The sequence below is a fragment of the Streptomyces sp. NPDC014764 genome, from assembly GCF_043082785.1.
Taxonomy (GTDB): domain Bacteria; phylum Actinomycetota; class Actinomycetes; order Streptomycetales; family Streptomycetaceae; genus Streptomyces; species Streptomyces althioticus.
On the sequence record NZ_JBIBXY010000007.1, the window covers coordinates 219663 to 330520 of the forward strand.

The following is a 110858-nucleotide window of genomic DNA, read 5'->3' on the forward strand; positions in this document are numbered from 1 at the left end:
ACTACGCGGGCGCCCACCCGGAGGTGCTCGCCGCCCTGGCCCTGGCCAACGGCGGCCACCAGGTCGCCTACGGAGAGGACGCGTACACCGAGAACCTCCAGCAGGTGATCCGCAGTCACTTCGGGCCCACCGCCGAGGCCTTCCCGGTCTTCAACGGCACCGGCGCCAACGTGGTGGCGCTCCAGGCGGTCACCGACCGCTGGGGCGCGGTGATCTGCGCGGAGAGCGCCCACATCAACGTCGACGAGGGCGGCGCCCCGGAGCGGGTCGGCGGCATCAAGCTGCTCACCGTGCCCACCCCGGACGGCAAGCTCACCCCGGAGCTGATCGACCGGGAGGCGTACGGCTGGGACGACGAGCACCGGGCCATGCCCCAGGTCGTCTCCATAGCCCAGGCGACCGAGCTCGGCACGGTGTACACCCCGGACGAGATCCGTGCGATCTGCGAGCATGCCCACGCGCACGGCATGAAGGTGCACGTCGACGGTTCCCGGCTGGCCAACGCGGCCGCCACGCTGGACGTCCCGCTGCGCACCTTCACCAACGCTGTGGGCGTCGACCTGCTCTCGCTGGGCGGCACCAAGAACGGCGCCCTGTTCGGCGAGGCGGTCGTGGTGCTGGACCCGGACGGCATCAAGCACATGAAGCACCTGCGCAAGCTGTCCATGCAGCTCGCTTCCAAGATGCGCTTCGTGTCGGTGCAGCTGGAGGCCCTGCTCGCCCGGGACCTGTGGCTGCGCAACGCCCGGCACGCCAACGAGATGGCCCAGCGCCTCGCCGAGGGCGTGCGCGCGGTGCACGGGGTGGAGATCCTCTACCCGGTGCAGGCGAACGCCGTGTTCGCGCGGCTCCCGCACGACGTGAGCGAGCGGCTGCAGAAGCGGTTCCGTTTCTACTTCTGGGACGAGGCCGCGGGCGACGTCCGCTGGATGTGTGCCTTCGACACCACCGAGGACGACGTGGACCGCTTCGTGGCCGCCCTCAAGGAGGAGATGGCCCGCTGACCCCGCCGAATCCGGCGACATGCATAGGTATGCGATCGACCGAAAAGTCATTGACTCTTGGCCGGTCGCATACCTATGCTCCGGCGCCATGCAGCTGATCCAGGAAAACCCGGACCTCTCCGCCTACTTGGCGGCCGACGAGGCGATCGACCACCACCATCCACTGGTCCGTGAGATGTCCGCCCGCCTGGCCGCCGACGTCCACGACTCGTATGAGTATGCGCGGGCGGCCTTCGAGTACGTCCGCGACCGGGTCACGCACTCGCAGGACGCCGACGACCCCCGCGTGACCTGGCGCGCCTCCGACGTGCTGGAGCAGCGCACCGGCATCTGCTACGCCAAGGCCCACGCCCTGGCCGCGCTGCTGCGCGCCGAGGACATCCCGACCGCGCTCTGCTACCAGCAGCTCGGGGTGGCGCACGGACTGGTCGCCGTGCGCTTCCACGGCGCGTGGCACCGCCAGGACCCGCGCGGCAACAAGCCCGGTGTGGACGCCCGCTTCTCCCTCGACGGCGAGCGCCTGGCCTTCACGCCCGACCCGTCGAACGGCGAGACGGATCATCCGGTCCTGTACGCCGCACCACACCCGGCCGTCCTGCGCGCCCTCCGGAACGCCGCTGACCGGGCGCACCTGTGGCGGACACTGCCGACCGCGCTCCGACGTCCGGTCATGAACCCGGGCGCATGAGGGTGCGGCCGTCAGGTGCCGTCGCGTAGCGGGTGCGGCGTTGTGAGGGCTCGGCGCGCGGTTCCCCTGAGGGGGGCGAATCCCCGGGAACGCAGCAGGTCCCGGGCGCGTGCTTCGCACGGCTGCCCGGGACCTGCATGGACGAGCGTCTCAGCGGGCCTCCGCCTCGCGGACCTGCTCCGGGGTGGGCGCCGTGCCGCCGAGGTGGGCCGGCATCCACCAGGTGTCCTCCGGATTCTTCGGCCGCACCGGGTACGCCCGCTGCGCAGCCTCCAGCAGCTCCTGCACCCGCTCGCGCAGCTGACGGGTGATCGCGCCCGCGTACTTGTCCTTGGACGCCTCGATGGCCTCGCCCACGCGGATGGTGATCGGGGTGTGGCTGCGCTTGAAGTTGCGCGGGTGCCCCTTGGTCCACAGCCGCTGCGTGCCCCACACGGCCATCGGGATCAGCGGGACCTCCGCCTCCTGGGCCATGCGCGCGGCACCGGACTTGAAGCTCTTCAGGGTGAACGACGGGGAGATCGTCGCCTCGGGGAAGACGCCCACGATCTCACCGGACCGCAGCGAACGCAGCGCGTGCTCGTACGCGGCCTCGCCCTGCGCGCGGTCGACCGGGATGTGCTTCATGCCGCGCATCAGCGGGCCGGAGACGCGGTGCCGGAAAACCGACTCCTTGGCCATGAAGCGGACGAGCCGCTTCTGCGGAAGCGCCGCCAGTCCGTTGAACACGAAGTCGAGATAGCTGATGTGATTGCTCACCAGCACGGCGCCGCCCGAGCGCGGGATGTTCTCCGAACCCTGGCAATCGATCTTGAGGTCCCACGCCTTGAACAGGGTGCGGGCGAAGCCGATCACGGGCCGGTAGACAAGTTCTGCCATGGGCGGGTCGGAACCCTTCCTTCTCTGCCTGGGAAGGGGCTCTCCCAGTCGAAGTTACGCAGCCGTAGGTTTACGGCCTGTCGCTGATGCTGCCCCAAGAACGGCCGGTGAACCAGTCCTGGTGCCGGTCCATGGCGGAGATTCTCGTCACGTTCCGCCGGTCGACCTCGGGTTTTGCGGTGCGGGCGGGAATGTTCGCGGCGCCTGGGGCGCTGGAGGAGGTTGGACGTGACATCCAGGGCGGGAGCGGCGAGTGCGAGGCAGTGACGACACGGGACGGTCCGACGGCGACGGCGGAGCGCGCTCCGGTCTCGCGGCCGAACTCGGCGCGGAGTTGGGCGAACGCGCCACGCTGGTGCAGTTCTCCAGCGCCTTCTGTGCGCCCTGCCGGGCCACGCGCCGGGTGCTGGGCGAGGTCGCGGCCATGCTCCCCGGCGTGAGCCACGTCGAGATCGACGCCGAGGCCCGCCTGGAGCTGGTGCGGCGGCTGGGCGTCGAGCGCACCCCGACCGTGCTGGTGCTCGACGCGGGCGGCCGGATCGTGCGGCGCGCGGCCGGACAGCCGCGCAAGGCCGACGTGATCGCCGCCCTGGGCGCCGCGCTGTGACGGTCGTTGCGATCATGGTGAGACATCTCCCATCCGCGGGGGCCCGCTTGACGCTGCGCGCTCGTTGTCGTCAGCCTGACACCAAGTCGTCGGGACCGTCGGGACTCCCTCGCCGCCGTCGGGTACCCGGTCCCCTCCCGGCCGATGCCCGCGTCCCGCGTGGGCCGCGGCCGGGCCGGTGAGCAGCCGCGCACCCGCTCGTAACCCCTCCCAGAAGGACTTCTTCATGACGGCAACGTCCGACCTCGGTGCGGCCCGGCCCGCCTCGCCCGACCTGCTGCGGTCCGTCTTCCGCCGGCACCCGGCGGGAGTCGCGGTGGTCACGGCGCGCGGCCGTTCCGGTCCGGTCGGCTTCACCGCCACCTCCCTCGCCTCCGTGTCCGCGGAGCCGCCGATGCTGTCGTTCGGCGTCTCCACGGGCGGGTCCAGCTGGCCCGCGATAGCGGAGACCGGCCACGTCGGCGTGCATCTGCTGGGCGAGCACCAGCAGGACCTCGCGGCCACCTTCGCGCGCCGGGGCGCCGACCGCTTCGGTCCGGGCACGGCGTGGCGGGAGGGGCCGGAGGGCGTGCCGGTGCTCGACGACGTGCCCGCGTGGATGGTGTGCCGGGTGGCGGCGCGGGTGCCCGCGGGAGATCACCGGATCGTGGTGGCCGAGGTGCTGCTCGGGGACCCCACGGGTCACGGCCGTCCCCTCGTCTACCACCAGGGACGCTTCGGCGGACTGCCCGGCTGAAGCGCGGGGAACGCCGGTCGCGGGCCGGAGGAGTTCCGGTTACGCTGCGTTGCGAAGGTCACAGTTCAAAGCGCTTGCTTAGCGGGCAGGAACTGAGTGTACTGACGAGTAATATTTCGGTCGGAGCGTGGGTCGCCCCGACCGGGACCGCCCGCTTGAGGCGCCTATGCTGCCTGCAGGCAGGCAGCCAGAAATGACGATGCAGTAGGAGAGCCGGCGTGAGCTTGAGGATCGTTGTCACTGTGAAGTACGTGCCCGACGCCACTGGCGACCGGCACTTCGCCGATGACCTGACCGTCGACCGTGACGACGTGGACGGTCTGCTCTCCGAGCTGGACGAGTACGCGGTCGAGCAGGCGCTGCAGATCGCGGAGAACTCGGACGACGACGTGGAGGTCACCGTCCTGACCGTGGGTCCCGAGGACGCCAAGGACGCGCTGCGCAAGGCGCTGTCCATGGGCGCCGACAAGGCCATTCACGTCGAGGACGACGACCTGCACGGCACGGACGCCATCGGCACCTCCCTGGTGCTGGCCAAGGCCGTCGAGAAGGCGGGTTACGACCTGGTCGTCTCCGGCATGGCCTCCACCGACGGCACCATGGGCGTCGTCCCGGCACTGCTCGCGGAGCGCCTCGGCGTGCCGCAGGTGACGCTCCTGTCCGAGGTCTCCGTCGAGGACGGCAAGGTCACCGGCCGCCGTGACGGCGACGCCGCCTCCGAGCAGCTCGAGGCCTCCCTCCCCGCGGTCGTGTCGGTCACCGACCAGTCGGGCGAGGCCCGTTACCCGTCCTTCAAGGGCATCATGGCGGCCAAGAAGAAGCCGGTGGAGTCCTGGGACCTCTCCGACCTCGACATCGACGAGGACGAGGTCGGCCTGGAGAACGCCTACACCACGGTGGAGTCGGCGTCCGAGCGCCCGGCCCGTACCGCGGGCACGATCGTCAAGGACGAGGGCGAGGGCGGCAAGCAGCTCGCCGAGTTCCTCGCGAGCCAGAAGTTCATCTGAGCCGCAAGGCACGGCTCGCTTCCCGCCCCTCATACTTCGCAAGCAGGAGAGAAGAAGTCCCATGGCTGAAGTTCTCGTCTACGTCGACCACGTGGACGGCGCCGTCCGCAAGCCGACCCTGGAGCTGCTGACCCTCGCCCGCCGCATCGGCGAGCCGGTCGCCGTGGCGCTGGGCAACGGCGCCGGCGACACCGTCGCCACGCTCGCCGAGCACGGCGCGGTCAAGGTCCTCACCCACGAGGCCGCCGAGTACGCCGACTACCTGGTCGTGCCGAAGGTCGACGCCCTCCAGGCCGCTCACGAGGCCGTCTCCCCGGCCGCCGTGCTGGTCTCGTCCTCCGCCGAGGGCAAGGAGATCGCCGCCCGCCTGGCGCTGCGTCTCGGCTCCGGCATCATCACCGACGCCGTCGACCTCGAGGCCGGCGACGAGGGCCCGGTGGCCACCCAGTCGGTGTTCGCCGCGAGCTACACCACCAAGTCCCGTGTGTCCAAGGGCACCCCGGTCATCACGGTCAAGCCGAACTCGGCCGCCGTGGAGGCCGCCCCGGCCGCCGGCGCTGTCGAGTCCCTGAGCGTCTCGTTCTCCGAGCAGGCGACCGGCACCAAGGTCACCGGCCGCACGCCGCGTGAGTCGACCGGCCGTCCGGAGCTCACCGAGGCCGCGATCGTCGTCTCCGGCGGCCGCGGTGTCAACGGCGCGGAGAACTTCTCGATCATCGAGGCCCTCGCCGACTCGCTCGGCGCGGCCGTCGGCGCCTCGCGTGCCGCCGTCGACGCCGGCTGGTACCCGCACACCAACCAGGTCGGTCAGACCGGCAAGTCGGTCTCGCCGCAGCTGTACATCGCCAACGGCATCTCCGGCGCGATCCAGCACCGCGCGGGCATGCAGACCTCGAAGACCATCGTGGCCGTCAACAAGGACGCCGAGGCCCCGATCTTCGAGCTGGTCGACTTCGGCGTGGTGGGCGACCTGTTCGACGTCGTCCCGCAGCTGACCGAGGAGATCAAGACCCGCAAGGGCTGATCACCCCCGGAACACCGTCCGAGGCCCCCGCGACCGCACCGGTCGCGGGGGCCTCGGCGTGTTCCGCCGGGCCCGGTGGCGGGGCGGGCCGGCCCGTAGGACGGTGTTGACCGGCACGGAGACCGGCGGATACCGTCCTTCAACGAATTGTTGAATCCGTATCGCGGAAACGCGGAGCCGAGATCCGGGTCGCGGACGTCTGGGAGGGTGGCATGGGCCAAGGGCAGCAGGAGCGGGTGCCGACGAGTCTGGCGGGCGCCGTCGCCGAGGAGGTCGGTGCCTCCCTCGCGCCGGTCGACGCCGCACTGGAGCGCCTGTATCCCGGCGATCCCGGCACCCGTCAGCCCGTCCACACCGTGTACGTTCCCGGCGACCTGTTCACCGCGGACACCGTGCGCGAGTGGGGCGACCAGGCCCTCGCGTCCCTGGACGAACACGCCCCCGACGCGGCGTCGTTCGGCGCCGTCCTCGGGATGGACGACGCCCTCGCCGAGGACGTGTACGCCCGGGTCCGCGCCAAGCTGGAACGCGAACCGGTCGAGGACCTGCGCGTCGACTTCGAGGACGGCTACGGCCACCGCCCCGACGCCGAGGAGGACCAGACCGCCGCCCGTGCCGCCCGGCTGGTCGCCGAGGCCGCCGCGCACGGCACGCCGGCCACCGCGGCCCCCTGGACCGGCATCCGCATGAAGTGCATGGAGGCGGCCGTCCGCGACCGAGGCATCCGCACCCTCGACATCTTCCTCACCGGCCTGACGCGGGCCGGCGGACTGCCCGACGGTCTCGTCCTCACCCTTCCCAAGGTCACCTACCCCGAGCAGGTCACCGCCATGGCCCGGCTGCTCGACGCCTTCGAGAAGACCTGGGGCCTCGAGCCCGGCCGCATCGGCTTCGAGATCCAGATCGAGACCAGCCAGTCCATCCTGGCCGCCGACGGTACCGCTACCGTCGCCCGCATGATCCAGGCCGCCGACGGCCGTGCCACCGGACTGCACTACGGCACCTTCGACTACAGCGCCTGCCTCGGCGTCTCGGCCGCGTATCAGTCCTCCGACCACCCCGCCGCCGACCACGCCAAGGCCGTCATGCAGGTCGCCGCCGCCGGCACCGGCGTACGGCTCTCCGACGGCTCCACCAACGTGCTCCCGGTCGGCCCCACCGCGCGGGTCCACGACGCCTGGCGCCTGCACCACGGCCTCGTCCGCCGCGCCCTCGCCCGCGCCTACTACCAGGGCTGGGACATGCACCCCGGCCACCTCCCCACCCGCTACGCCGCCGTCTTCGCCTTCTACCGGGAGGGATTCGTCACGGCCGCCGCCCGTCTCCGCCGGTACGCCGAACGGTCCGGCGGGGACGTGATGGACGAGCCGGCCACGGCCAAGGCTCTGGCGGGACACCTGCTGCGCGGGCTCGACTGCGGGGCCCTGGACGAGGCCGAGGTGACGCGGGAGAGCGGCCTGGACCGCCATGGGCTCGAGGCTTTCGCCTCACCCCGGCGAGGGGGCCTCACGGTCTCGGCGCAGTGAAGGGCCGACCGCCCGCGATTGCGCTGGCTATCGAAAATCGATAGATTCCCATCGTGCTTCGAGTGGAGGAGTGGCGATGGGACACATGACCGTGCTCGCGCTGCGCGCGGTGATCGCGGCGCTGCTGGCGGGCTCCCTGGCGGTGCAGACGCTGATGGTGCCGCTGCTGGCGAGCGACCTGGAGGGGCTGGACGAGCAGTACGCCCACGTGCGGACCCCGCTCCTGGCCGTCGTCGTGCTGATCGTGCTGGCCGCCCAGACCGTGCTGATCTGCGTCTGGCGGCTGGTGACCATGGCACGCCGCGGCACGGTCTTCTCCTACGCCGCCTTCCGCTACGTCCACGTCGTGATCGGCGCGTTCGTCGCCGCGGCCCTGCTGGTCTTCACGCTCGGCGCGCTGCTGGCGCCCGGGGAGGCCGTGGCGCCCGGCGTCGTGCTGCTGGTCGGCGGGGTCGGCCTGGCGATCGTGGGCATCGCACTCGTCGTGCTCGTCCTGAGGATGCTGCTGGCCCAGGCCGTGGCGCGGGAGCTGGAGGCGTCCCGGATGCGCGCCGAACTGGCCGAGGTGATCTGATGCCGATCGCCGTGGACATCGACGTGATGCTCGCCCGGCGGAAGATGTCCGTGGGCGAACTCGCCGAACGCGTCGGCATCACCCCTGCGAACCTGGCCGTCCTGAAGAACGGCCGGGCGAAGGCGGTCCGCTTCACGACGCTCGCCGCGCTGTGCGAGGTACTGGAGTGCCAGCCGGGGGATCTGCTGCGGTACGAACCCGACCACGCGCCGGCGGAACCGGCGGCGAACCCGGCGTAGCGCCTCGGCTCCGCCGGCGCCTCGGCCGCCTGGGGTGAGTCGAGGGACCGTCTGCTCCAGGGCGCGTGCCGGTGTCACGCGCCCGCGTGGGCGCCGCGGGAGCAGTACAACGGCGCCCGCGCGGGCGCCGTTGTACTGCTCCCGGCCGTGACCGTGCCGTTGCCACGGCAGCAGCGGCTGTCCACGGCTCGGGCCGGGGCGGCCCCGAATCGCTTCACCGGCCGCGCACGGACCGGTCGGGGCAGCAGGCAGCGACCCATGAGGTGCGCTCACCGCCGCGCACGGACCGGTCGGGGCGACGGCGACCCATGAGGTGCGCGTCGCGCGCGGGCGCACCCCTCGGCCTCAGTGCCTCCGGCGGCTGCCGCGGACGCCGCCGGGCGTCAGCCGGGCCCCGTCGCAGTCCGGGCCGAGGGCGGCCGGTCCGTCGCGTGTCCTGTCGGCTGTGCGGCGTCGGCCGTCTGCGCGCGCCGGACGCCTCGCGCAGACACAGGGGCGCTAATCCCGGAACGGCGTACGGGCCCCGTCCAGGGCCGAGTACCGCTCCAGCCCGCCGGCCGTCACCAGCCCCTCCTCGGCGAACAGCCGTGTCCCCTTCTCGCAGAGTGCGCGGTCCGCGGACGCACGGGCCGCGAACTCCTCCGTCGTGGTGCCGAACAGGCTCCGCAGGCGGGGGAGTGTGGCCAGGAGGTTGGTCAGGAGGGGGCGCTGGCCCGGGTTGGTGCGCGGGGCGCCGGTGCCGTCGTGGAGGACGCCCCGGCGGTTGACGTAGGCGTACGCGCCGGGGAGCGTGCTGCCGTCGGGCAGTTCGATGCGGACGTCCGGCGCGGGCAGCCAGGCGCGGCGGAAGTTGCCGTGAGGCAGCGGAACGCCCTCGCTCGCGTCGATCACCGTGAGCTGCCGGGCGTCGAGCCAGATCACGAACAGCTCGCTCACCCGGCCGGGTCTCGCCACCGGCGCGTTGGACACGTAACCGGGGCGGCTCACGTGAGCCGAGACGCCGATGCCCACGCCCGTCACCCGCGACCGCACCATGGGCAGCGGCGCGACGATCCCCGACTCGGCCATCTTGTGCCGCAGCTGTCCGGGACAGGCGTTGGAGCCGATCGAGATCACCGGCACCCGGTCCTCGAACGCCCACCGGTCCAGCGGCAGCAGCCGGTCGCCGTCGAGCAGCCCCGACTCGCGCGGCCAGGCGCCCGGATACTCCAGCGGATGCTCGCGCGGCACCCCGTCCAGCCCCAGCGCACGCAGCGTACGGTCCTCCACCGGCGCCGACCCCGCTCAGTCCGCCGGGGGCAGTTCGCCCGAGCCGCGGGTGATCAGGCGGGTCGGCAGCTCGATGCGCTCCGGGGCGATCAGCGTCCCGTCGAGCTGGCGGAACAACCGCTCGGCGGCGGTCCGGCCCAGGGCGGCGGCGTCCTGCGCGACGACCGTAACCCCGGGCTTCAGCAGATCGGCCAGCTCGATGTCGTCGAAGCCGACGAGGGCGACAGGGCGGGCCTGCTCGGCCAGCACCCGGATCACCGTGACCGTCACCCGGTTGTTGCCGGTGAAGATCGCGGTGACCGGCTCGGGCCCGGAGAGCATCTCCCGCGCCGCCCGGCGCACCCGCTCGGGGTCCGTGACGCCCAGCGACATCCAGGCGTCCGCCACCGGTATCCCCGCGTCCTCCATGGCGGTGCGGTAGCCGCGCAGCCGCTCGGCCGCCGTGTGGATGCGGGGCATGTCACCGATGAAGCCGATCCTGCGGTGCCCGTGCGAGATCAGATGGCGCACGCCGTCGCGCGCGCCGCCGAAGTTGTCCGACACCACCACGTCCGCGTCGATGTGCCCCGCCGGACGGTCCACGAACACCGTGGCGACACCGGCCTTGATCTCCGGCTCCAGGTAACGGTGGTCGTCGCCGGCCGGGATCACCACCAGGCCGTCCACCCGGCGGGCGCACAGCGCCAGCACCAGCTCCTGCTCACGGTCGGCGTCCTCCGCGCTCGACCCGTTGATCAGCAGGGCGCCGTGGGCGCGGGCCACCTCCTCCACGGCCCGGCTCAGCGGGCCGTAGAACGGGTCCGCGAGGTCCTCCAGGACCAGGCCGATGCTGGCGGTGCGGCCTTTGCGCAGCACCCGCGCGCTGTCGTTGCGGCGGAAGCCGAGCGCCTCGATCGCCTCCTGCACCCGCCGCTCGGTCTCCGGCGTCACGCCCGGCTCGCCGTTCACCACCCGCGAGACGGTCTTCAGGCCGACCCCGGCACGGGCGGCCACGTCCTTCATCGTCGGACGGTTGCCGTATCGGGTCCCTGGGGAGCGGTCGGTGCGGCGGGTCGTCTCCGGCACGATGCGGTGTCCTGTCCTGTCGGCCACGGGGATGCGTGAGTCCATGGGTTTGTATGAGGATGTGGCGTCGAGCATAGAGCCTGGACAACGTTGTCAGCGTCGGGAGACACTGTCCGACGCACACTCCGGCCCGCACCTCACCGCTCGACCGGGCCGTTGGTCGTGCTCCATGTGTTGCCTCCTGGTCGCGCATGGCCGTTTCCAGCGTGTTCTCTGATGGTTTCCGACGGTTGACGGGGAGATCCGACTCTGATGCACACCGACCTCGTGGCTGCGCTCGACATCGGCGGCACCAAGATCGCCGGCGCGCTGGTGGACCGTGAGGGCCGGATCCTGGCCCGCGCCCAGCGGCCGACCCCCGCGCGGGAGGACGGCGACACCGTCATGGCGGCCGTCGGGGCGGTGATCGGAGACCTCTCCGCCTCCTCCCTCTGGGCGCGCGCGGGCGCGGTCGGCATCGGCAGCGCGGGACCCGTCGACGCCTCCGCCGGCACGGTGAGCCCCGTGAACGTGCCCGCGTGGCGCGACTACCCGCTGGTCGCCCAGGTGCGGGACGCGGCCGGCGGGCTGCCCGTCGAGCTGATCGGCGACGGGGTGGCCATCACGGCCGCCGAGCACTGGCAGGGCGCCGCCCGCGGCCACGACAACGCGCTGTGCATGGTCGTCTCCACGGGGGTCGGCGGCGGCCTGGTGCTCGGCGGGCGGCTGCACCCGGGCCCCACGGGCAACGCCGGCCACATCGGCCACATCAGCGTGGACCTCGACGGCGACCCGTGCCCGTGCGGGGCGCGCGGCTGCGTGGAGCGCATCGCGAGCGGTCCCAACATCGCGCGGCGCGCGCTGGAGAACGGCTGGCGGCCCGGCCCGGACGGCGACACCTCCGCCGCCGCGGTCGCCGCCGCCGCCCGCGCCGGAGACCCGGTCGCCGTGGCCTCCTTCGAGCGGGCGGCCCGCGCCCTCGCCGCCGGAATCGCGGCCACGGCGACGCTGGTCGAAATCGACATCGCGGTGATCGGCGGAGGCGTGGGCAAGGCGGGCGAGGTGCTGTTCGCTCCGCTGCGGAAGGCGCTGACCGAGTTCGCCACGCTGTCCTTCGTCCGGCGCCTCACGGTGGTCCCGGCCCAGACCGGTACGGACGCGGGTCTGGTGGGGGCGGCAGCGGCGGCGCTCATGGGGCGCACGGATGCGGCGGTGGCGGGGGTCTGAGGGGGCGGCCGGGCTCTGCCGCACCCGGCCGGGGACGGTCCCGGGGCCGGGTACGAGGAGGGGCGTGACCCAACGGCCCGTTCCACAGTTGAGCCGGGCATGAAGAAGCGCAGCATGCTCGCCATCGCCTCCCTCGCCACCGGTTTCGTCGTCGCGGCCGTCACCCCGTCGCACGCGCTCACGGAAACCCCCGCCCTCGGCGCGCTCGACGTCGAGGACACGCTCGGTTCCCTCGACCGCACGGTCGGGGAGAACAACACCCTGGAGCTGGACATCGACCGGGACGGCAACGCCTGACGGGCCCCACGCAGCGTCGAAGGCGGCGCCGGCACCCCTCCACGACGGGGCGCCGGCGCCGCCTTCACGTGTTCTCAACTCGATCTGGTTTCCGTGGCAGGGTGGAACGGGCAAGCCTCAGGGGGCCAACAGAAGAGGGGGAACCGTGATCGTCTGGATCAACGGGGCGTACGGTGCGGGGAAGACCTCCGCCGCGCGCGAACTGATCGAGCTGATCCCGAACAGCACGCTCTTCGACCCCGAGGTCATCGGCGGAGCACTGGACCGGCTGCTCCCGCCCAAGCACCTCGCCGAGGTCGGCGACTTCCAGGACCTCCCGATCTGGCGACGCCTCGTGATCGACACCGCGGCCGCGATGCTCGCCGAGCTCGGCGGGACCCTGGTGGTCCCCATGACCCTGTTGCGCCAGGAGTACCGCGACGAGATCTTCGGCGGTCTCGCAGCCCGGCGCATACCGGTCCGCCATGTCCTGCTCGCCCCGGCCGAAACGATCCTGCGGGAGCGGATAGCCGGCCGGGAGGTCCCGGAGGACCTCCCTGACGGGGAGATACGGGTGCGGCAGTGGTCGTACGACCACATCGAGCCGTTCAAGGCGGCGCTCGCCGCCTGGCTCACGGCCGACGCCTACCCGGTCGACAGCGGCAGTCTCACCCCGCGCGACACCGCCCGCCGCATCGCCGAGGCGGTCGGCAGCGGGGAGGTGCCCGCCTGCGACATCGTGCAGACCCCCGAGCCGACGGCGGAGACCGTCGCCGCGGGGGTGCTGCTCTTCGACGAGCAGGACCGGGTGCTGCTCGTCGACCCGACCTACAAGGCCGGATGGGAGTTCCCCGGCGGGGTCGTCGAACGCGGCGAGGCTCCCGCCCGGGCGGGCATGCGGGAGGTCGCGGAGGAGACCGGCATACGTCTGGCCCACGTGCCGGCCCTCCTCGTCGTCGACTGGGAGCCGCCCGCGCCGCCCGCCTTCGGCGGACTCCGGCTGCTGTTCGACGGCGGCCGCCTCGACTCCGAGGACGCCGGCCGCATGCTGCTGCCCGGCCCCGAACTCCGCGCCTGGCGCTTCGCCTCGGAGGCGGAGGCGGCACACCTGCTGCCTCCCGTCCGCTACGAACGCCTACGACGCGCACTGCGCGCCCGCGAACGCGGCCGGGCGATGTACCTGGAGGGCGGAGTGCCGGTGGGGTGAGGGGACTTACGGTCCCAGGCACCGCCGTTTCCCGCGGTGCGCCTGACGCCGACGCGCCGTGTGCCTGGTCGTCGCCGTCGCCGAGCCGCGTTGCGCGCGCATGTGGGGACGTGGGTCCGCCGGAACGCCGCCACCTACGGTGCGCCCCCGGCCCGCGTGCCGTGCGATCGCCGTCGCCGTCGCCGTGGCCGAGCCGCGTCACCACCACGCCCGTGCCCGCGCCCGACGCCCGTGGGCCGGAGCGCCCCGCCCGCCCGAGCGGGACGCTCCGACCTCGTCAGCGGGCGGCCTATCAGGATGCCTGACCCGCGTAGTTCAGCAGGAACAGCGCCTCGGCGACCGACAGCCGCTCCAGCTCGTCCGGCGACACGCTCTCGTTCACCGCGTGGATCTGCGCCTCCGGCTCGCTCAGGCCGATCAGCAGGATCTCCGCCTTCGGGTAGAGGGCGGCGAGCGTGTTGCACAGCGGGATCGAGCCGCCCTGACCCGCGTACTGCATCTCCTGGCCCGGGTACGCGACCGCCATCGCGTCCGCCATGGCCTGGTACGCCGGGCTGGCCGGGTCGGCGCGGAACGCCTGGCCCTGGCCGATCTGCTCGGTGGTGACGCGTGCGCCCCACGGCGTGTGCGACTCGACGTGAGCGCGCAGCAGTTCGGTCGCCTGCGCCGCGTCCACGCCCGGCGGCACCCGCAGGCTGATCAGCGCCCGCGCACTCGCCTGCACGGACGGCGTGGCGCCGACCACCGGCGGGCAGTCGATGCCGAGCACGGTGACGGCCGGGCGCGCCCAGATGCGGTCGGCGACGGTGCCTGAGCCGATCAGCTCGACGCCGTCCAGCACCTTGGCGTCCTTGCGGAACTGCTCGTCCTCGTACTGGATGCCCTGCCAGGCGCTGTCGCCGCTCAGGCCGTCCACCGTCGTGCTGCCGTCCTCGGCGCGCAGCGAGTCCAGCACCCGTACCAGCGCGGCCAGCGCGTCGGGCGCGGCCCCGCCGAACTGTCCGGAGTGCAGGTTGCCCTCGAGAGTGTCGACGCGCACCCGCACCAGCGTCATGCCGCGCAGGGTGGTGGTGACGGTCGGCAGTCCTGCGCGGAAGTTGCCCGCGTCGCCGATGACGATCGTGTCGGCGGTCAGCAGGTCCGGGTGCGCTTCGGCGTACCGCTCCAGGCCGCCCGTGCCCTGCTCCTCCGAGCCCTCCACGATGATCTTGACGTCGACCGGCACGCCGCCGTTCGCCTTCAGGGCGCGCAGGGCGAGCAGGTGCATGATGACCCCGCCCTTGCAGTCGGCGGCGCCGCGCCCGTACCAGCGGCCGTCGCGCTCGGTCAGTTCGAACGGCGGCGTGGTCCAGCCGGTCTCGTCAAGCGGCGGCTGCACGTCGTAGTGCGCGTACAGCAGCACGGTCTTCGCGCCCTCGGGGCCGGGGAGGTGGCCGTAGACCGACTGGGTGCCGTCCGGGGTGTCGAGCAGGGCGACGTCCTGGAAGCCCTCGGCGGTGAGCGCGGCGGCGATCCAGCGGGCGGCGCCCTCGCTCTCCTCGCGGGGGAACTGGCCGAAGTCCGCCACCGACTTGAAGGCCACCAGCTCGGTGAGCTCCTCCTTCGCCCTGGGCATCAGTGAGGCGACGGTCGCGGCGACCGGATTCGACGACATGGGCACGCTCCTTGTGGGTGCGACGTTGTGCAAGTGCGTACTTCGCGGTACGCGATGATCGTGTGGTGTGCGTGAGTGACCCATGTAAGGGGCACTCACGCCGCCGATCCTCCCACAGCGGACCGTCACGACCGCCGCCGTAGGATGCGGGAGGACAGCAGCGGCAGGCGGCGTGATCGGAGCAGCGGACCATCGTGAGCAGCGAGAACTCTTCGGCGGACGACGTGCGGCAGGTGTGGGACGTCGTCGTGGTGGGCGCGGGACCCGCGGGGGCGTCGGCGGCCTACGCGGCGGCGGTCGCGGGGCGGCGCGTACTGCTGCTGGAGAAGGCGGAGCTGCCCCGGTACAAAACCTGCGGCGGCGGCATCATCGGCCCGTCGCGCGACTCCCTGCCGCCCGGCTTCGAACTGCCGTTCAAGGACCGGGTGCACGCGGTGACGTTCTCCAGCAACGGCCGCTTCGCCCGGACCCGCCGCTCCCGGCAGATGCTCTTCGGGCTCATCAACCGGCCCGAGTTCGACCAGCAGCTCGTCGAGCACGCGCAGAAGGCCGGGGCCGAACTGCGCACGGGTGTCGCCGTGCAGCGCGTGGAGCAGCACGGCTCGGCCGTGCCGGACCGGCGCACGGTCGCCGTCGTCCTCCAGGGCGGCGAGACGGTGCTCGCGCGGGCCGTGGTGGGCGCCGACGGCAGCGCAGGCCGCATAGGGGCGCACGTCGGGGTGAAGCTGGACCAGGTCGATCTGGGCCTGGAGGCGGAGATCCCGGTGCCGGAGACGGTCGCCGAGGACTGGAAGGGGCGGGTGCTCATCGACTGGGGCCCCATGCCCGGCAGTTACGGCTGGGTCTTCCCCAAGGGCGACACCCTCACCGTGGGCGTCATCTCGCGGCGCGGCGAAGGCGCCGCCACCAAGCGCTACTTGGAGGACTTCATCGCCCGTCTCGGCCTCGCGGGCTTCGAACCGGCGATCTCCTCCGGGCATCTGACCCGCTGCCGGGCCGACGACTCGCCGCTGTCCCGCGGCCGGGTGCTGGTCTGCGGTGACGCTGCCGGGCTGCTGGAGCCGTGGACCCGCGAGGGCATCTCCTTCGCGCTGCGCTCCGGCCGGCTGGCGGGGGAGTGGGCGGTGCGCATCGCCGAGGCGCACGACGCCGTGGACACCCGCCGCCAGGCCCTCAACTACGCGTTCGCCGTGAAGGCGGGCCTCGGCGTGGAGATGAGCATCGGCAAGCGGATGCTGGCGGCGTTCGAGCAGCGTCCGGGCGTCTTCCACGCGGTGCTGACCGGCTTCCGCCCGGCGTGGAAGGCGTTCAAGGACATCACGCAGGGCTCGACGACGCTCGGCGAACTGGTCCGCACCCATCCCATGGCGCACCGCGCGCTGATGGCGCTGGACCGGCGTCCCGCGAGCGGCGGCGGCGAGGCAGGCGCCGGACAGTGACCGGGGTCAGTCCCGGACGGTGATCCGGAAGACCGGGTGGTCGGGGGCCGCCGCCAGGATCTCCTCGTCGGAGGACTTGGCGGTGACCCCCTTGAAGTACTGGTTGACCTCCCAGCCCCACTTCTCCAGGTAGGTGCGCAGCAGCGGCAGCTTCTCCTCGTCGGGGATCTCCACGGCCGTGAAGGTGCGCACCTTGCGGCCGACGCGCAGTTCACCGCCTCCGGCGACCCGCATGTTGCGCACCCACTGCGAGTGGCCGCGCGCCGAGATCAGGTACTGCTGCCCCTCGAAGGTGTGCGGGTTGACCGGGAGCCGCTGCATCTGCCCGCTCTTGCGGCCGCGGACGGACAGCTCGGCGCTGCCGGCCAGGCTGATGCCGTGCCGGGCGAGCCAGCCGACGATCCGGTTGAAGCGGGCGGCGACGGGACCGGCGGTGAGGTAGTGCGGCGTGGACGACGACATCGGGACCTCCGGGAAGGACGGGGGAGAGCGCCGCTCTGTTTTGTGAGCTCTGCTCTCGCTTCGACTTCAGTGTGCCCGGTCGGGTGCGGCAATGCAAGAGCGGTGCTCTCGTTTGTGTGCGCCGCTCTGTTTTCGTGGAACACTGACGGCATGACGAGCACACCGCACGGTGCCCGCGCACGGGCGAGGATCGAGATCACCGCGGCCATCAAGGAGGAGGCGCGTCGGCGGCTCGCCGAACAGGGCGCCGCCGAGCTGTCCCTGCGGGCCGTGGCCAGGACGCTCGGCATGGCCTCCTCCGCGATCTACCGCTACTTCCCCAGCCGTGACGACCTGCTGACCGCTCTCATCACCGACGCCTACGACTCCCTCGGCGAGACGGCGGAAGCGGCCCTGAAGGCGTCCGACGGCGCCCCCGCGGGGGCACGATGGACCGCCGTGTGCGAGGCCATCCGCGGCTGGGCGCTGACCCACCCGCACGAGTACGCGCTGATCTACGGCTCCCCGGTGCCCGGGTACGCCGCACCCGCGACCACCGTCCCGGCCGCCGCACGCGTCGGCTTCGCCCTCATCGACGTCGTCCGTGACGCGCACCGCGCAGGGGAGCTGGACGTCGCGCCCGTCCCGGCGCACCTGGAGCCCGAGGCCGCGCGCATGGCGGCGGACTTCGTCCCCGACCTGCCGCCCGCGGTGGCACCGGCCTGCGTGGCCGTCTGGGCGCAGCTGCTCGGCCTGATCGGCTTCGAGGTGTTCGGCCAGTTCACCCGCATCGTGGAGGAGAGGGACGCGTTCTTCCGCCACACGGTCGACGGCCTCGCCCGCACGGTGGGACTCCGACCGGCCGCCACCCCCTAGGCTCCGTGTCTTGCGGGTGGTCTGGGGCCTGGGCTTTCCGAGCTGGGCATCGTCGCGGTGGTCTGAGGGCCGGGGTCTTCCGGGCCGGGCACCTGCGAGGGCGATCTGAGGGCCGGGGTCTTCCGGGCTTCGCGTCTCGCGGGTGGTCTGGAGGGCTGGGGTCTTTCCTCGCTGGGCAGCCTCGCAGGTGGTCTGGGGGCTGCGGTTATCCGGGCTGGGCAGCCTCGCGGTCGGCCTGCGGGACGGCGCCCCAGGGCCACACCCTGCGGCATCGCTCGCGTGGTGGGTCTGCGGCCGGTCGCCGCCACCTGCGACCGGCCGCCGCCACCGAGCCCCGCGCCTCGCGGCCGGCCTGCGCTTCGTGCCCGTCCCCACACTCCCGCCCGCCCGTCGAATGCCGCCCCGCCGCGTCTCCCGGGCGCTCAGCGCCCCTCCCGGCCGTACTTCCCCGGGAGTACGTGTGATCACGCCGTCCGGCCGACGGCGCCGGGCGGGCCCGGCGTCTAGCGTGGCGGGCATGGACGAACAGCGTGGGCCCGGCGTCGGTCCGCCGGAGCGGTGGTGGCGGTACGGCCCGCCCGGCTGGGACCGTCGCGCCGCCGAGCGGGTCCAGGGCGCCCGGTTGCCGTGGCCCTCCACGGTGCTGTTCACCGCCTTCGTGCTGGTCGGCTCCGGTTTCGCCGACCACGCCCAAGCGGGCGAACGGGTGGCCCTCGACCCGCTGGGCCGCGTGCTGCTGCTCCTGTCGGGCGCGGTGCTCCTGTGGCGGTGGCGGCACCCCGTCGCCGTGTTGTGGGGGACGGTGGCCGCCGTCCTGCTGTACCTCGGGGCCGGATATCCGTACGGGCCGGTACTCCTGACCGTCGCGGTGGCCGGTTTCGCCGCCGTCGTCTCGGGACGGCGGTACGCGGCCTGGGCGGCGATGGGGACGCTGTGGGCCGGGCATCTGCTGCTCGTCCACGTCCTGTACGGGTGGCTGCCCCCGTCCGGCGACGACGCGGCCCCCTGGACCGAGGAGATCGTCGTCGCCACCTGGGTCGTGGCGCTCCTCGCCGTGTCCGAACTGGCGCGTGTCCGCCGTGAACAGTGGGCGCGCGAGCGGGCCGAGCGGGCCCGTGCGGAACGGCGGCGCGCCGACGAGGAGCGGCTGCGCATCGCCCGTGAACTGCACGACGTGCTCGCGCACAGCATCTCCGTCATCAACGTCCAGGCGGGTGTCGGACTCGCCCTGCTGGACAGCGACCCCGAGCAGGCCCGCACCGCGCTCACCACCATCAAGGGCAAGAGCAAGGAGGCGCTCGGTGAGGTGCGTCAGGTGCTCGACACCCTGCGCGCCCCCGGAGCCGCCCCGCGTACCCCGGCCCCCGGCCTGGACCGGCTGCCCGAACTGGCGGAACAGGCCGCGAGCGCGGGACTGACCGTCACCGTCGAGGGCGAGCCGCCCCGGCTGTCGCCCGGCGCCGACCTGGCCGCCTTCCGCATCGTGCAGGAGGCACTCACCAACGTCGTACGGCACTCCGGGTCCCGTGAGGCGCGCGTGCACATCGAACGGCGCGACGGGCGGCTGCGGCTGCTGGTCGACGACGACGGGCCCGCCACCGGCGCCGACGCGGGCGGCACCGGCAACGGGCTGGCCGGCATGAGGGAGAGGGCCGCCGCGCTCGGTGGCACCATCGAGGCGGGCACCCGCCCGGACGGAGGGTTCCGCGTGCTCGCCGTCCTGCCGATCGGGACCGAGGAGGACCGGTGATCCGTGTGGTGCTCGCCGATGACCAGTCACTGGTCAGGGCAGGGTTCCGGGCCCTGCTCGACGCGCAGCCGGACATCGAGGTGGCGGGGGAGGCGGCCGACGGCGGGGAGGCGCTGCACCTGATCCACGAGGTGCGGCCCGACGTCGTGCTGATGGACATCCGCATGCCCGGGCTCGACGGCCTCGCCGCGACCCGCCGCGTCACCGGGGACCCGGACCTGGCCGACGTGAAGGTCGTCATGCTCACCACGTTCGAGCTGGACGAGTACGTCTTCGAGGCGATCCGCTCGGGCGCCTCCGGCTTCCTGGTGAAGGACACCGAGCCGGACGAACTGCTGCGCGCGGTACGGGCCGTGGTCGACGGCGACGCCCTGCTCTCGCCGGGTGTGACGCGCCGGCTGATCGCTGAGTTCGCCGCCCGCTCCAAGGAGCCGGCCGCCGCGGGAGCCCTGGCGGAGCTGACCGAGCGGGAGCGGGAGGTGATGGCGCTGGTCGGACTGGGCCTGACCAACGAGGAGATCGCCCGCCGCCTGGTGGTGAGCCCACTCACCGCCAAGACCCACGTCAGCCGCACCATGGTCAAGCTGGGCGCCCGTGACCGCGCCCAACTGGTCGTCCTCGCCTACGAGTCCGGACTCGTGCGGCCGGGCTGGCTGGGCTGATCCGCCCGCCGGAACCGCACCAGCACGGACACGGTGCGGACGGCGAAGAGCACCCCCGCCAGGACACCGCCCCCGCGTACCAGAACCGTCTCCACCGTCCCCGGCAGCGCGAACAGCAGCGCCGGGCCGGCCACCGCGCCGAACACCACGGCCGCCGCGAAGGCCGCGCTGCACAGCGCGTACCCGATCTCGACGGTGATGGCGTCCCGCTCGGCCTGGCCGCGCCGGCCGCCCGATCCCGTTCCCCCGTGCTCACGCATGCCGGGAGTGAAACAGGCGGGCGGCCGGCGGGCAAGCATCACGGCCTCAGACGATCGCGGACGTCCCCCGCCACAGCTCCGCGAGCGCCGGGTCGCCCGTCACCTTCGGCACGGGAAGCCGGTTCCACAGCGACAGGTACAGCTCGGCGGCCGGACCGGCCACCTCGCACTCCGCGTCCCCGACGGCGTCCCGCGTGGTCACCGGGGGTTCCTGCGACAGCCGTACCGTCCACACCGCGTCCGCGTCCGTCGCGCGTACCCGGAGCACGCGCGGTCCGGGGGTGCGGACCCTGCTCTTGCGGCGGGCGTGGAAGCCGCGCAGCAGTTCGTCGACGCCGTCCACCGCGAAGTCCGTGGCGACGGGTGCCGGGTCGCCGCCGCGCGCGGCCTGCGCGTCCCAGCGGTGCACGGTCGTCTCGTGGGCCTGGCGGCGGGCCCAGAAGCCGAGCCCGGAGCCCGCGCCGGGCAGGAAGGTCCAGCACTCCACGTCCGGCTTCGCCTCGCGGAGCGTGTCGACGAGCGCGCGGTGGCAGGCGCGGTACCAGGCGAGCAGTTCCGGACCGTCCAGGCCCGGGTGCTCCTCCATCGGGCGGGGTGCCGGGCACGCGTCGGCGACGAAGCCCGCCGCCCACCGGTGCACCACGCCGGTGTGCCGCAGCAGGTCCCTCACCTGCCAGTCCGGGCAGGCGGGCACGGCGGCTCCGGGCCCCGCCTGCTCCGCCGCGTCGGCCAGCAACCGGCCCTCGTGCTCAAGGATCTCCAGGTACCAGGCAGTCTCCATGGCCGGGAGTCTGCCCCACGGAGGGCCGGTGCGGTCAGTGCTTTTCGGAGTGCCCTACGGCAGCGGCGTCCCGCCCGTCGCGTTCACGATCTCGGCGGTGATGTACGACGCCTCCTGCGAGGCGAGGAACACGTACGCCGGGGCCATCTCGGCGGGCTGGGCCGGACGCCCGATGGGGGCCTGCTTGCCGAACTCCGCGGTGTCCGGCAGCGTCGCCGGGATCAGCGGCGTCCACACCGGGCCCGGCGCCACGGCGTTGACCCGGATGCCCCGCTCGATCAGCATCTGCGCCAGTCCCTGCGTGAACGTGACGATGGCGCCCTTGGTGGTCGCGTAGTCCAGCAGATGCGGACTCGGCTTGTACGCCTGCACGGACGCCGAGTTGATGATGCTGCCGCCCTCCCGCATGTGCGGCACGGCCATCTTGCACAGCCAGAACATGCCGTAGAGGTTGGTCCGCACCACCCGGTCGAACTGCTCGGTGGTGATCGCCTCGATGCCGTCCGGCTGCGACATCTGGTACGCGGCGTTGTTCACCAGGATGTCGATGCCGCCGAACTCGGAGACCGCCCGGTCGATCAGTGCCCGGCAGTTCTCCTCCTCCCGGATGTCGCAGGAGACGGCCACGGCGCGGCGGCCGGCCTCCTCGACCCAGCGCGCGGTCTCGTCCGCCTCGTCCTTCTCGCTGTCCAGGTACGTGAAGAGCACGTCGGCGCCCTCGCGGGCGAACGCGAGGGCGACCGCGCGGCCGATGCCGGAGTCCCCGCCCGTGATCACGGCCGTACGGCCGGTCAGGCGGCCATTGCCACGGTAGGAGTCCTCACCGTGGTCCGGCGGCGGGTCCATGGGGCCGGTCCACCCCGGATGCGGCTGGTCCTGGGAGGGGAAGTCGGGGGTGGGGTGCTGGTCGACGGGGTTCTGCTGCTCGCTCACGTTCTCTCCCGGATCCGCGCGGTGGTCGCTTGCGGCGTCCGCCGGGCGGAGGACCGGCGGACGCCGACGACCGGGTACCCCGGGACCGCCCGACGATCCCCGCCGGTCGCTCAGTCCGTCCGCACGTGCCGGGTCGTGAACCCGATGACGGTGGCCACCGCCGCCAGCACCGCCACGCTGGTGAGAGCGGCCGGGAGGCTGTACCAGTCGGCCATGAAACCGATCGCGGGCGGGCCCAGCAGCATCCCGCCGTAGCCCAGCGTGGAGGCGGTCGCCACCCCGCTCGGGCCCGCCAGCGCGCCCGCCCGCTCCACGGCGACGGGGAAGAGATTGGCGAGCCCCAGCCCGGTGACGGCGTACCCGAGCAGCGCCGCCCACAGGTACGGGGCGAGCGCGCCGAGCAGCATGCCGGCCGCGGCCGTGGAGCCGCCCACCAGGATCGTGCGGGTCCGGCCCAGCCGTTCCAGCAGTGTGGTGCCGCTCAGCCGGCCGATCGTCATGGCGAGCGCGAAGCACAGGTACCCGACGGCCGCCGCGCCCGGCGAGGCGTCCAGGTCCTGCTCCAGATGGAGCGCGCCCCAGTCGGCCAGCGCGCCCTCGCCGTAGGCGGTGCACAGCGCGATCAGCCCGAAGACGACCACCAGGGCACGGGTGCGCCGGTCGCGCGGGGCAGCGGAGCTCTCGTCGGGGCGTCCTCCGTGCGCGGGGGTCAGCGGCTCGCACCGCATCAGCGCCCGCCCCGCGACCCCAGTCACCAGCAGTGCGATCACGGCGAGCCCTGTGAGGTGCCGGACCGGTGACAGGGACCCCGCGACCAGGGCGCCCAGCCCCGCGCCGATCATTCCGCCCAGGCTGAACGCCGCGTGGAAGCTGGGCATGATGGGCCGTCGCAGCGCCGCGACCAGGTCGACGGCCGCGCTGTTGAAGGCGACGTTGATCCCGCCGTAGGCCGCGCCGAACAGCAGCAGCACGAAACCCAGCGCGAGCGCGGAGTGGGTCAGCGGCGGCAGGGCCACGCTGACGCTGAGCAGGACCGCGCAGACCACGGTGACCAGGTGGCTGCCGTACCGGCGGCACAGCCGGCCGGTCAGCGTCATGGTGATCACGGCGCCCGCGGAGACGCCGAGCAGCGCGAGCCCCAGGGCGCTCGCGGACGCCCCGGTCTGGTCCTTGATGGCGGGGATGCGCACGACCCAGCCGGCGAAGACGAAGCCGTCCAGGGCGAAGAAGGCGGTCAGGGCGAGTCGGAGTCGGACGAGGTCGGTACCCGGCACGGCACTGTGCGAACGGGTTTTGTTTATTAGCGGCACAAAAGCAGCCTAGGCGGCGTCCCGATCCGGCGGCAAGAGAGCACGGGATGCGACGGAAGCGAGCCGGCGCACGGCCGGAGGAGTGGGGGAGTTAACCCGTGTGATCGTCCCGGATGGTGAGGTCGCGGGACATGACTGAGCGTGGATCAGGCCGGAGCCCGGGAGAGTTGTGCTGACGCGGAGTCAGCTGCCCGGCCTCCAGCGGAAGGACTCTCAGATGCGCTCTGCCCGCATGGTGCTCGCCGCCGCGACGGCCACGGCGGCTCTCGCCATCGCCGCCCCCGCGGCCTACGCCGACCACGACGGCGACAGCGGCCACGACAAGTCTTCCCACAGCAAGGAGTACGACAAGGAGAGCAAGCACGACCAGGGCGGCAAGTACGACAAGCCGCACGGCGGGGTCCACGCGGGCGGCGGCGCCCTGTCCGCGGTGACCGGCGACGACTGGGGCACCGCCAAGGACCCGAAGTACGACCCCGAGACCTACAAGGAGAAGGGCGACTCGGAGAGCGAGGAGTCCTGGAGCGGCAAGCAGGACAAGGAGTGGAAGCACGACAAGCCGCACGGCGGCGTGCACACCGGCGGCGGCGGTCTCGCCTCGCAGCCCGGTGTCACGGCGGGCGGCCTGGCCGCGCTCGCGGTCCTCGGCACCGGCGCCTACGCACTGCGCCGTAAGAAGGTCTCCGGGAACATGGCCTGAGCCGTGCCCGGGGTCATAGCGGCCGGGGCCGTCCCTGGCGCACAGCGCGTCACGACGGCCCCGCCCGCCCCCTTCCGAGTCCTCCCTCCCTGACAGTCCTCCGCCGTGCCCGAACGAGGTGGTTCCCCCGATGCCGGCCAGTCCCCCCACTCCCGTGAAACCCGACCAGGCGTCCCCGACGAGGCGCAGAGTGCGCTCCGTCATGACCGCGGTCTTCTGGGGCGGGGCCGGTCTGCTGCTGGCCACCACGCTGATGGGCGGCGGGGAGGACCCGCCCGACGACGCCCACGGGCCGCACGCCTCCCGCACGGTCGCCGCGGCGCCCTCGGCCGACGCGTCCACCGGACCGGCCGAGGGCGGTTCCGCCGCCTCGCCGTCCCCCGCCGAACGGTCCCCCGGCAAGCACCTGCCGCGCTCCGCGCCGACGAGGCTGGTCATCCCGTCCATCGGCGTGAACGCCCCCTTCACGGCACTCGACGTCGACAGCAAGGGCCAGCTCGAAGCGCCCCCGCCGAACAACACCAACCTCGTCGGCTGGTACGCCAAGGGCGTCTCCCCGGGCGAGCTGGGCACGGCGATCATCGCCGGGCACGTGGACACCAAGACCTCCGCGGCCGTCTTCGCGCGCCTCAGCGAACTGAAGAAGGGTGACCGCTTCCAGGTGCGGCGCGCCGACGGCACCCGTGCCACGTTCGTCGTCGACGAGGCGGAGTCCTTCGACAAGGACGACTTCCCGAACGAGCGCGTGTACGCCGACACCCCCGACGCGCAGGTCCGGCTCATCACCTGCGCCGGCGCCTACGACCGCGCCGCCAAGGACTACACCGAGAACCTCGTCGTCTTCGCCCGCCTCGTCTGAACCCGCGGCCGAGACGAACCGCTGCCCGGAGGGGACCTCCGGGCAGCGGTCCAGGACGCCGTACATGTGGTGGCCGCCCCGTCAGACGGAGACGGCCCGGAAGGACGCGGTGCAGATGTAGGGCGGGGACACCGGGGCCTCCCGGCTCACCGGGATCGCCCGGCTCACCAGGGCCGCCCGGCTCACCCGGCTCACCGGGGCCGCCCCGGGTGTTTGGTCGCGCGACCAGCGGGGGGGGGAACGCTTCGGGCCGGGACGCGGTGAGGCGTCCCGGCCCGAAGCCGGGGAGTGCGACCGCCGTTCGACGGCTCGGGAGCCTCAGACGCCCCGGTCGGACGGCGTACGGGAACCGGACTCCCCGGACGTCTCCGGCGTCTCGGCCGGCGTGGCCGTACGGCGCGGCAGCGCCCTGCGGAGCAGCGGCCAGGCGAGCAGCAGCGACACGACCGCGTACACGGTCACCGAGAACGGCGTGTTCACCAGGCCGGTGACGCTGCCGTCGCTGATCTGGAGCGCGCGGCGCAGCTGCTGCTCGGCGGCCGGACCGAGGATGACGCCGATGACGGCGGGCAGCACCGGCAGTCCGTAGCGCCGCATCCCGAACCCGATCAGGCCGATGACCAGCAGCAGCACCAGGTCGATCACCTCGCCGCCGACCGCGTACGCGCCGACCGCCGCGAAGAACATGATCCCGGCGTACAGGTACGGCCGCGGGACGCGCAGCAGCTTCGCCCACAGCGGCGCGAGCGGCAGGTTCAGCGCGAGCAGCAGCACCATGCCGACGAACAGCGAGGCGATGAGGCCCCACACCAGGTCGGGCTCCCGCTCGAAGAGCAGCGGCCCGGGCTGGATGCCGTACTGCTGGAACGCGGCCAGCATCACCGCCGCGACCGCCGTGGTCGGCAGGCCCAGCGTCAGCATCGACACCAGCGTGCCCGCCGCGGAGGCGGACGCCGCCGACTCGGGGCCCGCCACACCTTCGATGGCGCCCTTGCCCCACTCGTCCTTGTGCTTCGACAGCCGCTTCTCCGTCACGTACGACAGGAACGTCGGGATCTCCGCGCCGCCCGCCGGGATCGCGCCGAACGGGAAGCCGATGAACGGGCCGCGCGCCCAGGACTTCCAGGTGCGCCGCAGATCGGCACGGCCCAGCCACGGCCGGCCCACCGGGATCGGCTCGGGCGGCCGGCGCCGCAGATGGGCGGCCACCCACAGCGCCTCGCCGATCGCGAACAGACCCACCGCGACGATGACGACGTCCACCCCGTCGGCGAGATGCAGCGAACCAAAGGTCAGCCGCTGCTGCCCGGTCATCTGGTCCAGGCCGATCAGACCGATGGTCAGGCCGATCAGCAGCGAGGCCAGGCCCCGGATGCGCGACGAGCCGAGGACGGACGTCACGGCGATGAACGCCAGCACCATGATGGCGAAGTAGTCCGGCGCGCCGATGTCCACCGCCAGGTCGGCGACCGTCGGTGCGAGCGCCACCAGCAGCAGCGTGCCCACCATGCCGCCGGCGAAGTGGCCGACGGCGGCGGCCGCGAGGGCCTGCGCGCCGCGCCCCGACTTCGCCATCGGGTTGCCCTCCATCGCGGCGACCACGGCGGCGCTCTCGCCGGGCGTGTTCAGCAGGATCGAGGTCGTCGAACCGCCGAACATCGCGCCGTAGTAGATGCCGGCGAACATGATGAACGCACCGGTCGGGTCGAGCCCGTACGTCACCGGCAGCAGCAGGGCCACCGCCATCGCCGGACCGATGCCCGGCAGCACCCCGATGGCCGTGCCGAGCAGCACACCCACCGCGGCCCACAGGAGGTTGAGCGGGGTGAGGGCCGTACCGAAGCCGTCCAGCAGGGAGTCGAGGGCGTTCATGTCACAGCACTCCCATCAGCGGGCCGCCGGGCAGCGGCACTCCGAGCAGCTTGTCGAACAGGGCGTAGGCGGCCAGCGAGAGCACCGCCGCGATCAGCGGGTCGCGGTCCACCCGGCGGCTGCCGAGCGTGTACGCGGCACCCCAGAACAGCAGGGCGCCCGCGGCGGGGAAGCCGAGCGGTTCGATGAGGACGGCCGAGCCCAGGAACACGCCGGACAGCAGCAGCACCGTGCGCCAGTCGGGGGGCTCGGACAGGTCGACGTCCTCGCCGGCCTCCGCCTGGCCCCGGCCGCCGCGCAGCACGTCGACGGCGAGCAGGGTGGCGACGAGCAGCAGGGCGACGCCGACCACGACGGGCACGGTCTTCGGCCCGACCGGGCCGCGCTGGGTGATGTCGACGTCCATGGTGAGGGCGTCGGTGAGGACGAGCACGCCGAGGGCGAGGAGAAGGACGCAGACGCCCAGTTCGGAGTGGTCGCGGAGCCAGGAGCGGGCGCTGCGGGGGGTGGCCGGCGCCGGAGGGGTCTTCTGCTCGGGTGCCGGGGTGGGGGGAGTGGTCACAGGCCGAGCTCCTTCAGTACCGACACCACGCGCTCGTCCTCGGCGGCCAGGAACGCGCCGAACTCGTCGCCGGTCAGGAACGCGTCGTCCCAGCCGTTGCGTTTCATGGACTCCTGCCACTCCTCCGTGTCGTGCAGCGCCTCCAGCAGCCGGACGAGCTTGTCGCGTTCGGCGTCCGTGAGGCCGGGCGGGGCGACGACACCCCGCCAGTTCGTGAACTCCACGTCGTAGCCGGACTCCTTGAGCGTGGGCGCGTCGAGACCCGGCACGCGCTTCGGACCGGTCACCGCCAGCAGCCGCAGCTCACCGGCCTCGATCTGGTCGCGGTACTCGCCGACCCCGGAGACGCCGAAGGCGACCTTGCTGCCGAGGATCGAGGCGAGCAACTCGCCCCCGCCGTCGAACGGGATGTAGTTGACGTCCCGCGGCGCGATCCCGGCGGCCTGCGCCATCAGCATCGGCGCGAGGTGGTCGGGGCCGCCGGGGGAGGAACCGCCGCCGACGGGGAGCCGGCCGGGGGCCGCCTTCCACGCCGTGACGAGGTCGTCGATGGTCCGGTACGGGGAGTCCTCGGCGACCACCACCACGTCCTGCTCCTCGGTGAGCCGGGCGATGGGCGTGGTGTCGGCGAGGGTGCGGGGCGCGTGGTTGGAGCGGACGGCGCCGACGACCCCGAGCCCCATGGACATCGCCAGCTTGCCGTTGCCGCGCTCGTTCACCAGGCGGGTGAGCCCGACCGTGCCGCCGGCGCCGGGCAGGTTGAACACCTCGACGGAGCGGGTGAGTCCGGCGTCCTCGGCGTTCTTCGCGGCCGTGCGGGCGGTGATGTCGTAGCCGCCGCCGGGCGTGTTGGGGACCATGAGGCGCAGGCCCGGGATGTGGGTGCCGGTCTCGGCGCCGCTGCCGGTCGTGAGCAGCGGTGGGCCCACGAGGACGAGCAGAGCGGCGCCGAGCAGGGCGAGGGGTGTGCGCAGGCGCACGGGTGCCACCACCTGTCGGTCGGGTTGTGCGGGTGCGGGTGCGGGTGCGGTTTCGCTTGCAGGGTTGGTGAGTTGTTGCGAGGTGTTGTTCCGAGGTGCGTCACTCGTGGAGGGGGTGGGTGACGCGGGCCACATGGTGCCTGGGCGGGGGCGGGGTGTCGCGGTTACGGAAGCAATGGAGGTTGTGGTCGTTGTGTCAGCGGGGCGGTTGCTCCCGGTGCAGGTCCGGCGCAGGGCCCTGTGCGGGGGCGGGGGCCGGGGCGATGATGGGGCGCATGTGGGACGGGGAGGACGTGAGCGGGGCCCGCGGGGCCGGTCGGGCGGGCGAGGCCGGCGGGGGCGCCGGAGCCATCGGGGTGCTGGTGGTGGACGACGACTTCCGGGTGGCGCGAGTGCACCGGGCGTACGTCGAACGCGTCGACTGTTTCCGGGTGGTCGGGGTCGCGGGCAGCGGTGAGCAGGCTTTGAGCGCCGTCGACGCACTCCGTCCCGACCTCGTCCTGCTCGACCTGTATCTGCCCGACGTGTTCGGCCTCGATGTCATCCCCCGGCTGCGCACGGCCGGGCACGACTGCGACGTCATGGTCGTCAGCGCCGCGCGCGAGGCGGACGCGGTGCGCGGCGCCGTGCGGCACGGTGTCGTCGACTACCTGCTCAAGCCCTTCGACTTCGAGGACCTGCGGGGGCGGCTGGAACGGTACGCGGTGCAGCGGGGGATGCTGCGGGACACCGTGGTGCGCGGGCAGGCGGACGTCGACCGGGTGCTGGCGGGGGCGGCGATGCCCGTAGCGACAGTGCCGTCCGGGCCGCGCAGGCTGCCCAAGGGGATGAGCGCGGAGACCGCCGGGCTGGTCGAGCGGACGCTGCGGGAGGCGGAGGGCAGCCTGTCGGCGAGCGAGTGCGCGCGGTTGACCGGTGTCTCGCGCGTCAGTGCGCGGCGGTATCTGGAGTACTTCCACGCCGTGGGGGCGGCCGAGGTGTCGTTGCGGTACGGGGCGACCGGTCGGCCGGAGCGGCGGTACCGGTCCGTGGGGGCGGGGCGGGGGGTTGTCTCCGGGAGAGGGCGGGCCTAGGGTCGGAGGCACGCGGGGAAAGCGCTTTCTGCCTTCTGCGGTCTCCGCGCCTCATGGCCTGTCGCTCTCCGAGGAGTGCCGCATGACCTCGTCCCCCGGCCGCCGTCGTGCGGCTGTCGTCGGCACCGGTGCCATCGTCGGCGGCGGGCATCTGCCCGCGCTGCGGGCGCACGCCGACCGTGTCGAACTCGTCGCCGCGGTCGATGTCGACCCCGGCCGGCTGGACGCCTTCCGGGCGGAGGCCGGAGAGGGGGTGGCGGGCTTCTCCTCGACCGGGGCGATGCTCGACGCCGTACGACCCGACCTGGTGCTCGTCGGCACACCGCCGTCGCTGCACCGCGAGCAGACCGTCGCCGCGCTGAAGGCGGGGGCCTGGGTGCTGTGTGAGAAACCGCTGTGTCTGTCGCTCGCCGAGTACGACGAGATCGCGGCGGCGGAGGCCGCGTCCGGGGCGTACGCCTCGGTGATCTTCCAGCACCGGTACGGCAGTGGGGCCGTGCGCGCACGGGAGTTGATCCGGCGTGGGGAACTGGGCCCGCCGCTGGTCGCCCACTGCCAGACCACGTGGCACCGGGACGCCGGGTACTACTCCGTGCCCTGGCGCGGACGATGGGCCACCGAGGGCGGCGGGCCGACCATGGGGCACGGGATCCATCAGTACGACCTGCTGCTGCACCTGCTCGGGGAGTGGGAGGAGGTGCAGGCGATGGCGGCCCGGCTGGTGCACGACACGGAGAGCGAGGACGTGTCGACCGCGTTGGTGCGGTTCGCGGGCGGGGCGCTGGCGACCGTCGTGAACAGTGTGCTGTCGCCGGCCGAGGTGAGCCGGGTGCGGGTGGACTGCGCGGAGGCGACCGTCGAACTGACGCATCTGTACGGGCACGCGAACGACGACTGGGTGTACACGCCCGCGCCGCACGCGGCCGAGGAGCGGGCGGCCGCGTGGCGTGAGGTGGGCGAGGACGTGCCCAGTTCGCACACCGCGCAGCTGGGGTCCGTGCTGGACGCGTGGGACGCCGGGGTGCGGCCGCCGGGGAGCGGCCGGGAAGCGCGGAACACGCTGGAGTTCGCTGCCGCGCTGTACAAGGCCGCGTTCACGGGGCGGACGGTGCGGGCCGGGGAGATCGGGCCGGGGGATCCGTTCTACGAGGCCATGCACGGAGGGCTGGGGATGACGTGGAACGGGGTGGGGCGGGCGTGACGCTGCGGGTGGTGCATGCGCACGGGGACGCCGTGGGCGTGAGCGTGGGGGACGTCGAGATTCTGCGGTACGTGTACCGGCCCGATCCTGTCGAGTTCGAGTCGCGCAAGCCGTACGCGCATCCGGTGCGGACGCTCGGCGGAAGGGTGGTGACCGGGTACCGGCCGAACGACCACCGGTGGCACAAGGGGCTGCAGATGACGGCCAGCCATCTGTCCGGGCAGAACTTCTGGGGCGGCAACTCGTATGTGCACGGGCGGGGCTACCTTCCGTTGCCGGAGCGGATCGGATGGATGCGGCACGACGGGTTCTCGTCGTTCGAGGTGGACGAGGAGCGGCTCGCGTGCGTGGAGGAGCTCACCTGGGTGGAGAACGGGGGCGACGAGTGGGCGCGTGAGAAACGGGGGTTGAGCGTTCACTCCGTCGATGTGGCGGGAGGCGCCTGGGTGTTGGACTGGTCGATACGGCTGACCAACGTGCGGGGAGAGGAGTTGAGGTTCGGGTCGCCGACCACGGCCGGGCGGGAGATGGCCGGGTACACGGGGTTGCAGTGGCGGGGACCGCGGGACTTCACCGGGGGGACGGTGTTCGCGCCGGGGGCGGCGGGGGCCGGTCCGGGGGAGAGGTTCATGGGGACGCAGGGGCCGTGGCTGGGGTTCACGGCCGAGCGGGACGCCGTCGACGGGGCGTCGACACTGGTGTTCGCGCATGCGCCGGAGACTCTCGATCCGGGGCGGGCTGTGCATCCGTCGCACTGGTTCGTGCGGTCGGAGCCGATTCCGTCGGTGGCGTTCTCGTGGGCGTTCTTCGAGGAGTTCGGGCTGCCGGCGGGGGAGTCGTTCGCGTACCGGTACCGGGTGGTGGTGGCGGACGGGGCGTGGGGGAGTGAGCGGGTGGAGGAGTTCTTGTCGGGGGTGGCGTGGTGATGCCGCTGCCGGGGGCGGTGGGGCTTTCGCATCTGCGGGCGTACGAGTGGGAGGCCGCGGACGGGGTGTGCGGGGGGAGTCCGCATCTGCATCTGGCGTGTACGGAGGCGTACGTCGTCACCGGGGGGTCGGGGGCCGTGCAGACGCTGAGTGTGGAGGGTGGGTACCGGGAGATCCCGTTGCGGGAGGGGGTTGTCGCGTGGTTCGCGCCGGGGACCGTGCACCGGATGGTGCGGGGGGAGGGCGGTGGCGGTGATGCGCTGCGGGTGACGGTGCTGATGGAGAACGGCGGGTTGCCGGAGGCGGGGGATGCGGTGTTCACGTTCCCGGCGGAGGTACTGGCGGACGCGGGGCGGTACGCCGATGCGGTGAGGGCGGGAGATGAGGCCGCGGCGCGGAGACGGAGGGATCTCGCCGTGGAGGGGTATCTCGCGCTGCGGGAGGCGTTGAGGGCGGGGGACGTGGGACCGTACCGGGAGTTCCTGAGGGCGGCGGCGAGGCTGGTGCGGGGCCGGGTCCCCAAGTGGCGGGAGTTGTGGGAGGCGGGGGCGGTGGCCGCGGTGCGGCGCACGGGGGAGCGGCTGGATGCGTTGGGGGTGGGGGACGTCCGGTATCTGGAGGGGGCGGGGGTGTGGGAGGTCGAGCCGAGTCGGTGGGGTGGGCCGGGTATGTGCGGGTGGCGCGACGAGTACGGGCTGCCTGTGTGACGCCTAGGCGCGGGGTCGCGTTCGGCGGGGCTATGCAGCGACCAGGGCGGGGTGGGGTGCGGGGCCGCGGTCGGGGCGGTCGTCCTCGGTCTGGCGCGACGGGGGCGCTGACAACAGGAGAGCGCGGACGCGCCGGCCGCTGCGGGCGCCCACCCCCACCCCCACCTCCACCCCCACCCCCACCCCGTCCCCTCCCGCCGTGGGCGGCTATGCCGACGCCGGTGGCGTGTCGACGAGGGACGGCCGCCGTGATCCCAGAGCCTGTGCAGGTCCCTGGTTTGCGATGCTTGTCGCCGTTCCGGGGCGGCCGCCCGATGATGGGGCATCGCTGCTGTACCGGACGTGTGACAGTGAGGGAGAACCGTATGGAGCCATCAGACCTCCACCGCGCAGTCGAGGCGGGGCGGGCCACCGCTTCGGGGCTGGGCCTTCAGGTCGACGACGCGATCGTCATCCACAACTCGGACCGCGTCGCGCTGCGCCTGATTCCTTGCGGTGTTCTGGCCCGGGTCGCACCGTTGGGGCATCTGGATGATGCCGAGTTCGAAGTGGAAGTCGCTCGCCGTCTCGCCGACGTCGACGCGCCGGTGGCTGAGCTCGATCCTCGGGTCGAGCCGCGGGTTCATGTGCGTGACGCCTTCGCAGTCTCGCTGTGGACCTACTACGAACCGGTGGGAGCGGAGGTCGCGCCGGCCGAGTACTCGGACGTGTTCTTGCGGCACCATGCCGCTCTGCGGCAGATCGAGCTGGACGCGCCGCATTTCACCGACCGGGTCGCCGCGGCGCTGAGAGAGGTGGTCGACGGGGAGCGGTCTCCCGAGTTGCCCGATTCTGACCGGGCGCTTCTCAGCGACACACTCGGTGGACTGAGCGCCGCGATCAGCAGCGACAGAGCCGGCGATCAGCTGCTGCACGGCGAGCCCCACCCGGGCAACCTCCTGAACACGAGGAGAGGCCCGCTGTTCGTCGACCTCGCGACCTGCTGTCGTGGGCCGGTCGAGTTCGACCTCGCCCATGCACCCGAAGACGTGGGGAGGCACTATCCGGGGGCCGACCAGGACGTGATCCACCGGTGCCGCGCCCTGAACTGGGCGATGTTCTCCGCATGGCGCTGGCGCCGGGACGACCAGATGCCCGACCGGGACCACTGGAGGGTGGAGGGCCTCAACCGGGTTCGTGCTGCACTCGATCGCTGCGGGCTGGGCCGGACTTGAGACGGAGGGGCTGCTGCGAGGGCGACCACCGCCCCCACGCGATCCGGCGCCGGGAGTGGGGCCGGGACCGTACCTGACGTCCCGGCTGCCTACCTGGGGCGCCGGCCTCGCGGGTACGACGCCGGGAGGCGCGCCGAGGCGACCGCCAGGGCCGTCGCCGCCGACGCCACCCCCAGCACCGCACCCGCCGCCACGTCCCCCGGATAGTGCACCCCCGTATGGATGCGGGAGTACCCCACCGCCCCCGCCAACGCGCCCAGCGGCACCGACGCCGCCGGCAGCACCGTGCCCACCGCCGTCGCGAAGGCCACCGCCGACGCCGTGTGGCCGGACGGGAAGGACGCCGACATCGGCATCGGCACGTGCCGGTCCACCGTCACCCGTGCCGCCTCCCGGTCGGGGCGGTCCCTGCGGACCAGCCGCTTGCCGAGCAGGTTGGCCGAGGCGGACGCCACCGCTATGGCGCCGACCCCGGCGAGCGCCGCCCTGCGCGGGCGGGACCCGGCCAGGGCCAGCGCACCGGCGATGGCGAACGAGATCTTGGAGTGGTCGGCCGCGTGGGAGAGCCTGCGCAGCGCCCGGTCGAGCGTCGGCGTGGGGGTCGCGGCGACCGCCGCGTACAGCGCGCCGTCCACCGCTCTGAGGTCGCTCAGCACCTCGGAGGCGATCCTGCGCAGTCCGTCGACGGGCGGTACGGGTCCGGTGCGCTCGCTCATGTGTCTCTCCCGCGGTGACATCGTCCAGGTGCCCACGGTACGCATGATCCACGCCACGGGCCCGCCCGCCCCCGCCGGTACCCCGTTCAGGCCGCCCGGAACGTCCGCAGCCGCAGGGAGTTGCCCACCACGAACACCGAGGAGAACGCCATGGCCGCCCCCGCGATCATGGGGTTCAGCAGACCGGACGCCGCGAGGGGCAGCGCGGCGACGTTGTAGGCGAACGCCCAGAACAGGTTGGACCTGATCGTGCCCAGGGTGCGGCGGGCGAGCCGGACGGCGTCCGCCGCGGCCCGCAGGTCGCCGCGGACCAGCGTGAGGTCGCCCGCCTCGATCGCCGCGTCCGTGCCGGTGCCCATCGCCAGGCCCAGGTCCGCCTGGGCCAGGGCCGCCGCGTCGTTGACGCCGTCGCCGACCATGGCGACGGAGCGGCCCTGCGACTGCAGGCGCTTGACGACGTCCACCTTGTCCTGCGGGAGCACCTCCGCGATCACGTCGTCCGGGGCGATGCCCACCTCACGGGCGACCGACCGCGCGACCGCCTCGTTGTCGCCCGTGAGGAGCACGGGGCGCAGTCCCAGTGCGCGCAGGCGGCGGATCGCCTCCGGGCTGGTCTCCTTCACCGTGTCGGCGACCTCCAGCACCGCGCGGACCTCGCCGTCCCAGGCCACCAGGACCGCCGTGTGCCCCGCCGCCTCGGTCGAGCCGAGGGTGCGCGCGAGGGACGCGGGCAGGGGGAGGGACCGGTCCGTCATGAGGCGGGGGCGGCCCACCAGGACCGCGTGGCCCTCGACCACCCCCTGGACGCCCAGGCCGGGGACGGCCCTGAAGTCCTCCGGGGTGGGCAGTGTGCCGAGTGCGGCCAGGGCCGCGTCGGCCACGGCTCGGGCGATCGGGTGTTCCGAGGCGTGCTCCAGGGCGCCGGCCAGACGCAGGACGTCCGTCTCGTCGGTGTCGGGGGCGTGCACGGCCACCACGCTCATCCGGCCGGTGGTGACGGTGCCCGTCTTGTCCAGGACCACCGTGTCGACACGGCGGGTGGACTCCAGGACCTCCGGTCCCTTGATGAGGATGCCGAGCTGGGCGCCCCGGCCGGTGCCGACCATCAGTGCGGTCGGGGTGGCGAGACCGAGGGCGCAGGGGCAGGCGATGATCAGGACCGCCACGGCGGCGGTGAACGCGGTCGTGGCACCGGCGCCGTTGCCGGTCCAGAAGCCCAAAGTGGCCAGGGCGAGGGCGATCACCACGGGGACGAAGACGGCGGAGATGCGGTCGGCGAGCCGCTGGGCGGACGCCTTGCCGTTCTGTGCGTCCTCCACCAGCCGTGCCATGCGGGCCAGTTGGGTGTCCGAGCCGACTCGGGAGGCCCGTACGACGAGACGGCCGCCGGCGTTGACCGTGGCGCCCGTGACCGGGTCTCCGGCGGTGACCTCCACAGGGACCGACTCGCCCGTCAGCATCGACGCGTCCACTGCGGAGGAGCCCTCCACGACCGTGCCGTCGGTCGCGATCTTCTCGCCGGGGCGGACCAGGAAGTGGTCCCCGGCCACGAGATCCGCTGTGGGGCGGGTCTCCTCGCGGCCGTCCGGAAGGAGGACCGTCACGTCCTTCGCGCCCAGTTCCAGCAGCGCGCGCAGGGCGGCTCCGGCCCTGCGCCTGGCGCGGGCCTCGAAGTAGCGGCCGGCCAGGACGAACGTCGTGACGCCCGCCGCCGCCTCCAGGTAGAGGTTCCCGGCGCCGTCCGAGCGGGCCACCGTGAACTCGAAGGGGTGCGTCATGCCCGGGGTGCCCGCCGTGCCGAGGAACAGGGCCCAGAGGGACCACAGGAACGCGGCGGTCGTGCCGACGGAGACCAGCGTGTCCATCGTGGCCGCGCCGTGGCGGGCGTTGATGAGGGCCGCGCGGTGGAACGGCCAGGCAGCGTAGGTGACGACGGGTGCCGCGAGGGTCAGGGACAGCCACTGCCAGTACTCGAACTGCAGGGCCGGGATCATCGCCATCGCGACGACGGGGGCCGACAGGAGGAGCGCGGTGATCAGACGGTCGCGCAGCGGGCGCAGTTCGTCGGGCTCCGGCGGCCGTCCCTCGTCGGCGTGGGGCGGCGAGGGTTCTCTCGCGGTGTAACCGGTGGTTTCGACCGTGGCGATCAGGTCGGGGACGGTCACGCCCGCGCCGTAGCTGATCCGGGCCTTCTCGGTGGCGTAGTTGACCGTGGCGGTGACGCCCTCCATCCGGTTGAGCTTCTTCTCGATCCGCGCGGCGCAGGAGGCACAGGTCATCCCTCCGACGGAGAGTTCCACCTCGGCATCGGCGGCGGCGCCGGTCGTACGGACGGTCATCACTGGCTCCCTGCTGAATACGGGACGGGGGTATCCCCCGAGGCCTCGAATGTATACCCCGGTAGGGTATGTGGCGCAAGGCGTACGGTAACTTGACTTGGTACCCCCTAGGGGTATCGTGAGCTGTATCGATCGGCTCGTGACGGGTTGCGGGCCGCTGTTTCCAGGGGAGAGACGGCCATGAAGACCGGACTGAGGATCACCGCGTTCGCCGCCGCGCTGGCCGGCGCGTTCGGCACCGCCTACGGGGTCGGCCAGACGTTCGACCCGGTCGTCGCGGAACGCCCCCGGGCGCACGAGGACCGGCATCCGTCAGGAGCGGCGGAGAGTGAGCACGGCGGGAGCGCCGCACACGCGCCCGGCGGGCTGCAGATCTCCGAGGGCGGCTACACCCTCGACCTGGACACCCCGACGGTGACCGCCGGCGAGCGCGCCGAGCTGCGGTTCACCGTGCGGGACGCGGACGGACGGGCCGTCGACCAGTACCGGCCGGAGCACGACAAGGAGCTGCACCTCATCGTGGCCTCCCGAGACCTGGTGACCTACCGCCACCTCCACCCCGAGCGCGCCCCCGACGGCACCTGGAGCACGCCCGTCGACCTGCCCCGCGCCGGCGGCTACCGGGTGTTCGCCGACTTCACCCCTGACCGGCCGGGCGCGGAGAACCTCACCCTCGGCGCCGACCTGGCCGCCTCCGGCCCCTACAGCCCCCGCGAGCTGCCGCGGCCCTCCGCCGCGGCCCGTGTGGACGGCTACGACGTGGAGCTGACCGGGACGCTGACACCCGGCCGGGCGAGCGAACTGCGCCTGACCGTCTCCCGCGACGGCGAGTCCGTCACCGATCTCCAGCCCTACCTGGGCGCCTACGGCCACCTCGTCGCCCTGCGCGCCGGAGACCTCGCCTACCTGCACGTCCACCCCGAGGGCGAACCGGGCGACGGCACCACCCGGCCCGGCCCGCACGTCTCCTTCACCGCCACGGCCCCCAGCGGCGGAAGCTACCGTCTGTTCCTGGACTTCAAGCACGACGGCGTCGTCCGCACGGCCGCCTTCACCGTGGAGGCCGGAAAGGCCACGCCGGAGGAGCCGGCATCCCCCTCACCAACGGAGCCGTCCGGGCAGTCCGACGACGGTCACGGCCACTGACGGTCAGCCCAGCGCCCGGTCCAGGTTGTACGCCGCGCTGATCAGGGCGAGGTGGGTGAAGGCCTGGGGGAAGTTGCCCTGCTGGTGTCCGGTGTGGCCGATCTCCTCGGCGTAGAGGCCGAGATGATTGCCGTAGGTGAGCATCTTCTCGAAGGCCAGACGGGCCTCGTCCAGGCGGCCTGCGCGGGTGAGGGCCTCGACGTACCAGAACGAGCAGATGGAGAACGTGCCCTCCTCGCCGTGCAGCCCGTCGGGGCTCACGCGCGGGTCGTAGCGGTAGACCAGCGAGTCGGAGACCAGCTCACGGGTCAGACAGTCCAGCGTGGACAGCCACCGGGGGTCCTTCGGCGCGATGAACTTCGACATCGGCATCATCAGCAGCGCCGCGTCCAGCACCTCCCCGCCCTCGTGCTGGACGAACGCCCGCAGCTCGTCCGACCAGCACTCGGTCATGATCCGCCGGTAGATCGTGTCCCGGCAGTTCATCCAGTGCGGCAGGTCCGCGGGCAGACCGCGACGGCGGGCCATGCGGACGCCCCGCTCGATCGCCACCCAGCACATCAGCCGCGAGTACAGGAAGTTCTTCCGCCCGCCCCGCGTCTCCCAGATGCCCTCGTCGGGCTGGTCCCAGTTCGCGCACACCCACTCGACCAGCGCCGTCACGTGGTCCCACTGCTCGCTGGAGATCGGCTCGGCCCACTTGTCGTACAGGTAGATCGAGTCGATCAGCGCGCCGTACACGTCCAGTTGAAGCTGGTCGGCCGCCCCGTTGCCGACCCGGACCGGGGATGAGCCGCGGTGGCCCTCCAGGTGGTCCAGCGTCTGCTCGGGCAGGTCGGTGCGGCCGTCGATGCCGTACATGATCTGCAGCGGGCCCGACGGTTTGCCGTCGCCGGGGCTGATGTGCCGGGAGACGAACGCCATGAACGCCTCCGCCTCCTTGGTGAAGCCCAGCCGCAGCATGGCGTACACGCAGAACGCCGCGTCGCGCACCCACATGTAGCGGTAGTCCCAGTTGCGTTCGCCCCCGAACTCCTCCGGCAGGCTCGTCGTGGGCGCGGCGACGATCGCCCCCGTGGGCGCGTACGTGAGCAGCTTCAACGTGAGCGCCGAGCGGTGCACCATCTCCCGCCAGCGGCCCCGGTAGTGGGACGAGGAGAGCCAGTCCCGCCAGTAGCGCACCGTCGCGCCGAACTCCCGCTCCGCCTCCTCGTGGGCGCAGCCGCGCGGCGCCAGCTCACCGCCGACCTGGTCCAGCGCGAACACCGCCGTCTCACCCTCGGCCAGCTTGAACTCGGACCGCACGTCGACCCCGTCCTGCTCCAGCGGAACCGTGGCGGTCAGGGCCAGGTCCAGCGCGTCCGACTCGAAGACGGCGACGTCCCCGGTGACGCGCAGCGTGTGCGGCAGCGCCGCGTAGCCGAACCGCGGCGCCACCAGCGCGCGGAACGGCAGCGAACCGCGCACGCACAGCACCCGCCGGATCAGCCGGTGCCGGCCCTCCTCCACCGACTCGCCGGACACCGGCATGAAGTCCTGCACCTCGCCGACGCCGTCCTCGGTGAAGTACCGGGTGATCAGCACGTTCGTGTCGGGGAAGTAGAACTGCTTGGTGCGGGCCGGCACGGCCGCCCTCAGCTCGAAGCAGCCGCCCCGGTCGGCGTCCAGCAGCGCGGCGAACACGCTCGGCGCGTCGAAGCACGGCGCGCAGTACCAGTCGATCGTGCCGTCCGTCGCCACCAGCGCCACGCTGCGCAGGTCGCCGATCAGCCCGTGGTCGGCGATGGGCATGTACCGCCGGGCACCGGATCCGTCGTCCGGCCCGCTCGTCGTCCCGTCCATCGCAGCCTCCTCGGCCGGCGCGCGTCCTCCTGCCAGCTTAGGCAGGGGGAGCGGGACCGGCCTTCCGGCGGGCGGCGGACCTGCCGGGCCTTACCGGCGTACGGCCTTCAGCACCACGAACTTCGGGTCCGACGCCACCACCTCGCTGTTGCCGAACAGACGGCGCAGCTTCACGTGGTAACCGAGGTGCCGGTTGCCGACCACCCACAGCTCGCCGCCGGGGCGCAGGGTGCGGCGGGCACCGGTGAACATGCGCCAGGCCGTCGCGTCCGTGGTCGCCTGGTGGGAGTGGAAGGGCGGGTTGTTGAGAACCAGGTCGACGCTGCCGGACGGGACGCCCGTCAGACCGTCGCCGACCCGGAACTCCGCGTGCCCGCTCACGTCGTTCGCCCGGTAGGTGTCCTGCGCCGACGCCACCGCCTGGAAGGACTCGTCCACGAACAGCACCTCGGCCTTGGGGTCGGCCAGTGCCATCGCCGTCCCCACCACGCCGTTGCCGCAGCCCAGGTCCACCACCCGGCCGCCGCTCCCTCCGGCGGGCAGATGGCCCAGGAAGAAGCGGGTGCCGATGTCCAGCCGGTCCGCGCAGAACACCCCGGCGTGGTTGACGACCGTACGGCCCGAGACCGGACCGACGTCCCCGGGCAGCGTGTAGCGGTACGGCCACGGGTTCGGCGGCCGGACCAGCGACGGGTCCGGCGTGCAGAAGATCAGCCGCGCCTTCTTCTCCGCCAGGGACGTGCGGGTCGGACCGAGGATCCGCTCGAACAGCTTCAGCGTCGAGGTGTGGATCTCCTTCACCATGCCCGTGCCGACCACGACCGTGTCCGCGTGCACCGAGGGCGCCAGCCGCAGCAGCTGGTCCTCCAGCAGCGCCAGGCTCTTCGGCACCCGCACCAGCAGCACGTCGATCCGCTCCGGCGGCGCGTCCTGCGTGGTCAGCAGCCGGACCGTGCCCGGCTCGACACCGTTGCGGGCGAGATTGGCCCGGGTGGCCTCCTGACCGAGCCAGGAGTCGGTGATCTGCGCCGGCCGGTACGCGGCGAGCGCCGTCACCAGCGCCCCCCACCGGTCGCCGACCACCACGACCGTCCCGGACAACGGCGGCTGCCGCTCGGCGAGATGCCTGAGGAGATACTCGTCGGAGGCGTCCCAGGCGCGCAGCCTGTCCCGCGGGTCCTCGGGGAAGCGGGACAGCACCGGCTCGCCCCAGGGGGTCGTCATACGGTCGTTCATCGTGCAGCCAGGCTAGCCGAGCCCCGACCCTGCCCGGCGCGGCGCACTGGCGCGGACGCCGGGGGCACACAACCCGTACGCCCCGCGCACCCCGCCGTGTTCCGCACGTGGGCGGCCTGTCGTCCGCGAGCGTTGCGGATCATGGGAGACTCGCCCCCATGAGCGGGAAGGCGGACCCCCGGCCGGCGGGGGAAGGGACCACCTCGAGGACGCGGCTCGACCGGGGGCGCGGGGCGCTCGGACCCGCGCTGGAGCTGGTGCACACCGGACGCGCCCCGACCCGTGCCGTGCTCACCGCGGAGCTCGGCGTCACGCGCGCCACGGCCGGTGCGGTGGCCGCCGAACTGGAGGCGCTCGGACTGATCCGGGTGGACGCCCGGCCCGGCGCGGCCGCCGGATCCCAGGGACGCCCCTCGCACCGGCTGTCCGTCGCCGAGGACGGGCCGGTGGCGCTCGCCGCGCAGGTCCACGCCGACGGCTTTCGCGCCGCCCTGGTCGGGCTCGGCGGCCGGATCGTCGCCACCGCACCCGGCTGCGAGGTCGTCGACCCCGACCCGGCGAAGGTGCTCGGCTCCGTGGTCGCGGCGGGCGCGGAACTGCTGCGGCAGACCGGGCGACGCTGCGTCGGCGCCGGGCTGGCCGTGCCGTCGGCGGTCGCCGAACCGGAAGGGCTGGCGCTCAACCCGCTGCACCTGGCCTGGCCCGCCGGGGCCCCGGTGCGGGAGATCTTCGCCGAGCAGGTGCGTGCCGCCGGCCTCGACGGGCCCGCGTTCGCCGCCAACGACGTCAACCTCGCCGCGCTCGCCGAACACCGCCACGGCGCCGGGCGGGGCTCCCGCGACCTGCTGTGCGTGGCCACAGGACACCGCGGCGTCGGCGGCGCGCTGGTCCTCGACGGCCGTCTGCACACGGGCAGTTCGGGTCTCGCGCTGGAGGTCGGGCACCTCGCGGTCAACCCCGACGGCCGCTCCTGCCACTGCGGCAGCCGGGGCTGTCTCGACGTCGAGGCGGACCCGCTGGCCCTGCTCACCGCGGCCGGCCGCGACCCGGGCCCCGAGATGTCACTGCTGAGGCAGGCCGACGACCTGATCCGCGGCCGGTACGGCGACCCGCGGGTCCGCACCGCCACCGAACAGCTCATCGACCGGCTCGGCCTCGGACTGGCCGGGCTGGTCAACATCCTCAACCCCGACCGGATCATCCTCGGCGGTTTGTACCGCACCCTTCTCGAGGCCGACCCCGACCGGCTGCGGGCCGTCGTCGCCGACCGCAGCCTGTGGGGCCGCAGTGGCGGGGTGCCGATCCTCGCCTGCACGCTGGACCACAACAGTCTGGTCGGCGCGGCGGAGCTGGCCTGGCAGCCGGTGCTGGACGATCCTCTGGGAGCACTGGCGTAAGCACGACGACCGCTCGACGGAAGGCCGACCGTATGACCGACACGCTCACCGTCAGCGTCCTGGGCACCGGCATCATGGGCGCCGCGATGGCCCGCAACCTCCTGAGGGCGGGACACACCGTCCGCGTGTGGAACCGCACCCGCGCCAAGGCCGACCCGCTCGGCCCGGACGGCGCCCACGTCGCCGGCGCCCCCGCCGAGGCGGTCGAGTCCGCCGACGTCGTCCTCACCATGCTGTACGACGGGCCCGTCACCCTGGAGACGATGCGCGCGGCCGCCCCGGCCCTCCCGCGCGGAGCCGTCTGGGCGCAGTGCACCACCAGCGGCATCGAGGACGTCGCCGGGATGGCCGCCTTCGCCCGCGACCACGGCCTGCGCTTCTACGACTCTCCCGTGCTCGGCACCCGCAAGCCCGCCGAGGACGGGCAGCTCACGGTGCTCGCCGCCGGCCCCGCCGAGGGCCGGGACGCGGTGACCCCGGTGTTCGACGCGGTGGGCGCCCGCACCGTGTGGACCGGCGACGACGGCGGGGAGGCGTCCGCCACCCGGCTGAAGCTCGTCGCCAACAGCTGGGTCCTCGCGGCCACCGCCGCCGCGGGCGAGACGCTGGCCCTGGCCCGCGTCCTGGACGTCCGGCCGGACGACTTCTTCGGCCTCATCGCCGGCGGCCCGCTCGACATGGGCTATCTGCACGCCAAGGCGCAGCTGATCCTCGAGGAGCGGCTGTCCCCTGCCCAGTTCGCGGTGAGGACCGCCGCCAAGGACGCCGAGCTCATCGTGCGGGCCGGTGAGCGCCACGGCGCCCGCCTCGACGTGGCCGCCGCGAGCGCCCGCCGTCTGGAGCGGGCCGCGGCCCGGGGGCACGGTGACGACGACATGGCCGCCGCCTACCACGCGAGCTTCGACGACGGGCCGGCGTCCGCCACCTGACCGCCCTCACCGACTCCCTCATCCCCCTACAGCGAGGAGTGCACGTGTCCAAGCCCCCACTGCCGCCCGAGGCCCAGGCGATGCTGCGCCGGCCCAACCCGTGCGTGATGGCCACCCTCCGCTCCGACGGCTCGCCCGTCTCCACCCCCACCTGGTACCTCTGGGAGGACGGCCGCGTCCTGATCAACATGGACGAGGGCCGGGTCCGCCTGCGCCATCTGCGCAACGACCCGCGCATCACCCTCACCGTCCTCGACGCCGGCGACTGGTACACCCACGTCACCCTGATCGGCCGCGTCACCGAGATGCGCGACGACGAGGGCCTCGCCGACATCGACCGGCTCTCCCGCCACTACGGCGGCGACGCGTACCCGAACCGTGACCGTCGTCGCGTCAGCGCCTGGGTCGAGGTCGAGCGGTGGCACGGCTGGGGCGCGCTGAAGGACAACGCCCAGACCGGCTGAGCGACGGCCGCCGAAGCACACGCGTACCGCCCGCGTACTCCCCGGGCGGTACGCGAGGTGCCGCCGGCCGCACGACGACCGGACCCCCCTCCCGGAGCGAGTCTCGAAGTGTCGCCGAGGGGCGACGAGACACCGCACCCGAGGAGTTGAACGATCATGCAGACCCTGGCGCACTTCGGTGACGGCGGGCCCGGCCCGTGGATCCTGCTCTTCCCTCTGTTCTGGGCCCTGGTCGTGGGGCTCGGCATCACCCTGCTGCGCCGCACGGGGTGGCGCGGCCGCCGTGGTCCGGACGGACCCGCCGCCCGCGACGACTCGCCGCTCGCCGTCCTGGGCCGGCGCTTCGCCTCGGGCGAGATCGACGAGGACGAGTACTGGCGCCGGCTGTCCGTCCTGGAGGAGCAGTTCGGACGCCGCGGCTGAGGTACCCCCAGCACGTCGTAGTGATCCACATCACCGCCCCACCCTGTGACGGACGGAGCGCGGCCGGCGCTGGAGAGGTGAGGCGTCGTACGAGGCGGACGAGTCCCGTGCGACGGCCGTCGCTTCCGTCGGCCCGTCCGGGCCGCTTCTCAGGGTGGGGATCCTTTTGAGCCGTCACAGCCGGCGTCGTGCCGTGTCGCACGCGTACAGACCGCTGAGTATGAGACGCCGGGCGTGGCTGACGCTCGGCGCCGTGCTGATCGGCGGAGGGGGCGTCGTCACCTACGCGACGGCCAGCCCCTCCGACTCGGGAGCCCCCGGGCAGGAACGTCGTCCGGTCGAGGTCTACGGCCTGGAGCTGAAGGGCACCGCGGCCGGCGAGCGCAAGCTGCCCCGCACCGAGACCGAGCAGTTCTCGCTGGTCGGCGTCTCCTGGAGCGGGGCGCGGAAGCCGCTGGAGGGCACCGCGCAGGTGCGCACCCGCGGCCTGGAGTCGGGCGAGTGGGGCGCCTGGCAGTCACTGGAGCTGAACACCGCACCGCCGGAGAAGGTCGAAGCCGGCATGCGCGGTGCGTCCCAGCCGCTGTGGGTCGGGCCCTCCGACGGTGTGGAGGCCCGCGTCGTCCACGAGGACGGCTCCACCGCCGCACTGCCCAAGGGCATGGAGGTGAACCTGGTCGACCCGGGCGTGGTGACCGAGGCCGAGACCCGCGTCGACGCGCCCGAACCGGCAGCGTTCGCCATGGACGAGTCGCCGTCCCCGTCGCCGTCCCCGGAGCCCACCGCGCCGCCGTCCACGATGCCGCAGCCGCCGGTCACCTCGCGTGCCGACTGGGGCGCGGACGAGTCGAAGAGCCCCGACCCCTCGGAGTACAACACCGAGGTGAAGGCGGTGTTCGTGCATCACACCGACGGCGCCAACGACTACGACTGCGCGGAGTCGCCCGCGATCGTTCGGGGCATCTACGCCTACCACACCCGGACCAACGGGTGGAACGACATCGGCTACAACTTCCTCGTCGACAAGTGCGGCACGGTCTTCGAGGGCCGCAAGGGCGGCATCGACCGGCCCGTCCTCGGTGCGCACACCTACGGCTTCAACCGTGAGTCCGCCGGCATCGCCGTCCTCGGCGCGCACGGCACCGGCGCCGCCTCCGCCGCCGCACTGGCGTCCGTGGCGCGGGTGACGGCCTGGAAGCTCGGCCAGTACGGCGCCGACCCGGCCGGCACGGTGAAGCTCACCGCCGGCGCGACCCAGACCAATTACTTCGGCACCGCCTTCACCGCGGGCGAGGAGTACACCTTCCACCGGGTGTCCGGGCACCGCGACGGCTTCAACACCCAGTGCCCGGGCGACGCCCTCTACGCCCAGCTGCCGACCGTGCGCACCTGGGCGGCGGGCCCCGTCGACGGGCTGCGGCTCGTGTCCCTCACCGACGCGACCGCCAAGGGCTCGACGTACTACACCAAGGGCACGCCCGTGGTGCGCTGGTCGGCCACCACACCGGCCGCGCTGATCAAGAGGTACGACGTGCTCGTCGACGGCCGGTCGGTCGCCGGAACCTCGGGCGCCGGCTACGCCAAGCGGATCACCCTCACCCCGGGCAGCCACACCGTGAGCGTGCGTGCCACGCACCAGTCCGGCGCCGTCACGGCCACGGACGCGTTGACCGTCGTGGCGGAGACGACCGCACCGGTGTTCACCGCCGCGCCGACGCTCGGCCTGCGCGCCGGCACCGTCAACACCGGGTCCGCCCCGGTCACCCTGCGCTGGAAGGCGACCGACGACCAGGCCCTGCGCCAGGTGCAGCTGCTGACGCCGGCGACCGCCACCTTCAGCGCGGCCGCCTACCTCTCCAACCGCACCGCGAAGCCGGGCATCGCGTCCACCTGGTCCATGCGGGCGTACGACTACGCCGGCAACCACCGCGACACCGCGGCCACCTACACCCCGGTGATCCTCCGGGAGAGCGCGGCGGTCCGGACGGGCACCTGGAGCACCCGCAGCTCCACCAGCTACCTCGGCGGCAAGTCGTACTCCAGCGCCTCCAAGGGCGCCAGCCTGAGCTGGACGTTCACCGGGCGCTCGGCGGCCTGGGTGGTCTCCCGGGCGTCGAGTTCGGGACAGGCGTACGTGTACGTCGACGGCGTCAAGTCCGCGACGGTGGACCTGCGGTCGTCGGCCACGAGCTACCGGCAGGCGATCTGGACGAAGACCTGGACGGCCAACGCCAGGCACACCGTGAAGATCGTGGTCGTCGGCACCAGCGGCCGGCCCACCGTCACCACGGACGCCCTCGTCTACATCAGGTAGCCGGCACCCCGGCTGTCAACAAGGGCTGCCGGCCGGGGCGCGGTGTCCCGCGGACAGGAGGTCCGCGGGACACCGCGGCCGTGGGCGGCGACCCGTTGTGTCACCGCCCGGTCAGCCGGGAACGGCGGACCGGACGGGAGCGGGTTCCGGACGGTGGACCTCGGCCACGTGGTCGACGAGCGCGACCTCCGTGAACCGTGGCCGGTCCGGTCCTGTGGCGGTGAGGTGCGGGCGCCGGTCCCAGGCCGCCGGTTCGGCGGCCGCGGGCGTCGGCAGGGTGAACCACACGACCTTGCCCGCGTCGTCCGGCAGCACGCCCCAGGTCTCGCTCATGGCGGCCACCATCGCCAGGCCACGGCCACAGGTGGCGAGCGGTCCGGCGTCCGCGACGGCCGGCAGCCGCGGATCGTGGTCGTGCACCGACACCTTCAGCCGGTCGAGGAGCAGTTCGATCTCCACGGTGCACGTCTTGTCGGGCTGGGCATGCCGGTGGACGTTCGACAACAGCTCCGTCACACCGAGCGAGGCCCGGTCTATCAGCGAATCCATGTGCCAGTAGCGCAACTGCGCAGATACGATTCTGCGGACCTGGCCGATCCGCGACGGCAGGGCTTGGAGCTCCACCGTGCAGTGCCTGCTTGGGTGACTGATCACGGCTGCGACTCCCCGACGTGAGGTCCGGAAGAACACGGAGTACGGATCCAGCAGGGCGCCTGCGTGACGCTGCCGCCTGCTGTCGTGGCCGGCGGGCTGGTTCGCAGCGTTATCGCCGGTAAACCCAGAGTGACGTGAGAACAGCGTGACCCAGCGGCGGATACGGCGCAACTCACGGACATCTCAGGCGCCGCGCCCCGCCGCCCGGCGGACGGCCTCGATGAAACGGCGGGCCGCGGGCGGGCCGGGTTCCCCGGGGGCCGGGTCGTGGTCCGCGAGGGTCAGCAGGTACCGGTGGCCGTTGAGGTCGGCCAACGCCCGGCCGTCGGGCACGAACCAGGGCCGCGTGGCCCGCACGGCCTGCACCGGCGCGCTGTCGATCTCGGTGCCGTAGCTGGTGAGCAACTCCAGCCGTCCGTCGCTGATCCGGACCTGTCCGGCCCGGGTGAGCGACCGCAGCCGCCGGCCGATCCGCACGCCCGTGGCCTTGAACTCCGGCTCCGCCATTGCCAGCCGCCCCCTCTGTGCGCGTCGGTGCACCGGACCGCGCTGCGCGGGCCGGTCCCCACTCCAGAACAAAGTGTGCCCCTGCTCCCGCCGGTGCAGTCTGCCCGCACGCGCCGCCGAGCACCAGAGCCCGCGCCCCCGCCGGCCGGAGTGCGGGGGCACTCGCGCCAGTGCGCCCCCGCCCGCGCGCCCCCATCGCCCCAGCCCTGCCTTTCAGGCCACCAAAGATGTGTTTATGCAGGTGAGCGGTGGTGCGAACGGTGCTTATGATCGGTGTGCCGACCGCGCTGGACGCCGTCGGCGCTCAGTGTAAGGAGCCCAGTCGTGAGCACTCCCCAACAGACCCCGACCGGCGCCACTCCCGACGTCGACCGCAGCGACCCCGCCTACCGCGCCTGGCTGAAAGAGGCCGTGCGCCGGGTGCAGGCCGACGCCAACCGCTCTGCCGACACGCATCTGCTGCTCTTCCCGCTGCCCGAGCGGTGGGGCATCGACCTCTACCTGAAGGACGAGTCGACCCACCCCACCGGCAGCCTCAAGCACCGGCTGGCCCGCTCGCTGTTCCTGTACGGACTGTGCAACGGCTGGATCCGGCCGGGCCGTCCGGTGATCGAGGCGTCCAGCGGCTCGACCGCCGTGTCCGAGGCGTACTTCGCGAAGCTGATCGGCGTGCCCTTCATCGCCGTCATGCCGCGTACGACGAGCGCCGAGAAGTGCCGCCTGATCGAGTTCCACGGCGGACGGTGCCACTTCGTGGACGACCCCCGCACCATGTACGAGGCGTCCGCAGCCCTGGCGGCGGAGACCGGCGGCCACTACATGGACCAGTTCACCTACGCGGAGCGGGCCACGGACTGGCGCGGCAACAACAACATCGCCGAGTCGATCTTCCGCCAGCTGCGGATGGAGCGGTTCCCGCAGCCGGAGTGGATCGTCGCCACCGCCGGCACCGGCGGCACCTCCGCGACCCTCGCCCGCTACGTGCACTACATGCAGTACGACACCCGCATCTGTGTCGCCGACCCGGAGAACTCCTGCTTCTTCCAGGGCTGGACGACCGGCGACCCGGACGTGTCCTGCGACAGCGCCTCCCGCATCGAGGGCATCGGACGCCCCCGGATGGAGCCGAGTTTCGTGCCCGGCGCCGTCGACCGGATGATGAAGGTGCCCGACGCGGCCGCCGTCGCCGCCGTGCGGGCGCTGGAGCGGGTCATCGGCCGCAAGGCGGGCGGCTCCACCGGCACCGGACTGTGGAGCGCGCTGAAGATCGTCGCGGAGATGGTCGCGGAGGGCAGACGGGGCAGCGTGGTCACGCTGCTGTGCGACCCGGGCGACCGTTACCTGGACAAGTACTACTCGGACGCCTGGCTGGCCGAACAGGGCCTGGACGTGACGCCGTACGCGGAGGTCGTCGACTCCCTGCTGAGCACGGGCGTATGGCCCGAGGCGTCACCCCGAGAGCCGGCGGTCCAGTGAGGTCATGGCGTCACGGAAGCCCGCGGCGAGACCCGGGCGGGCCGCCCTCATCGCCAGCCGGAACGGCGTGACGCCGTCCACCGCCATCGTCCAGCGCACCCGGGTGCCCGACCCGGCCGGCTTCAGCCGCCACTCCTCGGCCATCGCCCGGGCGCCCGGCACATTGGTGACGTCGACGCGGTACGCGTACACCTCGGGCTCCTCGGCCACGAGGATCGTCTCCCGGAACCGGGCCGCGCCCGCGAGCCGGATCTCCCGGCCCGCGCCGCCGTCCAGCGGACGGGCCAGGGTGACCACGCGGAACCACGCCGTCCAGCCGGTGACGTCCCGCGCCAGCGCGTCGAACACCGCCGGGGGAGCGGCCGAGATCTCCCGCTCGAAGGCAAGGCGCACGGGGGCGACCGAGGCGAACTCCCGCCCCACGGGGCGCAGACGGTGGGCCATGGACTCAACTCCCTGAGAGGTCACGCTGCTTGAGGCGCCCGGACGGCACGGGGAGCGGCACGGTCAGGCGTCTGCGGCCTGCGCCGGCTCGTCCTCGGACTCCTCGGACTCGCCGGCCACCACCAGCCGCCGCAGATGCTCGGACACCTCCGCGCGGGCCTCGGCGGACAGCCCGGAGTCCGTCACCAGGGTGTCCACCTGCTCCAGCGAGGCGAACGAACTCAGGCCGACGGTGCCCCACTTGGTGTGGTCGGCGACCACGATCACCCGACGGGCCGACTGCACCAGCCGCCGATTGGTCTCCGCCTCCGCCAGGTTCGGCGTCGACAGTCCCGCCTCCACCGATATCCCGTGCACGCCGAGGAACAGCAGGTCGAAGTGGAGCGCCGCGATCGCCTGATCGGCCACCGGGCCCACCAGCGAGTCGGACGGCGTGCGCACCCCGCCGGTCAGGACGACCGTGGCCGCCCCCTGCCGACTGCCCGAGGAGCGCTGCGCCGCGTGGAAGACGTCCGCCACCCGCACCGAGTTGGTGACCACGGTGAGGTCGGGGACGTCGGTCAGCCGGTGCGCCAGCGCGAACGTCGTGGTGCCGCCGGACAGCGCGATCGCAGCGCCCGGGGGGACCAGCTCGGCCGCCGTGCGCGCGATGTCCTCCTTGGCGGTCAGCTCCAGGCCGGACTTGGCCTCGAAGCCGGGCTCGTGCGTACTGGCCTCGACCACCGGAACCGCACCGCCGTGCACCTTCTCCAGAACGCCCTGCCGGGCCAGCGCGTCGAGGTCGCGGCGGACCGTCATGTCCGACACGCCGAGCCTGCGGGTCAGCTCGTTGACCCGGACCCCGCCCCGCCGCCGGACCTCGTCGAGGATCAGGGTGCGCCGCTGCTCGGCGAGCAGATTCTGATTCTCGCTCACGTACGCTCCGGTCCTTTCGCCGCACAGCCGTCCGACACACTCCCGCGCGTCCACGGCCTCGGGCGGCATTTCCCGGGCACCGGTGCGCGGACGTCCCATCCTCCCATGCCGGACCCCGGGCGGCGCCACCGGCCGCTCGTCGCGTACATGGCGGTTCCTGGCGCCCGTGGGGTGCGTGCGCGTCACACGGATCGGGGAGATTGAGTGACGAGGCACGCACACGGTCCGGGGGCGGAGGATGCTCCGCACGGACGGATCCGACGGGGCGTCAGGGGGAGACCGCGCGATGGAGAACACGCACCGGCACGGACCGGCCGAGGACGGCGGAGCACCGGCGGGCGAGGGGCCCGCCGGGTCCCGGGCCGCGCTGGAGCTCCTGGTCCACGGGGTGGGCGGCACCACCCCGCAGGAGATGCTCGACGATCCGCGCACGGTCCGGGTCACCGGCGACGACGTCGCCGCCGTGTTCCGCCGCGCCGACGACGCCGACGCCGAACGGGACCCCGGCGCCGGCCGCGACGGGCCCGTCCCCGAGGCGTACGTCTGGTGCAACCTCACCTCCGGCAACGGAACCCGCGCCCTGTGGCTGCTGCTCCTGCCGTTCATGGTGGTCAACCTCGCCCACTGGATGCGCCCCAGCGCCCACGGCCGCCGCCGCACGGTCCGGCTGTACGGGCTGCTGGTGCGGCTGACCGGCCTCAGCCTCACGGTGTTGCTCGTCGCCGCCGCCTGCGAGGTCGCCCTCGACCTCACCGCCTGGCAGTGCGCGGGCACCCCCGCCTGCGCCGGCCGGCACTCCTGGCTCGGCTTCCTGTCGCCGGGCGAGGGCTGGTGGGGCGCGCCCGGCCGCCGGCTCGCCCTGGCCGCCCTGGTGCCCGCCGCCCTCACCGGACTGCTGTGGTTCCTCTCCCTGCGCACCTGGAGCGCCTACGAGTCGCAGCAGCCGCTCGGCGGCTCCGAGACCGAGGAGGACACCGGCCCGGCCGCCCTGAGCCGCCCCGGCTTCTGGTACGGCCGCCGCCTGGGCGCCCGGCTGCGCGCCGCCCACACCGCCGCCGCGCTGCTGACGGTCGCCGCGGCCGTGGGCTCCGCCGCCGCACGGTACGACCGTGAACCGGGCGGCTCCGCCGTCCTCGCCGTCCTGGGCCTGCTGCTGGAAACCTCCCTGGCCGTCGGGGCGGGCGCGGTGGTGTGGGTGGTCTGCCGCCGCGGCCGCAGCGAACGCCGCCTCGACGACGACGCCGACCGCCGGCTGGTGCGCGGGCTGCCGCTCGCCGCCCTCGCCCTGCTCGCCCTCAGCGCCCTCTACGCCGGCTGGGAGCGGCCCGGCTGGGCGTCGGCGGACCGGCTGCCCGGCAACCTCACCTTCGGCGCCCTCACCTTCGCGCAGGGCCTGCTGGTGATCGTCCTCGCCTGCGTCGCCCACGCCCTGCACCGCACCGACCCCGACCGGCGCGCCGCGCTGCGCGGACTGGCCGGACCCGCGGTCGCCATGCTCGCCTGCGCGCTCGGCGGTGTGATGTCCGGCGGGGTCTCGCAGCGGGTGTCCGACTGGCTGGACGGCACCCGCGCCTCCATCCCGGGGCCGCCGGTCCTGCTCACCTGGCAGGCGTCCGTCATCCCCCCGCTCCTCCTGCTGCTCCTCGTCATGTGCTGCTGGCTCGCCCGCCGCGCCTGGCACCTCGCCCGGTCCGAACACGCCGCCGTCAAGGAGGAGTACGCCGGAGAGGCGGACGACCCCGGCCGTACTCGGCGGATCGCCTCCGTACGCGCCATGGCCGCACTCACCGACCGGGGGCCGCGCATCCTCGCCGTCACGTCCGTAGCCACCCTCCTGCTGGGTGCCGGGGCCCTCGTCGGGGCTACCGCCACCGGTGAGACCCCTGGCACGGCGGCGCGCGGCGCCCACCCCGTCCTGCACGGCGCCGCACAGACGGCGCAGGCCCTCGGCTCCTGGCTGATCGGCCTCGGCTTCGTCCTCCTCGTCACCTGGGGCCGCCGCGCCTACAAGGACGCCTCCGCCCGCCGCACCATAGGAATCCTGTGGGACGTCGGCACCTTCTGGCCGCGCGCCGCGCACCCCTTCGCGCCGCCCTGCTACGCCGAGCGCGCGGTGCCCGACCTGACCTGGCGCATCGCCACCTGGACCGGCGCCACCGGAGGACGGCTGGTGCTCTCCGGACACTCCCAGGGCAGCGTGCTCGCCGCCGCCGCGGCCTGGCAGCTCCCGCCGTCGTCCCGCAGACGCGTCGCCCTGCTCACCTACGGCTCCCCGCTGGAGCGGCTGTACGGCCGCTGGTTCCCCGCCCACTTCGGCCCGGAGGCGCTGGACGCGCTGCACCGGGACGTCGTCTGCTGGAGCAACCTCTACCGGCGCACCGACCCCATCGGCGGTCCCGTGCGACTGCCCGGCGACGGCGGCCCCGACGTGGACCGCCCGCCGCTGAAGGACCCGCTCGCCTACGGCCGCACCCCGGAACACCCGCTGCCCGCGCCGATCCTGGGCCACTCCGACTACCGGGCCGACCCGGCGTTCGCGGAGGAACGCCGGCGCCTGCTCGCCCGGCTGCGGCCGGAGGTGCCCGCGCCCCGCAGCACCGGGAGGCCCGGCCCGGCGGCCTGACGGCCCGCGCTCAGTGCAGCGCGGGCAGGTCCTCCGCGTACAGCAGCGTCAGGTCGTCGGTGGTGGGCTCGTCGAGCTGGGCGACCCGGCTCGCGTGCCTCTCCACCATCGCCTCGAACGTCTGCCGCGCCGTGCGCCCGTTGCCGAACGCGGGTCCCTTGGGGATGTCGGTGAAGTACTTCAGCAGCGCCTCCGCGGCGCCCGGGGCCAGCCGGTACTCGTGCTCCTCGGCCTGCTGCTCCACGATGCGCAGAAGCTCCTCCGGACCGTAGTCGCCGAACGTGATGGTGCGCGAGAAGCGGGACGCCACACCGGGGTTGACCGACAGGAAGCGCTCCATCTCGGCCGTGTAGCCGGCCACGATGACCACCACCGCGTCCCGCTGGTCCTCCATCAGCTTCACCAGCGTGTCGATGGCCTCCTTGCCGAAGTCACGGCCCGCGTCCTCCGGCGACAGCGCGTACGCCTCGTCGATGAACAGCACCCCGCCGCGCGCCTTCTCGAAAGCCTCCTGGGTGCGGATCGCCGTCGAGCCGATGTGCTCGCCGACCAGGTCCACTCTGGACACCTCGACCAGGTGGCCCTGCTCCAGCACTCCCAGCGAGGCGAGGATCTCGCCGTACAGGCGCGCCACGGTGGTCTTGCCGGTGCCGGGGGAGCCGGTGAACACCAGGTGCCGCTTGACGGACGCGGCCTTCAGCCCGGCCTGCTGCCGGCGCCGGCCCACCTCGATCATGTCGGTGAGGGCCCGTACCTCGCGCTTGACGCTCTCCAGGCCGACCAGGGCGTCGAGTTCGCCGAGGACGTCCTTGGAGGTGCGCGTCCCGCGCCGCGGTTCCGGCACGGCGGCGGGAGCGGGTGGGGCGGGGGCGCCGGCGGGGGAGGGGACCGTGCCCAGCAGGCCCGTGGTGCGGCCGGTGGTCTGCAGCGCCGGTTCGGGCGCGGGCGGTTCGGCGCGGAGGCTGCCGGACTCGTCGCTGGTGCAGTCCTCGACGACCGGGCCGCCCGAGCCGGACGCGCCGTCGGCGCCCTCGGCGAACTCGTAACCCCCGCGCGCACAGCGCTCCGTGCGGCACTTGCGCAGCGTCGTACGGCTGCCGTCGATGACGTGGAAGCCGTAGCCGCCGCTGCCGGTGACCCGGCAGTGCTCGAAGGTGCCGCGGCCGCCCGCGGACACGTACACGCCCGCCTCGGAGGGGGAGTCGACCGTGCAGCGCTGGACGGCCGGGTCTGCGCCCTTGGTGACGATGACGCCGGTCTGGGTGCCGTCCAGGGTGCAGTTGCTGAGGGTGCCGCCGCTGCCGTGGTCGCGGAACCAGGCGCCCGTGGCCGCCTCCCGGATGCGGCAGTCGTCGAGCTGGGCGGTCGCGCCGTCGCTCACCGACACCGCCGTGTTCCGCACCTGGGAGAGGTCGCTGTCGACGACGTCCGCGCGCGAGCCGCGGTCCAGCACGAACAGCGCGTCCGGCACGTCGTGCACCCGGCAGGAGTCCAGGACGGCGGTCGCGCCGTCGCTCACCCACACCGCCGGGTAGTCGCCGGTGCTGTCGAAGATCTCGCACTGGTTGGCGTCCACCCGCGTGCCCGGGTCCCACACCGACAGGCCGTTGCGGCCGAACTGACGCACCGTGGTGCGGGTCAGGGTGAGCACCGAGCGGGAGCGCAGGTCGACCGCGTTCTCCGGGATGTCGTGGATGCGGCAGTCGGACAGCGTCAGCACGGCGTCCGTGTCGAGCGTGACACCGTCCCCGGTGGTGCGGTGCACATCGCAGTCGGTGAGGTGGGCGGTGGCCCGGCCGGTCACCTGCACCCCGCTGCCGCGCACCTCGTACACCTCGCAGCCGACGGCCTCCAGCGCCGAGTTCTCCCCGGTGGCGGTCAGGCCGGAGCCGGAGGCGTGGTGCACCTTGCAGCGCTCCAGCCGGGGGTGGCCCCCGCCGCGCACGGCGACGCCCGCCTGTCCGGCGGCGACGACCTCGCACTCCTCGAACACCCCGCCCCCGCCGTCGACCACGGCGATGCCGGCGCCCGCAGGGTTGTCGACCGTGCAGCGGCGCACCGTTGGCCGGGCGGCGCCGCGCACCTCGATGCCCGCCGCGGACCGGCTGACCACGCGGATGTCCCGCAGTTCGGGGGTGCCCTCCTCCACGAGCACGGCGGGGGCGGTCGCGTCCTGTCCCTCCACGTGCAGGTCCTGCAACACCGCGGAGGCACGCACGGTGAGCGGCACCCCGTCCGGCGGCGCGATGCGCACCGAGCCGGGTGACCCTTCGGGCCCGCGCAGGGTCACCGCCCGCCGCACGACGAGGTTCTCCCGGTAGGTGCCGGGAGCGACGGTGAGCACGTCGCCCTCGCCCGCGGCCTCCAGGGCGGCGGCGAGCGATGGGTACTCACCCGTGCGGCGGCGCCACCTCGATGTGCCGGTGTGCGTCACCTGGACCGTGCCCTGTGCCATGGTGTTGCCGTGCCCCCACCTCGTCGTACCTGTGGACCGTTCCCGCCCGGGTCGCTGCCGATCGGTTCGGCCGGACCACCGTAGCGTGCGCGGGGGCGGCGAGTTGACCAGAGGCGGAACGCCGTCAGCTGTCGGCGCCCGCCCTGCCCCAGTCCGGGCCCACGCGGTCCCACTCCCGGTCCCAGCGGGCGTACCGGCCGCGGAGCATCCGCCGCAGCACTGTGCGCCGGCCGCCCTCGAACAGTCCGGCGGCCAGCAGCGCGGCCCCCGCGCCCGCGAGCACCGCGTGCACCGTCGCGGCGCCCGGTTCCATCGGGCGCGCGACCCGGTCCCCGCGTCCGTCGGTCCATATGCGGAACGTGTCGCCCGGCCGGGGGTCCGGCAGGCGTGCCTGCACGGCCTCCCGACGCCCGGATCCGTCCGGGGCGGTCCAGCGGGCCAGGACGCGGGAACTCGGGTCCCCGCCCAGCAGTTCCGGGTCCGTGGTCGCCGGGGCCGGGGCCAGCTCGCGCACCACCGTGGCCGTGACCTGGTGGCGGGACTGCTGCTGGGCGTTGACCGACCGCTGCAGCGAGGCGTGCGCGGCGCTTGCGGTCAGGATGCCGATCAGCGGCGCGGCGAGCGTGACCAGCAGGAGCGCGGTGAGCGCGAGCCAGGCCTCCGCGAGGTCGGTGACGCGGCGCAGCGGGTTGCGCCGCCAGCGCCAGAGTCCGCTGACCGCCCGCACGGCACGCACCCCCTCCCCGGTTCCCACACCGAGCCGTCACGCTGCCCAACGCGCCGGAGCGGGCGCGGGTTCCCGCGTCGCGCGGCCGTGCGTCCGAGCGCCCGTCAGGCCATGACCTCCAGCGGGTCGCCGACGCGGAGGGTGCCGGGGGAGAGGGGCACCAGGTTCACGCCGAAGAGGAGGCGGCCGCCGACGGACCGGTGTCGGCCCAGGGTGTGCAGCGGTTCGCGTCCGCGCCGGGCGGTGTCCTGGTCGGTGGTGGTGACCACGCACCGTCCGCTCGGCTTGGGGACCCGGAACGTCATCCCGCCGATGGTGACGCGCGTCCAGCCGTCCTCCGCCCACGGCTCCGTCCCCTCGATCACCACGTTGGGCCGGAACCGGCTCATCGGCAGCGGGCCCTCGTGTGCGTGCTCGCCCTGCGCGACCAGGGAGTTGAGCCGGTCCAGGGAGGCGGTCGTGGTGAGCAGCAGCGGGTATCCGTCGGCGAACGTGACCGTCTCACCGGGCAGCGCGTACGCGGGGTCGACCGGCCGCCGTACGGCCGGGTCGTCGAGGTGCACGAGCCGCACCGGTGTGTCCAGGAAGTCGCTGCACCACTCGTGCACGGCCGGGTCCTCGGCGGGGACGACCTCCACCTTGTCGCCGAAGACGTCCGCCGGGACGGTCGCGCCCCGCGCAGGCACGGGCACGGTGACCGGGTCGCGGCCGGGCGCGGACAGCACGACGCCGCCGCCGGGCAGCGGCTCGGCGGCGGCGAGGGCCAGGCGCGGGTGGCGGCGCTGCGTGACGACCTTTCCCCCGTCGTCGATCAGCGTCCAGCGCCGGTCACCGGCCGGACCCCAGCGCTCCACGACGACCTCCCGGAGCGGCAGGCTCCGGAAGGCCTTGACCGGATGAACGTGGATCGAGCGCACACGAGCGTTCCCCATGGGCCCATCGTGCCATCACCGGACGACGGCACCGGGCCCTTTCGGCGCGGCTCGGCCCGCTCAGTACCCCCGGTACTGCTGGTTGTTGTAGGGGTCCTGGTACGGCGCGGGCGCCGGGCGCGGGGCGGCCGCGGGGCGCATCGCCTCGTACCCTGCGGGCTGCGGCTGGCGCGGCGGCTGCGGCTGGGGGCCGGGGTAGCCGCGCGGCGCGGTGGCCTGCTGCGGGATGTACGCCGTGTGCGCCTGCTGGAGCGGGGCGGGCTGCGGCGTGGCGGGCTGGGGATAGCCGTAGGACGGCTGGGACGGTGCCGCCGGAAGGGCCGGCAACGCCGAGGGAAGCGCGGGCAGGTGACTGGCCGGCGCCTCGTACGCGGCGGGGACCCGGATCGGGGCGATCTGCGGGGTGCCCCGCTCGGCCACGAGCGAGTCGTAGATCGGAGTGTCCGGGAAGGCAGCGGAGGAGTATCCGCCGCCATACATGGAGCGGGGGGAGGTCATGGCACATAAGTTAAGCCCACGATGTGCTGGTTGGGGAGACCGATAAGAGGGTTGTTTTCCGCGCCCTGGGTGACTGGCGATCCCCAATACGAGCGAACTTACGGAAAACGGGCGTACTGTCGCGCAGATTTCGTGTAAAGGCCGAGTTCCGAGGCTGTTACCGGCGGTCGCAGGTGGGTCGGCGGGTGGTTCGCGCCCGCGGGCGTGGGCGCCCCGCTAGCGGGGGATTAGGTTGGGCGGACGCACACCGAGGGACGCCGGGGCTCGCCCGGCGCGGCGACCTGTGATGGGGGCTGGGACATGTCCATGCCGAAGGGATCGAACACACCGGTGCCGGCCACGGCACTGCGGGTCGACGTGGGCTGGCGCTCAGGCCCCGGCGTGCCCGACGCGGACGCCTCGGCGCTGCTGCTGACCGGAGGCAAGGTCCGCTCCGACGCCGACTTCGTCTTCTACAACCAGCCCGCCCACGCCTCCGGCGCGGTACGCCACGAGGGCAAGCGGCAGGACGGGGGCCGGGTCACCGACACCCTGCTCGTCGACCTCACGCGCGTGGAGCCCGGCATCGAGACCGTCATCCTGGCCGCGTCCAGCGACGGCGGCACCTTCGGCCGGGTCCCGGACCTCTCCATCGAGGTGAAGGACGCCGCGAACGGCACCGTGGCCGCACGCTTCGACAGCACCGGCGCCACCACCGAGACCGCCTTCGTGCTCGGCGAGTTCTACCGCCGCCAGGGCGCCTGGAAGTTCCGCGCCGTCGGACAGGGCTACAGCAGCGGGCTCGAAGGCCTCGCCACCGACTACGGCATCACCGTGGACGAACCGCAGCACGCCGCACCACCCGCCGCGCCCGCGGCACCCGTGGCGCCCCCGGCCCCGGCCGCCCCGCCGGTCGCGCCTCCGGTCACCGTCCCGCAGCCGCCGCCCCCGCCCGCCGCACCCCCGGCACCCGTCCGGCTCACCAAGGTGACGCTCACCAAGGCGGCGCCCTCCGTGTCGCTGACCAAGCAGGGCGGCACCTCGGGCTCCCTGCACGTCAACCTCAACTGGGAGGTCCGCAAGCAGTTCTCCGGCTGGGCCGCCAAGCTGGGCCGCCCGGTCGCCATGCACGCCGACCTCGACCTCGACCTGTGCGCCCTGTGGGAGCTCACCGACGGCAGGAAGGGCGTCGTCCAGGCCCTGGGCAACGCCTTCGGCTCGCTGCACCAGCCGCCGTTCGTCCACCTCGACGGCGACGACCGCACCGGCGCGTCCTCGAGCGGTGAGAACCTCACCGTCAACCTCGACCACAAGCACCAGTTCCGGCGCATCCTCGTCTTCGTCACCATCTACGAAGGCGCCCGTTCCTTCGCCGACCTGCACGCCACGGTCACCCTCCGCCCGCAGCACGGCGCGCCCATCGACTTCTCCCTCGACGAGTGCACCGTCCCCTCCACGGTGTGCGCGCTCGCCCTCATCACCAACAACGGCGGCGACCTGGTCGTCCAGCGCGAGGCCCGCTACCTGGTCCCGGAGCGCGGTGTCAGCCCGCAGCGCACCGTCGACCACGCCTACGGCTGGGGCATGAACTGGACGCCCGGCCGCAAGTGACGGCCGGTCAGGCCTCGTCGGCGGCGGTCGCCGGACGGGCGTAGGTGCGGCCCTTCCAGGCGGCACCACGCCCGCGGTGGTGCTGCACCGCCGAGTCCACCGTCATCAGCAGATAGAGGAACGCGGTCACCGGCAGCAGCGGCGCGAGCCACAGCGGCTGCCGGAAGTACCGCACCATCGGGACGTACGTCCCCGTCATCACCAGCCACGCCGCCGCACCCAGCAGCGCGCACGGCACGCTCCCCGCCGCCGCCCCCACGGCCACCGCGGCCGGCGGCACCAGATACACCAGCACCAGACCGGCGACGGTCCCCGCCAGCAGCAGCGGGTTGTGCCGCAGCTGCGCGTACGCGCTCCGCGACACCATGCGCCACAGATCGCGCAGCCGCGGATAGGGGCGCACGCTGTCCACGCCGTCAGCGAGCCCCAGCCACACGCGCCCTCCGCTGCGCTTGACCGCGCGGGCCACGGCCACGTCGTCGATCACGGCGTGCCGCACGGCGTCCGGGATCCGCGCCCGCGCGGCGGCGTCGGGGCGCAGCAGCACACACCCGCCCGCCGCGGCGGCCGTCCGCGAACCCGGCCGGGCGATCCTGCGGAACGGGTAGAGCTGCGCGAAGAAGTACACGAACGCCGGCACGACCAGCCGCTCCCACAGGCTCTCCACCCGCAGCCGCGCCATCTGCGACACGAGGTCGAAACCACCGGTCCCGGCCGCTGTCACCAGCCGCCGCAGACTGTCCGGGGCGTGCGCGATGTCGGCGTCCGTCAGCAGCAGGTACTCGGGGTCCCGGGCGCGTGCCAGCTCCATGCCGCGCTGCACCGCCCACAGCTTGCCGGTCCACCCGGACGGCGGTTCGCCGGGCGTCACCACGGTGAGCTCGAGCCCGCCCAGCCGCCGCGCCAGCTCCCGGGCCAGGTCCCCGGTGCCGTCCGTGCTGCCGTCGTCGACCAGGAAGATCTCCGCCCGGCCCGGGTAGTCCTGGGCGAGCAGCGACGGCAGGCTCGCCGGCAGCACGGCCGCCTCGTCCCGCGCGGGCACCACCACGCACACGTCCGGCCACCCGTCCGGATCGCGCGACGCCGGAAGCCGTACGTCCGTGCGCCAGAACCACCCCTGGAACAGCAACAGCCACAGCCAGGCGGCGAGGGACACGGCGGCACTCCACACGACGGCGCTCACGTGCGCAGTCTGCCCCACGGCACGGCCCCGCAGCGGCTCATCGTCTATCGTGGCCGGGTGAAGATCGCGCTCATGGACTCCGGAATCGGACTGCTGGCGGCCACCGCCGCGGTACGGCGACTGCGCCCCGACGCCGATCTGGTGCTCTCCCTCGACCCCGACGGCATGCCCTGGGGACCGAGGACGCCCGTCGACCTCACCCGGCGTGCCCTGGCCGTCGCCGAGGCGGCCGCCGTGCACCGGCCCGACGCCCTGATCGTCGGCTGCAACACCGCCACCGTGCACGCCCTGACCGCCCTGCGCGGTCGCCACGAACCCGACCTGCCGGTCGTCGGCACCGTCCCCGCCATCAAGCCGGCCGCGGCCGGCGGCGGCCCGCTCGCCATCTGGGCCACCCCCGCCACCACGGGCAGCCCCTACCAGAGCGACCTGATCAAGCGGTTCGCCGCGGGTGTCACCGTCACCGAGGTGCCCTGCTGGGGTCTTGCCGAGGCCGTGGAGCGCGCGGACGACACGGCGATCGACGAGGCCGTCGCCGCGGCCGCCGCGCTCACCCCGGACGACGTGACCACCGTCGTCCTCGGCTGCACCCACTACGAGCTGGTCGCCGACCGCATCCGGGCCGCCGTGCCCAGTCCCGGACCGCAGCCGCTCGCCCTGCACGGCTCGGCCGGCGCGGTGGCCGCCCAGGCCCTTCGGCGGCTCGGCGAGCAGCCCGCCCCCGACGCCCCCGCCACCGGCACGCTCACCGTGCTGCTCAGCGGACGCCCCGGCGCGCTGCCCGACGCCGCCCTCACCTACCCGGAGGGCGGACTGCTCCAGGAGACCGTCCCCGCCCGGACGGCTCAGTAACGCCCCGCGAGGCCGTACCCCCGGAGCGGATCCTGAGTAACCTCGAGGCATGAGGGACCACCGCTCCGGCGAGCACGGCCCGTACTCCGAGGTCTGGACCGGTCGCGCCACCGCCCGCTTCCAGTGGCTGCTGGCGCTGATCGGCGCCGCCTGCATGGCGCTCGGCATCGCCCTGGCCGTGGACTCCGCATGGACGTCCGGGGTCGCGCCGCTCGCCATGGCCGTCGTCGGCTGCATCGCGGCCGGACTCCTGGTGCTCTTCGGCACCCTCGCCTTCGTGCACGTCGCGCTGCGGGTCGACGAAGACCATCTCGAGGTGCGCTGCGGCCACATCGGCGTCCCGCGCCGCCGTATCCCGCTGTCCCACGTCACCGGCGCCGACTTCGCCCCGCACGTCACGCCCCGCCACTGGGGCGGCTGGGGCTACCGCTGGCGCCCCGAGAAGGGCACGGCGGTCGTCGTCCGCCGCGGCGAGGGCGTGGTCCTCCGTCTCGCCGACGGCCACACCTTCACGGTGACGGTGGACGACGCGGAGGCGGCGGTCCGCGTCATCCGCGACCGGCTACGGCTGAGGAGGCCGGACAAGGTGTGAGCGGCCGCGCTTCCGGGCAACGGCGCCCCGTCACCAGGTCGAGCGGGAGCCGCCCACGGGCTGTGGGACGCGGCGCCGATCGTCCTACGCGCGTCCCGGGCGCCTCGCAGCAGCGGGGGCCGGCCACCGGAAGGCAGCCAAGACGGTGCCAGGGAAGAGACCGGCCGTCAGTCACCGGCCGTCAGTCAATGGCGCGGCACGTTCACGTGGCGGCACCGTGGCCGCCGACCGGGGCAGGGCGGCCTTCGGGGACGTGGCCCCTCTGTCCCGGCTCCCGGCTGCCGTGAACGGGGCCGACGGCCGTGGAGCACGGGGCCGCCGGCCGTCGTGCCGCTCGTGAGGTGGTCACGAGCGGCCCCTCACCGCACGGCCCCTCCCCGTACCTCCCCCGCCCGGCGGGCCGTGTCCAGGGCGAAGGGGCGGGACGTGGCGAGGCCCGCGAGGTAGCCCGTGCCGACCGCCACCGCCGTGAAGCTGAGCGCGTTGCCCACCGTGGCGACGGCCGCCAGCGCGGTCAGGGCGGTGCCCGCCGTCAGCACCACGGGCGTCGGGCGCGGGCTGCGCCACAGGGCGTACAGCAGCCAGCCGAACGCCGCCGTCAGCAGCAGTACCCCGACCACGCCTTGCTCCGCCGCGAGCTGGAGCGGAGCGGAGTGCGGCTTGCCGTCGGACAGCGGCGACCCGAGGGACGCGGCGCTCAGCTCGCCGAAGCGTCCCGGCCCGACGCCCAGGCCCGCGTGCGTGCGCGCCAGGTGGAGCGCGTCGTGCCACAACGCCACCCGGTGCGGGGTGAGCCGCCCCTCCAGCGACGCGGCGAACCCTTCCGGCACCGCGCTCCCGGCGACGGCCCAGGTCAGCCCGGCCGCCCCGGCGGTGATCACGCCCAGCCCGGCGAGGGCGGCACCTCGGCGCCGTGTTCGGCCCGCTGCCAGCGAGACCGCCAGCAGCACCACCGCGGCCACACACCCCGTGACCGAACCCAGCACCGCCGCCGTCACCGCGATGCCCGCCGCGAGCAGCCGCATCGCCGACCGGACAACCGGCCCGGACGCCGCCCAGGCCGCGCAGGAGGCGGCCCCCGCCGACAGGACCACCATGGCGGTCGTCGCCCCGGCGTGTCCGAGCGGTGCGGTGATCTGCGGGCCCGGCGCCAGATGGGGGACCCACGCCGTGAGCCCGATCCCGGCCAGCGCGCCCGCGCAAGGCGCGGCCACCGGCAGCAGCGCCCCGCCGATGCGGCCCGCCGCGTACCCCGCGGCCACGGCCAGCACCGCGAGCAGCATCCCCTCCGGACGGCCGTCACGGGCCGCCGCTGTGATCACGGGCCAGGCCGCACACGCGCCCAGCACCACCACACCCGCCGCGTCCGGCCCCGTCCGTCTCTCGCCGTCCGTGTCGGCGGACGCCCTGTCCGTCGTACCTGAACCCACCCCGCACCCCGCCCACGTCGTGCCCCCGTCCCCTGTGACGGTCCCCGCCCGCGGACCCCCCGTCGGGCCGCGCGGACAAGGCACCGGCACACGGTAACGGCTGGTCGCCCGTTTGGGGACGCCTGGTGACGACTCGCGGGGAAACGGTGACGGACGCCGGAACCGCGCACCGTTCCGCCTCCCCGTCGCCCTCCGGCCGTGCTGTCCGGCCCCAGGTCACGCGCCGTAGACTCCCCGGGTGACCGTCACAGCAACCTCCGTCGGCGCGTCGGACCCCATGCCGCCGCGGACCACGCCCTCGGCCTGGCAGAAGTGGCGCGCGCGCCTCCTCCCGGCCGGCGCCGCCGCGTTTGCGGGCCTCCTCCTCTACGTCAGCTTCCCGCCGCGCACCCTGTGGTGGCTGGCCCTGCCCGCCTTCGCCGTCCTCGGATGGTTGCTGCGCGGCCGGAGCTGGAAGGCGGGCCTGGGCCTCGGCTATCTCTTCGGCCTCGGCTTCCTGCTGCCCCTGCTGGTGTGGACCGGCGTGGAGGTCGGCCCCGGCCCGTGGCTCGCGCTGGTGGTGATCGAGGCGGTGTACGTCGCTCTGGTCGGCGCGGGGATCACCGTGGTGTCGCGGCTGCCCGGATGGCCGCTGTGGGCGGCGGCGCTGTGGATCGCCGGCGAGGCGGCACGCGCGCGCGTGCCCTTCAGCGGCTTCCCCTGGGGCAAGATCGCGTTCGGTCAGGCGGACGGCGTGTTCCTGCCGCTCGCCGCGCTCGGCGGCACCCCGGTGCTCGGGTTCGCCGTGGTGCTGTGCGGCTTCGGTCTGTACGAGGTGGTGCGGCTCTCCGTGCGGGCGCGGCGCACCGGAGGCCTGCACAAGGCCGCCGCGGTCGTCGGCGTGCTGAGCGTCGCCGTGCCGCTGGCCGGGGCGTTCGCGGCGCGCACCCTCGTCAGTGACAAGGCCGAGGACGGCACGGTCACCGTCGCGGTGATCCAGGGCAACGTGCCCCGTCTCGGCCTCGACTTCAACTCCCAGCGCCGGGCCGTCCTCGACCACCACGCGCGCGAGACGGAGCGGCTGGCCGCCGAGGTCGCCGCGGGCCGCACCGAGCGGCCGGACATCGTGCTGTGGCCGGAGAACTCCTCCGACATCGACCCCTTCGCCAACGACGACGCGCGCGAGATCGTCGACCGCGCCGCGAAGGCCGTCGGCGCGCCGATCTCGGTCGGCGCCGTCGTCTCCCGGGACGGGAAGCTGCTCAACGAGCAGATCCTCTGGGACCCGGTGAAGGGCCCCGTGGACATCTACGACAAGCGGCAGATCCAGCCGTTCGGCGAGTACCTCCCGCTGCGCTCCCTGGTCGGCGCGATCAACGGGGAGTGGACCTCGATGGTCCGCCGGGACTTCAGCCGCGGCTCCGAGCCGGGCGTGTTCGACCGGGACGGCGCCGCCGTCGGCCTGGTCACCTGCTACGAGGCCGCCTTCGACTGGGCCGTGCGCGACACCGTCACCGACGGCGCGAAGATGATCTCCGTGCCCAGCAACAACGCGACCTTCGGCCGCAGCGAGATGACCTACCAGCAGCTCGCCATGTCCCGGGTCCGCGCCGTCGAGCACAGCCGCGCGGTCACCGTGCCGGTCACCAGCGGCGTCAGCGCCGTCATCATGCCGGACGGGCGGATCACGCAGAGGACCGGCATGTTCGTCGCCGACCACCTGGTGCAGGAGGTGCCGCTGCGCACCTCGCAGACCCCCGCCACCCGCCTCGGCACCCTCCCGGAGGGCCTCCTCGTCCTCCTCGCCGCGGGCGGACTCGGCTGGGGCGTGGCCACCGCGGCACGCGCCCGGCGGACCGGCGAGCAGTAAGGGCCGGCGGACCGGCGAGCAGTATCGGCCGGCGGACCGGCGAACAGCGCGGGAACGCCCCCGACGTGCCCGGATGCGCCCTCGGGCGCCGGTTAGGGTCGGGGCATGGCTACTCCTGACTTCATCCGCACCCTGCGCGCCTCGGCCGGCCATCAGCTGCTGTGGCTGCCCGGCGTCACGGCCCTCGTCTTCGACGACGAGGGCCGCGTGCTGCTCAACCGCCGGGCGGACACCCGCAAGTGGTCGGTGATCGGCGGCATCCCCGACCCGGGGGAGCAGCCCGCGGCCTGCGCCGTGCGGGAGGTCGAGGAGGAGACCGCCGTACGCTGCGCGGTGGAGCGGGTGGTGCTGGTGCAGGCCCTGCAGCCGGTGACGTACGGCAACGGCGACACCTGCCAGTACATGGACATCACCTTCCGCTGCCGCGCCCTCGGCGGCGAGGCGCGGGTGAACGACGACGAGTCCCTGGACGTCGCCTGGTTCGCGGTGGACGCGCTGCCCGAGCTGAACGACTTCGCGAGCTTCCGCATCAAGCAGGCCCTCGCCGACGCACCCACGTGGTTCGAGCCCGCACCCACATGGCTTGACCCCACTGGAGAACGCTGAACTGTGGGGCGCGACCACATGGGGCGTCCGGGGCGTGCTGCCTAGGGTCGACCCCATGACCGCGCCCAGTGCCCTCCCGGCTCCCCACGACACCCTCCTCGACCTCGGCGGCCGTACCGCGCTCGTCACCGGCGCCGCAGGCGGCATCGGCCGCGCCTGCGCGCTGCGCCTCGCGGCCGCCGGCGCCAAGGTCAGAGCCGTCGACCGGGACGCCGAAGGGCTGGAGGCGCTCGTCGCGGCGGCCGCGGACCTCGGCGGCGCCGTCGAACCGCTCGTCCTGGACCTCACCGACCTGGACGCCGCCGAGGCCGCCGCCGCCGGGACGGACGTCCTGGTCAACAACGCGGGACTCCAGCTGGTGCGGCCCATCGAGGAGTTCCCGCCGGACGTTTTCCACACGGTCCTCACCGTGATGCTGGAGGCTCCTTTCCGTCTCATCCGGGGCGCCCTGCCCCACATGTACGGGCAGGGCTGGGGCCGCGTCGTCAACATCTCCTCCGTGCACGGGCTGCGCGCCTCCGCCTACAAGTCCGCGTACGTGGCCGCCAAGCACGGCCTGGAAGGGCTGTCCAAGACCACCGCCCTGGAGGGCGCGTCCCACGGAGTCACCTCCAACTGTGTGAACCCCGGCTATGTGCGTACCGCACTGGTCGAGAAGCAGATCACCGACCAGGCCCGCGCCCACGGCATCCCCGAGGAACGTGTCGTGGCCGAGGTGCTGCTCCAGGACAGCGCGCTCAAGCGTCTGATCGAACCGGAGGAGGTCGCCCAGGCCGTCGCCTACCTGTGCGGCCCGCAGGCGTCCTTCGTCACCGGCACCTCACTGGTCCTGGACGGCGGCTGGACCGCGCACTAGACCTGACACCGACCGCGTGCCGGCCGTCGGCCGGCGGAGTTTTCCACAGGGCTGACGGGGCGGCCGCCGGATGAGGAATCCTGAGCCCCATGCCCCGCGATCACCTGCAGTCCGCCGAACGGTCCGCCGCCGCGGGCCGGACCCGCCCAGACGCCGGCCGGCCCGCAGCCGACGGCGCGGAGGCGCCGTTCCTGGAGCTGCTCGCCCGCGGCGCCCCCGCCGAGGCCTACGAGCAGCCGGTGCTGCTCGCCCGCGCCGAGGGCCGCCCCGCCGAGCGGGTCGCGGCCCTGGAGCGGGCCAAGCTCCTCGCCCTGCGCGTGCGGTCCGAGATCGAGGGGCGCCGCCGCAGGGAGGCCGAGCTGTCCGCCCTGTTCGAGACCGCCCACGACCTCGCCGGGCTGCGCGACCTGGACGCCGTGCTGCGGGCGATCGTGCAGCGTGCCCGCTCCCTGCTCGGCACGGACGTCGCCTACCTCAGCCTCAACGACCCGGAGCGGCGCGACACCTACATGCGGGTCACCGAGGGCTCGGTGGCGGCCCGCTTCCAGCAACTGCGCCTCGGCATGGGCGAGGGACTCGGCGGCCTCGTCGCCCAGACCGCCCGGCCGTACGTCACGGACGACTACTTCCGCGACGACCGCTTCCAGCACACCCACTCCATCGACAGCGGGGTGCGCGACGAGGGACTCGTCGCTATCGTCGGCGTGCCCCTGACGCTCGGGGACCACGTCATCGGGGTGCTGTTCGCCGCCGACCGCCGCTCCCGGGTGTTCGAGCGGGAGCAGATCGCCCTGCTCGGCTCCTTCGCGGCGCTCGCCGCGGCCGCCATCGACACGGCCAACCTGCTCGCCGAGACCCGCGAGGCCCTCAGCGGCCTGGAGCGGGCCAACGAGATCATCCAGGACCGCAGCGCCGTCATCGAGCGCGCCTCCGACGTCCACGACCGGCTCGCCGAGCTGGTCCTGCGCGGCGGCGGGGTGCACGACGTGGCCGCCGCCGTCTCCGAGGTGCTGGACGGCACCGTCCAGTTCACCGAGGCGCCGGCGGCACCCGCCTCCGCCCTGGAGTCCTCCCGCGCCGAGGGCCACGCCGTGCGGCACGGGGACGACTGGATCGCCGCCGTCGCCGCCGGGGACGAACTGCTCGGCGCGCTCGTGCTGCGCGGCCATCCGGGCCTCGACCCGGTCGACCAGCGCACCTTGGAGCGCGCCGCCATGGTCACCTCGCTGCTGCTGCTGGCCCGGCGCTCCGCCGCCGAGGCCGAGCAGCGCGTCCGCGGCGAGCTGCTCGACGACCTGCTCGACGCCCGCGACGGGGACCCCCGCCTGCTGCGGGACCGGGCCACCCGGCTGCGCGCAGACCTCGACGCCACACACGCCGTGCTCGCCGCCCGCCTGGAGAGCGCCACCGCCGACGCGGACCAGGAGGCCGACGCCCGCAGACGCCTGTGGGCGGCCGCCTCCCACCTCGCCGCGACCCGGCAAGGCCTCGCCGCCGCCCGCGACGGCGGCACGGTGCTGCTGCTGCCGCTCGGCCCCGGCGACACCGCCACCGACCTGGCCCGCCGCACCGCCCGCGAGCTGGGCACCGCCGTGCACGAACCGGTCACGGTCGGCGCGTCCGCCCCGGTCGGCCGCCTCCTCGCCCGCCCGGACACGGTCGCCTCGGCGTACGCGGAGGCCCGGCGCTGCCTCGACACCCTGCGGCTGCTCGGCCGCGCGGGCGACGGCTCCGCCGCCGAGGACTTCGGGTTCCTCGGGCTGCTGCTCGCGGGGGAGCGGGACATCGCCGGCTTCGTCGACCGCACCATCGGGAAGGTCGTGGCGTACGACGAGCGGCGCGGCACGGAGCTGCTGCGCACGCTGGACGCCTACTTCGCGTGCGGGATGAGCCCGGCCCGCACCAAGGACGAACTGCACGTCCACGTCAACACCGTGGCGCAGCGCCTCGACCGCGTCGGCCGGCTGCTCGGCGACGACTGGCAGAGCCCGCAGCGCGCCCTGGAGATACAGCTGGCGCTGCGCCTGCACCGCCTGTCCGGCATCACGCAGCCGCCGCCCGCACAGCACTGACCCCCGCGCCGCCGGGGCAGACACGGGGGCCGGGGCGTACGGGCGGAGGTCAGAGGGCGCGCGCGTCCTCCGTCTTCCCGGTCGCGACCGGGGTGCTCGCGGCGTCCTCCCTCTCGGGGGACACGTCGGTGAGATCCCGGTGCCGGGTCTCCTTGGCCGCCAGGATCGCGACGACCGTGAGCAGGCTCGCGGCGATGACGTAGAGGGCGATCGGGGTGGAGGTGCCGTAGTCCGACAGCAGCGCGGTGGCGATCAGCGGGGCGGGGGCGCCGGCCGCGACCGAGGCGAACTGCGCCCCGATGGAGGCGCCGGAGTAGCGCATCCGGGTCGCGAACATCTCGGAGAAGAAGGCCGCCTGCGGCGCGTACATCGCGCCGTGCATGACGAGGCCCACGGTCACCGCGAGCAGCAGGGCGCCGAAACCGCCGGTGTCGATGAGCGCGAAGAACGGGAACATCCACAGGCCGACGCCGACCGCGCCGATCAGATACACGGGCCGCCGGCCCCACCGGTCGGACAGCGCGCCCCACGCGGGGATCACGGCGAAGTGCAGCGCGGAGGCGATGAGTACGGCGTTGAGCGCGGTCTGCTTGGACACCCCGGCCGAGGTGGTGGCGTACACGAGGATGAACGCGGTGATCACGTAGTAGCTGATGTTCTCCGCCATCCGCGCGCCCATCGCCACCAGCACGTCACGCCAGTGGTGCTTGAGCACGGCGACGAGCGGCATGCGCTCGGCGGGGGCGTTCCCGGCCTTGCGCGCCTCGGCACGCTTCAGCGCCTCCTTGAACACCGGCGACTCGTCGACGGAGAGGCGGATCCACAGACCGACGATCACCAGCACACCGGACAGCAGGAACGGGATCCGCCAGCCCCAGGAGACGAACGCCGACTCCGACAGCACGGCGGTCAGCAGGGCCAGCACACCGGTCGCCAGCAGCTGCCCGGCCGGTGCGCCGGTCTGCGGCCACGACGCCCAGAACCCGCGCCGGCGCGCGTCACCGTGCTCGGACACCAACAGCACGGCGCCGCCCCACTCCCCGCCGAGCGCGAAGCCCTGCACCAGCCGCAACACGGTCAGCAGGATCGGCGCCATGCTGCCGATGGTGGCGTGCGTGGGCATCAGGCCGATGGCGAAGGTCGCCCCGCCCATCATCAGCAGGCTCAGCACCAGCAGCTTCTTGCGCCCGAGCCGGTCGCCGTAGTGCCCGAACACCAGCGCGCCGATCGGCCGCGCGGCGAACCCGACGGCGTACGTCAGGAACGACAGCAGCGTGCCGACCAGCGGATCGGAGTCCGGGAAGAACAGCTCGTTGAAGACGAGCGCGGCGGCCGACCCGTAGAGGAAGAAGTCGTACCACTCGATGGTGGTGCCGATGAGGGACGCGGCGACGATGCGCTTGAGGTTGTTCGGGGCCGGGGCCGGCGGAGCGGCTGCGGGTGACGACATCGGCACCACTTCCTGGGGTGTGACGGGGACGTTTGCGTGTCGCCACACCGTAGGAATGCGCAGGTCAGTGGCACATATGGTGGGACACCATAGTTTCGTTCGCAGTAGTGCGGGCGCCCACCATAAGCCCGCGTCCGGGATCAGCCCGCGGCGACCCGTTCGATCAGATCCGCGGCCGTGTGCAGCCCGTCGCTCGCCCGGATCGTCCCACCGGTCTCGGTGAGGGTGCGTCGCAGAGCCGCGTCGCCGAGCAGACGGCCGATCGCGCCGTGAAGCTGGGAGTCGGTGAAGCGGTACGGGTCGAGCCGGACGCCGTAACCCAGTTCAGCCATGCGCCGGGCGTTGTCGTGCTGGTCCTAGAAGAACGGCAGCAGGATCATGGGCCTGCCGAAGTGAAGGGCCTCGGTGGTCGTGTTGGTGCCGCCGTGGGTGATGACGAGGTCGACCAGCGGGAGAATCCGGGTCTGCGAACACCACACGGTGCCCCCGGCGACGCAGGACGTCCCCGATCCCCACGCAGTTGTTCGTCGGTCCGTAGGCGCTCTCCGGTGCGAAGAGGACGGTCGGCGGCCGTAACGGCCCCTTCGTAGGTGACAATCCCAACTCCCTCACCAGCGGCGGCGGTTCAGAAGTCTCGCACCGGGTCCGAACGCCGGGCAGGACCGCGCGACTGTCATGTCCGGGAGGGCGCCTCGCCCGGCGGGCCGCCTCTCGGGGCGGACAGGAACGCACGGCTTCGTTCCGGCGTGAGCAGCGGGCCGAGGAGCGGGTCGGCCACCCAGCCGAGGGGGGCCAGGTGATCCGGGCCCAAGGGCTGCCACAGGGGCAGGGCGTCGATCAGGGCGCGCCATGCCTGGTCGGTGTCGCCCCGGCGGGCCAGTTCGCGTGCCCGGTCGACAGCCTCGCCGAAGGGGCCGGGGGCCGTGTACCGGTACGTGCCCGCGCGGACCTGGTCCAGCATCGCCCTGGCGCTGGACATCAAGGTATCGTCGGCACCCCGCAGGCGGCTGGTCAGGACGGCGTCGTCGTGGGAACGGGCGGCGTGCTCGGCGACGAGGGGCGGCAGGAGTTCGGAGGCGTACCGCGGGTCGGTCACCAAGCCCGGGAAGTACACCATGTACGTGAGGCCGAGCAGGCGGCGGATCTGGTCGCCCAGGCCCGCGGCCCTTGGTCTGCCGTACCCCTTGGCCTCGTCCAGCGTCTTCAGGGCCCTTTCCCAGTCACCGCGCAGCGCGCCCCGGCGGGCATCCTCCACCCGGGCGTCCAGCTCCCGCGTGGTGGCGTTGACGAACTCCGGCCCTCCGCCCGCGCGGTGGGAGCGGAGGCTGTGGAACTCGCGGTACATCGCCTCCATGAACGCCCGGAAGCGCGGGTACCGCTCCGGTGCGTCCGCGCGCCAGCTCGCCCATGTGTACACGGCCCACTCGCCGTCCTCGTCCACGTCCTCCGGATCCAGCAGGACGTACGTCGCGTCGGACTCCACGTCGAGCTGGAGGCCGCGCCGCCAGACACCCGCCTCCCGCCGTTCCTCCGGTTCGGCGTCCTCCTCCAGGTACTCCTCGAACAGGTCGGCCAGGCCCGACGCGTTGTCGTGCCGGCGCGCGTCCGCCGTCCCCGCCAGCCGCCACACGAAACCGCCCGCATGCCGCCAGCCGTCGGTGACCTGGAGGAAGGAGCGGTACGACGGCGGTATCCGCAGGCCCAGACGCTTCTCCATCGCCGCGATCCGCTCCGCGGACGCGGGCGGGAGGCCCAGCCACCGCGACCGCCGTGCCGCCTCGTCGTCCGCGCCCCGCGCCTCGTCGTCCGGCAGGGCGTCCGCCCACTCGCCGCTCCAGCGCAGCAGGAAGGCCCGCCAGTCGAAGTCCGCGTTCCCGGGGGCCGTGTTCTCGGTCTCCATGCGCCGATGCTGTCACCCGGCACTGACAACTCCGCGAGCCACCGGCACCGCTCCACGCCACTGACGACCCGGCAGGCATGAAGCTCTCCCCACGGGGCAACCGGAAGCCTGGCGCCCCACCGGGGCGCTACTCACGAGGGGAGACGGAGCGATCATGATCATGCCGGCGGAGAAGGAGCTTCGGGCGGTGCTGGCGAGGTTCGCGCAGGCGCGGATCGAGCACGACGTGCTGCCCACCGGCCGCACCAGCCGTGCGCTCGAGGACGCCACCTACACGCTGTGCGTGATCACCGGCTCCCGTACCGCCGAGCAGGCCCTGCGCGCTGCCGACGCCCTGCTCGACCAGTACGCGGCCGGCCGTGCCGGTCTCCGCCAGGAGGACGAGACGCTCGCCGCATGAGCAGCCCTGAGGGGCACAGCGGCCCTCGGTGAGAGCGGCACGGGCAGCCCTCGGCGTGAGAGGCACCGGCGACTCTCAGTGCAGCAGCGGCAGTTCGTGCAGGTTGGTCTTCGCCAGTTCCAGCAGCTCGTTCCCCTCGCCCGACAGCACCGTGCGCGTGGCGAACAGTGAGAAGCCCTTCACCTCGTCGTACGTGAGATGCGGCGGCAGGGACAGTTCCTGGCTCGCTGTGCGGGCGTCGACCACGGCCGGGCCGTCGTGGAGGAACGCCTCGCGTAGCGCGTCGTCGAGCTCGCCCGCCCGGTCGGCCCGGACGCCGACGATGCCGGCGGCGCGGGCGACGGCCGCGAAGTCGAGGTCGTCCAGGTCGGTGCCGTAGTTGACGATGCCGCCCGCCTTCATCTCCAGCTCGACGAACGACAGCGTGCCGTTGTTGAAGACGACCACCTTCACCGGCAGCCGCAGATGGCGCAGCGTGATCAGGTCGCCCAGCAGCATGCTGAGCCCGCCGTCCCCGCACAGCGCCACCACCTGCCGCCTCCTGCCCGCGGCCTCCTGCGCTCCGACGGCCTGCGGCAGCGCGTTGGCCATGCTGCCGTGGTTGAAGGAGCCGATCAGCCGACGGTGTCCGTTCATGGTGAGGTACCGCGCCGCCCACACCGTGGGTGTGCCGACGTCCGCCGTGAAAATGGTGTCGTCCTCCGCCAGCCGGTCCACCGCCGCCGCCACGTGCTGCGGATGCATCGGCGCGTCGTGCGGTCGCGCCTCGGCGAGGTCGTCCAGGTGTGCCCGCACCCGCCGGTAGTGCTTGGTCATCCTGTCGACGAAGCCGCTGTCCGGCTTCTCGCGGAGCAGCGGCAGCAGCGCGCCGGCCGTGTCCGCCACCGTCCCCACCAGCGGCACCCGCACCCCGGTGCGCCGCCCGATGTGCTCGCCGCGGATGTCTACCTGCACCACCGGCACGTCGGCCGGCGGGTAGAACGGCCGGTACGGGAAGTCCGTCCCCAGCATCAGCAGGGCGTCGCAGTGCTCCATCGCCCGGTAGCCCGAGCTGTACCCGATCAGGCCGGTCAGACCGACGTCGAAGGGGTTGTCGTACTCCAGGTGCTCCTTGCCGCGCAGCGAGTGCACGACCGGTGAACGCAGGGTGCCGGCCAGCGCCATGACCTCGTCGTGGCAGCCCTCGCAGCCCGCGCCGCCGAGGATCGTCACCCGTTCCGCGGCGTTGAGCACGTCGGCCGCCTCGGCGAGGGCCTCGCGGGCGGGCGTCACCCGCGACCGCGTCCTGCGGACCGGGTGCGTGTACGGGCCCGGGTCGGCGAGCGCGGCGAGCAGCATGTCGCCGGGGACGACCAGCACGGACACCCCGCCCCGCTCGACGGCGGTCCGCATGGCCGTGTGCAGCAGCCGCGGCACCTGCTCGGCCGTGCTGGCCAGTTCGCAGAATTCACTGCACTCGCGGAACACGTCCTGCGGGTGGGTCTCCTGGAAGTACTGGCCGCCGATCTCGTCGCTCGGGATGTGGGCGGCGATCGCCAGCACGGGCACCCGGCTGCGCTGGGCCTCGTACAGGCCGTTGATCAGGTGCAGGTTGCCCGGGCCGCAACTGCCCGCCGCGACGGCGAGTTCCCCGGTCAGGGAGGCCTCGCCGGCGGCGGCGAAGGCGGCCGTCTCCTCGTGCCGGACGTGCGTCCACTCCACGGAGCCGTTGCGGCGCAGTGCGTCCGTGAAGCCGTTGAGGGAGTCGCCTGGGAGGCCGTAGACGCGGCGGACGCCGGACGCCGACAGTGCCTCGACCATGCGGTCCGCGACGGTAGTGCTCATGGTGATGGTCCCTGTCCTCGGGGTCCTTGGGGGTGCGAAGCGTCTTGGACGACGAGCGCCGGCGCTACCCCAGCGGCTCGACCTGCGTGACGTTGTAGGACATCGACGCGCGGAAGCCCATGCCTGGCCGTACCGGCGCGAGGTCCGCGAGTTCCTCGCCCACGGCCGGGAGCAGCGTGATCTCGCTCGTGCCCGTCCACACGTCCGCCACCTGCTGGTCGGCGTAGTCCATGCGGACCAGCTCGTGCACGGCAGGCTTGTCGTACTTGCCGACCTCCAGCGTGGGGAAGTGCCGCAGGTTGATCGTGTCCCGGGCGAGCAGGGCCGAAGGGTCCTCCATCGGCGCCTCAAGCGTGACCCGCGCCTCGGCCAGGGTCCGCTCGTCGCACGAGAGGGTCGCCCCGAAGCGGGCGCCGGGCGAGAGCGTCGGTGACGCCTTGCCGGGCGACGCGAAGACCCGGGTCTGGTGCACGTTGCCCGCCTTCTTCGGGAACCCCTGGATCCAGCCACGCGCCAGCGCGTGGTGGTTGTCCACGTAGATGTAGGGGCACCACGACACGGGCCGGCCCTGGTGCCGGGCGTCGACCAGGACGAAGAACTCCCGGTACTGGCTGCGGACCGGGTCGAGGTACTCGTCCTTCTCGCCGTTGAACTGCCAGTCCACGAAGAACGCGACCACCCTGCCCGAGGTGTCCGGGTCGGGGTCCAGTCCCTCGGGAAGCGTCGCCTCGGCGGCGGACGGCTCGGTGAAGAACTCGACGCCGACGATGTCGCCGGCGTAGTGCCAGGGCGGTGTGGGCGCGATGGCGGCCTCGCCCTTGGGGGACAGCGGGACGGTGTAACCCTTCAGCATGAGGACTCCTCAGGGCTCGTGGACGGCACGGTCGGAAAGGGTGCGTGGGGAAGGGGAAGTCGGAAGGGTGAGTCAGAAGGGACGGGCGGCGGTCGCCCGGTGCTGAGCGGCGGTCGTCCAGGCAAGGGCCGGCGGTGTCGCCCAGGCAGGGGCCGGTCGCCGAGGAAAGGGCCGGCGGCCGCCTCAACTGCGGCCCGCGGCCAGCCACTCCGCCTCATGGCCCGGATCGGGCAGGATGCGGCCCGCCTCCACGGCGGAGCGCGCGGGGCTGTCGAGGATCACCACCATGACGTGCTCCTGCGGGATGCCGGACGTACGGGAAGCGGCCTCCGCGATCGCCAGGGCCAGCCGGGTCGTCGAGTCCTGTGGATGCCCGCGCCGCGCCCAGCCGTTGATCAGCAGGGGAGTGCCGGGGCGGCCACCGACGTACACGTTCTCCTGGGGCGTCTCCGTAAACACGACGTTGACGTAGTCGGGCGGGACGCCGTTGATGTCGGCGTGGATCCCGGTGATCTCGGCGGCCAGTCTGTGCTTGACGTCGGACGGCAGGGAGCCCTGGACACAGGTACAGGTGTAGATCGGCATGGGGCGTCCCGGGGATGGGGGATGGGGGCCCAGCGAATGAGGACACAGATCGGAGACGACACTGTTGTCGGCGGCCGAGGCGTGTGGAAGGCACTTCACCGCCGGACGTCCAGCATCACCCATCCGGGGGAGCTTCGCAGCTCGGGAAGGGGGGAACGGCGGGACGCCCCGCGCGGACCGGGGTGTGCGACCGTGGAGGTGACGGCCTTCCGCCCGCACCGGAGTTGACCATGACCACAGCGCGTGACCTGGCCCTCGTCGCCGCCGATCCGCGGGACCGGACCGTGGTGGAGCAGGGCGACCTGTCGCTCGCCCTCGCGGGGGCGGAGCTGATCGACCTCCTCGACGCCGAGTCCCTCACCCTCGACGGCACCCTCCTGGTCCCCGCCGGGCCCGCGCCGGCAGGCGACCGCCTGCTGTCCGAGGCCGCGCAGTGGCTGGCGGACGGCGGACCGGGCGAGACCGTGGACGACTGGCTCTGGCGCCGGGGCCGCGATCTCGCCGGGCGTTACCGGACCGCCCTGGAGGAGGAGGGGCTCGTCGAGCCCGAGCGGCGGAGCCGCAACCCGCTGCGGCGGCACACGGCACCGGCCGACCCGTCCGCGGCCCGGGAGGCGGGGGAGCGCCGCTCGTCGGGCGAGCCCGTGCTCGGCGCCCTCGCGGCCGCCGCCGGACTGACCGAGCAGGGCGGCGAGGCGTTCGACGGGCTCGACGACGAGCGGACGACGGTGCTCGCGGCCGTGCTCCAGGCGGTCACGGAACTGGCCGGCGAGCGGCAGCGCCGCACCATCGAGGCCGCGGCCTTCGACAACATCTGGCGCGGCGACTGACCACCCGGCGGCGACTGACCGTCCGGCGGCGACTGACTACCTGGCGCGGCGACTGACCGTCCGGCGGCGACTGACCCTACGGCGCGGCGACCGACCACCCGGCGCGGCGCAACTGACCCGTCCGGCGCGTCGACGGACCGTCGGCCGCCCGTCCGCCGGGTCCCGGCCGTCCCGTGTTGCCGCCCCTGTGCACCGGTGGTGGGATGGACACTCTCGCGTGCGACGCGGGAGGAGGTGAGACCGGGCGACATACCGCCCCTGGGCGAACGTCCCGTCCTCACCCGACCTCCGTCCGTCCCGACCCCGCTTGGGGCGCGGACCACACCCCTTACGGTCGCCACCGGCCCCGGAGTGACACCATGAACACGTACCGAGTCGCCCAAGTGCCCGCTCCCAACGGGTCGTTCGAGATCGTGGAACGCGAGGTGCCCCGGCCGGGCCCGCGTCACGCGCGTATCGCCGTCGAGGCCTGCGGGGTCTGCCGCAGCGACGCCATGTTCGTCTCGGCCGGGATGCCCGGCGTGCCCTTCCCGCTGGTGCCGGGACACGAGGCAGCCGGACGTATCGACGAACTCGGCGACGGCGCCGACGAGATGGGCTGGCAGGTGGGGGACCGGGTCACCGTCGGCTGGTTCGGCGGCAGCTGCCTGCACTGCGTCCCGTGCCGCCGGGGCGACTTCATCGTCTGCGACAACCTCAAGATCCCCGGCTACGCCTACGACGGCGGCTTCGCCGAGGCGATCGTCGCGCCCGTCGACGCCCTGGCCCGCATCCCCGACGCGCTCGCCGCCACCGACGCGGGGCCCATGGCCTGTGCGGGCGTCACGGTGTACAACGGGCTGAGGCGCAGCAGCGCCCGGCCGGACGACCTGGTGGCGATCCAGGGCATCGGCGGCCTCGGGCACCTGGCCGTGCGGTTCGCGGCGGCCATGGGATACGAGACGGTCGCGATCGCGCGCGGTGCTGACAAGGCCGACCTCGCCAAGGAGCTGGGCGCCCACCACTACGTCGACAGCACGGAGGGCCCCGTCGCGGAGGCGCTCCAGGCGCTCGGCGGCGCGAAGGTGGTGCTGGCCACCGCCGGCAACTCCGAAGCCATGGCCGCCACGGTGGACGGACTCACCCCGCGCGGTGAGCTCGTCGTCGTCGGCGCGACACCCGACCCGATGCCGGTCAGCCCCCTCCAACTGCTCCTCAAGGGACGGCTGGTGCGCGGCCACCCCTCCGGGACCGCCCAGGACGTGCAGGACACCATGACCTTCGCCGCCCGGCACGGCATCCGCCCCATGACGGAGGTCCTGCCGCTCGACGAGGCGAACACCGCCTACGGGAAGATGATGGACGGCAGCGCCCGCTTCCGCATGGTGCTCACCCCGAGCTGACCGCCGCGACGAGACCCCCGCGAGGTGCCCTCCCAGCGGGGGTCTTGTCAGGCCGTCGACGGAGGCGTCAGCCCGCCGACGGAAGCCCGCCGACGGAGGCGTCAGGCCGCCGAGCCGTCGCTGTCCCGGTACGTCTCCAGGATCCGCAGCCACACCTCGCTGATCGTGGGGAACGCCGGGACGGCGTGCCACAGCCTGTCCACCGGCACCTCGCTGGTGACGGCGACGGTCGCCGAGTACAGCAGCTCCTGGACGCCCGGCCCGACAAAGGTGGCCCCGACGACGTTCCGCCGCTCGCTGTCGACGATCACCCTCGCCCGGCCCCGGTACCCCTCCGCGTACTGCACCGCACCGGCGATCTTCCCGATGTCGTAGTCCACCACGTCGACCTTCCGCCCCGCCCGCTCGGCCTCCCGCGCGGTCGGGCCCACTGACGCCACCTCCGGCTCGGTGAAGACGACCTGCGGCACGGCGGCGCTGTCGGCGGTCGGGGCGTGCCGTCCCCACCTGCCGTCGTCCAGCGGCTCACCCTTGGCGCGCGCCCCTATCACGGCGCCCGCGATCCGCGCCTGATACTTGCCCTGATGGGTCATGAGGGCGCGGTGGTTGACGTCCCCGACCGCGTACAGCCAGCCCTCGGTGATCTCGGGCACACGGTAGGAGTCGTCCACCGGCAGCCAGTCGCCGGGGGTGAGACCGACGGTCTCCAGGCCGATGTCGCCGGTGTGCGGAGCACGGCCGGTGGCGAACAGGACCTCGTCCGCGACCACCGCGTCCCCGTCGTCCGTCGTGACCCGCACGGGCCCCTCCCCGCCGCCCTCGCGCTCCACCCCGGCCACCCACCTGCCGAACCGCACGTCCACCCCGGCCTCACGGAGCGCATCCGCCACCATCTCCCCGGCGAACGGCTCCATCCGGCCCAGCAGCCCGGCGCGCACCAGCATCGTCACCCGGGAGCCGAGTGCCCGGAACGCCGTGGCCATCTCCACGGCGACCACCCCGCCCCCGACCACCACGAGCCGGTCCGGCACGTGCCGCGCCGCAGTCGCCTGCCGGTTGGTCCACGGGCGTGTCTCCGCGAGCCCCGGCAGGTCCGGGAACGCGGTGACCGTGCCCGTGCACACCCCGACCGCGTGCCGTGCGGTCAGCTCCACCCGCTCCCCGTCCGGCGTGTCCACGACGACCTGGCGGGGGCCGCTCAGCCGGCCGTGCCCGCGCACCAGGTCCACGGAGACCGAGGCCAGCCACTCCTCCTGGTCCGCGTCCTGCCAGTGCGCGGCCATCGCGTCACGGTGCTCGAAGACGGCGGGCACGTCGAGGGGGCCCTCGACCGCCCGGCGCAGCCCCGGGACGCGCCGGGCGTCGGCACGCGCCAGCACGGGGCGCAACAGTGCCTTGCTCGGTTCGCACGCCCAGAACGAGCATTCGCCGCCGAGCAGTTCGTTCTCCACGATCACCGTGGTGAGTCCGGCGGCGCGGGTGCGGTCGGCGAGGTTCTCCCCCGTCGGTCCCGCTCCGAGAACCACCACGTCGTAGGCCCGGGAAGTGCCGTTCATGCCCGCTCCCGTAGTCGTCGGCTGGTCGGCTGGGCGATGTCCTCCCAGTGTCCTCCTTCGGATACGACATCGCCCGGTGTGCGGGGACGTACCGCCCGGCCGCTCCCGGTCCGGTTCCGCGCGGCACGTAGCATGGCGCCATGTCACGCGTCGCGCGGAAGGACTCCGCTGGGCAACGCCCCGAGCCGCTTACCCCGGACGAGGAGGCCGTGGTGCGGTCGCTCAGCCGCGTCATCTACGCCCTGCCCCGTGCCATCGACGCCGACATGCTGCGCGAGCAGCGCATGTCGCTAGTCGAGTACCTGGCCCTGGTGAGCCTGTCGGAGGCCCCGGACCGGCAGCTGCGCATGAGCGAACTCGCCGCCTCGGTCGAGATGTCCCTCAGCGGCATGACCCGCCTGGCGACGCGGCTGGAGGGGCAGGGGCTCATCCGGCGGATCCGGTCGGAGGAGGATGCCCGGGGCCTGAACGCCCGGCTGACCGACGCGGGACTGGCCCGGCTGGAGGAGGCGTGGCCCAGCAACCTCGCGTCGGTGCGGCGGCACTTCCTCGACCACCTGACGGAGCTGGACCTCAAGAAGCTCGCCGCTGCCCTGCAGAACGTTGCCACGTGACGGCGCTTCGCGGCGTCCGTCACCAGGCGGTCGCACCGCCGTCGACGGCGTAGTTGGCCCCGGTGATGTACGACCCCCGGTCCGAGGCGAGGAAGGCGGCCAGCTCCACCACCTCCTCGGGACGCCCGAAGCGCTTGAGGAGCGTCTTGGCGGTGATCGCCTCGCGCAGCGCCTGGTTGTCGCCGAGGTCCCGGTCGCTGGCCGGAGTGAGTACCGGACCCGGGCTGACGGCCACCGCGCGGATGCCGTGCGGGGCGCCCTCCAGGGCCATCTGCCGGGTCATGCCGATCACTCCGGCGTTGGCGGCCGTGTGCGCCACCATCGGGGGGTTGGCGCCGGCGATCATCCCCGCCTCGGAGGCGACGTTGATCAGCACTCCGCCGCCGCGCGCGACCAGATGCGGCCAGGCGTACTTCGACACGAAGAACGGGATGTCGAGTTCGCCCGCCACGGTCGTCCGCCAGTCCTCCACGGAGAAGTCCGGCAGGGGACCGAAACGCTGCAGGGCCGCGTTGTTGTAGACCACGTCCAGACCGCCGTACACGCCCACGGCGTTCTCCACCAGCTCACGCACCTGCTCGGGGTCGGTGAGGTCGACCGGCGCGATGCCCGTCATCAGGCCGCCCGCGGTGCGCACCATGTCGACGGTCTCGGCGTTCCCGTCGGCGTTGATGTCGGCGCCCACGACGCGCGCGCCCTCCCTGGCGAAGACCAGGGCGGCGACCCGTCCCATGCCGCCGCCGGTTCCGGTGATGAGGACGATCTTCTCGTCGAGTATGCCCATGAGAAAGAGCTCCAGATCCGGTGTCCGTGCTACACGCCGGACATGTCCTTGCTTGACGAAGCAAGTGTGCGTCGCGCAGGTCCGGGCGTCAAACGACGTCGTGAGGGGGAGAGAGCCCGCGTCGTCCGGTGGGCCGCGCGGGTCAGCGGCCCGGCAGGCGCTCCGTGATCTCCTGCACGATCCAGCCGTTGCCGTCCGGGTCGTCGAAGGACAGGAACGAGCTGTAGCTGCGTCCTTCGGGGTCGCGGCCCGACAGCCGTGCCTTCGTGCCCCCGTGGTGGAAGACCCCGCCGGCGTCGTGGAACACCTCGCTCACGGTGACGCCCCTGCGCGCCAGCTCCTCGCGGGCGGCTTCGACGTCCCGAACCACGAGATGCAGTCCCTCGGCCGATCCCGGCGCTGCCTCGCTGACCTGGTCCCCGAAGATCACCGAGCAGGCGGACCCCGGCGGTGTCACCTGCACCACGCGCAGACCGTCGTCGGCGGTGAAGTCGGCGTCGAGCCGCCAGCCCAGACCTTCGTAGAAGCTTTTCGCGCGGTCGACGTCGGACACCGGAACCACTGCCACCTCGAGCTTCATGTCCATGGTGGACCCTTCCTGTTCTGCGTCGGTCACGCCGGCCGGGCGGCGGGCGTCCGGGGCGGCGGCTCCGTCCGAAGCCGCTGTGCGGTCACGGGGGCACCAGCTGCTGCCCGCCGTCGATGTCGTACGTGGCGCCCGTCACGGCCTCGTTGCACATCAGGTGCACGGCCAGCGCGGCCACGTCGTCCGGACCGACGACCCGCCTGATGGGGAGGGCGGCGCGCAGCTGCTCCCGCCGCGCCTCCAGCCCGTCGCCCAGCAGCGACGCGGACAGGGGCGTGTCGACGAAGCCGGGCGCGACGAGATTGACGCGCACCGGTGCCAGTTCGAGCGCCAGACCGGCGGTCAGGGCGGGCAGCGCGGCGGTGAGGGCCGACGTCACGGCCCCGCCGACGGAGGGGCGGCGGCCACCCGTGCCGCCGACGAACACCAGCGTCCCCGCGTCACGGACCACGGCGGCGCCGTACTTGGCGACGCCGAGGGTGAGGGCGAGGCGCTGCCCGAAGACGGCACGTGCCTCGTCGACGTCCATCTCGGCCAGCGGCATGTACCAGGGGGCGCCGGCGGTCGAGACGACGTGGTCGACCGGGCCGGCCAGGTCCGCGAAGAACCGCCGCAGGGCGTCCGAGTCGGCGGCGTCGACGGTCGCTGTCCGATCCGCCCCGACGTCCGCCGCCGCCCGGTCCAGTCGTTCCCGGTCGCGTCCGGCCATCACCACCCGGGCACCGTGCCGCCGTGCCTGATGCGCCGTCGCGAGTCCGATGCCTGAACTCGCGCCGATCACCACCACGGTCTGGCCCGCCAGGTCTCGGGGGAGAGGAGCGTCGCTCGCCATCAGTGCCTCCGGCGTCGGTGCGCGGGACGCCCCGGTCACGGACCCGGACGGAAGTGTCCCGCATCAGACAAGGGACGGGCCGCCGCGCAACTGGGGGTACAGCGCGGCGGGCCCTTCCGGCAGGGCCGCCCGGACCCGCCGGCTGACGTCGTCGCCAAGCACCTCGGGCTGCCCGGCCGCGACACCGTCGAGGGCGGTGCGCGCCACTTCGCCGGGGTCCGACTTCGGCCCCGGCACGCCCGCCGCCATGTCGGTCGCCAGATAGCTGACGTGCAGGGCGGTGACCTGCGTGCCCTGGCCGGCGAGGGCCAGGCGCAGGGCGTTGGTGACCGACCACTCGGCGGCCTTCGCCGCGGCGTACCCGGCGCTGACCGGGATGGACACCCAGGACAGCACGGAGAGGACGTTCACGACGACGCCCCCGCCGTTGCGTCCGAGCACCGGGGCGAAGGCACGGCTCATCGCCAGCGTGCCCACCACATGTGTCTCGAACTCCCTCCGGAACGACTCCAGATCGCCGTCGAGGATGTGGGCGCGGGTCGTCGACCCCGCGTTGTTCACGAGCAGGGTCACGTCCGGAGCCGCTCGGGACGCCGCGGCCACGGAGTCGTGGTCGGTGATGTCCACGGCGACCGGGACCGCCCCCGGTGCGGCGACCTTGCCGGGGTCGCGGGCTCCCGCGTAGACCTTGGCGGCCCCCGCGTCGAACAGGGCGCGTACGAACTGCTCCCCGAGTCCTCGGTTGGCGCCCGTCACGAACGCCACGGATTCTTCGAGCTTCATGGGGACCTCCCCCGGCGCGGGGACAGCCGCCACGGACCACCGGTCGGCAGGCGGTTCGAGGCCGTCGACGGCCGTTCCGACGCTACAGCGCAGGGCTGTGCCTCACCACTCGAACGGCCGAGCGGGCGCCCGGCGTCCAGGCGCCCACGGCGCGTCGGGGCAGGCCTCATCCTCCTTGGAGCAGACGGTCGAACGGCTGCGGATCGTCGTACGGGTGGCCGGCGGGTGATGCCTCCTCCCGCCGCCTCATTTCGCGGGCCAGTTCCCGCGCCGCCCGCCCGACGCGCGCGGCCAGTGGCCCTTCCGCCTGCCCCGCGCCCCAGTCCTCCGGCGCGGCGAACACGGCAGTGGGCATCACCACGGCGTGCAGATGGCTGAACAAGGGCCGCAGCGCGTGTTCGAGGACGAGCGAGTGCCGTCCGGTGCCGCCGGTGGCGGCGACCAGTACCGGCTTTCCCGCCAGCGCCGGCTCCTCGAGACAGTCGACGAACATCTTGAACATGCCGCTGTACGACGCCGCGAAGACCGGCGTCACCACGATGAGGGCGTCGGCCCGCGCCACGGTGTCGAGCGCGCGGCCGAGGCCGGGTGACGGATATCCGGCGATCAGGTGGTTCACCAGGTCGTGCGCGGGGTCCCGGACCTCGATCACCTCCACGTCGGCCTCGTCACCCAGCAGGTCCAGTTCCCGCCGGGTGGCCTCGGTGAGCCGGTCGGCCAGCAGACGGGTGGACGACGGCTGCCGCAGCCCGGCCGAGACGACCGTGAGACGGCGCTTCACCGGGCTTCTCCCGCACCGTGGACCGGCGCTGCCTGGGCGGCCGCGGTCCGGGAGGCGTGGGTGGGGGCGTCCGGGACGTATGCGGGCCGCCCCTCGGCGGACTCCGCGCGCAGGACGGGCACGATCGCGCCCAGGGCCTCGATCTGTTCGAGCACCGCCCGGTGCGGGACGCCGATGCCGTCGACGTTGAACAACTGGCGCTGGTAGTGCCCGGCCGCCTGCTCACGGTAGGTGAGCACCTGCTCGATCACCTGCTGCGGGCTGCCGACCAGCATCGCGGTCTGCGCCATGGTGTCCTCCAGCGACGGACCTCCGCCGTACACCGGCGAGTTGTCGAAGTAGGGACGGAACTCCCGCACGGCGTCCTGCGAGTTCTTCCGCACGAACATCTGTGCCGCCAGCCCGACGACCGCCTGGTCGGCGGGTCCGTGCCCGTAGTGCTCGAAACGGCGGCGGTAGAGGTCGACCAGCCGCCTGACGTGCTCCTTGGGCCAGAACAGGTTGTTGTGGAAGAAGCCGTCCCCGTAGTACGCGGCCTGCTCGGCGATCTCCGGGGAGCGGATGGAGGCGTGCCAGACGAACGGCGGCACGCCGTCCAGGGGGCGGGGCGTGGAGGTGAAGCCCTGCAACGGGGTGCGGAACTTCCCCTCCCAGTCGACGACGTCCTCGCGCCAAAGCCGCCGCAGCAGGGCGTAGTTCTCCACGGCGAGTGCGAGACCGTCACGGATGTCCTGCCCGAACCAGGGATACACCGGGCCGGTGTTCCCGCGGCCCAGCATCAGGTCGACCCGGCCGTCCGCGAGGTGCTGGAGCGTCGCGTAGTCCTCGGCGATCTTCACCGGGTCGTTGGTGGTGATCAGCGTGGTGGACGTGGACAGCAGGATGCGCCCGGTGCGGGCCGCGATGTGGCCGAGCAGCGTGGTGGGGGAGGACGGGACGAAGGGCGGGTTGTGGTGCTCGCCGAGGGCGAAGACGTCCAGGCCGACGTCCTCGGCCAGGCTCGCGTACTCCACCAGCGCCTTGATCCGCTCGTGCTCGGTGGGGGTCCGTCCGGACAGCGGGTCGCGGGCCACGTCCCCCACGCCGAAGATTCCGAAGTGCATCTGGTGATTCCTGTCTGTGATCTCGTTCGGTCGGTCCGCGCGGCCACCCGCCCGCGAGGGCGTCGACCGGCGCACTGGAGTGCTTGCTGTGCGAAGCAAGTAAAACCCGGTATTGTTCCCCGCCGTTCCGTTCGGCGTCGCCGAACGGCCGTGCCGGGTTCGGTGCCGGTGCAGGTGGCGTGGACCCGGTGTGCCCGTGCGCGTCGTGAGTGGCGTGACCGCCGGTGGCCGGGCTCGCTAGGTCGCGATTTTGTGCAGCGCCGCGGCCAGCTGCCCGAGGTCCATGCCCGTCAGATGGTCGAGGAAGTGCCGGCGGACGGCGGCCAGGTTGGTGGGCCACGCCTCCTTCAGCCGTCGGAGGCCCGTGTCCGTGAGGGTCGCGTTCCAGCCCCGGGCGTCCTCAGGGCAGCGGGTCCGCCGGACGAAGCCCTGGCTTTCCAGTCGCTGTACGACGCGCGTGGTGCCGCTCAGTGACATCTCGCAGGCATCCGCGAGGTCGCTCATGCGCAAGCGGCGGTCCGGGGCCTCCGACAGGTGCATCAGGGCCAGGTACTCCGTGTTGGGCAGCCGCTGCTCGCGCACCATGTCCGCGTCGATGGCGCGCGGCAGCGCGTGGATGAGCCGGGGGAGGGCCCGCACCACGGCCTCCTCGTCCGGGGTGAGGGGGCGCGGCTCGCCCGGGGCGGGATCTGGAGTCGCGGTCGCCATGCCCAGATGGTTGCACGGCGAAGTATCTTCGGCAAACGTCACGCCGTTCCGGGGCGTCCGGCCGCCGTCAGGGGCCGGGAGGGGTGCCGATCCGCCGGCCCAGGTCGCGTTCCACGCCGTCGGGCTTCTGGAGCCCGGCCTTGAGGAGCCGCTCGACGCGGTGCGCGTTCTCCGGGCGGCCGGAGGTGCGGAAGAACGCCGAGAGCGCGGCATCGAACTCCTCGACGGGAGGCTCGGTGACCGCGTCGACGAGCGACTTGGTCTCCCGTACGGCCGTCCTGTCGAAACCGGCGATCCTGTGGGCGAAGCCGTCGACGAAGTCCTCCAGCTCGCCGTCCGGCAGGACGCGGTTCACGTAGCCGTACCGCTCGGCGAGGTCCGCGGGGAAGTCGTCGGCGCCCAGGAGGATCTCCAGCGCACGCCCCCGGCCCAGCATCCTGGCCAGCCGTCCCGTGGGGTCGCCGCCGGGCACCGACCCGACACCGACCTCGAAATGGCCGAGGACGGCGCCCGGCCCGGCGAACCGGATGTCGGTGGCTAGCGCGAACTCGCTGCCGGCGCCGCGGGCGCGGCCCTTGATCTCGCTGACGGTGACGGCGGGGACCCTGGCCAGGCGGTACACGTTGTCGGCGTAGGGGTGCAGGCCGGAGGCCGCCGGTTTCATGGCGGCCACCCGCGAGCGGTCCGCCAGCATGTCGTAGTGCGCCATGAAGAAGTCCGGGTTGGCGCTGCGGAACACCACCACCGTGAGCTCGGGAGCCCGCTCGATGCGGGTGATCAGTTCCGCCAGCTGCTCGATGGTGTCGGGGTCGATCAGATTGATCTCCCCGTTGGAGAAGGTGACCCGCCAGTAGGAGGGGCTGATCTCCCGGACGTCGAACTGTGTCTCGCCGCTCATCGGCTGCTCCCGTCTGCGGGGGAGAGGGGCGGACCCGTGGTCCGTTGCTCAATCTAGGTCAATGCCGCCCGAATGCCCTGCGCGGAGGGCCTGGGTCGGCAGGCGCGCGCCCTCTCGGCGACTTACTTGACTCGTCAAGCACATAGTCGTACCTTCGTCATTAAGTTGCTTGGCGAAGCAATTTCTTCCCTGACTTTCCACGCTGTTTCCGCACGAAAGGTCGATCATGACCAAGATTGGCATCATCCTCGGCAGCACCCGCCCGGGCCGCAACGGCGAGGCCGTGGCCCGCTGGGTGCACGAGGTCGCCGCCCGGCGCACCGACGCGGAGTTCGAGATCGTCGATCTCCTCGACTACGAGCTCCCGGTCCTGGACGAGCCGTACCCGGCGTCCCTGGGCAACTACACCCGGCCGCACACCGGACCCTGGGCCGAGAAGATCGCGTCCCTGGACGGGTTCGTCATCGTGACGCCCGAGTACAACCGCTCCGTACCGGGCGCCCTGAAGAACGCCATCGACTACCTCTACGCCGAGTGGAACAACAAGTCCGTCGGGTTCGTCAGCTACGGATCCGTCGGCGGCACCCGTGGCGTGGAGCACCTGCGCGGCATCGCGGGGGAGCTGCAGCTGGCCGACGTCCGCTCGCAGGTGGCCCTCTCGCTGTTCACAGACTTCGAGAACTTCAGCACCTTCACGCCCGCGGACGTGCAGCACGACACCCTGGCCACCACGCTGGACCAGGTGGTCGCCTGGGCCAAGGCGCTGGAGCCGCTGCGCGCCGCCTGAGCGATACCCTCGGCCCCGCCCGGCCGGGACGCCGGTGCCGGCCCGGAACCCCCGGGCCGGCACCGGCGTCCGTGTTCCGCCCGGCGGGATGCGCCGTACCCCCGGGCCGGAGTGTGAGGGTGCGTCACCGGGGCAGGGCGGTCGAGGTGGGCGGGGCGGACGCAGTGCTGGGGAAGTGGCGCCGCCGTCGCCGCCCACGCGTCCCGCCGGTTTCCGGCGGCTTCCCGGGCTTGGGGACCCGCGCCGGGACGCAGCGCCCCACCCCGTGACGGCCCCGCGCCCGGCTGGGTGATCACCGGTGGCGGGCCACCAGGGCCGCTCATAGCTTCGGCCATATGAACAAACGTCACATCGCGTATCTCGCCTGCACCACCGCCGTCGTGGCGGCTGGGATCGGTGCCGCGCCCTCGGCCTCGACCCACCAGTCGGCCGTGCACCGCGTACAGCCCGGGCAGTCCATCCAGAAGGCCGTGGACGCCGCCAAGTCCGGGGACACGGTCATGATCGCCGCCGGCACCTACAAGCAGAGCGTCGACATCACCCGCTCGGGCATCACCCTGCGCGGCGACACCGCCGGCCGTACCGTCCTGGAGCCGCCCGCGAGCGCCGGGAAGTCCGCCTGCGCCAAGGGGGGCAACGGCGTCTGCGTCACCGGCACCGACAAGAAGCCGGTGAAGAACGTCTCCGTACGGTCCCTGACGGTGCGCGGATTCACGAAGAACGGCGTGTGGGCGACCGGCACCGAGAACCTCAAGGTGCGCTACGTGACCGCCGAGAAGAACGGCCAGTGGGGCATCGCCGCCGAGCGTTCCACGCACAGCGTGATCAGCCACAACGTCACCCGCAAGAACGGCGACGCCGGGCTGTTCGTCGCCAACACCGTCGACACCGAGGAAGGCGCGCGGGACGCGAAGAAGACGGTCGTCCGCTACAACGAGACGGCGGAGAACCGGGTCGGCGTCACCGTCCGCCGCCTGCGGAACCTCAGCGTCGACCACAACGAGGCCACCGGCAACTGCGCCGCCGTGTTCGTCGTCGGCGACGAGTCCACGCCCCGCGCCGGCCACCTGAGCGTCACCTGGAACCACGTCCACGCCAACAACAAGCACTGCGCCGCGACACCCCGCCTGCCCTTCCTCCAGGGCTCCGGCATCGTCCTCACCGGCGTGGAGGAGACCCGGGTGGCGTTCAACCGGGTCGAGAACAACAAGGGCACCTCCCCGCTGTCCGGCGGAATCGTGCTCTTCAAGAGCCTCGTCGGCACGCCCAGCGAGCGCAACGACATCCGCGACAACCTGGTGACCGGCAACAGCCCCGCCGACCTCGCCAACCGCGACACCGCGAAGACCAACACCTTCAGCCGCAACACCTGCACCCTCTCCGAACCCACCGGAATGTGCTGACGCATCCGACCACCACCCCCCACCCACGGCACAACAGCAGAAGCGAGGCAACGGATGACCACCGTTGATCCGGCTCCCCCGCCGCCCATGCGGCTGAGGGAGCTCGTATTCGGAGCGGCCTGCGCGGCCGCCGTACGGGCCGCCGTCCGTCTGGGCGTGGCCGACGCGCTGGACGACAGCCCCATGACCGTCGACGACCTGGCGACGGCGGTGAAGACCCAGCCGCACACCCTGCGGCGGCTGCTGCGCGCGCTGTCGTGCCAGGGCGTCTTCGCCGAGAACGCCGACGGCACCTTCGAGCACACCGACATGTCCCGGCTGCTGCGCGAGGACGACCCGCACAGCCTGCGCTACATCGCCCTGTGGTGCACCGAGCCCTGGACCTGGAGCGTCTGGCCGCGGCTGGACGAGGCGGTGCGCACCGGCGGCAACGTCTTCGAGGAGGTGTACGACGAGGAGTTCTTCACCTACCTCAACGAGTCGGCGCCCGAGTCCGCCCACGTCTTCAACCGGGCCATGACCACATCCAGCGAGCAGTCCGCCCGCGACGTCGCCAAGCTGCTCGACCTGGACGACGCCGCCTCCGTGGTGGACATCGGCGGCGGCCAGGGGCACGTCCTGGCCAGCCTCCTGGAGAAGCACCCCCACCTCCGCGGCACGCTGCTCGACCTGCCGGGAGTCGTCGAGAACGCCGACCCCCGGCTGCGCGACGGCGGCGCGCTCGCGGACCGCGCCCGCATCGTGGCCGGCGACTGCCGCCAGGACGTGCCCGTCGAGGCGGACGTCTACATCATCAAGAACGTGCTGGAGTGGGACGACGACAGCACCCGCCGGGTACTCGCCGCCGTCCGCCGCTCGGCGCGCCCCGACGCCCGGGTCGTGGTCATCGAGAACCTCGTCGACGACACCCCGTCGATGCGCTTCACCACCGCCATGGACCTGCTGCTGCTCCTGAACGTCGGCGGCGCCAAGCACACCCGGCAGAGCATGGTGGACCGGCTCACCGACGCGGGCCTGGCCATCGGCGACATCCGTCCGGTCAACGCCTACCTGCACGCCTTCGAGTGCACCGTCCCCGCCACGTAGGGACGAGGAACCCCGAGGCCGCCGGCTCCGCGCAAGTCGCGGAACCGGCGGCCTCGGGGTTGTGCCGTGCAGCGGCGGCTCAGGAGCCGGCGCCGCGCTCCCAGCGGTAGAAGCACTGCGCCATCGCGTCCTTCGGACCGCGCCAGGTGGCCGGGTCGTACGGGCTGACGTACGCCTCCAGCTCCTGGCTGATGCGGCGGAACTCGGGGTGCGAGGCCACCTTCGCGATGGCGGGCGCCGGGTCCTGCTCCGACTCGATCAGGTGCAGGTACACGTCGTCCCCGAACTGGAAGAGACTGCGCCGGCTGACGCCGACCAGGTGGGGGAGCTCACCGCGGTCCGACGCGGCGAACACGTCGGCGATGTCCGGCGCCGAGCCGGGCTTCATCCGGGCGACGATCAGGGCGTGGTGCATGGGATTCCTTCCGGGTCCCCGGCGGGACCGGTGGTCAGCGCGAGGACGCGACGGACGCCGTCTCGTCGTCGCGGGCGGCCTGCTCGATCTTGTCCCGGATGAGCGCCATCTGGGTGCGGGAGTTGCGGTTGATGTTGTCCGTCATCCACGCGTCGTCGACCGGCGCGTCGGGCTTCATCGCGAAGTCCTGCGTCCAGCGCATCTCGATCCCGCCCGGCACCTCCTGGTACTCCCACAGGATGTCCATGTGGGCGAACGGGCCGGTCTCCACGCGGCGGGCGCGCACGGTCCGCTTGGCGCGGTCGGGGGTGCGCTCCGACACCCAGCTCCACACCTTGCCGTTCTCGTCCGGGTGCATGGTCAGCCGGAACGTCGTCGTGTCGCCCTCCCGGGAGAGGATGTCCACCGACGCGTACTCGCTGAACAGCTGCGGCCAGTTCTCGAGGTCGTTCGTCATCTCCCAGACGACGTCGAAGGGAGCGTCGACGGTGATGCTGTTCTCGGTGTGTCCTGCCACTTTCAGGCTCCAGCCGTGAGGGTGCTGTTGACGAGGTCGAGGAACTCCCGGGGCGTCCTGCACCGCTCCGAGTCGGGCGGCAGGGACGCGCCGTACCGGTTCTCCAGTTCGCCGACGATGCCGAGCAGGCCGAGCGAGTCGAGACCGAAGGAGTCGAAGGGGGACTCCGCGGCGTCCTTGAGTTCCTTGGGGTCGACGGTGATGCCGGCCGCCTGCTTCATCAGGGCGGCCAGTTCGTCGAAGGTCACTTCGGTGGTGATCATGGGTGACTGCTCCTTCCCCGCCCGGATCACCGGGCGGAATCGTCACCGCGGCGCACGACCAGCGCCGCGTTGGAGCCCATCAGTCCCCGGCTGAGGACGAGGGCGGTGCGCAGCTCGGCGGGGCGAGCGTGCGAGGTCACCAGATCGAGGTCGTGGCAGACGTCGAACACGTTGGGCGTGGGCGGTACCAGGCCGTGCTCCATGGCCAGCAGCGCCGCCACCGTGTCCAGCACGGGCGCACCGCAGTACGCCCGGCCGAAGCCGGTCTTGGGCGCCGTCACCGGCACCCGCGTGCCGTGCGCGCCGAGGGCGTCGGCGATCGCCAGCGCCTCCGCTCGGTCCGCCTCGGGCACGCCCAGGGCGTCGGCGAACACGACGTCGACCTCCTCGGGGGCGACGCCCGCGTCGTCGAGGGCGCCGGTGATCGCGTGCGCGAGGCCCTCACGGGACTCCGCCCAGCGGGACGTCCCGGTGAACGTGGCCGAGTGACCGGCCACCACACCCCGTACGGGCACCCCGCGCTCACGGGCCCGGTCCTCGTCCTCGACGACGAGCAGGGCGCCGCCCTCGGCCGGCACGAACCCGCACGCCTTCTCGGTGAAGGGACGGTAGGCGCGGTCGGGATCGTCGAGGGTGCTGAGCTCGGGGTAACCGAGCTGGCACACCATCGAGTAAGGGGCCAGCGGCGCCTCCGCCGCCCCCACCACCATCACGTCCGTGCCGCGACGCACCGCACGGGCCGCGTGCGCGAGGGAGTCCAGACCGCCCGCCTCGTCGCTCGCCACCACCCCGCACGGCCCCTTGAGGCCGCCGCGGATGGAGATCTGCCCGGTGCTCGCCGCGTAGAACCAGGCGATCGACTGGTACGGGCCGACGAACTTGGAGCCCTGGCCCCACAGTTTCTGGAGCTCCCGCTGGCCGAACTCGCCGCCGCCGGAGCCGGCCGCGGTGACCACGCCGACCGAGTAGGGGTCGGCGGGCTCACCGCCCAGTCCGGCGTCGTCGAGGGCGAGCGCCGCCGCGGCCATCGCGAAATGGCTGAACCGGTCGGTCTGCACCAGGAAACGGTCCTCGACCAGGGCCGCCGGGTCGAAGGACCGCACCTCGCCCGCCACCCGCAGCGGCAGATGCCCGCAGCCCTCGCGGGTGATCAGGTCCAGCACGCCGAGACCCTCGCTGACCGACTTCCAATAGGCGTCGGTGCTCAGTCCGTTGGGCGCGACCACACCGATGCCGGTGACGGCCGCTCGCCCGGAACGCCGCTTGCTCATCGTGACCTCCCGCCCGTCCCGGACAGCAGCACCGCGGACTGGAAACCGCCGAACCCGCTGCCGACGGAGAGCACGTGCTCCAGCTTCCGCGGGCGGGCGGTGCGCGGCACGTAGTCCAGGTCGCACTCCGGGTCGGGGGTCTCGTAGTTCGCCGTCGGCGGCACGACCTGGTGACGCAGCGCGAGCACGCAGGCGGCCACCTCGATCGCGCCGATGGCGCCGAGCGAATGCCCCACCATCGACTTGATGGAGCTCATGGGCGTCTCGTACGCGTGCGCGCCGAGCGACCGCTTCACCGCGGCCGTCTCGTGCCGGTCGTTCTGCCGGGTGCCGGAACCGTGCGCGTTGACGTAGTCGATCCGGGCCGGGTCGAGCCGGGCCTGGTCGAGGGTGCTGTCGATGGCGCGGGCCATCTCCAGGCCCTCACTGGTCAGGCCCGTCATGTGGTAGGCGTTGCCGTAGGTGGCGTAGCCGCTGATCTCGCAGAGGATGTCCGCGCCACGCGCCTTCGCGTGCTCGTAGTCCTCCAGCACCAGGACCGCCGCTCCCTCGCCCATCACGAACCCGTCGCGGTGCGCGTCGAACGGCCGGGACGCGTGCTCGGGGTCGTCGTTGTTGGGCGACGTCGCCTTGATGGCGTCGAAGCACGCCATCGTGATCGGGGAGATCGGCGAGTCCGACGCCCCCGCGATGCAGACGTCCGCCCGGCCCTCGGCGACGGTGTGGAAGGCGTAGCCGACCGCGTCGAGGCCTGAGGTGCAGCCGGTGGACACCGTCTGCACCGGACCCCGGGCGCCGAACTGCTCGGCCACCGTGGAGGCCAGGGTGCTCGGCGAGAACGCCAGGTGCAGTTTCGGGTCCGCCTTGGTGTGGTCCACGTCCCACTGCCGGCCGCTCTCGCTGACCAGCACGTAGTCGTGTTCCAGCCGGGTGGTCCCGCCGACCGCGCTGCCCAGCGACACCGCGGTGCGCCACGGGTCCAGGGAACCGGTGTCGAGCCCGGACTGCCGGACCGCCTCCCGGGCCGCGACCACGGCGAACTGGATGTAGCGGTCGGCGTGCTGGCACAGGTCCGCGTCCAGGCCGTGCTCGAACGGGTCGAAGTCGCACTCGGCGGCGATGCGGGAGCGCAGGCCCGCCGGGTCGAACAGCGTGATGCCGCGGGTCGCGGTGCGGCCTGCGGTCAGCAGGTCCCAGAACGCCGTCGCCCCGATGCCGCCGGGAGCGACCACACCTATACCGGTGACGGCCACCCGCCGGGTCATTTTATGGCCTCGCTCGGCTCGGCCGGACGGGCCGCCTCCGGTCCGCCCACCCTCAACTGCGGCCCCGACACGGCGCTTTCGGTCTCCTCCGTGTCGACGTGCCCGAGGCTCGGGTGGGGCGCGAGGGGACCCAGGTGGAAGACCATACGGGCCTCCTCGTCGCCGACGTTGCGGAAACGGTGCCGCATGTCGATCGGGATCATCAGCCCCTGCTCGGCACGGAGAGCGAACGGCTCACCGTCCAGGTCCACCTCGAGCGAGCCGTTGACGACGTACACGAACTCCTCGGAGTACGGGTGGTAGTGCTCGGCGATCCGCTCACCGGGCTTGATGACGGCCAGCCCCATGAAACCGCTCGTGGAGCCCACGGTGGCCGGGGTGAGCAGGGTCCTGAGGTCGCCCCCGCGCCGGCGGTTGGGCTCCGTCTCGCTCAGGTCCACGATCCGTGGATGCTGCTTGGACATGGTTGATACCTCCGGGTGTTCCGGTGACGCTCCCGGCGCGACGGCCGCGGACGCCACCGTGGTCGACCGTCAGGAAGCCGCCGCGCTGCGGTCGGTGACGGGCAGCATGTCGGCGTGCGACAGCAGCCGGTTGAGGGTGCGCTCCGAGTCCAGGTCGCCCTCGACGCCGATCGCGGCGCCGTCCAGGAGCCCCCGGAGTTCCGCCGCCTTGCCCGGGCCCTTGATGCCCAGCGCGGCGAGCGGGTCCAGGTCGAGGTCGCCGGTGACGTCGACGAGACGCACCACGATGTCGTCCCGCTGGAACACGGTGCTCGCGTACACCGGGCTGTCCGGGTCGCCCGCCGCGGCCTCGTCCTGGTGGGCGAGGAACCGGGCCAGGTCCGTGCCGCGGCCCTGCACGGCGGGGTAGTACAGCGCGTGCCGCCGCAGCCCCTGGGGCTCCGGCCGGCCGGCCGTCACATGGTGCACGGCGGGCAGCGCGGCCCGGGTGAAGAACAGCCGCGCGGACTCGGGGTCGGTCAGGTCCCGGTCCTGCTCGAGATAGGGGTTGATGGCCTCCTCGACCGCCCGCACCTCCGGCTGGCGCGCCACGTGACGCAGCGCTGCGAGCAGGTCGCCCTCCACCTCGACGGCCCGCACGACCCGGTTGCCGTGCATGAACAGCGAGGTCCGGCGCAGCCGCGTGGTGTCGTCGACCTGGGCCTTGGGCGACTCGTACCCGGCCAGCAGCTCCGCCACCTTCGACTCGGAGCCCGGCTTGACGGTGAAGGTGAGGGCGTGGCGCGCCACGCCGTCGCCGACCCGTACCTCCGACTGGAGGCCCGCGGCGGCGGCGCCAGGGGTCAGCGGCTGCTCGGGGAAGGTCTCGCGCACGACGCTGTAGCGCATCGACCGGGTGTCCCGCACGCAGCTGTGCATCGGCCGGACGGTCTCCACGTGCTCCTCGCTGTTCACCCACGCGAGGAACGGCGGGGCGCTCTCCCATTCGCTGGTGATCAGCCACTGGGAAGGGTTCTCGATCGACTGGCACAGCTGGTCGCTGATGTGACCGGGCACGGACGCGACCGCGTTCCGCATGTGCTCGTACGCCTCGAGGAACTGCTCCTGCGCCCCCTCGTACAGGTCGAGCAGCAGGATCACCCGCAGCCTGGAGCCGTCGAAGGCCGACTGCGATATGCGTCCCGACATGGTCATCCGGCGCACCTCTCCTCTTGTTGGGGAAACCCCTGCGGCGGGGCTTCTTCCGGAAGCTCTTCACGGAAGGTCAGGCACGACCGCCGTGTCCGATGGGCAGGGGGTCGCCATGTGTCGATGGTCGGGCGGGCCCCCGGAGCGCGCGAGCGACACGGCGCAGGCGGGTGAACCGCGCGCCATCCGGGTGCCGCCCGGACGGGAAGGGCTCCGTACCGGGGATGACATCAGCGTCCCGTTCCTCAACCACGACCCGGGCGAACGCTGGAGGCGTTGCAATGAACCGATCGGGCACGACCGGCGAGGCGGTCCACCGCACGCCCGTCCTCATCGTCGGGGGCTCCCTGGTGGGCTTGTCGACGTCTCTGTTCCTGGGGCGGCTCGGTGTGCCGCACACGCTCGTCGAGCGGCACGCGGGCACCTCGATCCATCCGCGCGGGCGGGGCAACAACGTGCGCACGATGGAGCTGTTCCGCACCGCCGGCGTGCAGGGGCGCATCATCGAGGCCGCGTCCGTCCTGCAGGACAACCACGGCATCCTGCAGACGCCGAGCCTGGTGGGGGACGAGGGCGAGTGGCTGTTCCGGGAGATCGATCCCGGCGGCGGCCTGGCCCGCTTCAGTCCGGCCGCCTGGTGCCTGTGCAGCCAGAACGACCTGGAGCCGGTGCTGCTGCGCGGCGCCCGTGAACTGGGCGGCGACCTGCGCTACAACACCGAGATGATGTCGTTCGACCAGGACGGCGACGGGGTGACGGCGCTGGTCAAGAGCCGGGAGACCGGTGAGCACACCACGATCAGGGCGGACTACCTGGTGGCCGCGGACGGCCCGCGCAGCCCCGTCCGGGAGCAGCTCGGCATCGGACACAACGGCCCCGGCGACCTGTTCCACAACGTCAGCGTCACCTTCTCCTCGCGCCGGCTCGCCGGCGTGGTCGGCGACCGACGGTTCATCGTCTGCTACCTCACCGACCCCGAGGCCGACGGGGCGCTGCTGCCGGTGGACAACCGCGAGCACTGGGTGTTCCACGCCCCTTGGCACCCCGAACACGGGGAGACCCTGGAGGAGTTCACCGACGAGCGGTGCACCGAGCACATCCGGCGGGCGGTGGGCGTGCCGGACCTGGACGTCACCGTCACCGGCCGGGCCGCCTGGCACGCGGCCGAGCGGGTCGCCGAGCGGTACGCGGACGGGCGGGTGTTCCTGGCCGGCGACTCGGCGCACGAGATGTCACCCACCGGGGCGTTCGGTTCCAACACCGGCATCCAGGACGCCCACAACCTCGCGTGGAAGCTGGCCGCCGTGCTGGGAGGCTGGGCCGGACCCGGGCTGCTCGACACCTACGACGCCGAACGCCGGCCCGTCGCCGAGGCGACCAGCGCCCGCGCCTCGTCCCGCTCGGTGGAGCACAGCCACCCCGGCTACACACCCGAGGCCGAGGCCGCGGCGCTCGTCGGCCGCAAGCGCGGCATCCTCAACGTCGCCCTCGGCTACCGCTACCCGCGCGGCGCGGTCCTCGGCGCGGACCCTGCGACCCCGGTGGTGCCGGACGCGCTCACGCTGACCGGCGAGCCCGGCAGCCGCGCGCCGCACCTGTGGCTGGACCGGGCCGGCGAGCGGATCTCCACGCTCGACCTCTACGAGCGCTCCCTCGTCCTGCTGGCGTCCTCGCACAGCCCGTGGCTCGCCGCGGCGGCCGAGGTGGCGGCCGGTCTCCCGGCGCCGCTGGACGCCTACGGTGTGGGCGAGGGCGCCGACCTGCTGCCGGAGGCCGGTTCCGACTGGGCGGAGGCCCACGGGGTCACGCCGGAGGGCGCGGTGCTGGTGCGGCCGGACGGCTTCGTCGCCTGGCGCCACGAGGGGCGGGCCGCGAACCCGGCCGGCGCTCTGCGGGACGCGGTCGCCGCGTTGCTGTCCCGCGCCTGAGCGGCCGCGGCCGACGGGGCGGTGCGGGTCACCCGCCGCCGATGCCGCCCTGGCGGCCGCGCTCGGACTTCGCCAGGTGCTGCTCGTACCGCTGGAGCGCCGGCCCGTCGACGTCCCAGGGCCACGGGGTGACCATGCCCTGGAGCGCCTGGAACACCGGGTGGGCGTCCGCCGCACGGCCGCCCGCGCACAGCGCGTACGCCAGGACGTTGAGGTCGGCCGGCGCCGCCGCGTGCTGGAAGAACCCCGGCTTCGGCCACAGCGCGGCGGCCTGGTGCAGCGCCGCCGCCAGATGTCCGCTCTCGAAGAGCTGGCCCGCGGTCATCGCCCGCATCCCGCCCTGGGCGAGCAGCCCCTGGTACTGCCGTACGGCGGCCGTGAGTTCGACCGCGGCGCACGGGGCGTTGGCCGGGATGCGGGTGCGGACCGCGTCGACGAAGTCCAGCACCGAGGCGCTGGAGCCGCCCTCCTCGGGCGACAGCAGGGCGAGCATCTGCAGGAACGCCTCGCGGTTCCAGGGGTCGCGGGCGGTGGCCTGCCGCCACAGGGCGTCGACGTCCTTGTGGTCGAAGCGCACGACGCGTGCGGCGCCGAGCAGGACCACCCACGGCAGGGGGTCCTCCGGCGACAGCTCGGCCGCCCGGTGGCACCGGGTGATCAGCGTGTCGGTGTCGTCGAGGCGCCGCTCCTCCAGGGCGCGCACCAGGGTGGTCCAGGAGTGGAACAGCAGGGCGTCCACGTCGTCCGGGTCGCGCTCCAGCCAGGTCTCGGCGATGCCGGTGCCGGAGGCGGCCCCGGCCAGCACGGACACCCGGTGACCGCGGAGGTCCCAGTCGTCCCCGGTCTCGTCCAGCAGCTCGGCGATCAGCTCCGCGTCCGCGGTCTTCCCGCTGCCCCGCTTGCTCAACTTGCCCAGGACTTTGTCCAGTTGGGTGTCCCCCAGGGAGCGGGAAAGGCGGGGGCGTCGATTGGGGCGCGTACTGAAGAGGGGCATGTGCGAAGACTAGGAAGCGGATCGGCCCGTTCAACCGGTACGGGGTGATCGTTATCGATCTGGCCCTTACTGCCGGTCAGCCGGGCAGACCGGGGCGGGGCCGGACAACTCGCCGGCCCTGCCCCGCCCGTCGTGGTCCGTGACTCAGGCCGCGGGGGCCGGGTACGTCGGGTACTCCACGCCGGACACGTACTGGACGACGCGGACGACCTGGCACGAGTAGCCGAACTCGTTGTCGTACCACAGGTAGAGGATCGCGTTGTCGCCGTCGACCTTCAGGGCGCCGGCGTCGACGATCGACGCGTGCCGCGAGCCCACGAAGTCGCTGGAGACCGCGTCCGGCGCGCTGATGAAGTCGATCTGGCGCTTGAGCGGGGAGGTCAGCGACACGTTGCGCAGGTAGTCGAGGACCTCTTCGCGGTTGGTGGCGCGGCCCAGCTGGAGGTTGAGGATGGCGATCGACACGTTCGGCACCGGCACGCGGATGGAGCTGCCGGTGATGGGGGCCTTCAGGTCGGGCAGCGCCTTGGCGACGGCGGACGCGGCGCCCGTCTCGGTGATCACCATGTTGAGCGGCGCGGACCGGCCGCGGCGCTCGGACTTGTGGTAGTTGTCCAGCAGGTTCTGGTCGTTGGTGAACGAGTGGACGGTCTCCACGTGGCCGCGCAGCACGCCGTACTCGTCCGCCATCGCCTTCAGCGGCGGCACGATCGCGTTGGTGGTGCAGGACGCGCAGGACATGATCCGCTCGTCCGGCTTGAGGGTGTCGTGGTTGACGCCGTGCACGATGTTCGGCACGTCGCCCTTGCCGGGCGCGGTCAGCACCACCTTGTCGACGCCGGGGCGCAGGTGCTGCGAAAGACCCTCGCGGTCACGCCACTTGCCGGTGTTGTCGATCAGGATGGCGTTGTCGATGCCGTACGCGGTGTAGTCGATCTCGGTCGGGTCGTTGGCGTAGATGAGCTTGATGACGTTGCCGTTGGCGACGATGGTGCTGTTCGCCTCGTCGACGGTGATGGTGCCCTGGAACTGGCCGTGCACGGAGTCGCGGCGCAGGAGGGAGGCGCGCTTGACGATGTCCTGTTCGCCGCCCCGGCGCACGACGATCGCGCGCAGCCGCAGGCCGTTGCCGGAGCCGGACTTCTCGATCAGCAGGCGGGCGAGGAGGCGGCCGATGCGGCCGAAGCCGTAGAGGACGACGTCGCGCGGCTCGCGGCGCTCGATCTTGCTCGCGCCGGTGGCGCCGGCGACGGCCTCGGCGGTGAACTCGGCGACGGACTTGCCCTGGTCGTCCGCGCGGTAGGCCTCAGCGAGCAGACCGATGTCGATCTGCGAGGGGCCGAGGTCCAGCGTGGTGAGCGCCTGGAGGAACGGCAGGGTCTCGGTGACGGAGAGCTCCTCGCCGGCGATCTGCCGGGCGAAGCGGTGCGTCTTGAGGATGCTGACCACCGACTTGTTCACCAGGGAGCGGCTGTGCAGCAGGACGGTGACGTCCCGCTCCCGGTGCAGCTTCCCGATGATCGGGATCATCGACTCCGCGATCTCCTCGCGGTGCTTCCAGTTGGTGAACGAGTCTTCGTTGACAGTCACAGCATCATCTTTCGAGCTAGAGGGTGCTCATATGATAGCCATGTCGCTCGGAGGGGTCGGAGGGGGTCCGCCCCTGACGTGCGAAGGGGTCCGGCGGGCCGTGCCGGAGGGCGCGTGGATCGCAGGGTTGCGCGACATGCGAACGGGTACGCGTCCCCTACTGTGCCCGGGCCCGAGCGGGCTCCGGGCGGGCCGACAACCGCCGCTACCAGGGAATTCGTCATGGAAACACCCGCGCACGAGAACAACGCCCCCACGCCCGCGCAGCGGGCCCTGGACGCACTGTCGGAGAACACCGAGGACACGGCAGCGCTGGACGCCCTGGCCGACAGCGACGTCCTGATCCCGGTCCCCGACGACGCGGGCGACGAGGAGGCCGCCGACCCCGGCGCCGTCGCGCTGCCCGTGCTCGAGCAGCCGGGGGGCACCCAGGTGGTGCCCGTGTTCACCTCCGAACTGGAGATGGCGGGGCTGCTTCCGTTCGTCTCCCGCTACCGCCTGGTCCCGCTCGGCGCCCTCGCCGCGCAGTGGCCGGCCGACGACCTGTCCCTCACCATCGACGGCAGCTCCGATCACCGCCTGACCCTGACCTCGGAGGGGGTCCGCACCCTGCTGGCCCGCCCCTGAGCGTCCGGCGCCGAAGGCCCCGGTCCGTCCGGCTCGCGTGGAGCCGTGACGGCCGAGGCCTTCGCCGTGGACTCGGGCGGCGCGGATCGAGGTCGTGACGTCCGGCAGGCGCGGAGGGGTGCCTCGGGTCCGCACGACCCGCAGGGCCGTGGAGGGTCCGGTCAGTCCCCGAGTGTCCGGGCCAGGGCGGCGCGCTGGACCGGGAGGGTCTCGGCGTGCAGCTCGCGGCCCCGCGCGGTGAGCTGCACGTAGACGCCGCGCCGGTCAGTCGGGCAGGTGCTGCGCTCGACCAGGCCGTTCTTCTCCAGGCGGGCGATCAGCCGTGACAGCGCGCTCTGGCTCAGATGCAGCCGGCCGACCAGATTCTGCACCCGGCACAGCTCGCCGCTCGGGGGAGTGGCGTTCGCGAGCAGGTCGAGCACCTCGAAGTCGGAGGCGCCCAGGCCGTAGGGGTGCAGGGCGCGGTCGATCTCACCCTGGGTGCGGGCGTGCACGGCGAGGATGTCACGCCACCGTTCTTCGAGCCGCGCCCCGTCGGTCGTACCTGCCATACGGGAACCGTAACATTTGTTCGAAATTCAATGAACTCCTGGCAGGGTCAGACCCACGCTGGTTCCGCCCCCGCCGGGCAGAGTCGCCGGATGAGCGGCGTGGCCGGGTCGGAGTCGCTGGATGAACGGCGTGGAGCGGTCCCCGGCGGACGCGGCCCGGGGGTCTTCCGCCGGGAGGCCGCCCGGGCCGCCCGTGACGACAGCGGCCGGCGCCCGGCCGACCCGTCTTCCGGCAAGGGTGGGAGAGCCGGGCGCCGCTCGGCCACGACGACCGCGCGTTGCCCGCCACGGAGTGGTATCGCAATCATTTGCTCGATTCAAAATCCGTGCAACGCACGGGAGTTGACTCCGGACAAGCTGCCCGCAGGGCGGGACACGAGCACCCCGGGCGCGGCACAGTGGGAAGGCGCCGGAGACGAGGAAGCCCGGCGCGGAGGTAGGTGGACGACATGCTGAGGAATCCCGCCGACGGGACACGACTGCGCATCCTCGCCTGGCTGGCCGAACCGGACACCGCCGGACGCGGTCTGACCGCGGACGACGTCGCCGCCCGCCTCGGCGTGCCCCGCCCCGCCGCCCTCACCCACCTCCGGCTGCTCACCGCCCTCGGTCTGCTCCACCTCACCGGCCAGGACGACGGCCCCCGCTACCGGCGCGACGAGATCCGCCTCGCCGAGGTGACCCAGCTGTTCCGGAAGGGCTGGTGAAGCTGCTGGACTACGCTGATCCCGTGCGAGCAGGAGACGTACGACCATGAGCGCGGCGGACACCGGACGGCCCCGGCGCCGCTCCGCCGTGCGCGCCCAGGCGCCCGTCGTCGCGGCGGTCGCGGTGGGCGGCGGAGCGGGAGCCGCGGCCCGGTACGCGGCCGTCCTGTGGTGGCCGACCCCGGCGGGGTCCTTTCCGTGGACGATTCTGTGGGTCAACGTCCTCGGCTGTGCCGTGATCGGCGTGTTCATGGTGCTCGTCGCCGAGGCGCGCACCGCCCATCGTCTCCTCCGCCCGTTCTTCGGCACCGGCGTCCTCGGCGGCTTCACCACCTTCTCCACGTACGCGGTGGACGTCCGCGGCCTGTTCGAAGCCGGCCGCCACGGCACTGCGCTCCTCTACCTGGCCGCCACCCCCGTCGTGGCCCTGACCGCCGTCTGGGCGGCCACCGCGGCCACCCGTCGGGCACTGATCAGGAGGCAGCCATGACCACTCAGGGCACCGGCGGGCTGCGCCTCACCGTGATCGTCGGCGAGTGCGACACCTGCCGCCACCGGCCGCTCTACTCGGAGATCGTCCACCGGGCGCACGCGGCGGGCCTCGCCGGGGCCAGCGTGTTCCGTGGCATCGAGGGCTTCGGCGCCTCGTCGCTCGTGCACACCTCCCGGCTGCTGTCGCTGAGCGAGGACATGCCGGTGGCGGTCGTCGTCGTCGACACCGAGGAACGGGTGCGGGCCTTCCTGCCGGAGGTCGACGCGCTCGTCCCGGAAGGGCTGGTGTTCCTCGAACGGTGCGAGATCGTCCCCAGGCCCGGGAAGGGCGACGACGCGGTGCGGGAGGGCCGGGGGTGACCTGGCTGTACGTGGTGCTCGGCGCGATGGCCGGGGCGCCGTTGCGGTATCTCACGGACCGCGCCGTCCAGTACCGGACCCGCTCGGGACTTCCCTGGGGGACGTTCACCGTCAACGTCGCCGGCAGTCTGATACTCGGCCTGCTCACCGGTGCCGTGGCCGCGGGCGTCGCGGGATCCGAGCTGCAGTTGCTGCTCGGCACCGGCCTGTGCGGCGCCCTCACCACCTACTCGACCTTCTCCTACGAGACCCTCCGCCTGGCGGAGAGCGGCTCCCTCCGGTACGCGGCGGCCAACGTCGTGGTGAGCACGGCGGCCGGCCTGGGCGCCGCCTTCGCGGGGGCCGCCCTGGCCGGGGCGGTGTGGCCGTAGGGTCAGCGCCCGGCCTCACGCAGGGGCGCGCCCACCTCCCGCAGATGGCGCAGCGCCGTGCGGTGCGAGGCGACGAGACCCGACCGGCAGTACGGGATGCCCAGCTCGGCGCAGTACCGCTCGGTGATCACCTGGGCCTCCGCCAGGGCCGGCGTCGGCATGCTCGGGAACAGGTGGTGCTCGATCTGGTAGTTGAGGCCGCCCATGAACACATCGGTCAGCGCGCCGCCGTCCACGTTGCGGGAGGTCAGCACCTGACGGCGCAGGAAGTCCAGCTCGGCCCCCTCCTCGACCATCGGCATGCCCTTGTGGTTGGGGGCGAACACGGACCCGAGATACAGGCCGAACAGCCCTTGATGGACGGCGATGAAGGCGAGCGCCTTTCCGGGGGAGAGGAGGGAGAAAATCCCGCCGAAATAGACGGAGAAATGCGCGACGAGAAGAGCACCCTCCAGTACCGGCCGTTTCATCGACGGGCTCCGCAGCGCCCGGAAACTGCTGAAACTCAGATTCAGGCCTTCGAGGGTCAGCAGCGGGAAGAAGAGTGCAGCCTGGTGTTTCCCGATGTACCGGGCAGGCCCCTTGGTATGCCGCGTCTGCCGTGCCTGACGGCGTGACCAGACGATGATGTCCGGCGCGACGTCCGGATCCTTGCTCTCGTGGTTCGGGTTCGCGTGATGGCGGGTGTGCTTGTTCATCCACCAGCCGTAACTCATGCCGAGCAGCACGTTCGCCACCACGAGACCACCAGCCTCGCTGGGGCGCCGGCGGGAGAACACCTGGCGGTGGGCCAGATCGTGCGCGGCCAGTCCGAGCTGTCCGAACACGACGGCCAGCGCGGCGGCGACGAAGAGTTGTGACCAGGCGTCACCGATGAGCAGGAACGCCGCGACGCTTCCGGCGAGGGCGAGGCCGACGGCCGTGAAACGCACCGTGTAATACAGCGGGCGGCGACGCAGCAGACCCGCCTCGGATATGCGTCGGGAAAGTTCGGAGAAATCGCTTCCTCTCCCGCTGCCTCTGTTTTCCGTGCCCGGGGAAAGGGTGCCGGTCAGTACCGTCGAATTGGCCATGCGCTTCAGTATGTGGGCGCTTCCCGGCCCGAAGAAGGGCGGTGGCACCCCCATGTGGGAGGACGGTCACCCCAGGTGAGGAGGGGGTGGTGGCCCCAGGCCGGGGGTGTGGCCGGCACCACCCCGGACCCGTCCCCGCTTGACAGTCCGCGCGGGCGGCCCGCACGATCGGCCCGTGAACCTGTCAGACAGCCCGACAGGTGGTGCGGGACCGCGGCGCGTCAGCGCGACGGAGGCGGTGCTCGCCCACCTCCGCGACGCCATCGAGCGCGGCCACTACGCGATCGGCGACAAGCTGCCCTCCGAGGCGGAGCTGTGCCGCGGACTCGCGGTGTCCCGCCCGGTGCTGCGCGAGGCGCTGCGCGCACTGCAGACCATGGGCCTGACGGTGTCCCGCACCGGAAAGGGCACCTTCGTGGTCGCCGACGCCGTGCAGGACCCCACCTTCGGCGACTACACGGCCGGTCACCTCATGGAGGTGCGTCGGCACGTCGAGATCCCTGTCGCCGGATACGCCGCCCACCGCCGTACCCCGGAGGACCTGGACCGGCTGCGGGGACTGCTGGCGCGGATGGAACGGGAGACCGACACCACCGTCTGGGCGGCCATGGACACCCTGTTCCACCTCGCCGTGGCCGAGGCCGCCCAGAACCCCGTCTTCCGGCGGGTCATCGAGGAGATCCGCGACGCGCTGGCCCGCCAGTCCGCCTTCCTCAACGAGCTCGGCGGCCGCCGAGCCCACTCCGACCGCGAGCACCGGGCCATCGTCGAGGCCCTGGCCGCCGGCTCCGAACAGGACGCCGTGCGGGCCATGACCCACCACCTCGACCGTGTCGAGACCACCCTCACCGACATCGTGCGCTCCGCGCGCACACCGGGTCCGCGCACCACCCCCGCGCCGGCCCGCCACGACGACCCGCAGGCAGTGTGATGCACAGCAGTCTCCCCGCGGCCGCACCCCCGGTCCGCGCACCCCGCCACGCCCCCGTCGCCCACCTCGTACGCGGCGGGGTCGTCGAAGGCGTCCACTACGGCTCCGTCGTCGTCCTCGACGCCGACGGCACGGCCGGCTTCCGGCTCGGCGACCCCGAGGCGGCGTTCTACCCGCGCTCCGCGCTCAAGCCCGTCCAGGCGGTGGCCATGGTCCGCGCGGGCCTTCCGCTCGACGGCGACCTGCTGTCCCTCGCGGCGGCCAGCCATTCGGGCGAGGAACGCCACCTCGACGGCGCGCGCCGCATCCTCGAACGGGCCGGCCTGACCGAGGACCACCTGCGCAACGTCCCCGACCTGCCCTTCGACCCCGCCGTGCGGGACACCTGGGTGCGCGCGGGCCGGGGCCCCTCCCGGCTCGCCCAGAACTGCTCCGGCAAGCACGCCGCCATGCTGTACACGGCGAAGCTGAACGGCTGGTCGACGGACGGCTATCTCGACCCGGCCCACCCCCTCCAGCAGGCCGTCGCCGAGACCGTCGAGGACCTCACCGGGCGACGCGTCGCCACGGTCACCGTGGACGGCTGCGGCGCGCCGCTCTTCGCGGTGTCGCTGGAGGGCCTGGCCCGCGCCGCCGCCCGGATCGCGGGCGGCGCGCCCGGCACCCCCGAGCGCCGGGTCGCCGACGCGATGCGCACCCACGCCGAGATGGCGTCCGGGGCGGGCCGCGACGTGGCCGCGCTGATGCGCGCGGTGCCGGGGCTGCTCGCCAAGGACGGCTTCGAGGGCGTCCAGGTCGCGGCACTGCCCGACGGCCGCGCAGTCGCCGTGAAGATCGCCGACGGCGCCGGCCGCGCCCGCGTCCCGGTCACCGCCGCGGCCCTCACCCGCGCGGGCGTCGACCCGTCCCTGCTCACCGCCTTCGCGGGCGAAAAGGTCCTGGGCGGCGGCCGCCCGGTCGGCGGGATACGCCCGGTGGCGGGTCTGGCGGCCACGGGTCCGGGGGCCGCTGCGGAGGCGGTGTGCGCCTGAGGACGGCGTGACCCGGGGCCGGCTCTTCGGCAGCGGCCCTCCGGCGCTGACCGTCAGTCCTTCGGCACCGGCCCCCACCTGAGCCGCAGGTACACCGCCACCCCCGCCCCGCCCAGCAGGCCGGCCCCGGTGATCGTCCACCACACCGGACGGTCGTCGGTGTCGTCCTCGTGGGATGCCGACACCGCCACCGCGTCCGCCTCCGGGCCGCCCGGCGGGGCACTGCGCAGGGCGTCCAGGGAGCCGACCGGGTCGACGCGGCCGGCCGCCTCGAAGCCCCAGTCGAGGAGTGCGCGCGTCTCCTCGTAGACCGCGTGTCCGTGGTCGGAGCGGGGGTTCATGACCGTCGCCACGAGGGTCCGGCCGTCGCGGCGGGCGGCCGCGACCAGGGTGTTGCCCGCGTGGCTGGTGTAGCCGTTCTTCACGCCGATCAGCCCTCGGTACGGGGCGACCCCGTCCGCCCCCGTGAGCAGCCGGTTGGTGTTGACGATCGGATAGCTGCCGCCGTCGCGGGCCGGGAAGGTCGCCGCCGCCCGGGCGCAGTACTCCGCGAACTCGGGGCTGCGCAGCCCCGCCCGGCCGAACACGGCCAGGTCGAACGCCGACGACACCTGACCGGGCGCGTCGTAGCCGTCCGGCGACTTCACCCGGGTGTCGCGGGCGCCCAGGGCCCGTGCCTTCTCCTCCATCCGCTCTGCCGTGACCCGCCAGCCGCCGTTGAGGGCCGCCAGAACGTGCACCGCGTCGTTGCCGGAGTTGAGGAAGACCCCGTTCCAGAGGTCGGAGACGCGGTACGTCCGGTTCTCGGCGACCCCGACGAGACTGCTCCCGGGCCCGATGCCCTCCAGCTCCTCCGGGTCGACGCGGTGCCGGATGCCGGACGGCAGGGCGGGCATCACGGTCAGGGCGAACAGCGTCTTGAGGGTGCTTGCGGGCGGCAGCCTGCGGTGCGCGTCGTGCGCCGCGAGCACCGCGCCGGTGTCGGCGTCGGCGATCAGCCAGGAGCGGGCGGACAGGTCCGGGACCTCGGGCGCGCCCGCGCGCGGACGGACGTGCGTGCCGGGCCGGTACAGCAGGGACGCGGGCGCGTCCGTCGTCCGCGGCCCGGGATCGACGCCGGGTCCGGTGGTCGCCGCGGCGGGCGCCAGCGCCAGCAGGCCCGCCGCGCAGAGCACGCACCCCGACACGGCAGCCCGCGAAGCAAATCCGATAGTCATATCGCAAACGTAGGAAGGGGCGTCCCGAACACCGCGCTGCCCCGGCCGGGAGCCGCGCGCGAGCACTCGGATGCTCTTCCCGGCTTGCGGCGGCCCGGCGGGCGCCTTCTGCCCCGGTGCGCGGAAGTTTCGGGGCGGCCCCGGACGCCGCGCTCTAGGCTGGGCGGATGTTCAGCCCCGAAGGCCCCCGACTGAGCGAACTGGCCGTCCAGGCGCTGTCGTCCGTCGAGCACGGCTACGACCTCCTCGCCCCGAAGTTCGACCACACCCCCTTCCGCACCCCCGATTCCGTGCTGGACGCCACCGTCGCCGCGCTGCTGGAGTCCGGCCCCTACGACACCGGGCTCGACCTGTGCTGCGGCACCGGCGCGGGCGTGGACGTGCTGCGGCAGGTGTGCCGGGACGCCGTCACGGGCGTGGACTTCAGCACCGGGATGCTGGAGGTCGCCCGTGCGCGCAGGCGGCCCGAGGGGCCCGACACGACCTGGGTGCGGGCGGACGCGCGAGCGCTGCCGTTCGGCCCGGAGTTCGACCTCGTGGTCAGCTTCGGGGCGCTCGGGCACTTCCTGCCGTCCGAGCTGCCGGGGCTGTTCGCGCAGGTGCACAAGGTGCTGCGGCCCGGCGGTCGCTTCGTCCTCCCGGTCGTCTCACCGCCCCGGCCCGGCTCCCCGGCCAACGCGATGCTGCTCGGCTTCGACGCCGTCATGCGGGTGCGCAACGCCGTGTGGCGCCCGCCGTTCGTCATGTACTACCGCGCCGTGCGCTTCGGCGACCTGTGGCGCGGAGTGGAGCGCGCGGGATTCCGCGTGAGGTTCTGGGCCCTCCCCGAGTTCGGGCGCAGACGGGACGGCAGCCCACGGGTGCGGCTGCTCGTTGCGGAGAAGGAGGAGGGGCGGCCGACGGGCACCCGCTGAGTCCGTTCTTCGAACTCACTCGCCGCACTCCAGTGGAATTCGCAACTCACCCGCCTGGATCGGGCCGCGTGACGACGACTGCCCACGACGCGACGGGCACGCCCGCCGGCACACACCGCGCCCGGTCCCGACCGCCGGGATGACCGTGCACCTCACCGACGCCCTCGACGACGGCATCGCGCACGGCTGGAGCCTGGTCCGCATCCGCACCGGCCGCACGCGGCGACCGGGCCGTCGACGACAGCGCCGTGTGGTCGGCGGCCCGGCGGCTGCTCGCCCCCGCCCGGCAGGCCCGCGTGAGGCGCGAGCCGCCGGCCCCTCAGACCGCAGACGGCACCATGAACTCGTAGACCAGCACGTCCTGCTGGGCGTCCAGCACCAGTTCCGTCAGCTCCAGCGGCCGGGCGTGCTGGTCGTGCACCTGCCGGGTGACCCGCACCGTCGGCGTGCCCTCGATGCGGGTGATCGTGTCGCGGTGGTGCAGCGAGAGGCCCGCCCGGCGCATCCAGTCGTAGCACCGGCGCAGCTCGGCGGCGCCGGTGCCGTCGGCCCGGTCGCGGTAGCGGGCCAGCTCCTCCACCTCCGCGAGCGCCACCGCGGAGAACGATGTCACCGCCGTACGCTGCTCCCGTCGGCCGGGCGACGCGGACCAGTAGCGGTGCACCAGCGTGGGCCGGCCGGGCGCCAGCCCCAGATGCTCGGCGTGGCCGGGTGGCGGGATCTCCCAGGCGACGGTGGCCCGGGCCACCGAGTCCCGCCCCGGCCGCCGCGCGCCGAGCGGGAAACCGGCGGAGGCCGGGGCCTCCGCCGGCACGCCCGGCAGCGCGGCGTGGCTGCCCCGCCGGTCGGTGGCGACCAGCCCTTCCCGCCGCAGCAGCTCCAGCGCCTGCCGTACGGTCTCCCGGCTGACCCCGAAGTGCTCGGCCAACTGACGCTCGCCAGGCAGTCGTTCGCCGGGCGGGACGGTGCCGGTGCGCAGATCGCCGAGCAGCTCTGAGGCGACCCTCCGGTAGAGCGGCTCCCCGTCGGTGAGGGACCGGCGGGTGGGTACATGCTGGTGCGGGGTGGTGCGGGCCATGCCGCGCCCTCCTGTTGGTGACGTTCCGTGGCCGTGCGGGCTCGTTGAGCCACCAGATCTAGCATTGGTCTACACCAACAGGGAAGCCTGGTCCGTCAGTTCGGCCGGAACCGTGCGGTCCGTCGGACGCGGTCCGTCAGGCGCGGCCGCGCATCCAGCGCAGCTGCGCCGCCTCCTGGTAGGGGCCGCCGCCCTCGTGGTCGTTGAAGTCGTACACCTCGATCGTCTTGTCCTCGTGCGCCCAGGCGTTGAAGGCGGCGAACACCGTGGAGGGCGGGCACGTCTGGTCCTCCAGCGCCGCCGAGAACAGCGCGGGCGCGGTGCCGCGGGCGGCGAAGTGCACGCCGTCGAAGTACGACAGGGTGTGCCGCACGTCCGCCGCACGGCCGCGGTGCGTCTTGAGGAAGCTGCCGATCTCCCGGTACGGGTTGCGGTCGGTGACCGTCGTCGCGCGCGGGAAGTCGCAGAGGAAGGGCACGTCCGGCGCCACGCCCGCCAGGTCCGGCACCAGGCCGCCCACCGCGATCGTGATGCCGCCGCCCTGGCTCCCGCCCGTGACCACGGTCCGGCTCGCGTCGGTCAGCGGGTGCGACCGCGCCGCCTCCACCGCGCGCACCGCGTCCGTGAACACCCGCCGGTAGTAGTAATTCTCCGGTGCGTCGATGCCGCGCGTCATGTAGCCGGGGAACGCCGGACCGGACCCCACCGGATCCTCGGTGCCGCCGCCCCCGCCCCACGCGCTGCCCTGCCCGCGGGTGTCCATCACGAAGTGCGCCCGGCCGGTGGACGCCCACAGCAGATGCTCGTGCGGCAGCCCGCGGCCGCCGCCGTACCCGACGAACTCCACCACCAGCGGCAGCGGTTCACCGGCACCGGCGGGCAGGGTCAGCCAGCCCTTGACGGGGTGGCCGCCGAACCCGGCGAACGTCACGTCGAAGACCTCCACGGTCGTCAGCCCCGTGTCGACCGGCTCGAACCGCGCGTCCAGGTCTGACCGCCGCGCCTCCTCGAGCGTGCCGGACCAGAACGCGTCGAAGTCCTCGGGCTCCGTGGACGCGCTGCGGTACGTGCGCAGCTTGTCGGGGGAGAGGTCGAACAGGGCCATCTGGGACCGCCTTCGTGAAGGGACCGTGCGAAGCGAGGACACGGTACGTGGATCATGCGGCGGCCCGCCAGGGCGCGGGGGAGAAGGCACTGGTGAGCGGCGTGGAAAGCGTTTGCTCCGGGCGGGTTCCGTCGAGGGCTCAGACGCCGCGGTGCGTCCACAGCGGACCGGTACGGGCCCAGTCCCGTTCCCACTCCTCCAGCCGGCGGCGCAGTGCCGCCCGCCGCACCGCGCGGTGCGCGAGCAGCAGCACGGCCGCCGTGCTGCCGGCGGCCAGGGTGCCCATGCCGACCCCGTACTGCCACACCGACGCGTCGTCGACCGGCGGCAGGACCTCGCGGCCCCGGGAGTCCAGCCAGACGTGGACCGCTTCGCCGGGGCGGACATGCGCGGGGACCCGCGCCAGGGCCGTCCGGGTGCTCCCGTCCGGGTCCGTCCAGCGTACGGTCGCCCGGGTGGAGTGCCGCCGCTCGGACCCGGAGGAGGCATGTGCCTTCGAGGGGCGCTCCAGGACCTCCGCGCGCACCCGGTGACGCTCGGCGCGCTGCTCGTCCGCGGCCGCCCGCGCGTCCGCGTACGTCCACCGGGTGGTGAGCACGCCCGCCAGCGGCACCGTCAGGCACAGCAGCACGGCCACGGTCAGCGCCGTCCACGCCTCGACGACGTCCGACCGGCGGCACAGCGGCCCGCGCCGTCGCCGGGACAGCACCCGCGTTCGCATCCTGCGCCTCCCCTCGCCGTCCACCGCAGCCGCGGGGGTGACGGGCCGAACGGGGCGGCGGACCCA

110 protein-coding genes and 1 pseudogene (1 of these 111 only partly in view) are annotated in these 110858 nt (G+C 73.2%); 54 read left to right on the forward strand and 57 right to left on the reverse strand.

What is annotated here, in order from left to right:
• Both ACF1AG_RS19765 and ACF1AG_RS19770 read left to right on the forward strand, forming a co-directional pair.
• Positions 1–1004 carry the 3' portion of a low specificity L-threonine aldolase gene (locus ACF1AG_RS19765; RefSeq protein WP_359601640.1) on the forward strand. It extends 67 nt beyond the left edge of the window, so 1004 of the gene's 1071 nt are visible here — the last part of the coding sequence; its start codon lies beyond the left edge, outside the window; its stop codon occupies positions 1002–1004.
• A gap of 88 nt (positions 1005–1092) precedes the next feature.
• The gene (locus ACF1AG_RS19770; protein ID WP_359601641.1) at positions 1093–1692 is read left to right on the forward strand and encodes a transglutaminase domain-containing protein; all 600 of its coding nucleotides are present in this window, start codon (positions 1093–1095) and stop codon (positions 1690–1692) included.
• A 150-nt stretch (positions 1693–1842) separates the two neighbouring features.
• On the opposite strand, the gene ACF1AG_RS19775 is transcribed toward ACF1AG_RS19770, so the two are convergent.
• Positions 1843–2571 carry a lysophospholipid acyltransferase family protein gene (locus ACF1AG_RS19775; RefSeq protein ID WP_359601642.1) on the reverse strand — a complete coding sequence of 243 codons (729 nt, stop codon included), beginning with the start codon at positions 2569–2571 and terminating at the stop codon, positions 1843–1845.
• 253 nt (positions 2572–2824) lie between these two features.
• Between ACF1AG_RS19775 and ACF1AG_RS19780 the strand changes: the two genes are divergently transcribed.
• From ACF1AG_RS19780 to ACF1AG_RS19810, 7 genes are all read left to right on the forward strand, one after another.
• Positions 2825–3178, forward strand: a complete 354-nt coding sequence (locus tag ACF1AG_RS19780) for a TlpA family protein disulfide reductase (protein ID WP_387797080.1) — start codon at positions 2825–2827, stop codon at positions 3176–3178.
• 226 nt (positions 3179–3404) lie between these two features.
• Positions 3405–3914 carry a flavin reductase family protein gene (locus ACF1AG_RS19785; protein WP_359601644.1) on the forward strand — a complete coding sequence of 170 codons (510 nt, stop codon included), beginning with the start codon at positions 3405–3407 and terminating at the stop codon, positions 3912–3914.
• A gap of 218 nt (positions 3915–4132) precedes the next feature.
• The gene (locus ACF1AG_RS19790; RefSeq protein WP_359601645.1) at positions 4133–4921 is read left to right on the forward strand and encodes an electron transfer flavoprotein subunit beta/FixA family protein; all 789 of its coding nucleotides are present in this window, start codon (positions 4133–4135) and stop codon (positions 4919–4921) included.
• Positions 4922–4982: 61 nt separating this feature from the next.
• Positions 4983–5945 (forward strand): electron transfer flavoprotein subunit alpha/FixB family protein, encoded by a 963-nt coding sequence (locus ACF1AG_RS19795; protein ID WP_359601646.1) that lies wholly within the window; start codon positions 4983–4985, stop codon positions 5943–5945.
• Positions 5946–6157: 212 nt separating this feature from the next.
• The gene (locus ACF1AG_RS19800; RefSeq protein WP_387797078.1) at positions 6158–7471 is read left to right on the forward strand and encodes a DUF6986 family protein; all 1314 of its coding nucleotides are present in this window, start codon (positions 6158–6160) and stop codon (positions 7469–7471) included.
• 76 nt (positions 7472–7547) lie between these two features.
• Positions 7548–8045, forward strand: a complete 498-nt coding sequence (locus tag ACF1AG_RS19805) for a DUF2975 domain-containing protein (RefSeq protein WP_359601648.1) — start codon at positions 7548–7550, stop codon at positions 8043–8045.
• The gene (locus ACF1AG_RS19810) at positions 8045–8284 is read left to right on the forward strand and encodes a helix-turn-helix transcriptional regulator (RefSeq protein ID WP_128125523.1); all 240 of its coding nucleotides are present in this window, start codon (positions 8045–8047) and stop codon (positions 8282–8284) included. The genes ACF1AG_RS19805 and ACF1AG_RS19810 overlap by 1 nt, the downstream gene beginning before the upstream one ends.
• A 498-nt stretch (positions 8285–8782) precedes the next feature.
• On the opposite strand, the gene ACF1AG_RS19815 is transcribed toward ACF1AG_RS19810, so the two are convergent.
• Both ACF1AG_RS19815 and ACF1AG_RS19820 read right to left on the reverse strand, forming a co-directional pair.
• Positions 8783–9553, reverse strand: coding sequence for a hypothetical protein (locus ACF1AG_RS19815; protein WP_387797076.1), 771 nt, complete (start codon positions 9551–9553; stop codon positions 8783–8785).
• A gap of 15 nt (positions 9554–9568) precedes the next feature.
• A complete protein-coding gene (locus ACF1AG_RS19820; protein ID WP_359604468.1) occupies positions 9569–10663 on the reverse strand; it encodes a LacI family DNA-binding transcriptional regulator in 1095 nt (364 codons plus the stop codon).
• A 207-nt stretch (positions 10664–10870) separates the two neighbouring features.
• Here ACF1AG_RS19820 and ACF1AG_RS19825 point away from each other — a divergent pair, with 207 nt between their 5' ends.
• The 3 genes from ACF1AG_RS19825 (at position 10871) to ACF1AG_RS19835 (ending at position 13307) form a co-directional block, all read left to right on the forward strand.
• Positions 10871–11824: an ROK family protein gene (locus ACF1AG_RS19825; RefSeq protein ID WP_359604466.1), complete on the forward strand. Its 954-nt coding sequence runs from the start codon at positions 10871–10873 to the stop codon at positions 11822–11824.
• Between the two features lie 99 nt (positions 11825–11923).
• A complete protein-coding gene (locus ACF1AG_RS19830) occupies positions 11924–12121 on the forward strand; it encodes a hypothetical protein (protein ID WP_359604464.1) in 198 nt (65 codons plus the stop codon).
• A gap of 145 nt (positions 12122–12266) precedes the next feature.
• Complete coding sequence (locus ACF1AG_RS19835) at positions 12267–13307, forward strand: NUDIX domain-containing protein (RefSeq protein ID WP_387797073.1); 1041 nt, start codon at positions 12267–12269, stop codon at positions 13305–13307.
• Positions 13308–13599: 292 nt separating this feature from the next.
• Here ACF1AG_RS19835 and ACF1AG_RS19840 read toward each other — a convergent pair whose 3' ends face one another.
• Positions 13600–14961: a dipeptidase gene (locus ACF1AG_RS19840; protein WP_359604460.1), complete on the reverse strand. Its 1362-nt coding sequence runs from the start codon at positions 14959–14961 to the stop codon at positions 13600–13602.
• A 194-nt stretch (positions 14962–15155) separates the two neighbouring features.
• Between ACF1AG_RS19840 and ACF1AG_RS19845 the strand changes: the two genes are divergently transcribed.
• The gene (locus ACF1AG_RS19845) at positions 15156–16400 is read left to right on the forward strand and encodes a geranylgeranyl reductase family protein (protein ID WP_359604458.1); all 1245 of its coding nucleotides are present in this window, start codon (positions 15156–15158) and stop codon (positions 16398–16400) included.
• A gap of 6 nt (positions 16401–16406) precedes the next feature.
• Here the strand turns inward: ACF1AG_RS19845 and ACF1AG_RS19850 are convergent, their stop codons facing one another.
• Positions 16407–16862 (reverse strand): nitroreductase family deazaflavin-dependent oxidoreductase, encoded by a 456-nt coding sequence (locus ACF1AG_RS19850; RefSeq protein ID WP_359604456.1) that lies wholly within the window; start codon positions 16860–16862, stop codon positions 16407–16409.
• A 150-nt stretch (positions 16863–17012) separates the two neighbouring features.
• On the opposite strand from ACF1AG_RS19850, the gene ACF1AG_RS19855 reads away from it, so the two are divergent.
• The 3 genes from ACF1AG_RS19855 (at position 17013) to ACF1AG_RS19865 (ending at position 20129) form a co-directional block, all read left to right on the forward strand.
• Positions 17013–17717 carry a TetR/AcrR family transcriptional regulator gene (locus ACF1AG_RS19855; RefSeq protein ID WP_359604454.1) on the forward strand — a complete coding sequence of 235 codons (705 nt, stop codon included), beginning with the start codon at positions 17013–17015 and terminating at the stop codon, positions 17715–17717.
• A 517-nt stretch (positions 17718–18234) separates the two neighbouring features.
• Complete coding sequence (locus ACF1AG_RS19860; protein WP_387797070.1) at positions 18235–19467, forward strand: sensor histidine kinase; 1233 nt, start codon at positions 18235–18237, stop codon at positions 19465–19467.
• Positions 19464–20129, forward strand: a complete 666-nt coding sequence (locus ACF1AG_RS19865; RefSeq protein WP_359604451.1) for a response regulator transcription factor — start codon at positions 19464–19466, stop codon at positions 20127–20129. The genes ACF1AG_RS19860 and ACF1AG_RS19865 overlap by 4 nt, the downstream gene beginning before the upstream one ends.
• Here the strand turns inward: ACF1AG_RS19865 and ACF1AG_RS19870 are convergent.
• The 4 genes from ACF1AG_RS19870 to ACF1AG_RS19885 all read right to left on the reverse strand — a co-directional run bounded on the left by ACF1AG_RS19870 (position 20090) and on the right by ACF1AG_RS19885 (position 23377).
• Positions 20090–20389, reverse strand: coding sequence for a DUF6332 family protein (locus tag ACF1AG_RS19870; protein ID WP_359604449.1), 300 nt, complete (start codon positions 20387–20389; stop codon positions 20090–20092). The genes ACF1AG_RS19865 and ACF1AG_RS19870 overlap by 40 nt on opposite strands.
• Before the next feature lie 46 nt (positions 20390–20435).
• On the reverse strand, positions 20436–21170 hold the full coding sequence (locus ACF1AG_RS19875) for a maleylpyruvate isomerase family mycothiol-dependent enzyme (RefSeq protein WP_359604447.1): 735 nt from the start codon (positions 21168–21170) through the stop codon (positions 20436–20438).
• A 54-nt stretch (positions 21171–21224) separates the two neighbouring features.
• Complete coding sequence (locus ACF1AG_RS19880) at positions 21225–22103, reverse strand: SDR family oxidoreductase (RefSeq protein ID WP_359604445.1); 879 nt, start codon at positions 22101–22103, stop codon at positions 21225–21227.
• A gap of 110 nt (positions 22104–22213) precedes the next feature.
• Positions 22214–23377: an MFS transporter gene (locus ACF1AG_RS19885; RefSeq protein WP_391810113.1), complete on the reverse strand. Its 1164-nt coding sequence runs from the start codon at positions 23375–23377 to the stop codon at positions 22214–22216.
• A 253-nt stretch (positions 23378–23630) separates the two neighbouring features.
• On the opposite strand from ACF1AG_RS19885, the gene ACF1AG_RS19890 reads away from it, so the two are divergent.
• Both ACF1AG_RS19890 and ACF1AG_RS19895 read left to right on the forward strand, forming a co-directional pair.
• On the forward strand, positions 23631–24113 hold the full coding sequence (locus ACF1AG_RS19890; RefSeq protein ID WP_359604441.1) for a hypothetical protein: 483 nt from the start codon (positions 23631–23633) through the stop codon (positions 24111–24113).
• Between the two features lie 202 nt (positions 24114–24315).
• Positions 24316–24972, forward strand: a complete 657-nt coding sequence (locus tag ACF1AG_RS19895) for a class F sortase (protein ID WP_359604439.1) — start codon at positions 24316–24318, stop codon at positions 24970–24972.
• Positions 24973–25290: 318 nt separating this feature from the next.
• Here ACF1AG_RS19895 and ACF1AG_RS19900 read toward each other — a convergent pair whose 3' ends face one another.
• From ACF1AG_RS19900 to ACF1AG_RS19910, 3 genes are read right to left on the reverse strand one after another with little or no spacing between them, the layout of a single operon-like run.
• Positions 25291–26844: a tripartite tricarboxylate transporter permease gene (locus tag ACF1AG_RS19900; RefSeq protein ID WP_391810114.1), complete on the reverse strand. Its 1554-nt coding sequence runs from the start codon at positions 26842–26844 to the stop codon at positions 25291–25293.
• 1 nt (position 26845) lies between these two features.
• Positions 26846–27406 carry a tripartite tricarboxylate transporter TctB family protein gene (locus tag ACF1AG_RS19905; protein WP_359604435.1) on the reverse strand — a complete coding sequence of 187 codons (561 nt, stop codon included), beginning with the start codon at positions 27404–27406 and terminating at the stop codon, positions 26846–26848.
• On the reverse strand, positions 27403–28386 hold the full coding sequence (locus ACF1AG_RS19910) for a tripartite tricarboxylate transporter substrate binding protein (RefSeq protein ID WP_359604433.1): 984 nt from the start codon (positions 28384–28386) through the stop codon (positions 27403–27405). Before ACF1AG_RS19910 ends, ACF1AG_RS19905 begins: the two co-directional genes overlap by 4 nt.
• A 275-nt stretch (positions 28387–28661) precedes the next feature.
• On the opposite strand from ACF1AG_RS19910, the gene ACF1AG_RS19915 reads away from it, so the two are divergent.
• The 5 genes from ACF1AG_RS19915 to ACF1AG_RS19935 all read left to right on the forward strand — a co-directional run bounded on the left by ACF1AG_RS19915 (position 28662) and on the right by ACF1AG_RS19935 (position 33507).
• Positions 28662–29459: a response regulator gene (locus tag ACF1AG_RS19915; RefSeq protein ID WP_359604431.1), complete on the forward strand. Its 798-nt coding sequence runs from the start codon at positions 28662–28664 to the stop codon at positions 29457–29459.
• An 82-nt stretch (positions 29460–29541) separates the two neighbouring features.
• Positions 29542–30660 (forward strand): Gfo/Idh/MocA family protein, encoded by a 1119-nt coding sequence (locus ACF1AG_RS19920; RefSeq protein ID WP_391810115.1) that lies wholly within the window; start codon positions 29542–29544, stop codon positions 30658–30660.
• Positions 30657–31586 (forward strand): PmoA family protein, encoded by a 930-nt coding sequence (locus ACF1AG_RS19925; RefSeq protein WP_391810116.1) that lies wholly within the window; start codon positions 30657–30659, stop codon positions 31584–31586. The genes ACF1AG_RS19920 and ACF1AG_RS19925 overlap by 4 nt, the downstream gene beginning before the upstream one ends.
• On the forward strand, positions 31586–32293 hold the full coding sequence (locus ACF1AG_RS19930; RefSeq protein WP_359604425.1) for a cupin: 708 nt from the start codon (positions 31586–31588) through the stop codon (positions 32291–32293). The genes ACF1AG_RS19925 and ACF1AG_RS19930 overlap by 1 nt, the downstream gene beginning before the upstream one ends.
• 365 nt (positions 32294–32658) lie before the next feature.
• Entirely contained in the window at positions 32659–33507 is an 849-nt protein-coding gene (locus ACF1AG_RS19935) for a phosphotransferase (protein WP_391810117.1), read from the forward strand.
• Positions 33508–33596: 89 nt separating this feature from the next.
• Here ACF1AG_RS19935 and ACF1AG_RS19940 read toward each other — a convergent pair whose 3' ends face one another.
• Together ACF1AG_RS19940 and ACF1AG_RS19945 are read right to left on the reverse strand one after the other, a co-directional pair.
• Positions 33597–34223 carry a phosphatase PAP2 family protein gene (locus ACF1AG_RS19940; RefSeq protein WP_359608138.1) on the reverse strand — a complete coding sequence of 209 codons (627 nt, stop codon included), beginning with the start codon at positions 34221–34223 and terminating at the stop codon, positions 33597–33599.
• Between the two features lie 86 nt (positions 34224–34309).
• On the reverse strand, positions 34310–36562 hold the full coding sequence (locus tag ACF1AG_RS19945) for a heavy metal translocating P-type ATPase (RefSeq protein ID WP_391810118.1): 2253 nt from the start codon (positions 36560–36562) through the stop codon (positions 34310–34312).
• 180 nt (positions 36563–36742) lie between these two features.
• On the opposite strand from ACF1AG_RS19945, the gene ACF1AG_RS19950 reads away from it, so the two are divergent.
• Positions 36743–37708, forward strand: a complete 966-nt coding sequence (locus ACF1AG_RS19950; RefSeq protein WP_391810119.1) for a hypothetical protein — start codon at positions 36743–36745, stop codon at positions 37706–37708.
• Positions 37709–37711: 3 nt separating this feature from the next.
• Here ACF1AG_RS19950 and ACF1AG_RS19955 read toward each other — a convergent pair whose 3' ends face one another.
• Together ACF1AG_RS19955 and ACF1AG_RS19960 are read right to left on the reverse strand one after the other, a co-directional pair.
• The gene (locus ACF1AG_RS19955; protein ID WP_391810120.1) at positions 37712–39550 is read right to left on the reverse strand and encodes a glycoside hydrolase family 15 protein; all 1839 of its coding nucleotides are present in this window, start codon (positions 39548–39550) and stop codon (positions 37712–37714) included.
• Between the two features lie 90 nt (positions 39551–39640).
• Entirely contained in the window at positions 39641–40774 is a 1134-nt protein-coding gene (locus ACF1AG_RS19960; protein WP_387797057.1) for a methyltransferase, read from the reverse strand.
• 170 nt (positions 40775–40944) lie between these two features.
• Between ACF1AG_RS19960 and ACF1AG_RS19965 the strand changes: the two genes are divergently transcribed.
• From ACF1AG_RS19965 to ACF1AG_RS19985, 5 genes are all read left to right on the forward strand, one after another.
• Positions 40945–42183 carry an ROK family protein gene (locus ACF1AG_RS19965; protein ID WP_387797055.1) on the forward strand — a complete coding sequence of 413 codons (1239 nt, stop codon included), beginning with the start codon at positions 40945–40947 and terminating at the stop codon, positions 42181–42183.
• Between the two features lie 32 nt (positions 42184–42215).
• A complete protein-coding gene (locus tag ACF1AG_RS19970; RefSeq protein WP_391810121.1) occupies positions 42216–43112 on the forward strand; it encodes an NAD(P)-dependent oxidoreductase in 897 nt (298 codons plus the stop codon).
• 44 nt (positions 43113–43156) lie between these two features.
• Positions 43157–43576 (forward strand): PPOX class F420-dependent oxidoreductase, encoded by a 420-nt coding sequence (locus tag ACF1AG_RS19975; RefSeq protein ID WP_359606831.1) that lies wholly within the window; start codon positions 43157–43159, stop codon positions 43574–43576.
• A 156-nt stretch (positions 43577–43732) separates the two neighbouring features.
• A complete protein-coding gene (locus ACF1AG_RS19980) occupies positions 43733–43999 on the forward strand; it encodes an SHOCT domain-containing protein (RefSeq protein ID WP_391810122.1) in 267 nt (88 codons plus the stop codon).
• A gap of 220 nt (positions 44000–44219) precedes the next feature.
• Entirely contained in the window at positions 44220–46313 is a 2094-nt protein-coding gene (locus tag ACF1AG_RS19985; protein WP_359606827.1) for a peptidoglycan recognition protein, read from the forward strand.
• Between the two features lie 111 nt (positions 46314–46424).
• Here ACF1AG_RS19985 and ACF1AG_RS19990 read toward each other — a convergent pair whose 3' ends face one another.
• Together ACF1AG_RS19990 and ACF1AG_RS19995 are read right to left on the reverse strand one after the other, a co-directional pair.
• Positions 46425–46967, reverse strand: coding sequence for an ATP-binding protein (locus ACF1AG_RS19990; protein WP_359744775.1), 543 nt, complete (start codon positions 46965–46967; stop codon positions 46425–46427).
• 183 nt (positions 46968–47150) lie between these two features.
• Positions 47151–47474, reverse strand: a complete 324-nt coding sequence (locus tag ACF1AG_RS19995; RefSeq protein WP_359744773.1) for a hypothetical protein — start codon at positions 47472–47474, stop codon at positions 47151–47153.
• Positions 47475–47798: 324 nt separating this feature from the next.
• Between ACF1AG_RS19995 and ACF1AG_RS20000 the strand changes: the two genes are divergently transcribed.
• Positions 47799–48950: a PLP-dependent cysteine synthase family protein gene (locus ACF1AG_RS20000; protein WP_359605261.1), complete on the forward strand. Its 1152-nt coding sequence runs from the start codon at positions 47799–47801 to the stop codon at positions 48948–48950.
• Here the strand turns inward: ACF1AG_RS20000 and ACF1AG_RS20005 are convergent.
• Together ACF1AG_RS20005 and ACF1AG_RS20010 are read right to left on the reverse strand one after the other, a co-directional pair.
• Complete coding sequence (locus tag ACF1AG_RS20005; protein ID WP_391810123.1) at positions 48924–49394, reverse strand: SRPBCC family protein; 471 nt, start codon at positions 49392–49394, stop codon at positions 48924–48926. The genes ACF1AG_RS20000 and ACF1AG_RS20005 overlap by 27 nt on opposite strands.
• Before the next feature lie 63 nt (positions 49395–49457).
• Positions 49458–50309 (reverse strand): DeoR/GlpR family DNA-binding transcription regulator, encoded by an 852-nt coding sequence (locus tag ACF1AG_RS20010; RefSeq protein WP_391810124.1) that lies wholly within the window; start codon positions 50307–50309, stop codon positions 49458–49460.
• 286 nt (positions 50310–50595) lie between these two features.
• On the opposite strand from ACF1AG_RS20010, the gene ACF1AG_RS20015 reads away from it, so the two are divergent.
• Complete coding sequence (locus ACF1AG_RS20015) at positions 50596–52932, forward strand: hypothetical protein (protein ID WP_391810125.1); 2337 nt, start codon at positions 50596–50598, stop codon at positions 52930–52932.
• A 10-nt stretch (positions 52933–52942) separates the two neighbouring features.
• On the opposite strand, the gene ACF1AG_RS20020 is transcribed toward ACF1AG_RS20015, so the two are convergent.
• The 4 genes from ACF1AG_RS20020 to ACF1AG_RS20035 form a co-directional block, all read right to left on the reverse strand.
• Positions 52943–55387, reverse strand: coding sequence for a right-handed parallel beta-helix repeat-containing protein (locus ACF1AG_RS20020; RefSeq protein ID WP_391810126.1), 2445 nt, complete (start codon positions 55385–55387; stop codon positions 52943–52945).
• Positions 55388–55511: 124 nt separating this feature from the next.
• Positions 55512–56123, reverse strand: coding sequence for a hypothetical protein (locus ACF1AG_RS20025; RefSeq protein WP_359605271.1), 612 nt, complete (start codon positions 56121–56123; stop codon positions 55512–55514).
• A gap of 95 nt (positions 56124–56218) precedes the next feature.
• On the reverse strand, positions 56219–57046 hold the full coding sequence (locus ACF1AG_RS20030) for an MOSC N-terminal beta barrel domain-containing protein (RefSeq protein ID WP_359605273.1): 828 nt from the start codon (positions 57044–57046) through the stop codon (positions 56219–56221).
• Between the two features lie 60 nt (positions 57047–57106).
• Positions 57107–57544 (reverse strand): DUF6643 family protein, encoded by a 438-nt coding sequence (locus ACF1AG_RS20035; RefSeq protein WP_033277684.1) that lies wholly within the window; start codon positions 57542–57544, stop codon positions 57107–57109.
• A gap of 306 nt (positions 57545–57850) precedes the next feature.
• Between ACF1AG_RS20035 and ACF1AG_RS20040 the strand changes: the two genes are divergently transcribed.
• Positions 57851–59134: a TerD family protein gene (locus tag ACF1AG_RS20040; protein ID WP_391810184.1), complete on the forward strand. Its 1284-nt coding sequence runs from the start codon at positions 57851–57853 to the stop codon at positions 59132–59134.
• 7 nt (positions 59135–59141) lie between these two features.
• Here the strand turns inward: ACF1AG_RS20040 and ACF1AG_RS20045 are convergent, their stop codons facing one another.
• Positions 59142–60335: a glycosyltransferase gene (locus ACF1AG_RS20045; RefSeq protein ID WP_391810127.1), complete on the reverse strand. Its 1194-nt coding sequence runs from the start codon at positions 60333–60335 to the stop codon at positions 59142–59144.
• A 39-nt stretch (positions 60336–60374) separates the two neighbouring features.
• On the opposite strand from ACF1AG_RS20045, the gene ACF1AG_RS20050 reads away from it, so the two are divergent.
• Together ACF1AG_RS20050 and ACF1AG_RS20055 are read left to right on the forward strand one after the other, a co-directional pair.
• Positions 60375–61169: a glutamate racemase gene (locus tag ACF1AG_RS20050; RefSeq protein WP_387797244.1), complete on the forward strand. Its 795-nt coding sequence runs from the start codon at positions 60375–60377 to the stop codon at positions 61167–61169.
• Between the two features lie 49 nt (positions 61170–61218).
• Positions 61219–61761 (forward strand): hypothetical protein, encoded by a 543-nt coding sequence (locus ACF1AG_RS20055; protein WP_359605279.1) that lies wholly within the window; start codon positions 61219–61221, stop codon positions 61759–61761.
• 359 nt (positions 61762–62120) lie between these two features.
• On the opposite strand, the gene ACF1AG_RS20060 is transcribed toward ACF1AG_RS20055, so the two are convergent.
• Positions 62121–63116 carry an O-antigen ligase family protein gene (locus tag ACF1AG_RS20060; protein WP_359605289.1) on the reverse strand — a complete coding sequence of 332 codons (996 nt, stop codon included), beginning with the start codon at positions 63114–63116 and terminating at the stop codon, positions 62121–62123.
• A gap of 313 nt (positions 63117–63429) precedes the next feature.
• Here ACF1AG_RS20060 and lnt point away from each other — a divergent pair, with 313 nt between their 5' ends.
• The 4 genes from lnt to ACF1AG_RS20080 all read left to right on the forward strand — a co-directional run bounded on the left by lnt (position 63430) and on the right by ACF1AG_RS20080 (position 68574).
• On the forward strand, positions 63430–65040 hold the full coding sequence (gene lnt, locus ACF1AG_RS20065) for an apolipoprotein N-acyltransferase (RefSeq protein ID WP_391810128.1): 1611 nt from the start codon (positions 63430–63432) through the stop codon (positions 65038–65040).
• 105 nt (positions 65041–65145) lie between these two features.
• Positions 65146–65646: an NUDIX domain-containing protein gene (locus ACF1AG_RS20070; protein WP_359605283.1), complete on the forward strand. Its 501-nt coding sequence runs from the start codon at positions 65146–65148 to the stop codon at positions 65644–65646.
• 55 nt (positions 65647–65701) lie between these two features.
• Positions 65702–66502 carry a 3-hydroxybutyrate dehydrogenase gene (locus ACF1AG_RS20075; protein ID WP_359744753.1) on the forward strand — a complete coding sequence of 267 codons (801 nt, stop codon included), beginning with the start codon at positions 65702–65704 and terminating at the stop codon, positions 66500–66502.
• A gap of 89 nt (positions 66503–66591) precedes the next feature.
• Positions 66592–68574 (forward strand): helix-turn-helix domain-containing protein, encoded by a 1983-nt coding sequence (locus ACF1AG_RS20080; protein ID WP_391810129.1) that lies wholly within the window; start codon positions 66592–66594, stop codon positions 68572–68574.
• A 49-nt stretch (positions 68575–68623) separates the two neighbouring features.
• Here the strand turns inward: ACF1AG_RS20080 and ACF1AG_RS20085 are convergent, their stop codons facing one another.
• The 4 genes and pseudogenes from ACF1AG_RS20085 to ACF1AG_RS20100 all read right to left on the reverse strand — a co-directional run.
• Positions 68624–70024 carry an MFS transporter gene (locus ACF1AG_RS20085; RefSeq protein WP_387797044.1) on the reverse strand — a complete coding sequence of 467 codons (1401 nt, stop codon included), beginning with the start codon at positions 70022–70024 and terminating at the stop codon, positions 68624–68626.
• Positions 70025–70164: 140 nt separating this feature from the next.
• Positions 70165–70356 carry a hypothetical protein gene (locus ACF1AG_RS20090; protein ID WP_387797043.1) on the reverse strand — a complete coding sequence of 64 codons (192 nt, stop codon included), beginning with the start codon at positions 70354–70356 and terminating at the stop codon, positions 70165–70167.
• A 24-nt stretch (positions 70357–70380) separates the two neighbouring features.
• Positions 70381–70503 carry a glycosyltransferase gene (locus ACF1AG_RS20095; protein WP_387797042.1) on the reverse strand — a complete coding sequence of 41 codons (123 nt, stop codon included), beginning with the start codon at positions 70501–70503 and terminating at the stop codon, positions 70381–70383.
• 197 nt (positions 70504–70700) lie between these two features.
• A pseudogene (locus ACF1AG_RS20100) lies at positions 70701–71924 on the reverse strand (SMI1/KNR4 family protein); the annotation flags it as partial.
• Between the two features lie 154 nt (positions 71925–72078).
• Here ACF1AG_RS20100 and ACF1AG_RS20105 point away from each other — a divergent pair.
• Positions 72079–72324 carry a DUF5133 domain-containing protein gene (locus ACF1AG_RS20105; protein ID WP_359605225.1) on the forward strand — a complete coding sequence of 82 codons (246 nt, stop codon included), beginning with the start codon at positions 72079–72081 and terminating at the stop codon, positions 72322–72324.
• 75 nt (positions 72325–72399) lie between these two features.
• Here the strand turns inward: ACF1AG_RS20105 and poxB are convergent, their stop codons facing one another.
• The 3 genes from poxB to ACF1AG_RS20120 form a co-directional block, all read right to left on the reverse strand.
• Entirely contained in the window at positions 72400–74148 is a 1749-nt protein-coding gene (gene poxB / locus ACF1AG_RS20110) for a ubiquinone-dependent pyruvate dehydrogenase (protein WP_359605227.1), read from the reverse strand.
• 64 nt (positions 74149–74212) lie between these two features.
• Entirely contained in the window at positions 74213–75001 is a 789-nt protein-coding gene (locus tag ACF1AG_RS20115) for an acetoacetate decarboxylase family protein (protein ID WP_359605229.1), read from the reverse strand.
• Between the two features lie 183 nt (positions 75002–75184).
• Entirely contained in the window at positions 75185–75586 is a 402-nt protein-coding gene (locus tag ACF1AG_RS20120; protein WP_387797040.1) for a tautomerase family protein, read from the reverse strand.
• Between the two features lie 230 nt (positions 75587–75816).
• Here ACF1AG_RS20120 and ACF1AG_RS20125 point away from each other — a divergent pair, with 230 nt between their 5' ends.
• Both ACF1AG_RS20125 and ACF1AG_RS20130 read left to right on the forward strand, forming a co-directional pair.
• Positions 75817–76416, forward strand: a complete 600-nt coding sequence (locus ACF1AG_RS20125; RefSeq protein WP_359605233.1) for a GPP34 family phosphoprotein — start codon at positions 75817–75819, stop codon at positions 76414–76416.
• Positions 76417–76775: 359 nt separating this feature from the next.
• Positions 76776–77798 (forward strand): alcohol dehydrogenase, encoded by a 1023-nt coding sequence (locus ACF1AG_RS20130; RefSeq protein WP_359605235.1) that lies wholly within the window; start codon positions 76776–76778, stop codon positions 77796–77798.
• A 101-nt stretch (positions 77799–77899) separates the two neighbouring features.
• On the opposite strand, the gene ACF1AG_RS20135 is transcribed toward ACF1AG_RS20130, so the two are convergent.
• Positions 77900–79354 carry a dihydrolipoyl dehydrogenase family protein gene (locus ACF1AG_RS20135; protein ID WP_391810130.1) on the reverse strand — a complete coding sequence of 485 codons (1455 nt, stop codon included), beginning with the start codon at positions 79352–79354 and terminating at the stop codon, positions 77900–77902.
• Between the two features lie 140 nt (positions 79355–79494).
• Between ACF1AG_RS20135 and ACF1AG_RS20140 the strand changes: the two genes are divergently transcribed.
• Positions 79495–79968, forward strand: coding sequence for a MarR family winged helix-turn-helix transcriptional regulator (locus tag ACF1AG_RS20140; RefSeq protein WP_391810131.1), 474 nt, complete (start codon positions 79495–79497; stop codon positions 79966–79968).
• Between the two features lie 19 nt (positions 79969–79987).
• On the opposite strand, the gene ACF1AG_RS20145 is transcribed toward ACF1AG_RS20140, so the two are convergent.
• From ACF1AG_RS20145 to ACF1AG_RS20180, 8 genes are all read right to left on the reverse strand, one after another.
• A complete protein-coding gene (locus ACF1AG_RS20145; RefSeq protein ID WP_359605240.1) occupies positions 79988–80752 on the reverse strand; it encodes an SDR family NAD(P)-dependent oxidoreductase in 765 nt (254 codons plus the stop codon).
• A 142-nt stretch (positions 80753–80894) separates the two neighbouring features.
• Entirely contained in the window at positions 80895–81338 is a 444-nt protein-coding gene (locus ACF1AG_RS20150) for a VOC family protein (RefSeq protein WP_359605242.1), read from the reverse strand.
• An 85-nt stretch (positions 81339–81423) separates the two neighbouring features.
• Positions 81424–82170: an SDR family oxidoreductase gene (locus tag ACF1AG_RS20155; RefSeq protein ID WP_359605244.1), complete on the reverse strand. Its 747-nt coding sequence runs from the start codon at positions 82168–82170 to the stop codon at positions 81424–81426.
• A gap of 63 nt (positions 82171–82233) precedes the next feature.
• Positions 82234–82953: an SDR family oxidoreductase gene (locus tag ACF1AG_RS20160; RefSeq protein ID WP_391810132.1), complete on the reverse strand. Its 720-nt coding sequence runs from the start codon at positions 82951–82953 to the stop codon at positions 82234–82236.
• A gap of 166 nt (positions 82954–83119) precedes the next feature.
• Complete coding sequence (locus tag ACF1AG_RS20165; protein ID WP_391810133.1) at positions 83120–83734, reverse strand: FMN reductase; 615 nt, start codon at positions 83732–83734, stop codon at positions 83120–83122.
• Positions 83731–84837 carry a CE1758 family FMN-dependent luciferase-like monooxygenase gene (locus ACF1AG_RS20170; RefSeq protein ID WP_359605250.1) on the reverse strand — a complete coding sequence of 369 codons (1107 nt, stop codon included), beginning with the start codon at positions 84835–84837 and terminating at the stop codon, positions 83731–83733. The genes ACF1AG_RS20165 and ACF1AG_RS20170 overlap by 4 nt, the downstream gene beginning before the upstream one ends.
• A gap of 237 nt (positions 84838–85074) precedes the next feature.
• Positions 85075–85545: a MarR family winged helix-turn-helix transcriptional regulator gene (locus ACF1AG_RS20175; RefSeq protein WP_359605251.1), complete on the reverse strand. Its 471-nt coding sequence runs from the start codon at positions 85543–85545 to the stop codon at positions 85075–85077.
• A gap of 67 nt (positions 85546–85612) precedes the next feature.
• Positions 85613–86443, reverse strand: coding sequence for an enoyl-CoA hydratase/isomerase family protein (locus ACF1AG_RS20180; protein WP_359605253.1), 831 nt, complete (start codon positions 86441–86443; stop codon positions 85613–85615).
• 226 nt (positions 86444–86669) lie between these two features.
• Here ACF1AG_RS20180 and ACF1AG_RS20185 point away from each other — a divergent pair, with 226 nt between their 5' ends.
• From ACF1AG_RS20185 to ACF1AG_RS20195, 3 genes are all read left to right on the forward strand, one after another.
• Entirely contained in the window at positions 86670–87230 is a 561-nt protein-coding gene (locus tag ACF1AG_RS20185) for an NAD(P)H-dependent oxidoreductase (RefSeq protein WP_359605255.1), read from the forward strand.
• A gap of 335 nt (positions 87231–87565) precedes the next feature.
• A complete protein-coding gene (locus tag ACF1AG_RS20190; RefSeq protein WP_387797033.1) occupies positions 87566–88633 on the forward strand; it encodes a nitrous oxide reductase family maturation protein NosD in 1068 nt (355 codons plus the stop codon).
• Between the two features lie 54 nt (positions 88634–88687).
• The gene (locus tag ACF1AG_RS20195) at positions 88688–89719 is read left to right on the forward strand and encodes a methyltransferase (protein WP_391810134.1); all 1032 of its coding nucleotides are present in this window, start codon (positions 88688–88690) and stop codon (positions 89717–89719) included.
• 79 nt (positions 89720–89798) lie between these two features.
• Here the strand turns inward: ACF1AG_RS20195 and ACF1AG_RS20200 are convergent, their stop codons facing one another.
• The 7 genes from ACF1AG_RS20200 to ACF1AG_RS20230 form a co-directional block, all read right to left on the reverse strand.
• Positions 89799–90134 (reverse strand): TcmI family type II polyketide cyclase, encoded by a 336-nt coding sequence (locus ACF1AG_RS20200; protein ID WP_048456506.1) that lies wholly within the window; start codon positions 90132–90134, stop codon positions 89799–89801.
• Between the two features lie 34 nt (positions 90135–90168).
• Positions 90169–90651, reverse strand: coding sequence for an SRPBCC family protein (locus tag ACF1AG_RS20205; RefSeq protein ID WP_391810135.1), 483 nt, complete (start codon positions 90649–90651; stop codon positions 90169–90171).
• 2 nt (positions 90652–90653) lie between these two features.
• Complete coding sequence (locus tag ACF1AG_RS20210) at positions 90654–90914, reverse strand: acyl carrier protein (protein ID WP_093547852.1); 261 nt, start codon at positions 90912–90914, stop codon at positions 90654–90656.
• A gap of 26 nt (positions 90915–90940) precedes the next feature.
• Entirely contained in the window at positions 90941–92185 is a 1245-nt protein-coding gene (locus ACF1AG_RS20215) for a ketosynthase chain-length factor (RefSeq protein ID WP_387797027.1), read from the reverse strand.
• A complete protein-coding gene (locus tag ACF1AG_RS20220) occupies positions 92182–93450 on the reverse strand; it encodes a beta-ketoacyl-[acyl-carrier-protein] synthase family protein (protein ID WP_387797026.1) in 1269 nt (422 codons plus the stop codon). Before ACF1AG_RS20220 ends, ACF1AG_RS20215 begins: the two co-directional genes overlap by 4 nt.
• The gene (locus tag ACF1AG_RS20225; RefSeq protein ID WP_359605370.1) at positions 93447–93914 is read right to left on the reverse strand and encodes a cupin domain-containing protein; all 468 of its coding nucleotides are present in this window, start codon (positions 93912–93914) and stop codon (positions 93447–93449) included. Before ACF1AG_RS20225 ends, ACF1AG_RS20220 begins: the two co-directional genes overlap by 4 nt.
• Before the next feature lie 69 nt (positions 93915–93983).
• Complete coding sequence (locus ACF1AG_RS20230) at positions 93984–95108, reverse strand: SchA/CurD-like domain-containing protein (RefSeq protein WP_359605368.1); 1125 nt, start codon at positions 95106–95108, stop codon at positions 93984–93986.
• Positions 95109–95383: 275 nt separating this feature from the next.
• Here ACF1AG_RS20230 and ACF1AG_RS20235 point away from each other — a divergent pair, with 275 nt between their 5' ends.
• Positions 95384–97030: an FAD-dependent oxidoreductase gene (locus ACF1AG_RS20235; protein WP_391810136.1), complete on the forward strand. Its 1647-nt coding sequence runs from the start codon at positions 95384–95386 to the stop codon at positions 97028–97030.
• A 28-nt stretch (positions 97031–97058) separates the two neighbouring features.
• Here ACF1AG_RS20235 and ACF1AG_RS20240 read toward each other — a convergent pair whose 3' ends face one another.
• The gene (locus ACF1AG_RS20240) at positions 97059–98024 is read right to left on the reverse strand and encodes a hypothetical protein (RefSeq protein ID WP_359605364.1); all 966 of its coding nucleotides are present in this window, start codon (positions 98022–98024) and stop codon (positions 97059–97061) included.
• A 144-nt stretch (positions 98025–98168) separates the two neighbouring features.
• Complete coding sequence (locus ACF1AG_RS20245; protein ID WP_359605362.1) at positions 98169–99614, reverse strand: glyceraldehyde-3-phosphate dehydrogenase; 1446 nt, start codon at positions 99612–99614, stop codon at positions 98169–98171.
• A gap of 222 nt (positions 99615–99836) precedes the next feature.
• Between ACF1AG_RS20245 and ACF1AG_RS20250 the strand changes: the two genes are divergently transcribed.
• On the forward strand, positions 99837–100241 hold the full coding sequence (locus tag ACF1AG_RS20250) for an SseB family protein (protein WP_191879820.1): 405 nt from the start codon (positions 99837–99839) through the stop codon (positions 100239–100241).
• Between the two features lie 161 nt (positions 100242–100402).
• Here the strand turns inward: ACF1AG_RS20250 and ACF1AG_RS20255 are convergent, their stop codons facing one another.
• Positions 100403–100792 carry a MarR family transcriptional regulator gene (locus ACF1AG_RS20255; protein WP_359605360.1) on the reverse strand — a complete coding sequence of 130 codons (390 nt, stop codon included), beginning with the start codon at positions 100790–100792 and terminating at the stop codon, positions 100403–100405.
• 449 nt (positions 100793–101241) lie between these two features.
• On the opposite strand from ACF1AG_RS20255, the gene ACF1AG_RS20260 reads away from it, so the two are divergent.
• Genes ACF1AG_RS20260 through crcB (ACF1AG_RS20275) form a run of 4 tightly spaced genes read left to right on the forward strand, consistent with a single transcriptional unit; the run spans position 101242 to position 102722 of the window.
• Entirely contained in the window at positions 101242–101499 is a 258-nt protein-coding gene (locus tag ACF1AG_RS20260) for a helix-turn-helix domain-containing protein (RefSeq protein ID WP_391810137.1), read from the forward strand.
• Between the two features lie 46 nt (positions 101500–101545).
• Positions 101546–101989 (forward strand): fluoride efflux transporter CrcB, encoded by a 444-nt coding sequence (gene crcB, locus ACF1AG_RS20265; RefSeq protein ID WP_359605356.1) that lies wholly within the window; start codon positions 101546–101548, stop codon positions 101987–101989.
• Positions 101986–102351, forward strand: a complete 366-nt coding sequence (locus ACF1AG_RS20270) for a DUF190 domain-containing protein (RefSeq protein ID WP_359605354.1) — start codon at positions 101986–101988, stop codon at positions 102349–102351. The genes crcB (ACF1AG_RS20265) and ACF1AG_RS20270 overlap by 4 nt, the downstream gene beginning before the upstream one ends.
• Positions 102348–102722, forward strand: a complete 375-nt coding sequence (crcB, locus tag ACF1AG_RS20275; protein WP_359605353.1) for a fluoride efflux transporter CrcB — start codon at positions 102348–102350, stop codon at positions 102720–102722. Before ACF1AG_RS20270 ends, crcB (ACF1AG_RS20275) begins: the two co-directional genes overlap by 4 nt.
• 2 nt (positions 102723–102724) lie before the next feature.
• Here crcB (ACF1AG_RS20275) and ACF1AG_RS20280 read toward each other — a convergent pair whose 3' ends face one another.
• Positions 102725–103795 (reverse strand): fatty acid desaturase family protein, encoded by a 1071-nt coding sequence (locus ACF1AG_RS20280; protein WP_391810138.1) that lies wholly within the window; start codon positions 103793–103795, stop codon positions 102725–102727.
• Between the two features lie 175 nt (positions 103796–103970).
• Between ACF1AG_RS20280 and ACF1AG_RS20285 the strand changes: the two genes are divergently transcribed.
• Both ACF1AG_RS20285 and ACF1AG_RS20290 read left to right on the forward strand, forming a co-directional pair.
• On the forward strand, positions 103971–104726 hold the full coding sequence (locus tag ACF1AG_RS20285) for a FadR/GntR family transcriptional regulator (RefSeq protein ID WP_359605351.1): 756 nt from the start codon (positions 103971–103973) through the stop codon (positions 104724–104726).
• On the forward strand, positions 104726–105757 hold the full coding sequence (locus tag ACF1AG_RS20290) for an asparaginase (protein ID WP_359605349.1): 1032 nt from the start codon (positions 104726–104728) through the stop codon (positions 105755–105757). The genes ACF1AG_RS20285 and ACF1AG_RS20290 overlap by 1 nt, the downstream gene beginning before the upstream one ends.
• Before the next feature lie 53 nt (positions 105758–105810).
• Here ACF1AG_RS20290 and ACF1AG_RS20295 read toward each other — a convergent pair whose 3' ends face one another.
• Positions 105811–106974: a D-alanyl-D-alanine carboxypeptidase family protein gene (locus tag ACF1AG_RS20295; RefSeq protein WP_391810139.1), complete on the reverse strand. Its 1164-nt coding sequence runs from the start codon at positions 106972–106974 to the stop codon at positions 105811–105813.
• 167 nt (positions 106975–107141) lie between these two features.
• On the opposite strand from ACF1AG_RS20295, the gene ACF1AG_RS20300 reads away from it, so the two are divergent.
• A complete protein-coding gene (locus ACF1AG_RS20300; RefSeq protein ID WP_391810140.1) occupies positions 107142–107888 on the forward strand; it encodes a methyltransferase domain-containing protein in 747 nt (248 codons plus the stop codon).
• 319 nt (positions 107889–108207) lie between these two features.
• On the opposite strand, the gene ACF1AG_RS20305 is transcribed toward ACF1AG_RS20300, so the two are convergent.
• The 3 genes from ACF1AG_RS20305 to ACF1AG_RS20315 all read right to left on the reverse strand — a co-directional run bounded on the left by ACF1AG_RS20305 (position 108208) and on the right by ACF1AG_RS20315 (position 110792).
• A complete protein-coding gene (locus tag ACF1AG_RS20305; protein ID WP_387797012.1) occupies positions 108208–108966 on the reverse strand; it encodes a GntR family transcriptional regulator in 759 nt (252 codons plus the stop codon).
• A 136-nt stretch (positions 108967–109102) separates the two neighbouring features.
• On the reverse strand, positions 109103–110071 hold the full coding sequence (locus ACF1AG_RS20310) for an acetylxylan esterase (RefSeq protein WP_391810141.1): 969 nt from the start codon (positions 110069–110071) through the stop codon (positions 109103–109105).
• 139 nt (positions 110072–110210) lie between these two features.
• Entirely contained in the window at positions 110211–110792 is a 582-nt protein-coding gene (locus ACF1AG_RS20315; RefSeq protein ID WP_391810142.1) for a DUF3592 domain-containing protein, read from the reverse strand.
• Positions 110793–110858: the final 66 nt, after the last annotated feature.

Coding starts and splice junctions, on each gene's coding strand:
- ACF1AG_RS20125 (WP_359605233.1), top strand. CDS start 75,817: ATGACCACAGCGCGTGACCTGGCCCTCGTCGCCGCCGATCCGCGGGAC.
- ACF1AG_RS20180 (WP_359605253.1), bottom strand. CDS start 86,443: ATGAGCGGCGAGACACAGTTCGACGTCCGGGAGATCAGCCCCTCCTAC.
- ACF1AG_RS19985 (WP_359606827.1), top strand. CDS start 44,220: ATGAGACGCCGGGCGTGGCTGACGCTCGGCGCCGTGCTGATCGGCGGA.
- ACF1AG_RS19800 (WP_387797078.1), top strand. CDS start 6,158: ATGGGCCAAGGGCAGCAGGAGCGGGTGCCGACGAGTCTGGCGGGCGCC.
- ACF1AG_RS20305 (WP_387797012.1), bottom strand. CDS start 108,966: ATGGCCCGCACCACCCCGCACCAGCATGTACCCACCCGCCGGTCCCTC.
- ACF1AG_RS20115 (WP_359605229.1), bottom strand. CDS start 75,001: ATGCTGAAGGGTTACACCGTCCCGCTGTCCCCCAAGGGCGAGGCCGCC.
- ACF1AG_RS20300 (WP_391810140.1), top strand. CDS start 107,142: ATGTTCAGCCCCGAAGGCCCCCGACTGAGCGAACTGGCCGTCCAGGCG.
- ACF1AG_RS20160 (WP_391810132.1), bottom strand. CDS start 82,953: ATGAAGCTCGAAGAATCCGTGGCGTTCGTGACGGGCGCCAACCGAGGA.
- ACF1AG_RS19930 (WP_359604425.1), top strand. CDS start 31,586: ATGCCGCTGCCGGGGGCGGTGGGGCTTTCGCATCTGCGGGCGTACGAG.
- poxB (WP_359605227.1), bottom strand. CDS start 74,148: ATGAGCACTACCGTCGCGGACCGCATGGTCGAGGCACTGTCGGCGTCC.
- ACF1AG_RS20005 (WP_391810123.1), bottom strand. CDS start 49,394: ATGGCCCACCGTCTGCGCCCCGTGGGGCGGGAGTTCGCCTCGGTCGCC.
- ACF1AG_RS20015 (WP_391810125.1), top strand. CDS start 50,596: ATGGAGAACACGCACCGGCACGGACCGGCCGAGGACGGCGGAGCACCG.
- ACF1AG_RS19920 (WP_391810115.1), top strand. CDS start 29,542: ATGACCTCGTCCCCCGGCCGCCGTCGTGCGGCTGTCGTCGGCACCGGT.
- ACF1AG_RS19940 (WP_359608138.1), bottom strand. CDS start 34,223: ATGAGCGAGCGCACCGGACCCGTACCGCCCGTCGACGGACTGCGCAGG.
- ACF1AG_RS19960 (WP_387797057.1), bottom strand. CDS start 40,774: ATGACGACCCCCTGGGGCGAGCCGGTGCTGTCCCGCTTCCCCGAGGAC.
- ACF1AG_RS20155 (WP_359605244.1), bottom strand. CDS start 82,170: ATGGCGAGCGACGCTCCTCTCCCCCGAGACCTGGCGGGCCAGACCGTG.
- ACF1AG_RS19945 (WP_391810118.1), bottom strand. CDS start 36,562: ATGACCGTCCGTACGACCGGCGCCGCCGCCGATGCCGAGGTGGAACTC.
- ACF1AG_RS20090 (WP_387797043.1), bottom strand. CDS start 70,356: ATGGCTGAACTGGGTTACGGCGTCCGGCTCGACCCGTACCGCTTCACC.
- ACF1AG_RS19900 (WP_391810114.1), bottom strand. CDS start 26,844: ATGAACGCCCTCGACTCCCTGCTGGACGGCTTCGGTACGGCCCTCACC.
- ACF1AG_RS20030 (WP_359605273.1), bottom strand. CDS start 57,046: ATGGGGAACGCTCGTGTGCGCTCGATCCACGTTCATCCGGTCAAGGCC.
- ACF1AG_RS20260 (WP_391810137.1), top strand. CDS start 101,242: ATGCTGAGGAATCCCGCCGACGGGACACGACTGCGCATCCTCGCCTGG.
- ACF1AG_RS20145 (WP_359605240.1), bottom strand. CDS start 80,752: ATGGGCATACTCGACGAGAAGATCGTCCTCATCACCGGAACCGGCGGC.
- ACF1AG_RS20075 (WP_359744753.1), top strand. CDS start 65,702: ATGACCGCGCCCAGTGCCCTCCCGGCTCCCCACGACACCCTCCTCGAC.
- ACF1AG_RS19785 (WP_359601644.1), top strand. CDS start 3,405: ATGACGGCAACGTCCGACCTCGGTGCGGCCCGGCCCGCCTCGCCCGAC.
- ACF1AG_RS20120 (WP_387797040.1), bottom strand. CDS start 75,586: ATGCCGATCTACACCTGTACCTGTGTCCAGGGCTCCCTGCCGTCCGAC.
- ACF1AG_RS19820 (WP_359604468.1), bottom strand. CDS start 10,663: ATGGACTCACGCATCCCCGTGGCCGACAGGACAGGACACCGCATCGTG.
- ACF1AG_RS20255 (WP_359605360.1), bottom strand. CDS start 100,792: ATGGCAGGTACGACCGACGGGGCGCGGCTCGAAGAACGGTGGCGTGAC.
- ACF1AG_RS20020 (WP_391810126.1), bottom strand. CDS start 55,387: ATGGCACAGGGCACGGTCCAGGTGACGCACACCGGCACATCGAGGTGG.
- ACF1AG_RS19850 (WP_359604456.1), bottom strand. CDS start 16,862: ATGTCGTCGTCCACGCCGCACTACCTCACCGCCGGTCCCGTCGCCGCC.
- ACF1AG_RS20270 (WP_359605354.1), top strand. CDS start 101,986: ATGACCACTCAGGGCACCGGCGGGCTGCGCCTCACCGTGATCGTCGGC.
- ACF1AG_RS20195 (WP_391810134.1), top strand. CDS start 88,688: ATGACCACCGTTGATCCGGCTCCCCCGCCGCCCATGCGGCTGAGGGAG.
- ACF1AG_RS20040 (WP_391810184.1), top strand. CDS start 57,851: ATGCCGAAGGGATCGAACACACCGGTGCCGGCCACGGCACTGCGGGTC.
- ACF1AG_RS19965 (WP_387797055.1), top strand. CDS start 40,945: ATGAGCGGGAAGGCGGACCCCCGGCCGGCGGGGGAAGGGACCACCTCG.
- ACF1AG_RS19970 (WP_391810121.1), top strand. CDS start 42,216: ATGACCGACACGCTCACCGTCAGCGTCCTGGGCACCGGCATCATGGGC.
- ACF1AG_RS20175 (WP_359605251.1), bottom strand. CDS start 85,545: ATGGCGACCGCGACTCCAGATCCCGCCCCGGGCGAGCCGCGCCCCCTC.
- ACF1AG_RS19830 (WP_359604464.1), top strand. CDS start 11,924: ATGAAGAAGCGCAGCATGCTCGCCATCGCCTCCCTCGCCACCGGTTTC.
- ACF1AG_RS20310 (WP_391810141.1), bottom strand. CDS start 110,071: ATGGCCCTGTTCGACCTCTCCCCCGACAAGCTGCGCACGTACCGCAGC.
- ACF1AG_RS20280 (WP_391810138.1), bottom strand. CDS start 103,795: ATGGCCAATTCGACGGTACTGACCGGCACCCTTTCCCCGGGCACGGAA.
- ACF1AG_RS19805 (WP_359601648.1), top strand. CDS start 7,548: ATGGGACACATGACCGTGCTCGCGCTGCGCGCGGTGATCGCGGCGCTG.
- ACF1AG_RS20185 (WP_359605255.1), top strand. CDS start 86,670: ATGACCAAGATTGGCATCATCCTCGGCAGCACCCGCCCGGGCCGCAAC.
- ACF1AG_RS20080 (WP_391810129.1), top strand. CDS start 66,592: ATGCCCCGCGATCACCTGCAGTCCGCCGAACGGTCCGCCGCCGCGGGC.
- ACF1AG_RS20035 (WP_033277684.1), bottom strand. CDS start 57,544: ATGACCTCCCCCCGCTCCATGTATGGCGGCGGATACTCCTCCGCTGCC.
- ACF1AG_RS20230 (WP_359605368.1), bottom strand. CDS start 95,108: ATGACCATGTCGGGACGCATATCGCAGTCGGCCTTCGACGGCTCCAGG.
- ACF1AG_RS20250 (WP_191879820.1), top strand. CDS start 99,837: ATGGAAACACCCGCGCACGAGAACAACGCCCCCACGCCCGCGCAGCGG.
- ACF1AG_RS20235 (WP_391810136.1), top strand. CDS start 95,384: ATGAACCGATCGGGCACGACCGGCGAGGCGGTCCACCGCACGCCCGTC.
- ACF1AG_RS20295 (WP_391810139.1), bottom strand. CDS start 106,974: ATGACTATCGGATTTGCTTCGCGGGCTGCCGTGTCGGGGTGCGTGCTC.
- ACF1AG_RS19875 (WP_359604447.1), bottom strand. CDS start 21,170: ATGGAGACTGCCTGGTACCTGGAGATCCTTGAGCACGAGGGCCGGTTG.
- ACF1AG_RS19935 (WP_391810117.1), top strand. CDS start 32,659: ATGGAGCCATCAGACCTCCACCGCGCAGTCGAGGCGGGGCGGGCCACC.
- ACF1AG_RS20135 (WP_391810130.1), bottom strand. CDS start 79,354: ATGAACGGCACTTCCCGGGCCTACGACGTGGTGGTTCTCGGAGCGGGA.
- ACF1AG_RS20225 (WP_359605370.1), bottom strand. CDS start 93,914: ATGTCCAAGCAGCATCCACGGATCGTGGACCTGAGCGAGACGGAGCCC.
- ACF1AG_RS20140 (WP_391810131.1), top strand. CDS start 79,495: ATGTCACGCGTCGCGCGGAAGGACTCCGCTGGGCAACGCCCCGAGCCG.
- ACF1AG_RS19980 (WP_391810122.1), top strand. CDS start 43,733: ATGCAGACCCTGGCGCACTTCGGTGACGGCGGGCCCGGCCCGTGGATC.
- ACF1AG_RS19810 (WP_128125523.1), top strand. CDS start 8,045: ATGCCGATCGCCGTGGACATCGACGTGATGCTCGCCCGGCGGAAGATG.
- ACF1AG_RS19915 (WP_359604431.1), top strand. CDS start 28,662: ATGTGGGACGGGGAGGACGTGAGCGGGGCCCGCGGGGCCGGTCGGGCG.
- ACF1AG_RS19995 (WP_359744773.1), bottom strand. CDS start 47,474: ATGGCGGAGCCGGAGTTCAAGGCCACGGGCGTGCGGATCGGCCGGCGG.
- ACF1AG_RS20220 (WP_387797026.1), bottom strand. CDS start 93,450: ATGACCCGGCGGGTGGCCGTCACCGGTATAGGTGTGGTCGCTCCCGGC.
- ACF1AG_RS19890 (WP_359604441.1), top strand. CDS start 23,631: ATGCGCTCTGCCCGCATGGTGCTCGCCGCCGCGACGGCCACGGCGGCT.
- ACF1AG_RS19950 (WP_391810119.1), top strand. CDS start 36,743: ATGAAGACCGGACTGAGGATCACCGCGTTCGCCGCCGCGCTGGCCGGC.
- ACF1AG_RS20150 (WP_359605242.1), bottom strand. CDS start 81,338: ATGGACATGAAGCTCGAGGTGGCAGTGGTTCCGGTGTCCGACGTCGAC.
- ACF1AG_RS19955 (WP_391810120.1), bottom strand. CDS start 39,550: ATGGACGGGACGACGAGCGGGCCGGACGACGGATCCGGTGCCCGGCGG.
- ACF1AG_RS19840 (WP_359604460.1), bottom strand. CDS start 14,961: ATGTCGTCGAATCCGGTCGCCGCGACCGTCGCCTCACTGATGCCCAGG.
- ACF1AG_RS20170 (WP_359605250.1), bottom strand. CDS start 84,837: ATGCACTTCGGAATCTTCGGCGTGGGGGACGTGGCCCGCGACCCGCTG.
- ACF1AG_RS20085 (WP_387797044.1), bottom strand. CDS start 70,024: ATGTCGTCACCCGCAGCCGCTCCGCCGGCCCCGGCCCCGAACAACCTC.
- ACF1AG_RS20190 (WP_387797033.1), top strand. CDS start 87,566: ATGAACAAACGTCACATCGCGTATCTCGCCTGCACCACCGCCGTCGTG.
- ACF1AG_RS20315 (WP_391810142.1), bottom strand. CDS start 110,792: ATGCGAACGCGGGTGCTGTCCCGGCGACGGCGCGGGCCGCTGTGCCGC.
- ACF1AG_RS19870 (WP_359604449.1), bottom strand. CDS start 20,389: ATGCGTGAGCACGGGGGAACGGGATCGGGCGGCCGGCGCGGCCAGGCC.
- ACF1AG_RS19775 (WP_359601642.1), bottom strand. CDS start 2,571: ATGGCAGAACTTGTCTACCGGCCCGTGATCGGCTTCGCCCGCACCCTG.
- ACF1AG_RS20215 (WP_387797027.1), bottom strand. CDS start 92,185: ATGAGCAAGCGGCGTTCCGGGCGAGCGGCCGTCACCGGCATCGGTGTG.
- ACF1AG_RS19860 (WP_387797070.1), top strand. CDS start 18,235: ATGGACGAACAGCGTGGGCCCGGCGTCGGTCCGCCGGAGCGGTGGTGG.
- ACF1AG_RS19825 (WP_359604466.1), top strand. CDS start 10,871: ATGCACACCGACCTCGTGGCTGCGCTCGACATCGGCGGCACCAAGATC.
- ACF1AG_RS19795 (WP_359601646.1), top strand. CDS start 4,983: ATGGCTGAAGTTCTCGTCTACGTCGACCACGTGGACGGCGCCGTCCGC.
- ACF1AG_RS20200 (WP_048456506.1), bottom strand. CDS start 90,134: ATGCACCACGCCCTGATCGTCGCCCGGATGAAGCCCGGCTCGGCGCCG.
- ACF1AG_RS20070 (WP_359605283.1), top strand. CDS start 65,146: ATGGCTACTCCTGACTTCATCCGCACCCTGCGCGCCTCGGCCGGCCAT.
- ACF1AG_RS19855 (WP_359604454.1), top strand. CDS start 17,013: ATGACGAGCACACCGCACGGTGCCCGCGCACGGGCGAGGATCGAGATC.
- ACF1AG_RS20240 (WP_359605364.1), bottom strand. CDS start 98,024: ATGCCCCTCTTCAGTACGCGCCCCAATCGACGCCCCCGCCTTTCCCGC.
- ACF1AG_RS20055 (WP_359605279.1), top strand. CDS start 61,219: ATGAGGGACCACCGCTCCGGCGAGCACGGCCCGTACTCCGAGGTCTGG.
- ACF1AG_RS20130 (WP_359605235.1), top strand. CDS start 76,776: ATGAACACGTACCGAGTCGCCCAAGTGCCCGCTCCCAACGGGTCGTTC.
- ACF1AG_RS20210 (WP_093547852.1), bottom strand. CDS start 90,914: ATGATCACCACCGAAGTGACCTTCGACGAACTGGCCGCCCTGATGAAG.
- ACF1AG_RS19770 (WP_359601641.1), top strand. CDS start 1,093: ATGCAGCTGATCCAGGAAAACCCGGACCTCTCCGCCTACTTGGCGGCC.
- ACF1AG_RS20290 (WP_359605349.1), top strand. CDS start 104,726: ATGCACAGCAGTCTCCCCGCGGCCGCACCCCCGGTCCGCGCACCCCGC.
- ACF1AG_RS20105 (WP_359605225.1), top strand. CDS start 72,079: ATGATCATGCCGGCGGAGAAGGAGCTTCGGGCGGTGCTGGCGAGGTTC.
- ACF1AG_RS19895 (WP_359604439.1), top strand. CDS start 24,316: ATGACCGCGGTCTTCTGGGGCGGGGCCGGTCTGCTGCTGGCCACCACG.
- crcB (WP_359605356.1), top strand. CDS start 101,546: ATGAGCGCGGCGGACACCGGACGGCCCCGGCGCCGCTCCGCCGTGCGC.